Origin of the sequence: Paenibacillus sp. FSL P4-0184, assembly GCF_038004625.1 — a bacterium.
Taxonomy (GTDB): Bacteria; Bacillota; Bacilli; order Paenibacillales; family Paenibacillaceae; genus Paenibacillus_AQ.
The window spans coordinates 4637103-4751675 of sequence record NZ_JBBORN010000001.1; the positions used below are offsets into that span (position 1 = coordinate 4637103).

At 42.8% G+C, this 114573-nt stretch carries 128 protein-coding genes (2 of these 128 running past the window's edge); 108 read left to right on the top strand and 20 right to left on the bottom strand.

Translation table 11 applies throughout. The annotated features are described in order from the left end of the window. Window positions 1-178: the 3' portion of an ATP-binding protein gene (locus tag MKY52_RS20355; protein WP_341053100.1), read on the top strand. Its footprint begins 2945 nt before the window's first position; only the last 178 of its 3123 coding nucleotides appear in the window; its start codon lies beyond the left edge, outside the window; its stop codon occupies window positions 176-178. 173 nt (window positions 179-351) lie between these two features. Beyond that, a complete protein-coding gene (locus MKY52_RS20360; RefSeq protein ID WP_341053102.1) occupies window positions 352-948 on the top strand; it encodes a DUF1349 domain-containing protein in 597 nt (198 codons plus the stop codon). 4 nt (window positions 949-952) lie between these two features. Here the strand turns inward: MKY52_RS20360 and MKY52_RS20365 are convergent, their stop codons facing one another. The 4 genes from MKY52_RS20365 to MKY52_RS20380 all read right to left on the bottom strand — a co-directional run bounded on the left by MKY52_RS20365 (window position 953) and on the right by MKY52_RS20380 (window position 6823). Further along, window positions 953-1489, bottom strand: a complete 537-nt coding sequence (locus MKY52_RS20365; protein ID WP_341053103.1) for a CDP-alcohol phosphatidyltransferase family protein — start codon at window positions 1487-1489, stop codon at window positions 953-955. Between the two features lie 121 nt (window positions 1490-1610). Further along, window positions 1611-3290, bottom strand: a complete 1680-nt coding sequence (locus MKY52_RS20370; RefSeq protein ID WP_341053105.1) for an ABC transporter substrate-binding protein — start codon at window positions 3288-3290, stop codon at window positions 1611-1613. Window positions 3291-3399: 109 nt separating this feature from the next. After that, window positions 3400-5007, bottom strand: coding sequence for a response regulator transcription factor (locus MKY52_RS20375; RefSeq protein ID WP_341053107.1), 1608 nt, complete (start codon window positions 5005-5007; stop codon window positions 3400-3402). Window positions 5008-5011: 4 nt separating this feature from the next. Next, on the bottom strand, window positions 5012-6823 hold the full coding sequence (locus tag MKY52_RS20380; RefSeq protein ID WP_341053108.1) for a sensor histidine kinase: 1812 nt from the start codon (window positions 6821-6823) through the stop codon (window positions 5012-5014). A gap of 155 nt (window positions 6824-6978) precedes the next feature. On the opposite strand from MKY52_RS20380, the gene MKY52_RS20385 reads away from it, so the two are divergent. From MKY52_RS20385 to MKY52_RS20455, 15 genes are all read left to right on the top strand, one after another. Then, complete coding sequence (locus MKY52_RS20385) at window positions 6979-7929, top strand: ABC transporter permease (RefSeq protein ID WP_341053469.1); 951 nt, start codon at window positions 6979-6981, stop codon at window positions 7927-7929. Between the two features lie 15 nt (window positions 7930-7944). Then, window positions 7945-8817 carry a carbohydrate ABC transporter permease gene (locus tag MKY52_RS20390; protein WP_341053109.1) on the top strand — a complete coding sequence of 291 codons (873 nt, stop codon included), beginning with the start codon at window positions 7945-7947 and terminating at the stop codon, window positions 8815-8817. Between the two features lie 211 nt (window positions 8818-9028). Then, complete coding sequence (locus tag MKY52_RS20395) at window positions 9029-10381, top strand: sodium-dependent transporter (RefSeq protein WP_341053110.1); 1353 nt, start codon at window positions 9029-9031, stop codon at window positions 10379-10381. A 239-nt stretch (window positions 10382-10620) separates the two neighbouring features. After that, complete coding sequence (locus tag MKY52_RS20400) at window positions 10621-11292, top strand: GntR family transcriptional regulator (RefSeq protein ID WP_042189543.1); 672 nt, start codon at window positions 10621-10623, stop codon at window positions 11290-11292. Between the two features lie 20 nt (window positions 11293-11312). Continuing rightward, window positions 11313-12473: an amidohydrolase gene (locus tag MKY52_RS20405; RefSeq protein WP_341053111.1), complete on the top strand. Its 1161-nt coding sequence runs from the start codon at window positions 11313-11315 to the stop codon at window positions 12471-12473. 46 nt (window positions 12474-12519) lie between these two features. After that, window positions 12520-13563 carry a methionine ABC transporter ATP-binding protein gene (locus tag MKY52_RS20410; RefSeq protein WP_341053112.1) on the top strand — a complete coding sequence of 348 codons (1044 nt, stop codon included), beginning with the start codon at window positions 12520-12522 and terminating at the stop codon, window positions 13561-13563. Continuing rightward, entirely contained in the window at window positions 13538-14197 is a 660-nt protein-coding gene (locus tag MKY52_RS20415) for a methionine ABC transporter permease (protein WP_042189536.1), read from the top strand. The genes MKY52_RS20410 and MKY52_RS20415 overlap by 26 nt, the downstream gene beginning before the upstream one ends. A gap of 31 nt (window positions 14198-14228) precedes the next feature. Further along, entirely contained in the window at window positions 14229-15248 is a 1020-nt protein-coding gene (locus MKY52_RS20420) for a uroporphyrinogen decarboxylase family protein (RefSeq protein WP_341053113.1), read from the top strand. A gap of 11 nt (window positions 15249-15259) precedes the next feature. Continuing rightward, window positions 15260-16087 carry a MetQ/NlpA family ABC transporter substrate-binding protein gene (locus MKY52_RS20425; protein ID WP_076299273.1) on the top strand — a complete coding sequence of 276 codons (828 nt, stop codon included), beginning with the start codon at window positions 15260-15262 and terminating at the stop codon, window positions 16085-16087. An 18-nt stretch (window positions 16088-16105) separates the two neighbouring features. After that, on the top strand, window positions 16106-16912 hold the full coding sequence (proC, locus tag MKY52_RS20430) for a pyrroline-5-carboxylate reductase (RefSeq protein WP_076285376.1): 807 nt from the start codon (window positions 16106-16108) through the stop codon (window positions 16910-16912). Window positions 16913-16914: 2 nt separating this feature from the next. Further along, on the top strand, window positions 16915-17679 hold the full coding sequence (locus MKY52_RS20435) for a VOC family protein (protein ID WP_341053115.1): 765 nt from the start codon (window positions 16915-16917) through the stop codon (window positions 17677-17679). A 420-nt stretch (window positions 17680-18099) separates the two neighbouring features. Then, window positions 18100-19284 carry an NAD(P)/FAD-dependent oxidoreductase gene (locus MKY52_RS20440; RefSeq protein WP_341053116.1) on the top strand — a complete coding sequence of 395 codons (1185 nt, stop codon included), beginning with the start codon at window positions 18100-18102 and terminating at the stop codon, window positions 19282-19284. A 39-nt stretch (window positions 19285-19323) separates the two neighbouring features. Next, window positions 19324-20187: an RNA polymerase sigma factor SigJ gene (sigJ, locus tag MKY52_RS20445; RefSeq protein WP_341053118.1), complete on the top strand. Its 864-nt coding sequence runs from the start codon at window positions 19324-19326 to the stop codon at window positions 20185-20187. Window positions 20188-20408: 221 nt separating this feature from the next. Further along, on the top strand, window positions 20409-21371 hold the full coding sequence (locus MKY52_RS20450) for a helix-turn-helix transcriptional regulator (protein WP_341053119.1): 963 nt from the start codon (window positions 20409-20411) through the stop codon (window positions 21369-21371). Between the two features lie 110 nt (window positions 21372-21481). After that, the gene (locus MKY52_RS20455; protein ID WP_341053121.1) at window positions 21482-22108 is read left to right on the top strand and encodes a type 1 glutamine amidotransferase family protein; all 627 of its coding nucleotides are present in this window, start codon (window positions 21482-21484) and stop codon (window positions 22106-22108) included. A gap of 170 nt (window positions 22109-22278) precedes the next feature. On the opposite strand, the gene MKY52_RS20460 is transcribed toward MKY52_RS20455, so the two are convergent. From MKY52_RS20460 to MKY52_RS20475, 4 genes are all read right to left on the bottom strand, one after another. Further along, window positions 22279-23154 carry an AraC family transcriptional regulator gene (locus MKY52_RS20460; RefSeq protein WP_341053122.1) on the bottom strand — a complete coding sequence of 292 codons (876 nt, stop codon included), beginning with the start codon at window positions 23152-23154 and terminating at the stop codon, window positions 22279-22281. Window positions 23155-23180: 26 nt separating this feature from the next. Next, a complete protein-coding gene (locus MKY52_RS20465; RefSeq protein ID WP_341053124.1) occupies window positions 23181-24299 on the bottom strand; it encodes a C45 family peptidase in 1119 nt (372 codons plus the stop codon). A gap of 193 nt (window positions 24300-24492) precedes the next feature. Then, a complete protein-coding gene (locus MKY52_RS20470; RefSeq protein WP_341053126.1) occupies window positions 24493-24789 on the bottom strand; it encodes a hypothetical protein in 297 nt (98 codons plus the stop codon). Window positions 24790-24803: 14 nt separating this feature from the next. Further along, the gene (locus tag MKY52_RS20475; RefSeq protein WP_341053128.1) at window positions 24804-25130 is read right to left on the bottom strand and encodes an ArsR/SmtB family transcription factor; all 327 of its coding nucleotides are present in this window, start codon (window positions 25128-25130) and stop codon (window positions 24804-24806) included. Between the two features lie 268 nt (window positions 25131-25398). Here MKY52_RS20475 and MKY52_RS20480 point away from each other — a divergent pair, with 268 nt between their 5' ends. After that, window positions 25399-25497: a sporulation protein YjcZ gene (locus MKY52_RS20480; protein ID WP_082651031.1), complete on the top strand. Its 99-nt coding sequence runs from the start codon at window positions 25399-25401 to the stop codon at window positions 25495-25497. An 83-nt stretch (window positions 25498-25580) separates the two neighbouring features. Here MKY52_RS20480 and MKY52_RS20485 read toward each other — a convergent pair whose 3' ends face one another. Continuing rightward, a complete protein-coding gene (locus MKY52_RS20485; RefSeq protein ID WP_341053130.1) occupies window positions 25581-26300 on the bottom strand; it encodes a class I SAM-dependent methyltransferase in 720 nt (239 codons plus the stop codon). Window positions 26301-26693: 393 nt separating this feature from the next. Between MKY52_RS20485 and MKY52_RS20490 the strand changes: the two genes are divergently transcribed. Both MKY52_RS20490 and MKY52_RS20495 read left to right on the top strand, forming a co-directional pair. Beyond that, window positions 26694-27686: a hypothetical protein gene (locus tag MKY52_RS20490; protein WP_341053131.1), complete on the top strand. Its 993-nt coding sequence runs from the start codon at window positions 26694-26696 to the stop codon at window positions 27684-27686. A gap of 15 nt (window positions 27687-27701) precedes the next feature. After that, the gene (locus MKY52_RS20495) at window positions 27702-27962 is read left to right on the top strand and encodes a helix-turn-helix domain-containing protein (protein WP_042189518.1); all 261 of its coding nucleotides are present in this window, start codon (window positions 27702-27704) and stop codon (window positions 27960-27962) included. A gap of 41 nt (window positions 27963-28003) precedes the next feature. On the opposite strand, the gene MKY52_RS20500 is transcribed toward MKY52_RS20495, so the two are convergent. Further along, on the bottom strand, window positions 28004-28900 hold the full coding sequence (locus MKY52_RS20500; RefSeq protein WP_341053132.1) for a LysR family transcriptional regulator: 897 nt from the start codon (window positions 28898-28900) through the stop codon (window positions 28004-28006). 105 nt (window positions 28901-29005) lie between these two features. On the opposite strand from MKY52_RS20500, the gene aroA reads away from it, so the two are divergent. The 4 genes from aroA (at window position 29006) to MKY52_RS20520 (ending at window position 33069) form a co-directional block, all read left to right on the top strand. Beyond that, window positions 29006-30352, top strand: coding sequence for a 3-phosphoshikimate 1-carboxyvinyltransferase (gene aroA / locus MKY52_RS20505; protein WP_341053133.1), 1347 nt, complete (start codon window positions 29006-29008; stop codon window positions 30350-30352). Between the two features lie 18 nt (window positions 30353-30370). Continuing rightward, complete coding sequence (gene aroC / locus MKY52_RS20510; protein ID WP_341053134.1) at window positions 30371-31426, top strand: chorismate synthase; 1056 nt, start codon at window positions 30371-30373, stop codon at window positions 31424-31426. Between the two features lie 117 nt (window positions 31427-31543). Then, entirely contained in the window at window positions 31544-32461 is a 918-nt protein-coding gene (locus tag MKY52_RS20515) for a hypothetical protein (protein WP_341053136.1), read from the top strand. Window positions 32462-32541: 80 nt separating this feature from the next. Continuing rightward, a complete protein-coding gene (locus MKY52_RS20520; protein WP_076285390.1) occupies window positions 32542-33069 on the top strand; it encodes a DNA topology modulation protein in 528 nt (175 codons plus the stop codon). Window positions 33070-33398: 329 nt separating this feature from the next. On the opposite strand, the gene MKY52_RS20525 is transcribed toward MKY52_RS20520, so the two are convergent. Together MKY52_RS20525 and MKY52_RS20530 are read right to left on the bottom strand one after the other, a co-directional pair. After that, window positions 33399-34073, bottom strand: a complete 675-nt coding sequence (locus MKY52_RS20525) for an SOS response-associated peptidase (protein WP_042189511.1) — start codon at window positions 34071-34073, stop codon at window positions 33399-33401. Window positions 34074-34179: 106 nt separating this feature from the next. Further along, window positions 34180-35013, bottom strand: coding sequence for a MurR/RpiR family transcriptional regulator (locus MKY52_RS20530; protein ID WP_341053138.1), 834 nt, complete (start codon window positions 35011-35013; stop codon window positions 34180-34182). A gap of 180 nt (window positions 35014-35193) precedes the next feature. Between MKY52_RS20530 and MKY52_RS20535 the strand changes: the two genes are divergently transcribed. From MKY52_RS20535 to MKY52_RS20565, 7 genes are all read left to right on the top strand, one after another. After that, entirely contained in the window at window positions 35194-36072 is an 879-nt protein-coding gene (locus MKY52_RS20535) for a cell division protein FtsQ (RefSeq protein WP_341053140.1), read from the top strand. Beyond that, entirely contained in the window at window positions 36065-37813 is a 1749-nt protein-coding gene (locus MKY52_RS20540; protein ID WP_341053142.1) for an ABC transporter ATP-binding protein, read from the top strand. The genes MKY52_RS20535 and MKY52_RS20540 overlap by 8 nt, the downstream gene beginning before the upstream one ends. Then, the gene (locus tag MKY52_RS20545) at window positions 37800-38633 is read left to right on the top strand and encodes an energy-coupling factor transporter transmembrane component T family protein (protein WP_341053143.1); all 834 of its coding nucleotides are present in this window, start codon (window positions 37800-37802) and stop codon (window positions 38631-38633) included. The genes MKY52_RS20540 and MKY52_RS20545 overlap by 14 nt, the downstream gene beginning before the upstream one ends. Before the next feature lie 34 nt (window positions 38634-38667). Next, on the top strand, window positions 38668-39462 hold the full coding sequence (locus MKY52_RS20550) for a PHP domain-containing protein (RefSeq protein WP_341053144.1): 795 nt from the start codon (window positions 38668-38670) through the stop codon (window positions 39460-39462). Window positions 39463-39693: 231 nt separating this feature from the next. Then, on the top strand, window positions 39694-40341 hold the full coding sequence (locus MKY52_RS20555) for a FusB/FusC family EF-G-binding protein (RefSeq protein WP_341053146.1): 648 nt from the start codon (window positions 39694-39696) through the stop codon (window positions 40339-40341). 201 nt (window positions 40342-40542) lie between these two features. Further along, window positions 40543-41016: a MarR family transcriptional regulator gene (locus tag MKY52_RS20560; protein WP_042189499.1), complete on the top strand. Its 474-nt coding sequence runs from the start codon at window positions 40543-40545 to the stop codon at window positions 41014-41016. A 155-nt stretch (window positions 41017-41171) separates the two neighbouring features. After that, entirely contained in the window at window positions 41172-42407 is a 1236-nt protein-coding gene (locus MKY52_RS20565) for an MFS transporter (protein WP_341053147.1), read from the top strand. A gap of 76 nt (window positions 42408-42483) precedes the next feature. Here MKY52_RS20565 and MKY52_RS20570 read toward each other — a convergent pair whose 3' ends face one another. Then, complete coding sequence (locus MKY52_RS20570) at window positions 42484-42708, bottom strand: hypothetical protein (RefSeq protein ID WP_339796863.1); 225 nt, start codon at window positions 42706-42708, stop codon at window positions 42484-42486. A 171-nt stretch (window positions 42709-42879) separates the two neighbouring features. Here MKY52_RS20570 and MKY52_RS20575 point away from each other — a divergent pair, with 171 nt between their 5' ends. The 7 genes from MKY52_RS20575 to MKY52_RS20605 all read left to right on the top strand — a co-directional run bounded on the left by MKY52_RS20575 (window position 42880) and on the right by MKY52_RS20605 (window position 49158). Beyond that, window positions 42880-43719 carry a DegV family protein gene (locus MKY52_RS20575; protein WP_042189493.1) on the top strand — a complete coding sequence of 280 codons (840 nt, stop codon included), beginning with the start codon at window positions 42880-42882 and terminating at the stop codon, window positions 43717-43719. Between the two features lie 196 nt (window positions 43720-43915). Further along, window positions 43916-44620: a response regulator transcription factor gene (locus MKY52_RS20580; protein ID WP_341053148.1), complete on the top strand. Its 705-nt coding sequence runs from the start codon at window positions 43916-43918 to the stop codon at window positions 44618-44620. Further along, window positions 44598-46016, top strand: coding sequence for a sensor histidine kinase (locus MKY52_RS20585; protein ID WP_341053150.1), 1419 nt, complete (start codon window positions 44598-44600; stop codon window positions 46014-46016). Before MKY52_RS20580 ends, MKY52_RS20585 begins: the two co-directional genes overlap by 23 nt. Window positions 46017-46057: 41 nt before the next feature. Next, on the top strand, window positions 46058-47161 hold the full coding sequence (locus MKY52_RS20590; RefSeq protein ID WP_341053151.1) for an AI-2E family transporter: 1104 nt from the start codon (window positions 46058-46060) through the stop codon (window positions 47159-47161). Window positions 47162-47196: 35 nt separating this feature from the next. Next, entirely contained in the window at window positions 47197-47547 is a 351-nt protein-coding gene (locus tag MKY52_RS20595; protein WP_042129003.1) for an Asp23/Gls24 family envelope stress response protein, read from the top strand. Window positions 47548-47626: 79 nt separating this feature from the next. Continuing rightward, the gene (locus tag MKY52_RS20600) at window positions 47627-48013 is read left to right on the top strand and encodes a hypothetical protein (protein ID WP_341053153.1); all 387 of its coding nucleotides are present in this window, start codon (window positions 47627-47629) and stop codon (window positions 48011-48013) included. A gap of 128 nt (window positions 48014-48141) precedes the next feature. Beyond that, complete coding sequence (locus tag MKY52_RS20605) at window positions 48142-49158, top strand: S66 family peptidase (protein WP_341053154.1); 1017 nt, start codon at window positions 48142-48144, stop codon at window positions 49156-49158. Between the two features lie 45 nt (window positions 49159-49203). On the opposite strand, the gene MKY52_RS20610 is transcribed toward MKY52_RS20605, so the two are convergent. From MKY52_RS20610 to MKY52_RS20625, 4 genes are all read right to left on the bottom strand, one after another. Continuing rightward, window positions 49204-49488 (bottom strand): YxcD family protein, encoded by a 285-nt coding sequence (locus tag MKY52_RS20610; RefSeq protein WP_094869623.1) that lies wholly within the window; start codon window positions 49486-49488, stop codon window positions 49204-49206. A gap of 8 nt (window positions 49489-49496) precedes the next feature. Further along, window positions 49497-49925, bottom strand: a complete 429-nt coding sequence (locus tag MKY52_RS20615) for a membrane protein (RefSeq protein ID WP_042194151.1) — start codon at window positions 49923-49925, stop codon at window positions 49497-49499. Between the two features lie 200 nt (window positions 49926-50125). Further along, window positions 50126-50686, bottom strand: a complete 561-nt coding sequence (locus MKY52_RS20620; protein WP_341053155.1) for a beta-class carbonic anhydrase — start codon at window positions 50684-50686, stop codon at window positions 50126-50128. A gap of 24 nt (window positions 50687-50710) precedes the next feature. Then, window positions 50711-51043, bottom strand: coding sequence for an iron-sulfur cluster biosynthesis family protein (locus tag MKY52_RS20625; protein ID WP_341053157.1), 333 nt, complete (start codon window positions 51041-51043; stop codon window positions 50711-50713). A 163-nt stretch (window positions 51044-51206) separates the two neighbouring features. Here MKY52_RS20625 and MKY52_RS20630 point away from each other — a divergent pair, with 163 nt between their 5' ends. The 9 genes from MKY52_RS20630 (at window position 51207) to MKY52_RS20670 (ending at window position 57668) form a co-directional block, all read left to right on the top strand. Beyond that, entirely contained in the window at window positions 51207-52724 is a 1518-nt protein-coding gene (locus tag MKY52_RS20630) for a carboxypeptidase M32 (protein WP_341053158.1), read from the top strand. Between the two features lie 56 nt (window positions 52725-52780). Further along, on the top strand, window positions 52781-53428 hold the full coding sequence (trhA, locus tag MKY52_RS20635; RefSeq protein WP_042189474.1) for a PAQR family membrane homeostasis protein TrhA: 648 nt from the start codon (window positions 52781-52783) through the stop codon (window positions 53426-53428). A gap of 149 nt (window positions 53429-53577) precedes the next feature. Next, complete coding sequence (gene ylxM / locus MKY52_RS20640) at window positions 53578-53934, top strand: YlxM family DNA-binding protein (protein ID WP_036688609.1); 357 nt, start codon at window positions 53578-53580, stop codon at window positions 53932-53934. 20 nt (window positions 53935-53954) lie between these two features. After that, entirely contained in the window at window positions 53955-55340 is a 1386-nt protein-coding gene (ffh, locus tag MKY52_RS20645; protein WP_042189471.1) for a signal recognition particle protein, read from the top strand. Window positions 55341-55387: 47 nt separating this feature from the next. Then, window positions 55388-55660 (top strand): 30S ribosomal protein S16, encoded by a 273-nt coding sequence (rpsP, locus tag MKY52_RS20650; RefSeq protein WP_036688604.1) that lies wholly within the window; start codon window positions 55388-55390, stop codon window positions 55658-55660. Window positions 55661-55682: 22 nt separating this feature from the next. Further along, window positions 55683-55913: a KH domain-containing protein gene (locus MKY52_RS20655; protein ID WP_042128982.1), complete on the top strand. Its 231-nt coding sequence runs from the start codon at window positions 55683-55685 to the stop codon at window positions 55911-55913. A 92-nt stretch (window positions 55914-56005) separates the two neighbouring features. After that, window positions 56006-56530: a ribosome maturation factor RimM gene (gene rimM, locus MKY52_RS20660; RefSeq protein WP_341053159.1), complete on the top strand. Its 525-nt coding sequence runs from the start codon at window positions 56006-56008 to the stop codon at window positions 56528-56530. After that, on the top strand, window positions 56530-57312 hold the full coding sequence (gene trmD, locus MKY52_RS20665; protein ID WP_341053470.1) for a tRNA (guanosine(37)-N1)-methyltransferase TrmD: 783 nt from the start codon (window positions 56530-56532) through the stop codon (window positions 57310-57312). Before rimM ends, trmD begins: the two co-directional genes overlap by 1 nt. A gap of 221 nt (window positions 57313-57533) precedes the next feature. Then, complete coding sequence (locus MKY52_RS20670) at window positions 57534-57668, top strand: hypothetical protein (RefSeq protein WP_256716277.1); 135 nt, start codon at window positions 57534-57536, stop codon at window positions 57666-57668. A 321-nt stretch (window positions 57669-57989) separates the two neighbouring features. Here the strand turns inward: MKY52_RS20670 and MKY52_RS20675 are convergent, their stop codons facing one another. Next, window positions 57990-58166 carry a hypothetical protein gene (locus tag MKY52_RS20675; protein WP_156113147.1) on the bottom strand — a complete coding sequence of 59 codons (177 nt, stop codon included), beginning with the start codon at window positions 58164-58166 and terminating at the stop codon, window positions 57990-57992. Window positions 58167-58372: 206 nt separating this feature from the next. Between MKY52_RS20675 and MKY52_RS20680 the strand changes: the two genes are divergently transcribed. After that, window positions 58373-58600, top strand: a complete 228-nt coding sequence (locus MKY52_RS20680; RefSeq protein ID WP_341053160.1) for a hypothetical protein — start codon at window positions 58373-58375, stop codon at window positions 58598-58600. A 57-nt stretch (window positions 58601-58657) separates the two neighbouring features. Here the strand turns inward: MKY52_RS20680 and MKY52_RS20685 are convergent, their stop codons facing one another. Beyond that, on the bottom strand, window positions 58658-59608 hold the full coding sequence (locus tag MKY52_RS20685) for a hypothetical protein (RefSeq protein ID WP_341053162.1): 951 nt from the start codon (window positions 59606-59608) through the stop codon (window positions 58658-58660). Window positions 59609-60021: 413 nt separating this feature from the next. Here MKY52_RS20685 and MKY52_RS20690 point away from each other — a divergent pair, with 413 nt between their 5' ends. The 12 genes from MKY52_RS20690 (at window position 60022) to MKY52_RS20745 (ending at window position 69395) form a co-directional block, all read left to right on the top strand. Next, a complete protein-coding gene (locus tag MKY52_RS20690) occupies window positions 60022-60312 on the top strand; it encodes a hypothetical protein (protein WP_042189467.1) in 291 nt (96 codons plus the stop codon). Between the two features lie 146 nt (window positions 60313-60458). Further along, complete coding sequence (gene rplS, locus MKY52_RS20695; protein WP_042128973.1) at window positions 60459-60803, top strand: 50S ribosomal protein L19; 345 nt, start codon at window positions 60459-60461, stop codon at window positions 60801-60803. A 296-nt stretch (window positions 60804-61099) separates the two neighbouring features. Continuing rightward, entirely contained in the window at window positions 61100-61708 is a 609-nt protein-coding gene (lepB, locus tag MKY52_RS20700) for a signal peptidase I (protein ID WP_042189466.1), read from the top strand. 29 nt (window positions 61709-61737) lie between these two features. Next, a complete protein-coding gene (ylqF, locus tag MKY52_RS20705) occupies window positions 61738-62598 on the top strand; it encodes a ribosome biogenesis GTPase YlqF (protein WP_042189465.1) in 861 nt (286 codons plus the stop codon). A 265-nt stretch (window positions 62599-62863) separates the two neighbouring features. Next, on the top strand, window positions 62864-63475 hold the full coding sequence (locus MKY52_RS20710) for a ribonuclease HII (RefSeq protein ID WP_341053471.1): 612 nt from the start codon (window positions 62864-62866) through the stop codon (window positions 63473-63475). Window positions 63476-63547: 72 nt separating this feature from the next. Further along, window positions 63548-65032 carry a hypothetical protein gene (locus tag MKY52_RS20715; protein ID WP_341053163.1) on the top strand — a complete coding sequence of 495 codons (1485 nt, stop codon included), beginning with the start codon at window positions 63548-63550 and terminating at the stop codon, window positions 65030-65032. After that, window positions 65017-65703 carry a hypothetical protein gene (locus MKY52_RS20720; protein WP_341053164.1) on the top strand — a complete coding sequence of 229 codons (687 nt, stop codon included), beginning with the start codon at window positions 65017-65019 and terminating at the stop codon, window positions 65701-65703. The genes MKY52_RS20715 and MKY52_RS20720 overlap by 16 nt, the downstream gene beginning before the upstream one ends. Then, window positions 65700-66008 carry an EscU/YscU/HrcU family type III secretion system export apparatus switch protein gene (locus MKY52_RS20725; protein ID WP_042128964.1) on the top strand — a complete coding sequence of 103 codons (309 nt, stop codon included), beginning with the start codon at window positions 65700-65702 and terminating at the stop codon, window positions 66006-66008. The genes MKY52_RS20720 and MKY52_RS20725 overlap by 4 nt, the downstream gene beginning before the upstream one ends. Continuing rightward, window positions 66005-66391, top strand: a complete 387-nt coding sequence (locus tag MKY52_RS20730) for a YraN family protein (protein WP_042189462.1) — start codon at window positions 66005-66007, stop codon at window positions 66389-66391. The genes MKY52_RS20725 and MKY52_RS20730 overlap by 4 nt, the downstream gene beginning before the upstream one ends. Window positions 66392-66545: 154 nt before the next feature. Beyond that, entirely contained in the window at window positions 66546-66959 is a 414-nt protein-coding gene (locus MKY52_RS20735) for a hypothetical protein (protein WP_139328534.1), read from the top strand. A 38-nt stretch (window positions 66960-66997) separates the two neighbouring features. Then, on the top strand, window positions 66998-67507 hold the full coding sequence (locus MKY52_RS20740; protein WP_341053165.1) for a phosphoesterase: 510 nt from the start codon (window positions 66998-67000) through the stop codon (window positions 67505-67507). 190 nt (window positions 67508-67697) lie between these two features. Then, entirely contained in the window at window positions 67698-69395 is a 1698-nt protein-coding gene (locus MKY52_RS20745; protein WP_341053166.1) for a YifB family Mg chelatase-like AAA ATPase, read from the top strand. A gap of 313 nt (window positions 69396-69708) precedes the next feature. Here the strand turns inward: MKY52_RS20745 and MKY52_RS20750 are convergent, their stop codons facing one another. Further along, window positions 69709-70137: an organic hydroperoxide resistance protein gene (locus tag MKY52_RS20750; RefSeq protein WP_042189459.1), complete on the bottom strand. Its 429-nt coding sequence runs from the start codon at window positions 70135-70137 to the stop codon at window positions 69709-69711. Window positions 70138-70279: 142 nt separating this feature from the next. On the opposite strand from MKY52_RS20750, the gene MKY52_RS20755 reads away from it, so the two are divergent. The 48 genes from MKY52_RS20755 to pyrH form a co-directional block, all read left to right on the top strand. Next, window positions 70280-70768 carry a MarR family winged helix-turn-helix transcriptional regulator gene (locus tag MKY52_RS20755; RefSeq protein ID WP_341053168.1) on the top strand — a complete coding sequence of 163 codons (489 nt, stop codon included), beginning with the start codon at window positions 70280-70282 and terminating at the stop codon, window positions 70766-70768. 351 nt (window positions 70769-71119) lie between these two features. Continuing rightward, window positions 71120-72280, top strand: a complete 1161-nt coding sequence (gene sucC / locus MKY52_RS20760) for an ADP-forming succinate--CoA ligase subunit beta (RefSeq protein ID WP_042128955.1) — start codon at window positions 71120-71122, stop codon at window positions 72278-72280. A gap of 62 nt (window positions 72281-72342) precedes the next feature. After that, window positions 72343-73272 carry a succinate--CoA ligase subunit alpha gene (sucD, locus tag MKY52_RS20765; RefSeq protein ID WP_042128953.1) on the top strand — a complete coding sequence of 310 codons (930 nt, stop codon included), beginning with the start codon at window positions 72343-72345 and terminating at the stop codon, window positions 73270-73272. A 221-nt stretch (window positions 73273-73493) separates the two neighbouring features. Continuing rightward, the gene (gene dprA / locus MKY52_RS20770) at window positions 73494-74612 is read left to right on the top strand and encodes a DNA-processing protein DprA (protein WP_149646146.1); all 1119 of its coding nucleotides are present in this window, start codon (window positions 73494-73496) and stop codon (window positions 74610-74612) included. Window positions 74613-74648: 36 nt separating this feature from the next. Beyond that, complete coding sequence (topA, locus tag MKY52_RS20775; protein WP_341053169.1) at window positions 74649-76748, top strand: type I DNA topoisomerase; 2100 nt, start codon at window positions 74649-74651, stop codon at window positions 76746-76748. Window positions 76749-76774: 26 nt separating this feature from the next. Next, window positions 76775-78130: an FADH(2)-oxidizing methylenetetrahydrofolate--tRNA-(uracil(54)-C(5))-methyltransferase TrmFO gene (gene trmFO, locus MKY52_RS20780; protein ID WP_341053170.1), complete on the top strand. Its 1356-nt coding sequence runs from the start codon at window positions 76775-76777 to the stop codon at window positions 78128-78130. Window positions 78131-78259: 129 nt separating this feature from the next. Then, window positions 78260-78802, top strand: a complete 543-nt coding sequence (hslV, locus tag MKY52_RS20785) for an ATP-dependent protease subunit HslV (RefSeq protein ID WP_042189455.1) — start codon at window positions 78260-78262, stop codon at window positions 78800-78802. 33 nt (window positions 78803-78835) lie between these two features. Beyond that, window positions 78836-80236 (top strand): ATP-dependent protease ATPase subunit HslU, encoded by a 1401-nt coding sequence (gene hslU / locus MKY52_RS20790; RefSeq protein ID WP_076299246.1) that lies wholly within the window; start codon window positions 78836-78838, stop codon window positions 80234-80236. A 378-nt stretch (window positions 80237-80614) separates the two neighbouring features. Then, window positions 80615-81022: a flagellar basal body rod protein FlgB gene (gene flgB, locus MKY52_RS20795; RefSeq protein WP_341053171.1), complete on the top strand. Its 408-nt coding sequence runs from the start codon at window positions 80615-80617 to the stop codon at window positions 81020-81022. A gap of 6 nt (window positions 81023-81028) precedes the next feature. Continuing rightward, window positions 81029-81478, top strand: coding sequence for a flagellar basal body rod protein FlgC (flgC, locus tag MKY52_RS20800; RefSeq protein WP_042189452.1), 450 nt, complete (start codon window positions 81029-81031; stop codon window positions 81476-81478). 92 nt (window positions 81479-81570) lie between these two features. Then, window positions 81571-81882 carry a flagellar hook-basal body complex protein FliE gene (gene fliE, locus MKY52_RS20805; RefSeq protein WP_042189451.1) on the top strand — a complete coding sequence of 104 codons (312 nt, stop codon included), beginning with the start codon at window positions 81571-81573 and terminating at the stop codon, window positions 81880-81882. Between the two features lie 35 nt (window positions 81883-81917). Then, window positions 81918-83504, top strand: coding sequence for a flagellar basal-body MS-ring/collar protein FliF (fliF, locus tag MKY52_RS20810; protein ID WP_341053173.1), 1587 nt, complete (start codon window positions 81918-81920; stop codon window positions 83502-83504). A gap of 4 nt (window positions 83505-83508) precedes the next feature. Next, complete coding sequence (gene fliG, locus MKY52_RS20815) at window positions 83509-84525, top strand: flagellar motor switch protein FliG (protein WP_042128934.1); 1017 nt, start codon at window positions 83509-83511, stop codon at window positions 84523-84525. Beyond that, a complete protein-coding gene (locus tag MKY52_RS20820) occupies window positions 84518-85366 on the top strand; it encodes a FliH/SctL family protein (protein WP_042189449.1) in 849 nt (282 codons plus the stop codon). The genes fliG and MKY52_RS20820 overlap by 8 nt, the downstream gene beginning before the upstream one ends. After that, a complete protein-coding gene (gene fliI / locus MKY52_RS20825) occupies window positions 85347-86672 on the top strand; it encodes a flagellar protein export ATPase FliI (RefSeq protein ID WP_042128931.1) in 1326 nt (441 codons plus the stop codon). The genes MKY52_RS20820 and fliI overlap by 20 nt, the downstream gene beginning before the upstream one ends. Window positions 86673-86681: 9 nt before the next feature. Next, complete coding sequence (gene fliJ, locus MKY52_RS20830) at window positions 86682-87125, top strand: flagellar export protein FliJ (RefSeq protein ID WP_076285416.1); 444 nt, start codon at window positions 86682-86684, stop codon at window positions 87123-87125. An 18-nt stretch (window positions 87126-87143) separates the two neighbouring features. Next, complete coding sequence (locus tag MKY52_RS20835) at window positions 87144-88085, top strand: MotE family protein (protein ID WP_305953480.1); 942 nt, start codon at window positions 87144-87146, stop codon at window positions 88083-88085. Window positions 88086-88110: 25 nt separating this feature from the next. Continuing rightward, complete coding sequence (locus tag MKY52_RS20840; RefSeq protein ID WP_341053174.1) at window positions 88111-89586, top strand: flagellar hook-length control protein FliK; 1476 nt, start codon at window positions 88111-88113, stop codon at window positions 89584-89586. Between the two features lie 32 nt (window positions 89587-89618). Then, window positions 89619-90116: a flagellar hook capping FlgD N-terminal domain-containing protein gene (locus MKY52_RS20845; protein WP_341053175.1), complete on the top strand. Its 498-nt coding sequence runs from the start codon at window positions 89619-89621 to the stop codon at window positions 90114-90116. Then, the gene (locus MKY52_RS20850; protein ID WP_341053176.1) at window positions 90113-90499 is read left to right on the top strand and encodes a TIGR02530 family flagellar biosynthesis protein; all 387 of its coding nucleotides are present in this window, start codon (window positions 90113-90115) and stop codon (window positions 90497-90499) included. The genes MKY52_RS20845 and MKY52_RS20850 overlap by 4 nt, the downstream gene beginning before the upstream one ends. Window positions 90500-90602: 103 nt before the next feature. After that, complete coding sequence (flgG, locus tag MKY52_RS20855; RefSeq protein ID WP_341053178.1) at window positions 90603-91421, top strand: flagellar basal body rod protein FlgG; 819 nt, start codon at window positions 90603-90605, stop codon at window positions 91419-91421. Between the two features lie 88 nt (window positions 91422-91509). Continuing rightward, on the top strand, window positions 91510-91734 hold the full coding sequence (locus MKY52_RS20860) for a flagellar FlbD family protein (RefSeq protein WP_042128923.1): 225 nt from the start codon (window positions 91510-91512) through the stop codon (window positions 91732-91734). Next, complete coding sequence (locus tag MKY52_RS20865) at window positions 91731-92198, top strand: flagellar basal body-associated FliL family protein (RefSeq protein WP_042189445.1); 468 nt, start codon at window positions 91731-91733, stop codon at window positions 92196-92198. Before MKY52_RS20860 ends, MKY52_RS20865 begins: the two co-directional genes overlap by 4 nt. 39 nt (window positions 92199-92237) lie before the next feature. After that, window positions 92238-93236, top strand: coding sequence for a flagellar motor switch protein FliM (gene fliM, locus MKY52_RS20870; RefSeq protein WP_076119558.1), 999 nt, complete (start codon window positions 92238-92240; stop codon window positions 93234-93236). Further along, window positions 93226-94527, top strand: a complete 1302-nt coding sequence (gene fliY, locus MKY52_RS20875; protein ID WP_076299241.1) for a flagellar motor switch phosphatase FliY — start codon at window positions 93226-93228, stop codon at window positions 94525-94527. The genes fliM and fliY overlap by 11 nt, the downstream gene beginning before the upstream one ends. Window positions 94528-94553: 26 nt before the next feature. Next, entirely contained in the window at window positions 94554-94919 is a 366-nt protein-coding gene (locus tag MKY52_RS20880; protein ID WP_036688523.1) for a response regulator, read from the top strand. A gap of 9 nt (window positions 94920-94928) precedes the next feature. Further along, the gene (locus MKY52_RS20885) at window positions 94929-95456 is read left to right on the top strand and encodes a flagellar biosynthetic protein FliO (RefSeq protein WP_042189442.1); all 528 of its coding nucleotides are present in this window, start codon (window positions 94929-94931) and stop codon (window positions 95454-95456) included. After that, a complete protein-coding gene (gene fliP / locus MKY52_RS20890) occupies window positions 95453-96217 on the top strand; it encodes a flagellar type III secretion system pore protein FliP (RefSeq protein ID WP_042189441.1) in 765 nt (254 codons plus the stop codon). Before MKY52_RS20885 ends, fliP begins: the two co-directional genes overlap by 4 nt. Window positions 96218-96238: 21 nt before the next feature. Further along, window positions 96239-96508 (top strand): flagellar biosynthesis protein FliQ, encoded by a 270-nt coding sequence (gene fliQ, locus MKY52_RS20895; RefSeq protein ID WP_036688516.1) that lies wholly within the window; start codon window positions 96239-96241, stop codon window positions 96506-96508. A 9-nt stretch (window positions 96509-96517) separates the two neighbouring features. Beyond that, window positions 96518-97303: a flagellar biosynthetic protein FliR gene (fliR, locus tag MKY52_RS20900; RefSeq protein ID WP_042194135.1), complete on the top strand. Its 786-nt coding sequence runs from the start codon at window positions 96518-96520 to the stop codon at window positions 97301-97303. Between the two features lie 22 nt (window positions 97304-97325). Then, on the top strand, window positions 97326-98420 hold the full coding sequence (gene flhB, locus MKY52_RS20905; RefSeq protein WP_042189439.1) for a flagellar biosynthesis protein FlhB: 1095 nt from the start codon (window positions 97326-97328) through the stop codon (window positions 98418-98420). A gap of 17 nt (window positions 98421-98437) precedes the next feature. Then, entirely contained in the window at window positions 98438-100471 is a 2034-nt protein-coding gene (flhA, locus tag MKY52_RS20910; RefSeq protein WP_042189438.1) for a flagellar biosynthesis protein FlhA, read from the top strand. Beyond that, window positions 100468-101829, top strand: coding sequence for a flagellar biosynthesis protein FlhF (gene flhF / locus MKY52_RS20915; RefSeq protein ID WP_341053179.1), 1362 nt, complete (start codon window positions 100468-100470; stop codon window positions 101827-101829). Before flhA ends, flhF begins: the two co-directional genes overlap by 4 nt. Further along, the gene (locus MKY52_RS20920; RefSeq protein WP_076285422.1) at window positions 101826-102707 is read left to right on the top strand and encodes a MinD/ParA family protein; all 882 of its coding nucleotides are present in this window, start codon (window positions 101826-101828) and stop codon (window positions 102705-102707) included. Before flhF ends, MKY52_RS20920 begins: the two co-directional genes overlap by 4 nt. Before the next feature lie 33 nt (window positions 102708-102740). Beyond that, on the top strand, window positions 102741-104072 hold the full coding sequence (locus MKY52_RS20925; RefSeq protein ID WP_341053180.1) for a protein-glutamate methylesterase/protein-glutamine glutaminase: 1332 nt from the start codon (window positions 102741-102743) through the stop codon (window positions 104070-104072). A gap of 34 nt (window positions 104073-104106) precedes the next feature. Beyond that, a complete protein-coding gene (locus MKY52_RS20930) occupies window positions 104107-106179 on the top strand; it encodes a chemotaxis protein CheA (RefSeq protein ID WP_076285424.1) in 2073 nt (690 codons plus the stop codon). Window positions 106180-106206: 27 nt separating this feature from the next. Then, window positions 106207-106668 (top strand): chemotaxis protein CheW, encoded by a 462-nt coding sequence (locus tag MKY52_RS20935; RefSeq protein ID WP_076285425.1) that lies wholly within the window; start codon window positions 106207-106209, stop codon window positions 106666-106668. Between the two features lie 36 nt (window positions 106669-106704). Beyond that, window positions 106705-107298 carry a chemotaxis protein CheC gene (locus tag MKY52_RS20940; protein WP_371915738.1) on the top strand — a complete coding sequence of 198 codons (594 nt, stop codon included), beginning with the start codon at window positions 106705-106707 and terminating at the stop codon, window positions 107296-107298. Next, a complete protein-coding gene (locus MKY52_RS20945) occupies window positions 107291-107788 on the top strand; it encodes a chemotaxis protein CheD (protein WP_042189431.1) in 498 nt (165 codons plus the stop codon). The genes MKY52_RS20940 and MKY52_RS20945 overlap by 8 nt, the downstream gene beginning before the upstream one ends. A gap of 2 nt (window positions 107789-107790) precedes the next feature. Then, window positions 107791-108201: a hypothetical protein gene (locus tag MKY52_RS20950; RefSeq protein WP_341053181.1), complete on the top strand. Its 411-nt coding sequence runs from the start codon at window positions 107791-107793 to the stop codon at window positions 108199-108201. Between the two features lie 188 nt (window positions 108202-108389). Next, window positions 108390-109178, top strand: coding sequence for a FliA/WhiG family RNA polymerase sigma factor (locus MKY52_RS20955; protein WP_042189430.1), 789 nt, complete (start codon window positions 108390-108392; stop codon window positions 109176-109178). A 28-nt stretch (window positions 109179-109206) separates the two neighbouring features. Beyond that, entirely contained in the window at window positions 109207-110610 is a 1404-nt protein-coding gene (locus MKY52_RS20960; RefSeq protein WP_341053183.1) for a DUF342 domain-containing protein, read from the top strand. 149 nt (window positions 110611-110759) lie between these two features. Then, window positions 110760-111071 (top strand): hypothetical protein, encoded by a 312-nt coding sequence (locus MKY52_RS20965; RefSeq protein WP_149646181.1) that lies wholly within the window; start codon window positions 110760-110762, stop codon window positions 111069-111071. Between the two features lie 39 nt (window positions 111072-111110). After that, window positions 111111-111689 (top strand): hypothetical protein, encoded by a 579-nt coding sequence (locus tag MKY52_RS20970; protein WP_339796794.1) that lies wholly within the window; start codon window positions 111111-111113, stop codon window positions 111687-111689. Beyond that, complete coding sequence (locus MKY52_RS20975; RefSeq protein ID WP_341053185.1) at window positions 111686-112330, top strand: endolytic transglycosylase MltG; 645 nt, start codon at window positions 111686-111688, stop codon at window positions 112328-112330. The genes MKY52_RS20970 and MKY52_RS20975 overlap by 4 nt, the downstream gene beginning before the upstream one ends. Window positions 112331-112491: 161 nt before the next feature. Then, the gene (gene rpsB / locus MKY52_RS20980) at window positions 112492-113193 is read left to right on the top strand and encodes a 30S ribosomal protein S2 (RefSeq protein WP_036688493.1); all 702 of its coding nucleotides are present in this window, start codon (window positions 112492-112494) and stop codon (window positions 113191-113193) included. A gap of 132 nt (window positions 113194-113325) precedes the next feature. After that, window positions 113326-113976 carry a translation elongation factor Ts gene (gene tsf, locus MKY52_RS20985; RefSeq protein WP_042189425.1) on the top strand — a complete coding sequence of 217 codons (651 nt, stop codon included), beginning with the start codon at window positions 113326-113328 and terminating at the stop codon, window positions 113974-113976. A gap of 105 nt (window positions 113977-114081) precedes the next feature. Further along, a protein-coding gene (gene pyrH / locus MKY52_RS20990; protein WP_036688491.1) for a UMP kinase crosses the window boundary here: on the top strand, window positions 114082-114573 show its 5' portion. 237 nt of this gene lie beyond the right edge of the window; only the first 492 of its 729 coding nucleotides appear in the window; its start codon is at window positions 114082-114084; its stop codon lies beyond the right edge, outside the window.

The window sequence follows — 114573 nt, forward strand, 5'->3', positions numbered from 1 at the left end:
TGGAATGGACGAAGCACAAGTCAGCATGCTGTTAAATCCGAATGGCTATAAGAATCAAGGTATTGGGCTGCTTAATACGGATAGAAGATTGACGCAATTATATGGACGTGGCTTGCACATTCAAAGTATTCCTGGCTTGGGAACTACGGTGTCATTTATCATTCCTGATAAGGATTGATTATGATCATGGGGTAACTCCTTGGAGTTATCCCTTTTTGGTTTTTCTTTAGAAAATTATGTGAATATTTCACTATTGTTGCATCATTGATTGTAAAAATAAAAGCTACCTGCCATTATTACAGAGAAAGGAAAATTTGTGATCAAAAAACCATTCATGATAGGAGAATTAGAATGACTAATAACTTATTTGTAAAAGAGACAAGAGAACAACTGAGCTGGATGAATTGCCCCGAGCGTTGGGAGTTTTCAGACTTAGATGAGCTTACAATAATTGCACCACCTAAATCGGATTTTTTCCAAGACCCGGCAGGTAAACATTTCGCAAGTTCAGCGCCATTCTTATCCACCTCTGTGGGTACTTCCTTTGAAATGACGACCAGAATTAGTGTCAATATGCGGCATAAATATGATTCAGGCTGCCTCATGTTTATGATGGACCATTATAACTGGGCCAAAATTTGCTTTGAGTTTGACGGACAGTATCCCATAATCGTGTCTGTGGTGACAAGGGAAGGGATGTCAGATGATTGTAACTCCGTACAAGTTGCTGTAGACAATCCGTATTTGCGTATTACCAAACAAAATCATTGTGTTACCTTCTCCTATTCAGAGGACGGAACGAATTGGACACTGATCCGATATTTTGGAATGAAGGAAGGTGCTGAATGCGTAGCAGGTGTTGTCGCACAATCTCCCCAAGGTGAAGGCTGCTCAGTGAAATTCGACTATTTGAGTTTGTCGGAATCGAAGCAAGAAAGTCGCTTCTAATGGATCAATTTTTAATAAACAATCCTTTTCGGTCTAACTGTAATTGTTTTGAAGTGAATTGGATGATGAATTCCTCCACGGCGGATATGGTAGCAATGATACATACAAAGACATTCCAAATGGTGTGATCGATGTGGAGAAGCCATAGAGGAGTTATAAATAAGAGGAGTCCGGTCAGTTTATTGCCATAGGTGTGAATGCTTGCGTAAGTTTTGAATCTTCGGAGGGCAACCCCTATCGATGTTAGACGGATGACCGCGATCATGAAGATCCATATCATGATTTCGAGCGTAAGTCCCAGAAGCGGATATAGTGTAAATAAGGAGACCGCTATCAGTATCGTGTCGGCTGCGGAATCCAGTTTTGCTCCAAGGCTACTTGTTGTGTTCGTCATTCTAGCAATAGGTCCATCGATCAGATCGGTGACCCCGCAAAGGATATAAATTACAAGGAAGGCCAAACTTAGCGGATCGAGGAATAATAACAACATTGCCAAAATGATTCTGCCAAACGTAATTCCATTGGGTATTCCCTTCATCATTCAATCCCACCTTTGTATACGACCTTATCTTATTTCTATTTTACCAGAGGAGTGCAAATTCTATAAAAAACAAGCCGGAGCGAATGAATCACGCTCCGGCTTGTTCTATGTTTGTGAAAGCTTATTTCGCAGATACAGATTTGAACCATTCGTTAACTTCTTTAGTGATTTGGTCACCACCATTGGATTTCCAATTGGCAACGAATTGGTCAAAGGAGTCTACTGGCAGTTTGCCATAAATAATTTTGTTGAAAGTTTCCATTTCGGACTGACGAAGCAGGTTCCATTTGGAAACCATCGTTGGTGTAGCAGCACCAGTAAAGTAGTTTTGTTTACGGACGTCTAGTTGTGACATAACAACTTTTCCTGCCGCCCAGTTTTCTGGTTTACGGAACTCTGCCATTTGCTTTTCATAAGGTGTTACAGGTGTCTCGCCGTCAGCAAGTTTAACCAAAGTCTTCATAAACAGATCAGGAATACGGGCCGGACCTGTCAAGAATGGGAATTCATTGGAGAAGTCTTTAATCTTCGCTTTATCACTTGTAGGTTGTCCATCAATCATGTCCCAATCATAACCTTTAGCAAAGCCATGTTCATATTGACTGCCTGCAGCAGGGTTAGCTAAGTTATCAAGCAAGTAGTTATAGTACAAGAAAATAGCTTCTGGATGCTTAGCATCCTTGTTAATCATGATACTAGCATTTACACCGGAATTCTGCCATTTGGTTCCAATCAAACCATCTGGTCCTGCTGGAACCGGATAACCTTTAATCTTCGCTCCAGGTACATTCTTCATAAGATCGGGAGCAGGCCAGTCTGGAACCCAGTTGGCGCCTGGCAGAATACCAGCTGCACCTTTCGTGAAGCTCTCAGCGGATTTACCTTCATCCCAAAGGGCGGAGTCCGTGTGAATATATCCTTTATCCATCCATTCGCTAAGCTTTGCGAGTGCTTGCTTAGCACCTGGGTTAATGGAACCATATTCAAGATTGCCATCTTTATCTTTGTTCCATTGTTCCTCAATTGTACCGTATGCTCCGAATAACCAGTCTAGTTGGCCCATCCAGGTATTTGTGTTGTTTTTCAAAGAAATTGCAAGCGGGTACACATCTTTAGGCGCTAAGCCATCAGGGTTTTCGTTCTTAAATTTATCCATGATGTTCTCAAGATCGGCGATGGTCTTAGGCGCTTCCAGCTTCAGCTTTTCCATCCAATCTTCACGTAACCACAAGAGCGTATCATCATTGTCGGTATATTCAAGGATCGGCAGATTATATTTCTTACCGTCTTTAGTGAATGGGTACCAAAGTTCTGGATGTGCTGCAACGTGATCTTTCAGAATTTTGTTTGCATACTTATCAAACAACTCATCGATAGCGATGAACTGACCGGAATCAATAAGCTGATTGGTCAATACTGCGTTAGTTGGTGCAAAAACGAAATCAGGAAGCTTTTCGCCGGAAGCAATGGCAAGTTGAAGCTTTTGTCTGTATTGATCGTCATTTGCAGGATACCAAGTATCTTTATGCTTCATACCCAATGTTTCAAGCATCCAGCGATCGTGAACGTTGTTTTCTTTGGTATCACCTTGAACATACTTCTTAGGCATCAATACGGCACTGAACTCGATCGGTGGATCGTATTTGCCTTTTGCGAAAGCAGCATCTGCTTCGGATTGGGTATTATTGGTAGCGTTACCATTTTTGGCATTCTCATTAGATGTGCCGCTACTGCCACATGCTGTGAGAGTGATAAGTGCTGTGACCGTGAGAAGCGACCACATTTTCTTGAACTTGATCATTCTTCAATTCCCCCTACTGTGTATGATCTTTACAAGTGTAACTTTAACAACTTGTCGGGGATGTCATCTATATGAGATTTTTAGTTTCGATAGGACTCTATCATGCTCTTTATTTTGTGTCTCTATATTCCTGCGGTGTTACCCCAAACTGCCGTTTGAATACTTTGATAAAATAAGCAGGGTCCATATATCCAATCTCCATGCTGATTTCATAGACTTTTTTAGTGGTGGTCTTCAGCTTATGACAGGCACGATCCATCCGCAAGCGCGAGATATAATCGCTGATTCCTTCACCCGTTTCAATCTTATAGATTTTTGATAAATGTGTCGGATGGAGATTTACATGGTCAGCTAGAACACGTAATGATACATCATCATGCAAGTTCTTATCCGTATAATCTTGAATTTTCTTTACATATTCGGAACGAATGTCTTTAATTTCGTTGGATGTTCCTTCTTTTAGCTGGGCCAGAACACTTAGAGACCATTTTCTTAGTTTACTAATGCTGGAAAAAGCATCCCCGCTCTGCAACGCTTCTATATCGGTCCCCATTAAGTTTGCCAATGTATGACCGTTACGATGTGCGAGATTCGTGAAAGAGGCAGTAATTAAAAAGCCAGCCTCCATGCAATGCTCCCAGGATTCAGACCATTTCTCATCCAGCTCGGCACAGACGGCAAGCAATTTTTCTTCAGCCGCATCCCAATGTCCACTCTCCAGTAGATGAATCAAAGTGGGAGGGGTATAAAGAGCATCTAAGGGGCCATGCACTGAAGGAAGCTCCAAGTCACTAACGCGCATAATGAATTCACGCTCATCCCCGACAATTTGACGGAAAGAAGATGAAGCTTGCTGGAAACGAGTCGACAGCTGCTCAGGGAATTTGAACCACTCCGTGATTACAATGGAGAGTGAACCTTTCAGAAATTGCTTAACCTTATACTGAAGTTGTAAAGAAAGCTTCTCTAATATGGATTCTTTTTCAAGGTCGGTTCCTTGATCTTTAAGCTGAAGCAGAAACACAAGGTAACCATGTTCTTCCTTAACCCCCCAGACCTCCATGAATTCTCCCATAATTTCTTCAGCCATATTAATGATCGCATATTCGATCAAGGTTTGATCTGTGTTATCAAATTCTCCGAATTCTTCTTCCATTCGTACAAGCATTAAAGCGGCTTCTCCGGATTGGAAGGGCAGATCGTAACTCACAAGCTTCCGTTCCCATTCACCAGCTTGAAATCGATGTCCTTGTAAGGCATCCAGGAGTAATCGCCCCCGTAAAACCGGAAGATTCTCCCGAAGGGTAAACTGGGTCCGACTAAGTGAACTTATGAGCTCCCATTCTGCGTTTAATTGATTGATCGCATTTTTAACTGCTCCGAGCAATTCATCATCAGTAGGCGGTTTAAGCAAGTAATCCACGGTCTTGTTTTGAAGTGCTTTTTTGGCATAATCGAATTCTGAATGGCCGGATAAAATAATACATTTAATTTTTTTGTTATGTTTTCTTATCCGCTCTATCAATTCGATTCCCGTCATTTCCGGCATTTGAATATCTGAGATTACTATATCAATGGGATGCGTATCAATAATTTGTAGCGCTTCACGTGCGGAATAAGCTTTATGCACATGTTCAATTCCTAGCGTATGCCAGGGTTTAGTCATGGAAAGATTATCTACCCAGTGTGCTTCGTCGTCTACTATGATCATCTGCATGTTGTTAGTCTCCTTGATGTTCCTTTAATTTATAACTATCATCCTCAGTTGGGATTTCCCAGATAATTTCTGTTCGGAATCCACCGAGAGGGGATGGCTTGAAGGTAAGGCTTGAATGATTGCCGAACAGGTGAATGATCCGCTGATTTGTATTCCAAAGACCACAACCCATTTCCTCCTGCAAAGGCTCCTGCATTTTACGGTTTAATGCTTCTAGCTGATCCGGATTCAGGCCAGGACCATCGTCATCGATATAAATTCTACAGAAGCCGTTTGACTTCTCACCACTAATCTTGATCTCACCTGATGAATAGGACTTCGCTACTCCATGAATCACAGAATTCTCCACCATAGGTTGAAGCATTAGGCGAGGTACAGATTGGCTAAGCATATCCTCAGGAATATCAATATGATAATCAATTCTGCCATTGCGCAGTTTCTGGATATCTAAATAGTTGACCAAGAGCTTGATTTCTTCCTCCAAAGAAGCCGTCTCCCGTTCCATACGGGTGGTATAACGATAGTAAGCACTTAGATTATAAGCCATTGAGACGACTGCGTCCTCATCTTTCATCTGGGCCATATTGATAATATAACCAAGACAGTTATAGAGAAAATGCGGATTAATTTGCGCTTGAAGCTGCTTCAGGGTAGCTTCTCGAGCACGGATCTTTTCATTAAATACATTTTCTATCAGGTCTTGAATTTGATGGGACATGTCGTTAAAACGACGGAACAGAAACGAAAACTCATTTTGCTCATTGCTATGAAGCCGTACGGAGTAATCTCCTTGCTGTACGCGCTGTAAACCACTGACTAGTTTTTTAATCGGATATTGAACGTTTCTATATAGCAGAATGGAAGAGGATACTCCCACAACAAATAGCAGAATCATTGTGATATAGAATAAATCCCGACTAAGAGAAATTGGTTTGAGAATTTGATAAAGCGGGACAACATCTACTAAATGCCAATCCAAAGAGGCTGATTTCACAGAACTGACCAAATAGTTCTTCCCATTTAGTTTCACTACATCCTGAGTTGTATTCTCTGGAGAGTGATTATTCAGGTAATTAACTAGTTCGTCGGATAGCTGCTTGTCCGCGCTACGGTTGAGGATCGGTTTCTCCCCTTTGTGATAGAAGAACGGATCGCCTTGCCCACCTGCTTTGTACGAATCAAGCATGTTCTGAATGTTCGTATAACTGAAGCTGGCTTCAATGACTAGGCTACTTCCTGTTAACGTCCCCGGCTGAGCTAAGGAATCCGTTAAGAACCAGTAAAATGATTTTAAATCGCCTTGAGATTCCACACCATGATCACCATACGTCCATCTTCCGCTCATATTTGCTTTTAAATAATCCTCATCATACCCGATGGGTCTGTCGTAATTGGCGATGACATCCTTATTCTGCTGTGAATGAACGGCGTATCTGGTCGGCCAAATATCTGTAACCCCAGCTTGAAGCACCATCTTTTCCTGGAGAATATATCTGGTCTGCATCTGATCATATCGATCTTCCCATACATTTAGTCCATTGAATGCCCTGACGTTGGGATCTCTTGAAAGAATAAGGGTGAAGTCCATCATCTGATTAATTCGAGAATCGATCTGATTGGATAAAAAAGTGAGTTGTTTCGTATTGGACGTCTGCAACTCTTTACCTACAACCTCGAAGGTGACGTTATTTGAAAAGGTATACATGATAATGATGGGAATGAATAGGAGTATGATCAAGCTGTTTATTTTGGCAAACAGACTAAATCGAGACTGTAAGTTTCCTCTAAGTATTGTAAAGCGCTTCCATAAATTCATAAATGCCCCTCCAGATGTTGTCCTAATAAAACCCTATCAAGCCTAACAATGTTATATAGTCAAACCTGAGAAACGCCTGATACTATTTATAGCAGAGATCCCCATCACACACAAAATATTTTTTTTGGGAACAGGAGAGAGCTATGGAGGCTAATATGGAGGTTAACTCGATACCACAGGCGAGCCTAGAAAGTCAGCCGAGTAAAAAAAGAAAAAAAGGCTTTAATCAACCATGGATTCTCCATTTTATGGTGTTGCCAGCGGCAATCATGGTTTTTATTTTTTCTTATATTCCGATGTCCGGAATTCTTATGGCATTTCAAGACTATAAACCTGCACTAGGTTTTTTTGATTCCGAGTGGGTCGGACTTAAACATTTCAGGTACATGTGGGAGAATGATTATTTCCTGTCCATTACATGGAATACGTTATTTTTTGCTTGCTCCAAGATTGTTTTGAACTTGATTATTCCGTTCATCTTCGCTTTATTACTTAATGAGGTACGGAGGATGGGTCTTAAAAGAACCATTCAAACACTCGTTTATCTTCCGCACTTTCTGTCTTGGGTTACACTTTCAGGGATTCTCATTGATATCCTTGCTCAGACAGGTATTGTCAATCAATTCCTCACATCTGTATTCGGCATCAAGCCGATTTTCTTCCTAGGAGACGGCAACTGGTTCAGGTTCACTATCATTGCTAGTGATGTTTGGAAAGAGTTTGGTTTCAATACGATTATCTTTTTAGCGGCACTTTCGGGTATCAATCCATCACTTTACGAAGCTGCTGAAGTGGATGGGGCGGGGCGTTGGAAACAAACGATGTTTATCACAATTCCTGCGTTAATCCCAATCGCTATCGTAATCGCCACCTTGGCACTGGGTAATGTGCTCAATGCAAACTTTGACCAGATCTTTAACTTGTACAGTCCATTGATCTATCAGCAGGGAGATATCATTGATACCTTCGTGTATAGAGAAGGTCTACTAAGCGGACAGTTCAGTTTCGCAACCGCAGTTAATCTATTTAAATCGGGAATAAGCTTAGTCTTAATCGTAGTCTCTTACCGACTTGCTTATAGATTTGCAGGGTACAGAATTTTCTAGAAAGGATGACAACTGATGTACCATAAAACAATTCCATATCGAATATTCAGTATAATCAATAATGTGTGCTTGACTATCCTTTCCGTGCTCTGCCTGCTACCTTTGTACCACTTACTCATGGTATCTCTTAGTGCATCCGCACCTGCTAATGCTGGATTAGTCACATTCTGGCCAATTGGCTTTACCTTTGAAGCCTATGCAAAGACATTTAATAATGTCAATTTCCTTAACTCCTTGTGGGTGTCTGTGGAACGGACAGTACTCGGAACAGGACTTGCGCTGGTGGTAAATACGGTTGCAGCATATGCGCTGTCTAAGGAAACAAGAGTCTTTCGTGCAAGAAACGTCTATCTTTGGTATTTTGTTGTCACTATGCTGTTCAGCGGTGGTCTGATACCGGGTTACATTCTAATTCTGAAGCTTGGTCTTATGAATTCATTGATGGCGCTTATTCTTCCTGGATTAGTTGCTGTATTTAACATCATTTTGCTTCTGAATTTCTTCCGTACCGTACCTAAAGATCTTGAGGAAGCAGCTTTTATTGATGGGGCAGGGCACTTTCAGACCTTTTTGAAAATATATTTACCGGTCTCCTTACCTGTTATTGCAACCGTCTCTCTATTCCTTATGGTAGGACACTGGAACGCTTATTTTGATGGTATTATTTATATCAGAGATGCAGACAAGCTTCCGTTGGCAACGTTTATGCAGACGATTATCGTTCAGGCAGATATGTCTAAGCTTGATCCGGCAGCCGTTGCTAATTTATCACAACGAACCATCCGGGCCTCGCAGATTTTCATAAGTGCTTTGCCAATTCTATTGGTGTATCCTTTCCTACAACGTTTCTTTGTAACTGGGATTGTGGTAGGTGCTGTAAAAGAATAATCTCTTTTTAGAAAAAGAGTTTGAAAAAGGAGCTACGGTTCTAGTCCAAGACTAGAACATGTAGCTCTTTTTTTGTTGCGATGAATTTCATGACTGAATTGGATAATTATTGAAAATACTAAAAATATTCAGAAAATTTTCATATGACGATCATGCTAACATAGGCTATAATGAGGTCTAAAAAAGAAAAAAAAGAAAACGGGGCAAAAGAATGAATCAATTTAAAGGTGAAAAAAATCTTCTCTCAGAGAAGAAGGAGCGGTTCTCTTCCGCCGGCTTTATTTTTGCAGCTATCGGAAGCTCAGTAGGACTGGGGAACATGTGGAAATTTCCATATATTACTGGGGAAAATGGAGGGGCAGCTTTCTTCCTTCTCTTCATTGTATGTTTAGTGTTGATCGGATTACCCGTACTGTTGGCTGAGTTGGCTATCGGTCGCAGCGGACGAGGAAGCGCGGCTACCGCATTTGTACGGGCTGGAGGCGGGAAGAGCTGGATGGCAGTCGGATTTCTACAAGTCCTTGCACCATTTTTAATTCTCTCCTTTTATATCATTGTTGCAGGTTGGACACTGAACTACGCAATGATTGCCTTCAATGGACAACTGTTCAGTTCCAGTAATTATGCAGGTGAATTCAACTCCTTTATATCTGGACCTATGCCAATTGTTTGGCAGGGGATCGCAATTCTTATTACTGCTTGTGTAGTCATTCTTGGAGTCTCAGGCGGGATTGAGAAATTTAATAAAGTATTAATTCCTGGTCTGGTAGTTCTCCTTTTTGTATTGATGATTCGCGCAGTAACCTTACCAGGTGCAAACGAAGGGGTATCTTTTTTCCTTAAACCAGACTTTTCGGTGCTGACGGCGGAATCTGCGTTAGTTGCATTGGGACATGCTTTCTTTTCATTGTCACTAGGGATGGGGATCCTCCTGACTTACGGCTCTTATGTGGATAAAAAACAATCGCTAGGAACTGCCGCACTCGCAGTCGGAGCGGGAGATTTGTTATATGCGTTTATCGCAGGATTGATTATTTTTCCGACGACATTCTCATTTGGCATTGCTCCTGATCAAGGCCCTTCGCTAATTTTCATTGCTTTGCCAGCAGCTTTCTCAGCAATGCCGTTTGGTGCATTCTTTGGTGGTTTGTTCTTTATTTTGCTGGCGATTGCCGCTTTAACTTCAGCCGTATCCTTGCTTGAGGTGCCTGTATCTTTCGCGATGGAGCGCTGGAATTGGAACCGGAAACGTTCAGTTTGGATATTGTCTCTAGTATGTTTTCTACTCAGTATTCCTTCGGCGATGTCTTTGGGAATGTTCCCTGAGCTATCGTTTGGCGGAAAAGCGTTGTTCGATTGGGTGGATTTTGTAACTTCTAACATTATGTTGCCACTAGGCGGTCTGTTGGTTACCATCTTTGCTGGTTATTTCTGGAAAGGGGCAGCAGAAGCGGCTGGGCTTAAGGCAGGTTGGTTCCGCGTTTGGTTGTTTATGCTCCGGTATGTTGCGCCGATTCTGGTGTTCTTGGTGTTGCTTCATACTTCAGGGATTATTAAATTTTAATACAATTTAATTTCTAACAATAACAAATTAAGCTCTACGACCCTTTGCGGTTGTAGAGTTTTTTTATGTTGAAGATAAGTGCATTATTCCTCTAAATCCTACTTGACTAGGTGGATTAATTGGAATATAGTATAAAAAAGCTTGAACGAATCCATTCAAAACTAATAATTGTATACAATTATACAAATATATTGTTGAGGCTCTTGCCCGACAGATTATCGATGAGGAGCTACATAAATATGGCGATACGATCACGGAGGTTGTCAAAGGATAATACCTATGATGCATTAAAACAAAAAATTATTGATAGTGAATTAGAGCCGAATCAACCTGTACATGAAGAAAATTTGGCGGCGTTACTAGGGGTTAGTCGTACTCCACTAAGAGAGGCGATACAGAGATTGGAGAACGAGGATTTTCTCATTCGACAGCCAAATGGAAGACTTCGGGTGGCTTCTGTGACACTCAAAGAGGTTGAAGAAATATTCCAAATTCGCAGCATGCTTGAAGGCTACATCGCAAGAAATGCAGCTAAGCATGCTACAGAGAACGATATTGTAAATTTAACGACGATGATTACAAAAATGAAACACTCCTTCCAACTTGGCGACAATCAGAATTTTGTAACCTATGGATTTGAGTTTCATGATTATTTATCAGAAATCAGTGAACTAAAAACATTCGAGAAAGTTCTGAATCAATTAAGAGATCATTCCCTTCGCTATTGTCGATTCGTCTCCATGCATGGAGATTGGAATACACAGGCGGACGAAGAACATGATCTTATCTTGCAAATGATCGCTGACCACAATGAAGATGGCGCTGAAAAAGCAATGCGAGATCATATTTTAAGCAGTCTAGCTACTGCACTTGACCGGATTAAAGGTATTGAAGAAAAGTTGGAAGCATAAAGAAAGGGGAGCAATTTACTATGAATATACTTAATGAGGTTGATCAAGCATTAGCGAATCAATTAATTGATGTTCGTAGAAACCTACATAGAGAGCCTGAATTAGCTTATGAAGAATTTAAGACCACAGAGAAATTACGGGAATGGCTGACCCATGCCAATATTCATATTCTAGACCTTCCTTTACAAACCGGACTTATCGCAGAGATCGGACAAGGTAATGGACCTGTTGTAGCTATTCGCTGTGATATTGATGCACTTCCGATAGAGGAACAGACCGGATTACCTTTTGCTTCTGAGATTCCTGGGAAAATGCATGCTTGTGGGCACGATTTTCACACGGCTACGATTCTAGGAGCTGCCTTATTGTTAAAAGCACGTGAAAGTGAATTGCCTGGCAAGGTTAGAGTATTGTTCCAACCAGCAGAAGAAACAGGGCATGGGGCGGAGAGCGTCTTAGCATCAGGAGGACTCAAGGGTGTTGACGCTATATTCGGTTTACATAATTCACCAGACCTGCCTACAGGAGCTTTTGGAACAAGAACAGGAGCTTTAACAGCAGGTGTTGATCGGTTTGAAATTACGATAAAAGGTGTCGGCGCTCATGCTGCTTATCCTGAAAAAGGTGTGGATTCCATTGTCACTGCGGCTCAGATCATTACCTCGCTACAAACCATCGTAAGCCGCCAAAACAGTACTACAGAACCGGTGGTGTTAAGTGTCACCAGAATTAATGGGGGCTTCACATGGAATGTCCTGCCGGAAAAAGTGGAATTAGAAGGTACGGTGCGAACTTACAATGAAGAGATCCGTCACCAAATTCCAGTCCAAATGACTCGAATTATTGAAGGGATTGCTGCAGCTGCTGGAGCAGAGGCTAAGCTACATTGGTATCCAGGACCACCAGCAACGATTAATCATGGCGAATGGGCTGACTTTACCAAAGAGGTCGCTTCAGATGCCGAATATATAGTACATGATATCCCTCCGCAAATGGGAGGAGAAGATTTCTCTTTTTATTTACAACAGATACCGGGTGCTTTTGTAAATATAGGATCAGGCCCAGCCTATGCTTTACATCACCCTCAGTTCGATGTGGATGAAGCTGCGATTTTACCCGCTGCGAAGTACTTCGCTTTATTGGCAGAACAAGCGCTGGTGAAGCTACAAGTCAAAGCTTAATTAATCTCCTAGACCTAAATCCTAAAGATGATTGAGAGGAATGTATATGATTGAACTAAAACAGGTTTCCAAAACGTTCACTCGGAAAGGAATCACGATTGATGCTCTTAAAGGGATCGATTTAAAGGTTGATAAAGGCGATATCTTTGGCGTTATCGGCTATAGTGGTGCGGGGAAAAGTACATTAATTCGTTTAGTCAATTATTTGGAAAGACCAACTGAAGGACAGGTCTTCGTTGCTGGGCGTGATTTAGGAACCTATAACGATAAAGAGTTACGGGCGGCTAAGAAGAATATTGGCATGATTTTTCAACATTTTAATCTATTAGAATCTAAAAAAGTATTTGATAATGTAGCGATTCCTCTAGTTCTCTTAAAAAAGAATAAGAATGAAATCCGCCAGCGTGTACAAGAGTTGCTAGAGTTTGTTGGATTAAGTGACAAAGCAGGGAGTTACCCTAGTGAATTGTCAGGTGGACAGAAGCAGCGGGTCGGGATTGCCAGAGCGCTTGCCTCGAATCCATCCATCCTATTATGTGATGAAGCGACTTCTGCCTTAGATCCACAGACAACACATTCTATTTTACAGCTATTAAAAAAAATCAATGCAGAGTACAACATTACTGTGATGATCATTACACATGAAATGTCTGTCATTCAAGAGATTTGCAACAAGGTGGCGGTCATGGAAGAGGGCCGAATTATTGAGCAAGGAAGCGTTCTAGATGTATTCGGTAGTCCCAAGCATAAGACGACACAGAATTTTGTGAAGACGGTTATTCAAAATAGCATTACGCCAAGCGTCCAAAAATCCATCAAAACAGAACCCGGAAGTGTCCTTTATAAACTTAATTTTGTTGGAGAAAGCGCCTCTGAGCCTATCCTGTTCGAGATGATTCGATCCTACGATATGAAGGTCAATATTTTATTTGCGAACACGACCGAGATTCAGGAAACGACACTGGGTACAGTAATTATTCAATGCAGTGGAGATACACCTGAGATTAACAATGCGTTATCTTTCTTAAAACGTCATGGAGTCGGTGTAGAGGAGGTAGAATCTAATGTTTTCGACCACATTAACAGGTGATCAATTTCTGCAGGCGATTATTGAAACGATTCAGATGGTTGGCGTCTCCTTGTTTGTTGGCTCTTTGATAGGGATACCCTTTGGGATATTGCTTGTAATCACTCGTCCTGGTGGGGTTTTGGAGAACAAAGCGCTTTACGCCATACTAAATCCGATCATCAACATTATACGCTCTCTGCCTTTTATTATTTTACTTGTAGCGATTGTACCTTTCACACGTTTGATTGTTCATACTTCGATTGGGACAAGCGCAGCGATTGTACCTTTAATTATCTACATCGCACCTTATATTGGCCGTTTAGTAGAAAACTCCTTGCTTGAAGTGAACCCGGGAATTCTCGAAGCTGCTGAAGCGATGGGGGCTACGCCATTTCAAGTGATTTGGTACTTTTTGTTGCCAGAGGCGGTTGGATCATTAATTCTGTCTTTGACAACGGCAACGATCGGGTTGATCGGTGCAACTGCAATGGCTGGAACGGTAGGGGGCGGCGGTGTCGGCGACTTGGCGATTGTATATGGATACCAACGTTTTGACACGGTTGTAGTCGTAGCCACTGTTGTTATTCTAATTATTCTAGTGCAAGGCATTCAATCTTTAGGCAACACGCTAGCAAGAAAAATTCGCCGTTATTAGTCATTACATATTCCGGGAGGGAGTTTGGCAGATGAGTGAATGGAGCAAGCAAGATCGATTTAAAGCGATATTATCTGGAGAAAAGGCAGATCGCCCAATTGTAAGTGGTTGGCGGCATTTTATCGACAAAGAACAAACTGCAGATGATTTAGCGCAAACTACGATTTCTTTTACGAAACAATATGATTGGGACTGGGTCAAGATCAATCCTAGAGCAACTTATTTGGCGGAAGCTTGGGGCAATCAATATGATTTTACGGATTATCAGACTGTATTTCCAAGGCAGCAAACAACAGCAATTCCATCAGCGGTTAATCTATGGGATATCGAAGTTAAAAAGGCGGTGCATACAGCTTCCTTGGCAGAACACTTAGAGAGTGTTAGGAAAATTCGTCAAGGACTACCTAATACCCCACTAATCCAAACGGTATTCTCTCCATTAACAGTATTGCTATTTATTGTAGGGCGTTCTGCTTATGTTACAAAAACAGTGTTTGGCATTGAGCATCCGGTAACTTTGGAGTCGTTATTTAAGGAGCATCGTGCGGCAGCGCATCATGCGTTACATGCGATTTCATTAACCTTAGCCGATTATGTACAAGAGCTGCAGCAAGTGGGTTCTGACGGTTTGTTCTACGCTGTGACAGGCACCGCTCACCCAGGATTATTTGATGAAGCTATGTTTGACGAGTTCTCCAGACCTTATGACTCTATTGTCTTAGAAGCTGCAAGCTACGGCAAAAACATTCTTCATACTTGTGGGGCTTATGCCCAGCCTGAGAAATTTAATGATTATCTAATTGATGGGATCAGCTGGGATACTATAGCCGAGGGGAACCCTGGTTTAGAGGCGGATCTTAAAGCTACTAAAGTAGGTGGCGTCGATCATGGGCTGTTCGCTGTAAACGATATCGCACAAATTAAGCAGCAGGCTAAAGAAGCACTGACATTAATGAAAGACCAGCCTTTTATTCTTTCTCCAAATTGCGCTATCCCACTTAATGTGACGGATGAGGCGTTAGCACAACTAAAACAATCTATATTTGAATAGGAGATGAAGTTATGAAAAAGTTGATAGTAGTGTTGATGATAGGGGTTCTAGCGGTGTTGACGGCTTGCGGGAATAGTCAATCCGATAATTCTGGAGATAAGAAGAAGCTTACCATTGGATTTGGTGTGGGAACCTATGAGGAGCAATTCCGCCAATCGATCCTTCCAATCCTAGAGAAACAAGGCTATAGCGTTGAAATTAAGTCCTTTTCGCAAAACATGCAGGTCAATCCTGCGATGAAGGAAGGCTCCATTGACGCAAGTATCTTCCAAAGCACAGCATACATGGAGGCAATCAACAAAGAAATCAAAGCAGACATGGTAGGAATTGCTTATGCGCCTGGTGCACCACAAGGTCTTTATTCCGTAAATCATACTACACTTGACGATGTTAAAGATGGTACAACCGTAGCTGTTCCGAATGATCCTGTTAACCAAGAGCGTGCACTTCGTATCCTGGAAGAATTGGGTTGGATCAAGATTAAAGATGGCGCAGGCGTAGCTGATTTTAACATCAACAGCATGGAACCGGATAAATATAACATTGATATTAAAATATTGGACCCTGCTCAAATCCTAGTTTCACTGCAAGATGTTGATTACGGCGTTGTAAACGGGAATTATATTGCTAATTCAGACAGAAAGATTACGGATGCCTTGAAAATCGAAAATACGCCTATGGAACACAGAATTATCGTATCAGTTAATAAAAAGGATGAAAATACACAGTGGGCGAAAGACTTGAAAGCAGCTTATGAATCTAAAGAGTTCGAAGAATATATTCGTGGAATAGAGAAATATGATGGTTTCATTCTGCCTGAAGCATGGGACAACAATTAAGTAAGGAAGTGAACGCAAGTGACACAAGAAAAGATTCATTTTATTGGTGGAGGACAGATGGCGGAAGCGATCATTCGCGCATGTATATCCAACAACACCCTGTCGGTAGATCAAATTAGTATATCTGACATTAATGAAGCTCGTCTTCAGTTTTTGAGTACCAAATACGGAATAGATACGAAGAGCTCACAGGAGCAAAGCCTATCTACTGCAGATCTGATTGTGGTTGCGGTGCGTCCACAGGATGATTTAACTACACTTGGACAAATCGTACAACAATTCGCTTCACCTACCGCAGTCATCGTATCGATTGTGGCAGGTGTGACGAATGTCCAATTAGCAGGCTATTTTGGAGCTGAGAGGTCCATTATCCGTGTCATTCCAAATACATTGACGGATACAGGCTACGGATATAGCGGTGTAGCATTAAATGCTTACGCTAGCCGTGATCAAGTGGAGCATTTCTTACTCGGATTTGGTAAAGTGCAATATCTGGATGAGACATTAATGGATATTTTCACTGGATTTGGTGTGGCTGGCCCCAACTATATTTATTATTTCATAGAGTCTTTTGTAGATGCAGGTGTGCTTGCCGGATTGCCGCGTGAGCAAGCCTGGAATGTTGCACTGGAGAATATGATGGGATCGGTAGCTATGCTGCAGCAGACAGGGCTGCATCCAAGACAACTGCTTGATATTAATAATTCACCTGGCGGAGTTGGAATGCATGGCTTGTACGAATTAAATAACAGTGATTTCGCAGCAGGTCTGCAAAGAAGTGTTCTGGCAGCTGTGAAGCGTACTACTGAGCTAGGAGTGAAGTAATCATGGCAACAGTGAAATGGGATCACTTAGTACACTACGTCAATGATCTGTCCAAACCGGTTGGAATTTTTGGAGCTCATGATTTGGTTGCTTTTAAGGGAGGTTCTCATAAAGATTGGGGAACCTATAACGCATTAAGTTATTTCGGGCTAACCTATCTCGAATTTCTGGGCATTGAGAATCTTGAGCTGGCAAAGGCAACCGAACATAATCTAGTGGTGAAAGACGCTGTAAAACTTCTGCCGGAGCATGAAGTCTTAAGCAGAGTAGTCATCCGGACAGATGATATTGAAGAAGTAGCGGATTCCCTTAAGGCAGCGGGTTTATCACTATCTCCAATCATCGATGGGAAGCGTCTAGATAACGAGGGAAGATTAATCGAGTGGCGCATGATGACTATCGGTGGTGCCTTTCAAGGCCTAGTCTATCCGTTCATCATTCAATGGAGCGGAACAGATGCAGAGAGGTTAGAAAGATTAACTTCGTCTGGAGTCATCCAGCCTCATCCTGCTGGTCATGTCGAAATCGTGCGCGCTGTATTCCATGTCTCCGATCCTGCAGCTACCGCTAAACACTGGGGATCGATATTCGGACTGCCTGTAGCAGAGTCAGAGGACGGTACCTTTAAACTTGCGATAGGAGATAAGTCTTTTGCTTTCGTGCAAGGGGATGAGAACCAGTTCAAGCAGGTGATTTTTGAAACGGATTCATTAGCGCTGAAAGAGAAGACGATTCAGATCGGTGACGGGGAGTATGTTTTTGTATAAGGCATTAGTTTCTTTATAATTTAAGATAAAAAGACTTGCTAGAAGGTATTGATATCTCGAGCAAGTCTTTTTGCTATAAGTTGATGTGATTTTTTTGTTTTAGTCAATTTGTAAACCGGATAAAATTACATTTTATGGTAAAATAACCATGATAACGAAGATTGAAAACCTCGAGTATGCAGTTAAGAGATAACCTTCAACGGATTAATTCATGTACCAAAAGTATAGTATCCACTTTGATTGGGATTGCAATTTAAGAAGGATGTATCCCTTCTGATGATATTACTTTGAATAACAAAATGTTTTTTGCGATGATAACTTTTTCAAGTACAGATAATCGGCAGTCATTGAAATATCGTTGTTGTCACAAAACGACTCCTTATCTCGTTTTATATGCAGACGGAATAAGGAGTGGTTGCAATGAAAGAATTGACATGCATCGTTATTGGCGGAGGATATGCAGGTATTAATGCAGTTAAAGCGATTCGGAAAACATTTAAGGGGCAAGCAAGTAAACGAACACTCCGACTTATTTTAATCGATAAGAACCCTTATCACTTTCGCAAAGTATTGCTTTTTAAGCCCGCGGTCGGAGATGAAGAGATTACTATCCCTCTGACTAGGTTATTTCCCGAGGGGGTTGAATTCGTTCAGGCTACTGTAACGAAAATCGAATCAGGGGAAAGAAGGCTACTTTGTCAGGATGCTGTAGGAAATAAGAATTCGATAAAATATGACTTCCTCGTTCTGGCGGTGGGCAGCGTCGTGCGGCAACCCGACCCTGATCTAGGAGGTATAGCATTAGCGAGTTTAGACGCTGCGTGGAAGATCCGAGAGGCATGGCGCGCGAATATAAAGAAAGCTGTAAAGGAAAAAAGCTCGAAAGAACGTCAGAGATTAATGACCATTGCCGTTGTTGGAGCGGGCATAAGCGGCATCGAGACATCTGCTGAACTAGCTTATTTTTTTCGTGATGATGCGGTATCATTGGGACTTGACCCGAATGCTGTAAGGATAAATTTATTTAACGCGAATAAGAGACTTTTCCCAGAAGGCCCGGCAAAAGTAGGGCTTAAACTGGAACGTTCACTTGACGCTTGCGGAGTAACTACCTTACATGGAAGTAGGGTATTACAGGAGAAAGAGGGAGTGCTAACCTTATCTAACGGCGAAACGATGTCCGCTGGCCTATGTGTCTGGACGCTGGGGCTGTTACCCAACCCAATGCTGCAAAGCATCGGGTTACCGGTCACTCCGGAAGGATACGTGATCGTAGATGCAAGTTATCGGGTTCAAGGGGCCCAGGGTGTATACAGTATCGGCGACTGTGCGCGAATCGTAGACCCTGCTACCGGACGGGTGGACGGGAAGACGTGTAAGGAAGCGACCGCCCAAGCAGCAAGGCTTGGAAAGATTTTATCGGCGGATATTGCAGGGCGTCCGGCACCCATGCATAAGGAATTTATTGACTTTTTTTGTTTTGCCTTAGGTCCGGAGCAGGGAATGGTATGGACACATCAATGGGGGTTAGATATTATTTTTACAGGAAAGCTGGGTTGGCGAATAAGGAAATTCACATGGGATTCGGCAAGTCTGTTAAAATAATGTAAACAGAGGGTTAGTGGAAAAGGGTGGAATTTTAAGATGCAAGAGTTATATGAGCATTATAAAGGGCTGCTTTTTACGCTTGCCTACCAACTGACTGGATCGGTCTCCGATGCGGAGGACGCTGTGCAGGACGTATTCCTGAAGTTGTATGATGTAAAGCTGGATCGATTGGTTGAACCCAAAGCATATTTGTGCAAAATGGTAACTAATCGCTGTCGGGATTTATTCAATTCGGCGCGTAAGCGGCGGGAACAGTATTTCGGGCAATGGCTTCCTGAGCCCCTTCTTACTCCGAATGATGAATCGTTTGAATCGGTTGTTCAAGGCGAGCTGCTGTCTTATGCTATGCTCGTATTGCTTGAAAGGCTGTCCCTTACGGAACGAGCAGTGTTCGTGCTTCGTGAGGCGCTCGGCTTTGAATATGCTAAAATTGCTGAGCTCGTTGGCAAAAGCGAAGCGAATTGCCGCAAGCTGATCAGCCGTGCGAGAGGAAAAATGGGGATTACCCCCGATGAACCAGTCAATCCCGAAGCTGCAAGCGAAGAGTGGGTCCGTCGACTCCTAGCGGCTCTCGAACAGGGTAACGTGGATAGGGTTGTATCCATGCTCGCCAAAGATGTCGTGTTGGTCTCAGATGGAGGGGGTAAAGCCTTCGCCGCCGTCCATCCTATTGAATCGCGCGATCTCGTCGCCCGGTTCCTTCTCGGCTTAACTCGTAAGGCTCCTCATTACGAAGGAGGCGTGCATGTAGAAATGAGGGATATAAATGGCCAAACAGGACTCGTTGTCCGTTCAGGAGATGGCATCGTAACTGTTGTGCTAATGCATGTCGAGAGAAATTCGATTCGCAACTTATACTTTGTTAGGAACCCAGATAAGCTGAGGCATTTATTGAAATGAAAAGAGGATTTGAAAAAAATCGCCGTTAGAACAGTTATGGAGATGTGGGGGAGTGAGCACTCAGGTAACACTAACGGAGTTGATTAGTAATAACAAGGAATTCAGGAGTGTATCAACACTACTAGGATCAGAATAAAGGAATACAGTGGATTAGCAAACAAATCACTTAAAGTGCTTGTTAGAAGCTAAGTATAGTGGTAATCAAAGGTGAGGATTATGTTATGCCAAAAAATGATAATATGCTAACAATTCTATGGATGTTGAATTCGGGAGAGAAATTGACTGCAAAGCAAATATCGGAAAAGTTAGAGATAAATATAAGAACAGTTTATCGGTATATTGATGCACTATGTGTCAGTGGCGTCCCTATCATATCCGACACAGGGCACAATGGCGGGTATAGCTTGCTGCACAATTTTATCAAATCTCCTCTGCTATTTAGTATTGATGAAAAAAAGACACTGCTTCATGCTGCCCTATTTGCAAAAGAAGCCGGATATCCTTTGAGTGAGGCATTAGAGAATGCAACATCCAAGTTGAAAATGTATTCGAATCAGGAGCAGGAAAGTATACTAAGCCATCATTTAGCCGGATTTGAAGTAATAAACCGCAGGGGATACCCCGCTGTTCAGCCGGTATTGCAGGAATTGGAGCACGCTGTAGCAAATGAATGGTCTGTAGAAATTTCTTATCGTAACAGTCATGAAGAGCAGTCCCAAAATAGGGTAATAGACCCCTATGGCGTGGTTAATTGGAACAATAAGTGGTACACAATTGCATTTTGCCACCTGAGGAATGAGATCCGCAGCTTTCGGGTAGAACGAATTCTGAACATCACACGCACGTCATTCTCATTTAGGCGTCCCAATGATTTTTCAGCGCGTACTTTTTTTATGAAAAATCTGTTACCAGATGTAGTAGGTAAATCCGAATTAATATCTTTAATTATTGGTGGCAGGGCAGAGGCGTTGGATGATTTATGCATACATTGGTTTTTGGAGCATCATTTGCAGGAGCGGACATCAACGCAAGCATTTTTTTTACTTGAGGAAGAATCACTGTATACATATGTTCCGTATATAATTCTTCCCTATGGGAAATCCATTCAAGTTATAGAGCCACAGAATCTAAAGAATAAACTTGTGGCGGTTGCTTCAGAGTTAATGGAATATTATCAAGTTTAACAACTTCACTGACAGCAGATGTCAGTGAAGTTGTTTTATTATAATGATAACCACTCATTAAAGATGAATGGTTGCTGTTACCTAATAAACTTTATGAGGAGCACTTAGAAATGAATAATACAGTATATCTTTATGTGTTTGATACCATGTCCGATTGGGAAATAGGTTATTTAGCCGCCGAACTGAACTCTGGAAGACACTTCAGACAGGGGCTGGCTCCAGCAAAAATAGTCACCGTTGGGATAGAAAAGACTCCGGTAACTACAATGGGCGGATTGAAAATAATGCCTGACATTAAAGTGGATGAGTGCAGCATTAAAAGCGTAGATGCACTGATTTTACCTGGTGGAAATACATGGACAGAAGCTATTCACGTGCCCATATTAAAAATTGTCGAGATGTGTTTAAAGGAAGGGATAGTAGTTGGAGCAATTTGCGGTGCTACCTTAGGACTTGCTCAAGCAGGATTGTTAGATTCACGTTGTCACACAAGCAATGATTTGGCCTACCTTAAAATGATTTGCCATTCTTACACGGGCGAAGAATATTACAAAGTGGAATCTGCTGTCACCGATGGGAAATTGATCACCGCATCCGGAGTAGCTCCATTAGAATTTTCTGTTCATGTTTTAAAAGCGCTAGATGTATTTTCTCCAAAAACATTAGACGCTTGGTATCGTCTTAATAAAACTCAGGAACCTAAATATTTCTACGAGTTAATGAATTCAATCCAATGACAGTATAGGGATATTAGGCATGTGGAGTGCTGTGTGTTGTTGATTCACTAATAATGTCTGAAGACCACATTTACCTATAAATAGAAGCCCAGGCGTGTTCAACGCTTGGGCTTTTGCTGTTCGGTCTAAGTCGCGCTATCATCCAATAATTCTCTAGGGGGTAATGATTTTTATTTGATCGGAATGTACAGGTCAACTTTGGAATCAGGATGATCATATCCTAAATATCGTTGATCGTATAGCTCAAAATCCTCCCGCTCGTCCATTTCCTCTTTCGTGTTAAGGAACCACGTTCCCCAAATATAATGGAACGTTTGGGGAAGCGTGCGCAGTGTACCAGTGTGAGTGAATACGGCGTAACGCCCCTCTGGAAGTACCTTTTGTACAAATTTTGCAGGAAGTCCTTCAAAAGAAGCCACTTCGATGCCAGCGACCTCTGTAAATAGCACCTCATCACTCATGGAGTATAGGCTGTTTTCATGACAGGCCTCGCAGATGCCAAATCCTCGTCCATTAAGTGAACGATGGGGAATTTGAGTAGAAATATTGTTGAATTTCTGCCACAGTTCGGCTAGTTTGTTATCCTTGAGCGTTGTTTCTCCACGTATTCCGGCGACCTTCGTCTCTGGGAGTTTTACAATGGTAGGGTGTACGGTAACATTGCAAGTTAGATGCTCCAATAAATTAGCGTGCAGTTTAGTCTTGGAAGCAATGAAGGTGTCCAGTCGATTGATACGGTATTCCTGCGGGCTGACCTTATATATGAATTTAAACGCACGACTAAAAGACTCGGCGGACTCAAAGCCGTTGTCTAGCGCAACATCTATAATTCTTTTGTTTGTGTAAAGCAAAGCTTTTGCAGCATTGGCCAGTCGACGTTTCTTAATATAGCTGCCGATGCTTTCCCCTAATATAGCGGTGAATTGGCGGTTCAAATGATAGTAGGAATAGCCTGCTGCCCGTGCAACATCCTCTACTTTAATCGCTTCGCCAAGCATGTCTTCAATATAGATTATCGCTTGCTCTAACGCCAGTCGATAGTCCAATTTGAATCCCTCCATCGGTCAACTGTTCAAAGTAAAGAGTGATAATCGAACATAGCTTTGTCCGCGCTCTCCATACAAATCTGGATATTTGTTGTGGAGTCTGGTATAGCTTGTTTTAAATCATAAGTCTGCCAGCCATTTTCCGCTCTGCCGCCCCAACATAGCTCAATTATACCGTCTGCGGGGGAGAACACCATGCTTTTGGTTGTACCGAAGTAATCCTCATAATAATGACTGCACAGCCCATTCGGGTATTTGGACAACAGCATCTCCTTTAGATGTTCGTTCGTCATAGCTGTTGCTCCTTTCAGTTGTGAAGCGATCCACTCCCCTCGCCGTAAAGAATGAATGGCAGCCTGGGGCTCATAACGAACTAATGGTGGAAGGACTGGATGATTGGTAGCCCAGAGGAACTGCTCTTGCGAAGCTGGACTAATTTGCTTCGTCGCTTGCATGCCGTTCATCGTTTCAAACAAGGCGGCATTCCCTTTTTTATCTAGCAGCATCAAATTGACATTACAGGCGATAGGCATCTCTTTTAAATAATAAAGTGATTCTTCGACATTTTTACAATTTTCCAGTAACGCCCGAATGGCCGCCCAGAAATGTAATCCTTTTACTTTAGGTGCACGCAAAAAGGGCACAGCCCCGACAGGAAAGCCGCAAGCACTCATTGTAACAGCAAGTCCATGCTCATTAAAACCGTCGTCTCTCCCAAAGCTCATTGTACTTGTGCCCATGTGCGTATATTTACCTGTTACTGAGGTTCTGACTAACACAAAATCCTCGATCTGATGATTGAATTCATAGTTGCGAGCTAACAATGGCTTGTTCTGTGCTGTCATATTTGGCAGTAAGGCAATCTGACTGCATCGCGGCAGCAGATACGTCATGGCGTAGTAAGCGATTTGCTCGGTATTAACCTTTAATGCATCGGCAAAGCCAACAATTTCTTCTGAAATGCCTGGGCACCACTCATCGAATAGTTTGACAGCGTCTTTATATTCTGTTAAACCAAAGCCTTCGAGTATACGAGTGTAAGCAATCTTGTGTGCTGTATTTTCTGAAATAATATTGCCTAGCTTATACCCAATTTCATAGCTTGTTCCTTTCAAATCCAGTGTATGAACGGAAATCGTTAACATCCTGTTCCCTCCTTTTTTCTACAGTTTAAGGTGGAAAGGGAAGCAGTGCATGATATTTTGTGCTGTTTTGATGATAAAGAAGGGAACGTGCGGTGCTGTTCAAGGCTTACTGAAGTTAATGAAGGATATAACAAAGGCCCATCATATCTTATCGGATGGGCCTTTACAGGGGTGATTGTTGCAATTCCGCCGTTTATTCTACCTCACTAAGAATCTTTTCAATTTTTTCGATGCGGGTTCGAATTTGCGACAATTCCTCAGATGATTTGTCTTGTCTATCCTTGATTTCGTGCTGCATGACGGAAAAGCTTCCCGTCAGCTTGCGGAACTCATCCTCCAAATTGATCGAATATGCGTTTTGGGTTGCAAAACGTTTGGTCTTAGACTTCTGAATAGTGACTACGAGTGCAACAATTACCCCCAGAACGAGAATTCCGAATCCGAATGCCATTCCGAAATAACCATATAAACTTCCGCTGTCTTGATTCATGGATAGCCCTCCTATTATTCATCATCTGTTTGAGAAACTTTGACACTTAATGTTGGGACCAATTTCGCAATTATTTCCGGCGAGAGTAGGATATTAAAATCCGTTAGCTCATAGAACTTCATCGCCTTTCCGTCATTTGATAACTCTAAGCTGCCGGATACCAAATCGGCTCCTTCTAACTTCTGTAGATGTAAATACAGCAAAGGCCGACTTATACCGATTTCCCGAGCAAGCTCACTGACATATTTCCGTCTATCCTTCAACGACGCAATGATGCGCAGACGATAGGGATTGGACAGGGCTTCCAAAATACGTAGTAAATCGTTCCCGTTTTCTTTCATGAGTAATTTCTCCGCTTCGAACTGCATAGTTGGAACTTTTATAAAAGGAGTATAAGTTTTTATACCACCTGTAAGAAAAATATAACACGTGTTTATTTATTGAGTCAATTTGTTTTTTAGTTAGTTACAAATATTTTTTGAATGATTTTATTACATCACAATGATTAGGATATAACCGTATTTTTCCTTCGTGTTAATTAGGTTATAATCCATACATTTAGAATAGCAGTGCATATTATGTTTTAAGAAGTAAAAGGGGGGATAATCAATGAGTTGTGGAGTTGGAGGCAGATTTACTTCTACTGGAGAAATTTTGGTTCTTTATATCTTATTAGTAATTGTGTTATCTGCTTGTTTCTTTGTATAATAGCAGGCTATCAGAAAGAACAATAGCCACTGTTCCAAGGCTATTGTTCTTTTTTCGCAAATGTTGATGGACATGCCAATCCTTTATTTCGTTCCAATAACGAGAATAAATCCGATGTATTCATGATAACGGTCCATTATACTGTTGTACTTACTGATCACTTCCCAAATCGTGTGGTCAAGAAAGGAATCAGTATCCATTTGTTGATAATGGTCTGGATGCTCTGTAAGATCCTCACTTGATTTAGGAAACAAGAAGGGACCATCTATCTGTGAATGATAAAATCCCATAGTGTTTACTAATGCTGACCATTTATTAAAGTCCCATAGATTCTCAACATGATAAAATGTACTAATCACTTGATTGATTTCTGTAGACATAGGTTTATATTGAATCATTTCTCTGTCAAAAAGCTTGCCTCCAGTCCGCAGAACCCTATAATATTCCGAAAATGCCTTTTCTGTATCAGTGAAAATGGATACAGACTCAACAAGAATCACATCAAATGACTCGTTAGGAAAAGGAAGCGAACTTGCGTCTCCTACTAAGAATTGAATTGAAGAATTCTCTTTTTCAGCTCGTATTTTTGCTTTTGAGATCATATCTGGTTGAATATCTATACCTACTACATCATGACCTTGTGCAGCTAAATAACAAGATGTTCTGCCAGTGCCACAACCAACTTCAAGGATTCGGGAAGCAGGTGGTAGCGGATATTGTTCAAATTGCTTTAAAGTTGCAGTAAACCCTCCAGGATGAGCATTTCCAACACCTAATTTAGCCAGCATATTCAAATATTCCATGAGTGTAAATTCCTTTCACTGCGGGTCTTATTTTATAATATGAATAAAAATTAACTTTGTACCGCAGTGCTGAATATTACTAACTTAAGGACATACATAAAAGAAAATATTGGTTTATTTTTAAATTAAAAGCCAGGTCGTCAAGCATATAAGTAATTGCTTGACGATCTGGCTTTTTTTGCTAAAAAGGATATGATTGTCCGTTCTTTTAGTAGTCTCCGATTACAAGTTGGGGTTTTATTTAATTTATTCAAGGACACTTGAAAATAATGTAAATGTAGAGTATTGTAAGTGATAAGTAGTAAGTAGTAAGTAGTAAGTAGACCAAAACGCTCACCATACGGAATAAATATCATCCAGTAAATACGAATTTATGGATAGGGGTGGATGGTTATGATGGATTTAAAATTAGCACCAAGTTTTTCAGTGATCGCGCTTAATGCACAGAGAAGTCTTCATATGACTACTGTCAAGAAAGTGTCTTTACGCTGTATGGCAGCAGCGGTTATGTTGGAGCTTTACTTAGAGGGATGTTTTACGCAATCAGAGAACAAGTTAACTTTGCCCAAGGAAGGATTTGATCAAGCTCATTCAACACTTTATAGAGAAACGATTCTACAGCCCTTGCTTCATAAACATGCTGAAGTGAAGGGTGATCTTAATTGGTGGGTAAAAAAGGCCTCCATGCTGTCTAACAAACAATTAAAAAAGTTCGAGACCGCGATTTCAGATTATCTTAAAGCAATGGATTTGCTTGAAGATATCCCAAGTCTGTTAGGGAGCGATATGTATTTTGATACTGCCGAAGTTGAAGTTAGAGCGTATCGCAGTAATATGGAGGCGTACTCGAGCATTACAGAGAACATTCGCGCAGAGATTTTGGAAGAGGGTTCAGTAACGGATGAGGTCATTTGTATGCTGTGGCTGCTTCGTGAATGTGGATGCATGCATGATTTCTTCTCGCTAAATGAAATAGAAAAGGTAAATATCAAACTACATGATCTATACCAAAGTAATTTATGGGCAAAGGCATTGCTTCCAATACAAATTCGCCATGGAATTGAGCTGGGATTCAAACGCTTTTTAGAATTGAAGACAAAGTTTGCGAAGACTTTTATCGGTAGTAGCATCAATCTTGTATTCCCTGCCCTAGAGCCATCGCGAGCTGTCTTTATAGAAACCGAGTCTTGGTTTGATAATTCTAATCAAAGACTAGACGCAGTTATTACAAGATTATTGTCCTATGGACATGAAGTTAAGGTGATGGAGAGAGGATCGATTGCGACCCTTAAAATTGATAATTTGTTATACGATGCGATCCCGCATTTTGTAATGATGAAAGTGCCAATCCAAGGTGTGCGTCTTGTTCCGAAGCGCCCGCTGTAAAGGAGTTGGTAATCAATGTCTAGACAACGTTCCATGGAGAATATTTTGGCTTCAGAGTATGTATCTATAGGTGAATTGGTAAGAATCACAAACTCTCGTTATAGTACACTCAAACATTACACAGAAGAAGGCATGCTTCCCTTTGAACAGGCCGAGGAGAATTTAACACGCAGATATAAAAGAGAGGAAACCGTCGCACGCATTCTTTGGATCAAAGAGATGAAAACAAACGGTTTATCTATCCCGCAAATTAAAGAAGCTTTAGGAATGAATTAAACATCGGGATTCCCGGTGTTTTTGCTTTTTTAGTGAAAGAATTATAAACCCTCAGATAGCCGTGCCCCAATCATCTGAACAAATTGCTCAGCCGCAACAGACAGCTTTCGATCCCGTCGTACTGCAAAACCTATACTGCGAGGTAAAAGCGGATCTTCTAACTTCAACTCATGAAGCTTTCCACTGTGAAGATCCTCTTGCACGAAAGAACGGCTGATAAAAGCTGCCCCATACCCTAATCTGGCGAACTCTGCTAGCAATTCTATACTCCCCAATTCAATATCTGGAATTACCGATAATCCTTTAGTCGCAAACCATTGTTCAACAAATACTCTAGTGCTGCTCCCTTGAGAAAATAGGATTAAAGGCAGCTCTGACACTTCTCTCATGGTTAGTGAACGACTAGCTAATTCTTGATAGGCTTCACCTACTACAAAACAATCCTCTAACACAGCCAGCGTCTGTATATTTAGCAGTGGATCGTGAAGAGGCATATGGACAAAGGCGCAGTCGATCTCACCATCTTTTAAACGCTTAGTGATGTCTGGCGTCTTCCCATGAGAGAGACGAATTCGTATACCTGGGTATGTGCTATGAAAGGTATTCAACTGCGGTAACAAAAGGTGCTTGATCAGATAATCACTGGCTCCGATTCGTATTTCTCCCTCATTTAACTGCTTCAAGCTCTCCAGATGCTTCTGTGCAGAATCCAGCATGGAAAAGGATTGCTCCACATATTCAAATAGCGCTCGTCCTTCTTCTGTAAGCTCTACACCTTTGGACAGCCTGTGAAACAGCTTCAGTCCTAAGGCTTCTTCCATTTGTTTAATGGCATAACTCACAGAAGGCTGTGTAATATGTAGTTCCCCTGCAGCTTTTGTTAAATTTCGATGACGTGCCGTTTGCCAGAAAATACGATACCACTCCAAGTTGAACATGTGGTATAGATCACCTCTATATCATTATGGTAAAAATCCAATTTCATTTATTTCATTTCATTCATTATAATCATGCTAGAGGAATAATTCAAAGGGGTGGATGAAGTGGAATCCAATCAACCGGACTTAGAAGCACGTTCTCCATGGTCAACGAATAGCGATAAACACATAGTGAAGATTAGCCCAGCGAAAGCGGTAATCAATGGGACGATAACCATATCAGGAAGCAAAAGTCTGACGAATCGGGCCTTGGTAATCGCTGCTTTAGCTGATGGACGTTCAGAAATAAAGGGAATATTAAGAAGTGATGACTCTTACTGGTGTATTGAATCATTAAAGAAACTGGGGATTCCCGTTGTGATAGAAGAAGAGACAGCTGTTGTGGATGGATGTGGTGGCAACTGGCCGAATCCGACTGGTGAGCTATATGTAGGAGCGGCAGGCACGGTTGCGAGATTCTTACCCGCTGCACTCGCGGCAGGGACTGGCACTTGGACAATGAATGGAAGTAAACGGCTTTGTGAGCGGCCACTCGCGCCATTACTCAATGCATTAACAACCCTTGGTGCACAATTTGAGTATAAACAAGCCGAGCGTTGTTTACCTTTTACATTAGAGGCAAAAGGTCTGCAAGGAGGAAAGGCAACGCTGCCCGGCTCCACTTCAAGTCAATTTATAAGTGGATTACTGCTAGCCGCACCGTATGCCAAAAAACCAGTAACCGTGTATATTGATGGAGAAGTTGTGCAAAGAGATTATGTCGAGATGACCCTTACCATGATGGTCTCATTTGGTGTAACACCAGAAGCGTCTAAGGACGGTCAATCAATAACGGTTCCTACAGGAAAGTATCAGGGACAAGCGATCACTTTAGAGCCTGATGTATCCACATGCTGTTACTTCTGGGCGGTAGCTGCGCTTACGGCAGGACGTGTACGAATTGAAGGGATCAATGCTAGCAATACAAGTCAACCTGATATCGAGTTCTTAGACGTTCTGGAGGTAATGGGCTGTACCGTTGTTCGTGGGGAGAACTTTATTGAAGTACAAGGTGTCCCACGGCTTAAGGGTGGATACACAGTGAGTATGAAGAAGTGGTCGGATCAAACACTAACAATGGCTGCTATGGCTATTTTTGCAGATGGACCAATCACTCTAAAGGATGCCGCACATATCAGACATCATGAATGTGATCGGATAGCCGCGATATGCGAGGAAATAAGTAAGCTCGGAATACGTGTGGAAGAGTTTGAGGATGGTCTAACGGTATATCCGGGTCAGCCACTCCCAGCTTTACTAAATTCTCATGACGATCACCGGATGGCTATGGCGCTTTCTTTAATCGGCTTGAAGATTGAGAATATTCAGATTATCGACCCTGGTTGTGTCTCCAAGACCTGTCCAGATTATTTTGACCGTTTGTCAGCGTTAGGCGTACAGGTCCAATACTAAATAAGGAGTGCATATATAATGGCAGGAAATACATTCGGTGAAGTGTTCAAAATTACAACCTTCGGTGAATCACATGGTGTGTCGGTAGGGGTCATAGTGGATGGTGTAACACCAGGCGTCGAGATTAACGAAGCTTATATACAGAAACAGATGGATCGGAGAAAACCGGGCCAATCTTCAGTGACTACTCCTCGTAAAGAATATGATGTTGTCCACATACAATCTGGAGTATTTGAGGGGAAAACAACAGGTACACCGCTCTTTGTAGTTCTTCAAAACCACGATATGAGACCAGAAGCGTACAGCGAGATCCAGGACGCTTTTCGGCCGGGTCATGCCGACTTTACTTATTTAGAGAAATACGGTATTCGGGATCATCGTGGTAGCGGACGTGCTTCAGGTAGAGAAACTGCGGCAAGAGTGGCTGGAGGTGCGATAGCTCGTAAGTTATTAGAGAGAAGAGGCGTTGAGGTAATAGCGTACACACAAGAAATCGGTGGTATAAAGTGTGAATCCTTCGATGAGGGTGTGATTGAACAAAATGCTGTCCGCGCCTGTGATCCAATTGCAGCTGACAAAATGATTAAAAAAATTGAGGGGTTAGCTGAGATTGGAGATAGCTGTGGTGGCATTGTAGAATGCCGTATTCGTGGCGTGGTTCCGGGTCTTGGAGAGCCGGTCTTTGATAAATTGGATGCAGAACTGGCGAAAGCTATGCTGTCCATTGGCGCTGTTAAAGGGATAGAATTTGGAGCTGGCTTCGAAGCAGCAACGATGCTGGGGAGTGAGCATAATGATACGAGGAATAGCGATGGTTTTCTAACTAATCATTCCGGAGGTATCATCGGGGGGATTAGCACAGGACAAGAAATCGTATTTCGGATCAGTGTAAAGCCTACTTCGTCCATCTCTGTGCCACAGCAAACGACTAATATCAGAGGGGAAGAGCAAGAGATACGCACCGAAGGCAGACATGATCCATGTATTTGCCCGAGAATCGTACCTGTCGTAGAGGCTATGGCTTGTTTAGTACTGGAGGATCAATACAAACGACAAGCTGCTATGCTTGGATAATTCTAGAGCGGCATAATGGTGATGTTTGATTTTGACATGATCATTGAATTATTTTCCATTTAATGATATTTTTAAGATCGAATCATTGTCTCAGTCTTCCCTGGAAGGAGCTGTACCATGGAACGATCAATTTTTATGAAAAGCATTGCTGCCCCTCTCGGCTTAATCCTGTTCTTGACCAGTATCGGTCTTGCCATTTCCTTTGCCGTCCCACAGCGGTCAAAAGCAGCGGTTGTTAAGTCTTCTTCTGCTTTTAGTTTGTTTGAGCAAAGAGTGAAGAAACCTTCATCTCTCAGTCTGGCCCAAGCCACCTTAGTCAATCGTATTGATGAGATGACGCCAGCAGAGACTAATTTAGCCGTTTTACATTTGGAAAATGCCCTGAAAGCTTATCTACCTACAGCAATCAAACGAATGAATACGCCTGCTATTCAACAAGATATCAAAGATATTTATACTCCAGGCATGTCAATGGTGCTGGCTCGATCCAAGGTGAAGCAGTCCCAGACCCGTGTTGTTCTACAGGACTTGACTGCCATGGACTATAAGCTTGAATTGGGTGGCGGACGCTTTTATCCAATCATTCAATACAAAAGCTTCAAAGTGTTCAAACCTTACGTCTCCAAAGATTTGCAAGCCTATATCGAGCTGATGGCTACTGAGTCTGAGCAACCCTCTGCTGTGAACGGAACTTTGCTGATCAACTGGTACAAGGTCATAGAACGGGCTATGGCATATGAAGATTTTTTGTCAACCTATAAGTCTTCCAACCGTACAATAGCTATTAAGGAAGCCTATAACGTAGCCAAAGAATATGTGTTTAACGGTACCCAAAACTCTCCGCTCTTTGATAAGATAACGCAAGTGATGAGTGAAGAAGCGGCAATTGCATACGAGAATACATTGTCAGAAGCGGGGCCAGATCAGATTGAAGCCAGCCCACTACTGATCCAGCTTGAAGAATTTTTGATGCTACTGGAGAAGAACGGGGATAAGAAGACGCAGGCTGTTAAGGATTTTCTGAAATCGATTTAAGCTATAAAAATTTCAAAATAATAACTCTTGGAAGGCACTAACGTACTGTTAGTGTTTTTTTTTTTGCGAAAGGAGAACCTATGAACCGAATACTAGTCATTGGATCTGCTGGATCGGGCAAATCTACCTTGTCTCGCAAACTACATTACATACTTGATCTCCCTGTTGTACATTTGGATACCTATTACTGGAATGCCGACTGGGTTCCTAAACCAAATGAAGAGTGGAATAATATTGTCGAACAATTTATCAATGAAGAGCATTGGATCATGGATGGTAACTATTCAAGAACGATGGATATCCGAATTAACAAAGCCGATTTAATAATTTTCTTAGATATGCCTAGACTTCTATGCATCTACCGAATTATCAAACGACGAATTATATATCACAAGAAATCCAGACCGGATATGAATCAAGAATGCCCAGAAAAATTAGATTGGGATTTTGTGAAATGGGTTTGGAATTATAGAAAAAAAGGTCGAGTGAACACTATAAAGAAACTTGAGCAGATTAAAGGACGTAAAGAGGTTGTTATTCTGAGAACGAGGAAAGAGATGGATGAGTTTATAGGGAAGGTGGAGAAGGAAGGGGCTGGTCTGGGATGACTTGCAAACTGTTAGTTCAATCTGTAAATAAGTCATTAGAAATTGTTGATTTGTACTTTGTACAAGGATGGTGTAGATACTATCACAACGGGTCATCCTGCGGTTAGAAAGTTTAACAATTCTAAGTTATGGGATGATCCTGAATGGGTGGATGGTGTTTTTGAAAAGCTTGAACAATATAAATTCGAACTGAACTCTTGAGCATGTAATTGGATGAAGAGCCAATAGAAATGATAAGCAATTAAAGCAGCGATGTGCTAAGGTTTTAATTCTCAGCCCTAGCACCGCTGCTTCATTTTTAGAGCATCTAATCCAATTCTGCTATTATTTCAGGGCTTTACCCAGGACTCGTTCAGATCCATTTCCCGAATACAATCAGCTGAGTCATTCCTGTTGTTACTAATCATTGGTGTGACCGGGTACACCTGCATTTCATCTGCTGAATAAGGCCGCAGAATCGGATTCAGTGCTTCCAGATCATTTGTCTCCTCATCAAGCCATCGAGTGATATCCTGTGGGGACAAAATCGCCGGCATCCGGCTCTCAAATTCGCTAATCAGTGGATTGGCATCTGTCATGACCAGAGAGCAGGTGCGAAGAGGCTCCCCGCGCGTATCCCGCCAAATTTCGTATAGACCAGCCACTCCGAACATACTGCGGTTATTCATGACTACCCGAACGGGATAAGTCTTCTTGCCTTCTTTTTTCCAATAGTAAAATCCATTACAAGGGATAATACAGCGCTGCTTGTCCACCATCTTGCGGTAGGTTGGATTCTGATGCACATTTCGGAGATCCGCATTGATCGCATCTTTACCCCAATAAGGAACGAAGCCCCAGCGGAACTCATCCAGAATTCGCTCACCATCCTGCTGTAATACGACAGGCATATCCTGTGTGGGACTAATATTATAGCGGTCTTTATAGTAGTACATCACCCGTTTGATTTCAAAATGATCCCTAATGTCTTGTAGTTCGGCCGCCAGAGAAAAACGTTGACACATGAAACATCAGCCTCCTTTTGTTTCGTAGTGTTTGTAAAAGGAGGTAAATTATTCATGATTTCCATGGTCCTATTTTAGCAATCACTCCGTTTCTTCATAGCTTAACCTAGCTCCTCGGAAGCTTCCCTCCATATTGCGCCCTTAGCTGCTGCAATTTGTCCAGCTTGCTCAGACTACTCTCCCTGTTTACTAAGCCTACCCCAAGAATCAGATTCTCGATAATATACGTGGGACCGACCATGGAGTGAAACTCCCAAACCTCACCTCTTCCAGCATACAGTATAATATCTGCATCTTGGGATCGAGGATACACGAGTCTGTCGGTGATCAGGATGACCTGATAATTAGCTTCACGTGCATGATCCAGAATCACTTCGATTTCAGGTAACAGTTGAACGAATCCAAAGACAAGCAATACATCTTTTTGATCAGCATGCATTAAGGTCTCTAGCAGTTCGTGACCGCTGGGGGCCATTTTTTTCATCTGTATTCCAAAACGTGCCATACGATAGATCATCAGCTCTGCCAGTCCAGCACATGGACCAGGGCTATATACATAGACAATGTGAGCCCCAGATAGTGCTTCTATCGCATGCTGCAGCGCCTCGTCGCTCAAATAGCGGCGTGTTTCTTGCAGATGATGTAAGCAATTGTCCAGCAGCACTTGAGGGAGTGAACTATCATCCGATCTTTGCATGGCATCACGCATTTTTATGGAAGGTGTAGACTCGAAGCGGAAACGGAGTCGGTTCTTGAAATCCTTGGCGTGCTTGTATCCTGCCGCTTTCCAGAACCGCGAGACGGAGGCGATGCTTAATTGAAGCTCATCTGCCATTTCCTGTTCCGTCATATAGACCACACGTTGCTCATTTTTCTGAATAAAGTCAGCAATAATTCGTTGATTTGGTGAGAAAGCGCGGCGATTCCAATCCTTATACAATCTCTCATTCCTCCTAATATGAAGCAATAAATAGAATATAACGTGCGAAGATGTTGTAAATATTTTTACAACGTTAAAAATACTGAAAAAAATATTACTTCCATTTAACAATTGGTAAAAGTTGTGCTGACATGACCTTCTTATAATAAAGATAAATTCCTGTAGGGAGGCCAAATATTCATGAGTACGATAAAAACACGCTACACGCTGACCCAGTCACAAAAAATGATGATTTTTGTACTGTCGATGTCGCTTTATGGCTTGTCCAATATGTTTACGGAGCTTGTGCCTGGGATCAAACTAGGCCCCATTGAATTATCGATTGAATATTTCGCTTTCATTCCTTTGACCTTATGTATGCTGTTTCATCCATTGTATGCGGCTATTGGGGCAGCTGTAGGTGAAGTGATCTTCGGGGAACTGATGTTAGGTCAATTTGGTGGGCTGGGCGAATTGGAGAAATTCATCACTTTCTCACTGGCGATGTATACTGCTGGCCGTATGGTATCTGATCCGAAGAATCGTAGACAGGTTGGAGTGGCGGCGATTACTGGCGTAGCGATTCACCAGTTCTTTAGCTCTGTTGTGGATATAGTGAAAGTATGGGTGGGTGTAGAAGAGCTTGAAGCTGTTAAAGGTCTGGCAGAGAGTATCGTTGTAATCGAGGGAGTTGGCTTTTTGAATGATGTACTCTTCTCCGGTATCTTGTTTGCCTTAATTCCTACCATGTATCTGGTTCCACGTTTATATGGAAAAATCGAACCTTTGCTTGGTATGAAGCCGCGTGAACGGAACATGAAATATGCAACAGGGGCTTGGTTATCTCCTAAGCTCGTCATTTTTGGAACGCTTCTGGTCATGGTTGCGCTTGGATCGGAATTACTCTCGGAATCCGGATGGAACTTTGGTGACTTTGAGTTTGCATGGGCAGAGTCCAATGAAGAGAGCTTAATCTGGCTGAGTATGCTGGTAGCGGCAATTGTTGCAGCAACAGCGATTACATCCCTGATTCGGCGTTCAGCACGTAAAAGACAGGAAGCGGGTCAAGTAGATGCGTAATTCGATACTCGAACTGAACGGAGTTACCTTTACTTATCCAGGAGCCGAACAACCTGTACTGCAAGATGTATCCTTGCGGCTAGAAGAAGGAGATTTCATTGCCATTATAGGTAGTAATGGTTCGGGAAAATCCACGCTGTGTAAATGCTTTAATGGCCTGATTCCTCATTATTACACAGGGGACTTCACTGGAGAGGCGACGATCTGTGGACAACCGGCGGATGGGAAAAGTGTAGCGGAGCTTTCAAAGCATATAGGGTATGTTTATCAGGATTTTGAGAATCAATTGGTGCGTCCGACGGTTCTTGATGATGTGTCGTTTACACCACTCAATTATGGATTTGCCGATTACAAGGAGCGGGGAGAGCGAGCACTGGCACTAACCGGACTTAGTGATTTAAGAAATGAATTCATCTGGCAATTGAGTGGCGGGCAAAAACATTTGCTCGCTTTAGCCGGAGCACTAGCGATGGATCCGGAAATTCTGGTCATTGATGAACCGGTAGCTCAGCTGGATCCGCAGCATGCCCGCCATATCTATGATATTTTGCGTCGTTTGAATGAGGAGCATGGGAAGACCATTGTAGTGATCGAACATCATGCGGAATTTATTGCAGACTATTGTAAGCATGTTGTCCTGATGGATAAGGGGAGAATGTGCTGGCAGAAGCCGGTGCGTGAAGCTTTGTCATCTGTAAAAGAACTGCTGGAGCTGGGTATTTATCCCCCCGATGTGACTCGGGCAGCTTGGCTGTTGCAATCTGATGCGCCGCTAACCCAATTACTTCCCTTGAGTGCTGAAGAAGGGAACACCCACATGATATTGCGGCAGGATGCGATCCAGAGAAATGATCCATCTGACTATATGAAGGAGCAGTCCCTTACTGTAATTCGGGAAGAGAAGAGTGTCGTTCAGATGGAGAACGTACACCTCTCATATCGTACGATTCATAAGACGATGCATCCTGTCTTGAATGGTGTTCAGCTAGATCTGCGGCAGGGTGAGTCTATCGCTCTTATTGGCAACAACGGAGCGGGTAAGTCTTCTTTAATGAAGCTGATTGCTGGAATTGTCAGACCTACAGCTGGAACCGTAAATGTGAAAGGGATGACCGTGAACGGTCTGCCACCCGAGCGTCTCTCCAGTACCGTAGCATACGTATTTCAGAACCCGGAGGAAATGTTTATTGAGGATTCAGTACGCAAAGAAATTGCTTATTATTTGAAGGCACGGAAGTTATCAGACATAGAAGAGAGAGTTGAAGAAATGCTAAAAGCATTCCGGCTTAATGAATTAGCAGAACGTGACGCTCGACTTCTTAGTGGAGGGCAGCAACGCCGAGTATCGCTAGCTATTGGTGCCGCTGTTCGTCCTGCCGTCATGCTGCTCGATGAACCAACGGCGAATCTGGATATTTCGACCAAACAGGAAATGGTTCATGTGCTGGATACACTTCGCAGTCATGTTGAGACAGTGGTGATCGCGACACATGATATGCAGCTTGTGTCTGAATGGGCGACCAGGATTATCGTTATGCATCAAGGCAGGATTATTGCTGACGGAACGAAAGATGAAATCTTCGCTGACGGACTACTATTACGGCGTGCGGGTCTGGCTCAGACGCAATTGATGGAGCTGAGTCGTATGCTCGGCCTGCCCCGCATTTGCAGCAGCTTAGAGGAATTCGTAGGTCTAGTGGAAGTGAAAAAGGAGGTAGCTGCAATCCATGGAAGCTGTTAAACGGGCACTTGACCGTATATCTGTAGAACAAATTAAACTGGAACTCTTAGGGACTGCTTATAACAGCAGCAGTACTTTTCTGGGAAGGCTCGACCCGCGAACGCTGCTACTTTGGTATATATTCTTTGCCATTGTGCCTTGGTTTGTACATAACCGTACAGTTCTGTTAGGGATGTTCGTGCTTATGGTCTTAACGACTGTCCTCTCCCGAGTCAGCCCATATATTATTTTTATATTGTGTCTGGGATTAATCAGCCAAATTGGGTGGATGTTCATCCTGTCTCTCTTTTTCGGCGGAGGAATTGAATCGTTGCTGCCTATGTTGACGCTGACACTTAAGCTCTCAGTGATATCACTAGCGAGTATTACGGTGTTCTCCAGTCTCGATCCGGAAAGACTTAGCGACGGCCTGCTATCCTTAGGGATTCCTGATACATTTGCTTTCAGCTTATCTTATGGTTATCGTATTTTGCCTACGTTATTGGAGGAATTCCATCAGATTTTGTTATCCTTCAGACTGAGAGGGCAAAGACCGCTGCAACATGGTTTGTTGTATTGGAGAACAGTAACGTATTATTTGCGCATTGTGATCCTGGCTTTTTATCCACTCATGCTAAACACCGCTAAACGATCCCGGACCACGATCGAGGCGCTTGAGACTAGGGGATTTAGCTACGGTCTGAATAATAAGAAAGTGAAGAAGATCAAGTTATCTTATTTGAAAATGAAGCGGTCCGACTGGTACTTTTTATCCGGATCCACCGTTTATGTTATTTTGCTTTTCTGGATCGGCTACCTCTACCCTAAACTGGTGTATTAACATCACTCAAAAGCTCAAAGGAGACGAATTAGACATGAATATTGATCTGCATACCCACGGTAAATTATCTAAGAAATCGACCTTTTCCCCTGAATATTTTGCTGAAATGATGTTTGAGGCGAAAGCGAATGGATTACAGGCAGTAGCTTTGACCGAGCACTTTAACACTTCTAATTTCTTTGCGATGTATGAGACGCTGGACCAGACTTATCCTTATAACGGACATTATTATGATGTAAACGGACTTAAACTGTTTCCAGGTATGGAGGTGGATATTGCGGAGACAGGTCATATCCTGCTGATCGGACTTAAGGAAAATGTTCTAGCAGTTAGAGCTTTACTGGATGAGCATACGCAGGAGGGAAATTTTATTCCATTCAAGGATTTGCTGGACATGGCTGACAAACATAACCTTTGGAAAATAGGAGCTCATCCTTTCCGTACTTCTACGCCATTACATCAACTGGACCCGGAGCTGCTTCGGAGATTAGATGCTTTTGATTTCAATGCAAAGGATATTTACATGCAGGGGGCAGAGACTTATAAGAACCTGATCACACCATTTGCTGAAAAGCTTGGTGTACCTGTGATTGCCGGTAGTGATAGTCATCAATGTCTGCAATATGGGAGTGTTCTGAATCGGTTGAATATTACCTGCTCGACGGTTGAGGAATTGAAAGAAACCATTAAGCAAGGCAACTACGAAATTGAGCTTTCGCCTTGTCTTCACACTAAAGTGAAAGCTTCGGTCATGATGAAGAAACTTTTAAAGCAGCTCATTGGTGAAGCACCTTCCAGAGAGGATGCTGAGGTTGGCAACATGGTCTAGCCGATTCCAAACATTCCTGTTATACTTTTTTCGTGAATGTAATCGGAGGTGGTACTGTGCTAATGCTGGTTTGCCCATTAGCTAGAAGTTCCTCACGCAAAGCCTAAATTAGGGCGATACTTTGCGTGAGGTGCGATAGGATGGATGATCGCCCAAACTAAATATTATCGTTTCTAATAATGGGCTTTGCACCTTATGGATTGTTCAAAACAAATAAGGGGCTGAAGAGCAATGAATACACCATTTATTAGAAACCATCAATATAATTTTATTAAAAAACAAACAGACTTCCTTCTAAAAACACTGCGAACTGTAGCGGATCGAAGAGTCTTGGAGACGGTAAGATATCGTTCATCGTTGAATGTAGTAGAAGCTTTTTCAACACTAAGTGATAGTCAGCAACAGTTGCTGCAACAAATATCTGCCTTTGAGACTGCATACGATTTTCAGAAGTATCTTAGTGGATTAGAGCCTTATTTAGAACCTTTTCCACAGATTACACCGAAACAGATTCAGAAGTTATTCCCTAAGAATAAGAAGCTGAAGGTACCTGATTTATCAGCAATCGACTTTCGATATATGACATATTTGAGCTGGATAGATATTGCTACCAATAAACTATTTATTGTATATCCGTTCGAAGGGCAGTTTATCGGTATTGAGGGTAGAATGACACCAATGAACAAGAAGGGGTATTGCCTGTTCTGTAATCGGCAGCAACAGCTCGCCTTCTTTACGGTCAAGACCAGGCTTGCAAAATCTTCGCCCGATGATTACTCCTCCATTGGCCAATATATTTGCATTGAGAGCCAAGAATGTAATCATAGGATTACGGATACAGCAGCGCTAGAGAGATTCATTCTCTCCACTCGTGCATAATGTTAGGATTAGCAAAGGCTGCTTTTGTAGGTAGCTTCAGACTATAGAGCAATAGGGTTTTGAAACGAATGATTTCCGTTTTGAAACCCTATTTGCTGTTCGTTCAATTCTGAATTAATTATTTTGAATATTGTTGAAATAGAAACAAAAAAATAATGTGATATAATATTGTTATTGCAAGAGTGGGTGGGAGGACAGGTCATGAACAAAGAAGATCAGATCCTAACGGGTGTCAGGGACCTATATAATAAGATGGTTTGGCTTAACAAAGATAAGATGGAAGCAAGTCTTAAGGGTTATACATCTTCCGAAGTACATTGTATTGAATACATTGAAAAAAATGTAGATTCCAACGTAACAAAACTTGCGGAGTCCTTTTTTATGACTCGCGGTGCCATAAGTAAATTAACTAAGAAACTCATAGAAAAAGGCCTGATCGAAAGCTACCAGAAGTCGGATAACAAAAAAGAAATCTATTTTAGGCTTACTGAGCAAGGAAAAGTAATTTATAAAATCCATGAGAACCTTCACAAAGAGTTTCAAGAGCGGGATAAAGCCGTCTTTGCGCAGATAACCGAGGAACAATTTGATAGTATGCTTAGTTTCGTGGAAAAGTATAGTAGTCATTTGGATGCGGAAATAAAGAAACAGGGTAAAGATATTAAATCGGAGTAAAATTTCAATAATGAAAATGAAACCACATGCAGTCGGGCTCTATGGAGAACGGCTGCATTTTTATTGTTATTATTTTGTTGACAAAGAAACAAAATAGCGATACGATAAACATGTTTCCTGGGAATCAAAATAGTAACTTTAAGGAGTGAACATAAATGTCCATATTTAAATCACACAATGAACAGAACACGGGACAATCCGTAGATAAACACGCATTAATATTCGGTCTTATCTCTGTGTTTCTTTGCGGAATAGGCTTTAGTATCATAATGCCTGTCGTCCCATTCTTAGTGCAGCCATATACAAGCAGTCCTGGAGAACAAGCAATAGTTGTTACGATGCTGACCTCGGTATATGCAGTCTGTGTATTTTTTGCAGCCCCCGTACTTGGAGCGTTGAGCGACAAATATGGCCGGCGTCCATTACTCTTAGTATGCCTGTTGGGTTCCGCCGTCGGGTACTTGGTTTTTGGCATAGGAGGGGCTCTATGGGTACTATTTGCTGGACGTATAATCGAAGGGATAACAGGCGGGAGCATAAGTACGATCTTCGCATATTTTGCAGACATCATTCCTGCAGAACAGAGAACCAAATACTTCGGATGGGTGAGTGCAGTTGTAGGTGTAGGCACCGTCATTGGCCCAACGATAGGCGGATTACTTGCTAAGTTTGGTTATTCTGTACCCTTGTATTTTGGAGCGATCATAACTTTATTGAATGTTGTTTATGGATTCTTTTTTATGCCTGAGAGCCTTGCCAAGAAGAATAGACTGAAGGAGATTACCTTTGTAAGACTGAATCCATTTTCACAGCTTGCAAACTTACTTTCCATGAAAAACTTAAATAGGCTGCTAGTCTCAGCGTTTTTACTCTGGATTCCTAACGGATCTTTACAGGCAGTATTTTCTCAATTTACAATGGATACTTTCAGCTGGAAGCCTGCACTAATAGGACTTATGTTTTCTATTATGGGTCTCCAAGACATCATTTCACAAGGTTTGATCATGCCAAAGCTTTTGAAGAAACTTAGTGATAAACGTATAGCAATTCTCGGAATGGCTTCGGAAATTATCGGTTACAGTTTTATTGCGTTATCTGCGTTATTCTCATTCTATCCTGTTTTTATCGCTGGAATGTTTATATTTGGCTTTGGGGATTCGATCTTTGGGCCTTCATTTAACGGGATGCTTTCCAAGTCTGTCGATTCTAGTGAACAAGGTAGGATTCAAGGAGGTAGCCAATCTATTCAAGCTTTAGCAAGAATGATTGGGCCTATCATTGGAGGTCAGATTTATGTATCACTAGGCCATGCCGCACCCGCATTTATGGGGATGATCCTTATAGCAGCAGCCATACTCGTTTTGTATAAGCGTCCGGATGTAATTATGTAAACTACCTACGTTTAAGAACATATAAAAATAGAGTTTCAGAACTCAGGGACAAGTTCTGAAACCCTATTTATTATAGTTATTGTTTGTTTTTGGAATCTTTATTGATAACCCGTGCAGGACGAGTTACCCAGTTCGTACGATTCATCGGTTTAACTGTATCAATTCTGGTATTTGACGGTTCATTTGAAGCTTCAGTCGCTTCAGTTTCAGTAGATGTTGTAACTTCTTGATCCACGCTTTTTTTCCTTGATAGTCCTGTTCCATCATGCTTGCCTCGGTTCCATACTCTTCCCTTACTCATACATACACTCCATTTCTATACGCTTATTCATAAACCATATCATATTAGGACAAGTTAAGGAAGAAAGACATAAGCACAAATTGAAGGATTTTTCAAGTTATATTGGTTACTGGAGATTTCATTTGGCGATAGCTATAATAGTACTGATATTGAAAGGAGAGTACTTATATTATGGCAATCAAGATCATAACAGACAGCGGTTCTGACCTACCCCTTGACTACATGGAGAAGTATAATGTTTCCGTGGTCCATCTACCGGTTCATTTTGGGCATGAGTTAATGCCTGCGGATACGGATACGAAAACCTTTTATGCTAAAATGAGTGAATCCAAGGAGCTACCTACTACAGCAAGTCCAAGTCCAAACCAATTCCTTGAGACATTCAGGCAAGTAGAGGAAGGTACTGACATTATGGTCATTTGTATGTCCTCTAATATTAGTAGCACTTATCAGACGGCTATGATCGCTATGGAAATGTACCAAGAAGAAGGACACACCAATGCGATAGAGGTTATAGATTCCAAGACCTTTTCTGGCGGGTTGTCGCTGATCGTGGGCCTTGCGGCGAAGTGGTCACAGACTTGTTCAAGTCTGCAGGAACTGAAGGACAAGGTGCTTCAGCAAATGGATGAAGTTCGCGCATATTTTACACTGGATACACTTGAGAATGTAATGAAGGGCGGACGTCTAAGCCGGATATCAGGAGCGGTTGCTTCCGTGCTAAATATCAAACTACTGCTCAAAATCAGCGAAGAGGGTACTGTTGAGGTAGTGGAGAAGACCCGGGGTCTTCCAAAGGCATTAAACCGACTGCTAGCGCATTTGGATGAGAAGCAGCATGACTACGAGAAGGCTGTTATCGCTATAGTACACAGTAACTGTGAGAAGCTTGCGCTTGAGATTAAAGAACGCATCTTACAAAAGCACCCGTTCAAAGAAGTTTTACTCTCGAGTATGGGACCTGTAATGGGAACCTATGCGGGTGAAGGTGGAATTGGTGTTGCTTTTTAATAGGACTCCGAGGGCGTTTATATTTGCCAGCAGGTGTTCAGATTTCTGGAATTATACGATCGTACATGGGACGAGTTCCTGTGTGCGATTTTTATTTAAATATAAGAATTTGATGGATGTAATAATTTAGCTATTCTTTAGATTGCGTTTAGGTGGGTTTAATAATCGAAGATTATAGTTAGATGGGGTGATTACAGTGTATACAATTCTAATCGCAGATGATGAAGCAGAAATTGTGGAATTGTTGAGATTATATTTAGAGAAAGAATACAACATTGTGGAAGCGAACAGTGGGACTGAAGCGTTAATGCAAGTGCAGAACCAAAAAATTGATTTAGCGATTCTTGATATTATGATGCCTGGCCTAGATGGACTGCAATTATTGAAGAAAATTCGAGAGTTCCATCATTTCCCAGTGTTGTTTTTATCTGCAAAAAGCGAACATTACGACAAAATACTGGGACTTGAACTCGGTGCCGACGATTATATTTCCAAACCGTTTAATCCATTGGAAATTGTAGCTCGTGCAGGAGCTTTACTGCGGCGGGTACATCATTTTGACGCACAGATTATTGAAGAAAAGGCAGCTGAACAAATTGTGTTGGGAGAATTGAGACTGGATCAAAGCCAGTGTCTGCTCTATCGTTCAGGGGACCCCGTCGTCCTTACCTCTACTGAGTACAAAATTCTGGAATTAATGATGAAACAACCGGGTCGGGTCTTTACACGAAAAAAAATATATGAGGCGGTATGGGAAGATTTCTATGTGTACGAAGATAATAGTATCATGGTACATATCAGTAATATCCGGGAAAAGATCGAAGAAGATTCCAAAAAGCCGGTTTATTTAAAGACTATTAGAGGGCTGGGATACAAAATTGAAGCGCCTATGGAGCAATAGAGATCAACGACCTTTACAATCATCGCTGACGCTGGATTTTTTGTTATTCATCTGCATTTTGTTTTTTCTTGTGATTGTTTATTATTTGTTCATTAATCTTGATGTGACCCATATGTTCGAAAAAAATAAAATCGCTGATCCTGAATTGAAGGTTGAAGCGAGTGCCTATCGAGATAATCTAGAGCATGGGATAGAAACCAAACGGCTTCTGCGTAGCGGTGGGTGGATTGAGATCTTGGGTCAAGACAAGAAGGTCATCGACGTAGTTGGTGAGAAGAAAGACGATGTAACACAATATACCGACAACCAGCTCTTAAATAACCTGGAAAACGGAGAAGATCAGGCGTACTTCTACTCGTTGACTACACGTAATAATGAGAATGAATCAGAGTGGCTGCTTTTGAAAATCCCTAGAGAAGTTATCGACATTTCAATTAATAGTGATCCATTAGTTGAATACTTCAACCACTCGCTTTCATACTATGTTTTTTTAGGAGTTGGAATGGTTCTCTTGCTTATTATCGTGTACAGCTATTGGGTGGCACGAAGAATCAGGAAGCCGCTGCGTATTATTACGCTTGGTTTGAAGCAGATGATTGAAGGAAATTATGATACTCGTATCTCGCTATATGCAGAGAAAGAATTTTCGCAAATTGGGGAGACTTTTAATTATATGGCGGACGTAATTGAGAAGACAACGAAAGAAAAACGTCAAGCAGAAGAAAGTAAGAAACGTATGATGGTTGATCTTTCTCATGATCTGAAGACACCCATTACGAGTATACAGGGGTTTGCACAGGCATTGGTTGAAGGTCGTGGTGAGGACGAAGAACGCCAGAAACGGTATTTAACCTATATCTATAATAAATCCTCGCAAGTGACCAAGTTGATTCAAAATATGGTGGAGCTACTTAAAATAGATTCCCCAGATTTTTTACTACGAATGGAGCGTCATGAATTGGGCGAGTTTATTCGTGAAATCGTTGCAGACTCCTATGGTGAGATTGAACAAAAGAACTTCATCCTGCAGCTGAATGTTCCTGAACAGGAAGTGTTCGCAAGCTTCGATGCGGAGCTACTCTCGAGTGTAGTTCATAATTTGATCTCCAATGCTTTGACCTATAATCCGCCAGGCACTCATCTGCGAGTGGAGGTTATCCCCTCGGAGAGCGAGGTTACTATTGAAATTGCAGATACCGGAGTAGGCATTCCTGAAGAGCTTTGGTCAACGCTTTTTGATCCGTTTGTTCGAGGAGATAAAGCGCGGTCAACTACAGGTGGAACGGGTCTTGGTTTATCCATTGCTATGAAAAATACAGAGAAAATGGGTGGAACGCTTCATCTCAGTCGCGGAAAGAAGGAACCAACGGTATTCACCATACGTATTCCCAAATAACGAGATGAAAGACTCCCGGAAATAGAAGATAGGAGAGAACTATGGCTAAACTGAACACATTTATTCGAGTTTGTATAGCGATCCTTTTGGTGTTAGGTATCGTATTTTTAGGCTCACAAGTTAATTTTATTTTCAGTCCAATCTTGTCTTTGTTCAATGTTATTATCGTGCCCTTAATGTTGGCAGGATTTTTCTATTATTTACTCCGACCTCTAATCAATACTTTGGAGAGATATAAACTAAATCGCTCTGTTGCGATCATCATCGTATATGTGGTCATTGCATTGCTCTTGTTTGGTTTTAGTATTGGAGTATGGCCTTCACTTCGAACACAGCTAATTAATTTTGTCGATAATATGCCAAATCTGATCGCAGCCGTGAATCAGCAGTTATTGAGGCTCGAGGACAGTGGATTCTTGGCTTCTATTATCCCAGCAGATATGGATCTTGCTTCCCAATTGACTGAATATTTGAATAAAGGATTTAATCTGATTTCGAATTACGTAACGGGTCTATTCTCCTTTGTTTCAAATTTCGCGATTATTTTATTTACCTTTCCTATTATGTTGTTTTACATGCTTAAGGAAGGTGGGAAATTTGGTCGTAAGATTGTAAGTTTCTTTCCAAAGAAGTATCGTGGAGAAGGGACTACAATGATGAGTGAAATTGACAGTGCGTTAAGTGGATTCATTGTTGGTCGGGTATTAGTCAATCTGGCACTTGGTGTTCTGATGTATATTGGTTTCCTTATTATTGGACTACAGTATGCATTGTTGTTGACAGTGATTGCTGTTGTGATGAATTTTGTACCTTTCATTGGTGCAATTCTCTCCAGTATCCCAATTTTCATTATCGGATTCATCCAATCGCCGTCCATTGCAGTATGGTCCATCATCATCGTTCTTGTAGCTCAGCAAATTCAGGATAATCTGATTGCTCCCTACATTTTTGGGAAAAAGCTTGATATTCATCCGCTGACAACGATCATCTTAGTGTTGGTTGGTGGAGATATAGGCGGGATTATTGCGATATTGCTGATTATTCCATTGTATATGATTGTGAAAATCCTCTTGACCAAAGTGTATAATTTGTTTGTTAAGAACCACAGGGCAGAGGCAGAGGTAGAGGTAGAGGAGAGCCTTTAATATCTCATAAATTAACAAATATGGAGGTTGTTTATATGAATGAAGGAACGGAGCAAGGATTAATTCATATCTCAGATGATGTAGTCACATCGATCGTTGGACAGGTGGTTCTGGAAACACCAGGTATTGCCGGGATGTCAGGAAGTAATATTTCGGACAACTGGGCCAAACGTTTGGGTGGTAAAAATGTGAAAAAAGGATTGTCTGTAGAAGTGAAGGAAGTAGACGTTGCCATCGACCTGCGGGTTATTGTTAATTACGGATGTGTGATTCAAGAGGTCTGTTATATGCTGCAAAAAAATGTGCGTAATGCTGTGGAGAATATGATGGGCTTGTCCCTTGTTTCGGTAAATGTGAAAGTTGAGAAGGTAGCCCTTCCAGTATAAGGATATCTCTCAAATAGGCACCGTGATATAGGCTTCTGCATAGAATGGAGCAAATCCATTTACGGAGGTCAGAGCATCCATGTCGACATATAACACTGGGCAAGAGCAGAATGTGATTTATCAGGCCGATCCTGCGGTGATCCGGCACCTGCACGGTGTCCGTGATTCCTTGCATCAATCTTGCAAGCCCTACCTAAACCATAGGGTGAATGTACAGACTTTAGATGGCTTAGTGCATGAAGGCACTATTGCCGGAGTAGATAATAAACATTTGTATTTGAACGTTGCAGTTAATGGGCAAATGCCGCGCGGATATTATAACCCTTACCAACCGTATCATCCGGGTCATGGTCCGGGTCATGGTCATGGTCCGTATCCCGGCCCGGGTCCTTACCCAGGTCCTCCTAATAATAATGTGATCTTGCCGCTTGTGTTGTTCGAACTGCTAGCTATTTCTTTACTCTAAAGTTGACTTCTATTGAATAAGAGCATGTACTGGTTTTGCGATCGTACGTTGACGCGACTAGTCATGTTCTTTTTTTGTGTAATTGATGTGTACTCTTGATATAATTGCTGTAATACTGGAGGTGTCATATGATTAGATATCCGATTTTGAACAAGAATGCGACAGTAGGGGTGACAGCACCTTCATCTGGAGTAGGCGCTCAAAATGCAGAGTTAATTAAGTTGGCTTCAAGTCGTTTGGAATCTAAAGGATTTAATATGATTTGCGGGGATACGGTATGGACGCAAGAGAAGGCTAAATCGGCACCGGCCAAAGTTCGTGCTCAGGAGTTTAACGAGATGATGAGCGCTGAGCATATTGATATCCTTATTCCGCCTTGGGGCGGGGAGCTGTTAATTGAGGTTCTTGAGTTTATTGATTTTGATACCATGAAGGACAAATGGATCTTAGGTTATTCAGATATAAGCGTGCTGTTGCTTGCAGTTACGTTAAGAACAGGGATTGCCACGGCCCACGGGACTAACCTTGTTGATTTAAGAGGAGAGTATTCAGATGATACCACAGCCATGTGGGAAGCGGTTCTAGAGACGAAAGCAGGGGGTTCTATTGTCCAGCATTCATCGCTTAAATATCAGGGGGAATGGCAACATGATGCTCCTACGCCTTATGTATTTCACTTGACAGAAGATACCCGTTGGAAGACAGTATCCTCTGGTCCTGTAACTATGAAAGGGCGTCTGCTAGGGGGCTGTATAGATGTAATTAGGCATCTGATTGGCACACCATTTGGCAATCTGCAGCATTTCCAAGAACAAATGATTAACAATGAACCGATCCTATGGTATTTGGAAAACTGCGAACTGAATACGGTTGACGTACGTAGGTCATTAGTTCAGATGAAGCTCGCAGGTTGGTTTGAGAATTGTTCTGGCATTATGTTTGGCAGAAGTCCTGCTAATCGACCAGTAGAGAACTACACGGCCGAAGACATCTACGCAGAGCTTTCTGAGGAGCTCCAGGTACCTATTGTGTATGATATCGATTGTGGTCATATTCCACCGCAAATTACGCTGATTAACGGTGCGTACGCTGAAGTTGATGTGACGGACGGAGTAGGAACGGTAAAGCAATTTTTCTATGAATAGATGCATACAAAAAAGGGACAACCATTTGGGTTGTCCCTTTTACTATTAGTTTCCTGTAGTTACAATTGCAGTGATTTCCTCATCCAGGTCTAGCCTTACATCTTCGCGGTATGCACGAATGCCATATTCGCTAAGCATGTAACGTAGGATCGCCTCGATCATGTTGGACTCAACTAAATATTGACTACGTCCCTGTACCCAAACCTCAGCAGAGTATCCGGTGTCTTCTTCCCAGCTCAGTTCTACTTGAACATCTTCAGGGCGAACCGCTTTACGTTCAGCCATGTGTAGGCAGAGGGCATTGATGATCTCATCCATGCTAAGAACCATTGTTGACATTAGTAACGACCACCTTGATCTTCTAAGCGACGACGTTCTTTTCTGCGACGGAAGAAGGACATCACGAGCATTACGAGCACATAGATAGCAAGCATATTAATGACGAATCCTAGAATGTTACCGAAGGCACCCATACCGGCGAACATTCCGCCGAACAGTAACCCAGCCAAACCACCGATCATCATACCTTTCATTAAGCCGCCACCGCTGAAGAATCCCCGTTTCGTATTCGCAGTAGATCCTGCTGTGGAGCTTTTAGTGCTATCGCTTTTCCTTACGTTATCGGTTGTTGATTTTTTTGGAGTTGTTGAATAACTACGAGTGCCGGATTTAAATCCGCCACCACCTCGCTTCGCATCCACAAAGTTCGGGGTAGCTACGGCGAAAAATAAAGTGAAGGCCATTACAATCATCATTACGCGTTTCATTGGTTTCATTTAGTACGAAAACCCTCCTGTGAGTATGAATTTATGTGCATGTTCAGTATTACGCAGCTAGTCTTACTAGGTTTCAATTTTTATTTAAAATATAAGAAAGTATATGCTTGTCATAATTTATACTTTTTAATTACAAAAAAAGCGTGGATCCAGGATCCACGCAAACAGCAGTCAGAGAGTTGTAACTTAAGTTATTTATATCCATCAACGACAAGCTCAAGCGCTCCGGTAGCCGGATCGATGATCATGCCATGCACTGGTACATTTGGGGGTAGTAATGGATGCTTATTGATCAGATTCACAGTTTGGGATACCCCATCTTGGATATTGTCAAACCCGCGCAGCCATTTGGTAAGCTTGATTCCGGAATTCTCCAGCGTGTTCAGCACCTCTTCGGATACTCCACGTTCTTTAATGGAATTGATCATATGATCTGCATTGAGGGAAGCCATACCGCATTCATAGTGCCCAACAACGATAACTTCCTCCGCGTCAAGTTCATATAACGCAACCATGACACTACGCATAACACTACCAAAGGGCTGAGAAATAACCGCTCCGGCATTTTTAATGATTTTGACATCACCGTTCTTAAAGTTCATAGCTTTTGGTAATAGTTCAACCAGACGGGTATCCATACAAGTGATAATCAACATTTTTTTATCGGGATAGCGACTTGTTAAATATGCTTCATACTCTTTATTCTCTACAAAACTCTTATTGAAGTTAATAATATCGGATACATGGCTCATGGTTATTCTTCCTCCCTAAAATTACTAAAATGTACTTACATTACGCATATCTCTTACCAGGATATTTTTTCCGTAAATCTGTGAATCACTGTCTAGCTTAAAGGAAGAGAATCTTTCCTCGGCATCCAGACGCATCTTGTCCTCATAAAAGATTTCCTGCTGGCGGCTTACGATAAAAGGAAGGGAATCACTTTCCATCCTGGAATCGCCGTCCTCCACTTCTGAAACAATTAGTAATACATTAATTCCGTCACACCCGCAGCCTTCCGTATCATAAAAGAGCTTGAAAAATCCTGGCCGATCTTCAAGCCTTTCCTTCAACTTCCTTTCTGCGAGAGGTGTAACTTGAATCATCATAGCCTGTTCACGCTCCTTTGAATTTTGTGCGAAGCAAGATCTGCTTCTTATGTAACCCATTGAATATTTTAAATTAGAGATGTAATCTCTGAAGTTGATTATACTCATTCAAAAAAGTATCATCAAGAGGAGTCGGCAAAACAGAGAAAGCAGGTGTAATAAAATGGAACAGCAAGTGAAGGAACAGTGGGAGAAATTTAGCGAGTTATTATCAAAAATAAGTGGATATTCAGAGGCCATAGAATTACTTCACTGGGATTTACGCACCGGTGCGCCACGTAAGGGAGTAGAGGTTCGTTCGGGTACGATAGGGATGCTGAGTGGAGAACTGTTCAGACTCGGAATTTCGGAGGAGATGGGAGGTTTTACAGCATTTTTTACCCGTCCTGAAGTGATTTCCCAGCTATCACATGATCAGAAGAAGATCGTTACCGATTGCCGTAAAGAATATGAGCGCAGCAAGAGCATCCCTTCCAAAAGATTTGAGGAGTACGCTGTCCTGTCCGCACATTCCCAAACCATCTGGGAAGAAGCCAAGGAGAACGATGATTTTGCTACTTTTGAACCTTACTTAAGCAAGATAGTTGCCCTAAAGCAAGAATTTATCGATTATTGGGGTGTAAAAGGAACGCGGTACGATACGCTTCTTGATATGTATGAGCCTGATCTTACGGTAGAAAAAGTGGATGAAGTATTCAGCCGCCTGCGCAGCCGGTTGGTACCATTGGTAGAAGCTATCGCTGCTTCGCCCAATAAACCAGACACAGGCTTCCTACAGCAGATCTTCCCTAAAGAACAGCAGGAAAAGTTCGGCAACTTTATTTTAGAGCAAATGGGCTACGATTTTGACGCAGGTCGTTTAGATGAGAGTGTGCATCCTTTTGCAACAGGATTGAATCCAGGCGACGTTCGTATTACAACCGCTTATCTGCTTGATAATGTGACTAGTGCCATATTCAGCTCACTACATGAAGGTGGACATGCGCTTTATGAGCAAAATATCAGCAAGGATTTTGTTGGAACACCACTGGCACAAGGTGCATCGATGGGGATTCATGAATCTCAGTCGAGACTATGGGAGAACATGATCGGACGCAGCCGGGCTTTCTGGCAACGTTATTACGGGGATCTTCAACAACAATTCCCGAAGCAGCTTGCAAATGTGGAGTTGGAAGATTTCTACCGGGCGATCAACAGCGTGGAGAACTCATTTATCCGCATCGAAGCAGATGAACTTACATACAATCTGCACATTATCGTGCGTTATGAGATCGAGAAGCTTATTTTTAATGAAGGCCTTTCTGTAAAAGACTTGCCTCAAGTATGGAATGCTAAGTATCAAGAGTATCTGGGTATTACTCCGCCTTCTAATGCACTTGGTGTGCTGCAAGATGTCCATTGGTCTGGCGGGGATTTCGGATATTTTGCTTCCTACTCCTTAGGTAATATGTACGCTGCACAAATTCTGAATACACTTCGCAAAGAATTACCGGAGTTTGATGAGTTAATTGCTGCAGGGAACCTACTACCTATTAAAGAGTGGCTAACCGATAAGATCTATCGTTTCGGCAATAGCTTAACGCCTTCACAAATTATTGAACAAGTAACGGGGGAACCACTGAGTCCAGATTATTTAGCTGATTATTTAGAAGCGAAGTATACGGAGATTTACAAACTGTAATCCAGTAGGGTACGCGTGGTATAATAGAAAGAAAGCTTAGACGGAAGGATATGGATATGGCAAATACTCACACCTACAGCCGGAGAGAAGAAGTCGCGAATGCGATTACGCACGGGATTGGAACGGTATTAAGCGTGGCTGCACTTGTTCTGCTTGTTGTTTTTGCAAGCCTGAAAGGAACGACATGGCATGTGGTCAGCTTCTCCATTTATGGAACGACAATGCTGCTTCTGTATCTGAATTCAACACTAGTGCATAGTCTCAAAGAGGGTAAGGCGAAGGATTTGTTCGAATTTTTCGATCATTCCGCTATTTATCTGTTTATTGCTGGCACGTATACCCCCTTTTTGTTAGTCGCCATTCGGGGTACGCTTGGATGGAGTTTGTTCGGCGTTATTTGGGGAATCGCAGTGTTCGGCGTTTTCTTCAAGGCATTTTTTGTTAAAAAGTTTCTGTTCATGTCCACCATATTCTACATCGCAATGGGCTGGCTGATTGTAATCGCTTGGAACCCTCTTTCGGCTGTTGTAGCAGACGGAGGAATGATCCTGCTGATGGCTGGAGGTATACTCTATACATTAGGTACTGTTTTTTATGTATGGAGAGGGTTTCCATACCATCATGCGATTTGGCATGTATTTGTCCTTGCGGGTAGTGTCACACACTTCTTCGCCGTATTGATTTATGTACTGCCGATCCAATAATTTCAAGCGTATTTATTGCGTGAAAAAGGGATTTTTAATAAAGAAAGAGATGACAAGCAAAAATGCTTGACATCTCTCTTTCTTTTAGGTATCATAAGGGACGTTGTGAAGGTGTAAAGTGTTTTTCCTTGACGAAGGGAGTGCCCTTAATGAGTCAGGAGAATAGGCTCGAGAAAACGAATCGTATCAATTTGCTTTTTGCCTTTTATGAACGACTGCTTACAGATAAGCAGCAAACGTTTCTTAAATATTATTTTCACGACGATTTTTCCTTGGGAGAGATTGCTGCTGAATTTGAAATCAGCCGCCAAGCCGTTTATGAACATATTAAACGGGCGGAGCAAGTCCTAGAAAATTATGAAGAAAAACTTGGTTTATTAGTGAAGCATGAGAGTCGTACCAAATATTTAGAAGAACTGCGCAGACTGCCGGAGAATGGGATGCTGCCTGAGCAATATAAACTTCGGTTCGCGGAGATCGTGGATCGCTTGCAGAGGTTAGAGTAGCATGAAGGGAGAAACTGCATATGGCGTTTGAAGGTTTAACCGGAAGATTGCAGAATGTGTTCAGCAAGCTGCGCGGTAAAGGTAAAGTATCCGAAGATGACGTAAACGAAGCTATGCGCGAAGTAAGGTTGGCCCTTCTGGAAGCCGACGTTAACTTCAAGGTAGTTAAAGAATTCGTGGCTAAGGTGAAAGAAAAGTCTATTGGTACAGAAGTGATGGACAGCTTTACACCTGGGATGGTCATTATCGACATCGTTAATAAGGAACTAACCGAGCTGATGGGCGGAAGCCAAGCGAAGCTGGCCAAGTCGAACAAGCCACCAACTGTCATTATGATGGCGGGTTTACAAGGGGCGGGTAAGACAACCACTTCGGGTAAGCTGGCGAAGTTGTTACAGAAGGGCAATCATCGTCCATTGCTTGTTGCGGCAGATATTTATCGCCCTGCTGCGATCAAACAGCTTCAAGTACTTGGAGAACAAATTAAAGTTCCAGTATTCTCGCTAGGTGATCAGACTAGTCCGGTAGAGATTGCCAGACAAGCTGTACAACATGCGAAGGATAACGGACTTGATTATGTAATTATTGATACTGCAGGCCGCCTGCACATTGATGAAGAATTGATGGAAGAACTGAAGCAGATTCACAACATTGTAAATCCTGATGAAGTTCTGTTAGTAGTAGATGCAATGACCGGTCAAGACGCCGTGAACGTAGCTGAGAGCTTTAATAAGCAGCTTGAGCTTACAGGGGTTGTATTGACGAAGCTTGACGGCGATAGCCGTGGTGGTGCTGCACTATCCGTCAAAGCCGTAACTGGTTGCCCGATCAAATTCGCTGCGCTAGGTGAGAAGATTGACGCATTGGAGCCGTTCCATCCGGAACGTATGGCTTCGCGGATTTTGGGTATGGGTGACATGTTGTCACTGATTGAGAAAGCTCAAGCGAACATTGACACTGATAAAGCTAAGGAAATGGAACGTAAGATGCGCAATGCAGAATTTACGTTTGATGATTTCCTTGAGCAAATGGATCAGGTGAAGAAGCTTGGCCCGATCGATCAAATTCTTGACATGCTGCCTGGCATGAACAAAGCCAAGGGCATTAAGGATTTGAAGGTTGACGACAAGCAAATGGGCCGCGTTGAAGCCATAGTTCATTCTATGACTAAGACGGAAAAGCGTCAGCCCGAGATCATCAACCATAACCGCCGCAAGCGTATTGCTGCTGGTAGCGGAACTTCGGTTGCCGAGGTCAACCGCCTCATTAAGCAATTTGATGAGATGCGTAAGATGATGAAGCAATTCTCAGGCATGATGGGCGGAGGCGGCAAAGCCTCTAAGAAGAATGCGATGAAGCAGCTTAAAGGTCTAGGTGGAAAAGGTATGAAGTTCCCTTTTAAATGATCTTGCTGTTCTAATATCTCGAAACTATTATAAGGAGGTGATTTTTCGTGGCAGTACGTATTCGTCTGAAAAGAATGGGAGCGCATAAAGCGCCTTTCTATCGTGTAGTGGTTTCCGATTCCCGGTCCCCTCGTGACGGTCGTTTTATCGAGGAAATCGGTTATTATAATCCGATTGAACAACCGGCAGTAGTTAAGATCGATGAGGAAAAAGCTCTTAAATGGCTTCAAACAGGTGCGCAAGCATCTGATACAGTACGCAACTTGCTTTCCAAAGCAGGCGTAATGAAGAAGTTTCATGAGCTTAAGCAACAGAAATAATGACTGATTGCGAGGGTCCTCTATGGAAGAATTAGTTGGAGTAATTGCTAAGGCTTTAGTGGATCATCCAGAAGATGTGACGGTACGAGCGGTGGAGAAGGATCACCTAATTGTCTATGAACTGTCCGTACATCCTGATGATGTTGGAAAGGTCATTGGCAAACAAGGAAGGATCGCTAAGGCGCTCCGTACAGTAGTCACATCTGCAGCAGTCAAGAGCGATAAACGCGTAACTGTAGATATTTTATCTTAAATGATGCGTACAATGAGGGGCTAGGGATAGTATATCCCGGCTCCTTTTTGTTCAAATATAGATTAGATGAAGCTTGTAAAGGAGAGGGTTGTATGACAGAAGAGTTAACCGTAGGCAGACTTGTGAATACGCATGGTATTCGCGGGGAGATTAAAGTACTATCTCATACCGATTTCCCTGATGTTCGTTTTGCTGCAGGTAAGAAGCTGCAGGTGATCCCTGCAGATGGCAGTTCTAAATTCGAAGTAACTGTAGAGTCCGCTCGTGAGCACAAGGGTATGTTCATCGTTAAGCTCAAAGGGTATACGAACATCAATGAAGTGGAAAAATATAAAGGAAGCCTCCTGAAGGTTCCGAGTAATGATCTGGTGGATCTCCCTGAGAACGAGTACTACTTCCACCAAATCGTCGGTTGTGAGGTATACACGGATGAAGATGAAGACAAACCACTCGGTACGATTACAGAAATCTTACAGCCTGGTGCGAATGACGTATGGGTTGTTAAGCCTGCAAAAGGACAAGATATCCTAATTCCTGTAATCAACGATGTAGTCCTGAATGTGGATATAGAAGCCAAACGAATTATTGTCCATTTGATGGAAGGGTTATTGCCATGATGAGAATTGATGTGCTTACCCTCTTTCCAGAAATGTGCGAAGGCGTATTCAGCACAAGTATTCTTGGTAAAGCACGTGAAAAAGGAATCGTCTCCTTAAATGCTGTAAACTTCCGTGATTTCTCGGGAAATAAACATAATAGTGTGGATGATACACCGTATGGCGGTGGCGGGGGTATGGTGCTCAAGCCTGATCCGATTTTTAATGCAGTCGAGCATGTGCTTGGTATTACACCGAACGAGGAAGATCACAATCGATCTGATGAAGTGAGCTCTGTGAAACCGCGTATCATCCTTATGTGCCCACAAGGAAAAACTTACAATCAGAAGATTGCAGAGGAACTGGCGCAAGAGCAGCACCTAATCTTCATATGTGGGCATTATGAGGGATATGATGAGCGGATTCGTGAGCATCTGGTAACTGATGAACTTTCAATGGGTGATTACGTGCTAACAGGTGGAGAGCTGCCTGCGTTGACGGTTATAGATTCCATAGTCCGGCTTCAGCCGGGAGCACTTGGAAATGAAACGTCTGCGATATCTGACTCGTTCAGCACTGGACTGCTAGAATATCCACACTACACACGTCCTGCCGAGTTTCGCGGCTGGAAGGTACCGGATATTTTGCTGAGTGGTCATCATGCTAACATCGACATATGGCGGAGAGAGCAGGCACTGCTGCGCACGTTGGAACGCAGACCGGACCTGCTTGAGACTGCAGAACTTTCATTGAAAGACAAAAAGACACTGGAACGTCTAAGAAATGTGGACAAACCGGAGTGATAATTTAATGAAACAGGTATATTTGACGTCTTTTTAACGTATCTTACGTTGAGGAGGCGTTTTTGTTATGTGTACCTGAGAACAAATAAAATAATAGTTTTCAAAATAATATGAGCATTGGTGCGTTAAAAGCTTCTTTTTAGGGTAATGAATAGAGGTGCCGCACTAATATATGCAGCTGATAACGCAGCAAGCTTAACTATTGAAGGGAATGAACTGAAGTGACTACGAAGACGCATGAAGAATTCAAGCCTAACGTGGACACAATCCACAAGGAAGCGGAGCCGCTCCGCACCGTGAATGATATTATCGATTTTTATACAAATCGCAATGCCCATTCGCCATTTAAAGAGTGAACATATAAGATTGAATGTTAGGGATTGATTGTTAGGCTTAATAAAACCATTAGATACAGTGAATTTTGTGTTCGCTGTCGCTAATGGTTTTATTCTTTTAGAAGGTAACAAAGCTTGAATCCTATTACTCCGGTTAAACTGTAAATAACCACTTTCCGCTGAGATCTAGCATCTCAGCGAAAAGTGGTTATTTTTGAAATTATAAGAAAGTATAAGTTTCACGATATACTTTATTCTTATAATTCTCGCACAAACGCTTACTGTCCTTAAAAGGACGCCGTAGGCGTTTTAGCTTGCTATAAAAGTTCGTGGAGGCACATGTTATTCTTTGCGTAAGATTTTGTGTACTCCTGTAAGGAGTGAGTACAGCGCAACACATACGAGAACAGTAACAGCCCATGCATAGTTGCGAACGGTGTAAGTAAGTGAAGCTAAAATAACAAAAATGGTGATACGCAGTACGCCTTCTTTAATAAACTGTTTTCTTTCAACATTCATGAGATTGGCCTCCTCGAATGGATGGGATATTGCGGACTGCAAGCCGTAGATAGGTCTTACATTATCTATAGCCTTGAGGAATACGAAAGATACAAGGATCGAAAAAAGTAAATATTGACCCAAAGTCCGACCTATGTAAGTTCGCCGTTACCGACCTGTACTCCTACACATAGATTATATCATTACGAACAAGGAGGAGTACACTAGTGGAAGCTTATTATAACTGTTTGCGTTGTAAGGATAGAAGGGTGCGGATTCTGACAAGAGACGGTAGAACGCATGAAGGCGTTATTACAGATGTAGACAGATACAATGTTTACTTAAGAACTGACAATGGTTCTGTGCATACTTCTGCTTTTTGGGGGAATTCTTTTGCCGGAAATCAGATCTTAACTTTAAGTTTATTCACTCTGCTTGCCATCGCATTAATCTAATCATTAGGAACCAAAAACAGACCGCCCGATTATCCCGGACGGTCTGTTTACTGCTGATTACTGTACTGTAATTGCACCTATATTTGAGCTTAGGGATAATAAGGGACCGCCTCCATTGATATCGGTCTTTCCACCTTCTACACCTTTGATTTGTCCGAGATCACTATTGGCTTCTAAGCTGCATTTCATACCATCGGCTAGGACAGCACTGAGGCTGCCGACCTCTGTTTTGGCTTTTAGGCTGCTATCATCCTTCATCCCTGCTATATCCATTCGTATGCTGCCAGTATCGGATTCTACAGTGGATTTGCCAGTGATTTTAGCTCTTTCAATATTGATCGCTCCAACGTTGCTGACGATTTGATAATTCCCCTCTAGATTGTGAAGACGAATTTGACCTACGTTATTTGTGATTTTATATTTATTCATGCTGGCGGGGAGCTCTATATTATAGCTTATGCTAAAATCTGAATATCCATATTTGTCTTGCGCCCATGTCCATAAGTCCTTTTTAGGACTTGATTTGGAATGCGTGGACACCTTCAACGTATCACCACTGACCTCTACTAAAACTTCAGCATCATCCATAATCTTTTGACGGTCAGACGCATGGAGAGAGCTGTTGTGGGCTGAGATCGTTGCATTTACATGGATCAGATCTCCTGTAACAGCTGTAACTTCTATTTCTCCTACTGCATTGTCCATGCTGAGTACGGATGCTGAACCGATCGCTTGCGATACGGAGAGTTCTTTGCTAATGCTGTCTGCTTTAACTTCGTCAACTACCTTAGTAGCTGTTTCTTCAACGGCTTGCTGCACAGTTGCAGCTGCTTTTCCTAGCTCTTGCTTGACAACTTCACCAATGTTCTGGTGCGCATCCTCAGAAATACTCTTTTCAACCTCATTTTTGGCAGATTGTCTGCCTGGTAATTCAGTGCAACCCGCCAAAAGTACGATAGATAATACGGCTACTGCTGCTAATACACTATTATTATTCCTTTTCCTCATTGAAAAAACTCCTCCTCATATATGGGTGTATGTGATCTGACATATGTGATTTCGTTATGTACTTCTGTAAGTATAGCTTATGGAATTTATCTATAAAAACGGCTGGAGGCGGGTTATTATACTGGACCAAAGACTAGGTCTCAAAAGTGTTCACTACACTTCGATTTTTAATTGTGCTAAAATAAATGAAAGATCACTCGCTGAATAAATACGGTAAGGGTACATATTTAAAAGGGCGCGGAAATCTTCATATAGAACCTTCAGCAGCTACTGGAAATCGCTTTTTCGGATAGAAGTGCATAGGTGTGCTAAGGCTACATTGTATACAGATATAGACCGTTACCTCACTTGCAGAACAGGGCGGTCTTTTTATTTTCTTTCTTTAATAAATCCTGAAGGGTGGAGGGAGCCAAATGAAATATGTAGCCATTTTGCTTGCCTTAGTAGTTTTGACAGGCGTATATTTTTTAGTCTGGAAACGGAAAATAAATACTACAAAAAATTATCCGCGTACCACTCAGAGCAATGTAATCTCAATGGATAGTCATCGTAAAGCCAAACAGAGCCCAGGGGAGCAGCCTTGCTCTTCTTGTAAGAAGAAGAATGGAAAGCTAGTCTTCTATGCACAAGATAATGGAACTGTGGTTGGTCTATGTAAAGATTGCCAATCGAAGGCGAAAAAAAGAGATATGCTACCGCTTTAAATAGAAAAAAAAGTTGTATTAGCCCGTCCTTTATGGTATTATTATCTCTGTTGTGTGGAATACGGTGGTCCGCTGCGGATAATGAGGGAGAGCAAAGATCTCTCCGGAAGAGGCAAGAACACCTGTACGGAAGGAGGAAGTCCTTAATGAATATCCTACAAGCTATTACGCAAGAGCAACTTCGTAAAGATATCCCGAGTTTTCGCCCGGGTGACACTTTGAAGGTGCATGTAAAAGTAATCGAGGGAACTCGTGAGCGTATCCAGTTGTTCGAAGGCGTTGTAATCAAACGTCGTGGCGGTGGAATCAGTGAGACTTTTACGGTTCGTAAAATTTCTTACGGTGTTGGTGTGGAAAGAACATTCCCAATCAACTCGCCTAAAATCGAGAAAATCGAAGTGGCTCGTCGTGGTAAAGTGCGTCGTGCTAAACTTTATTATCTTCGTGAACTACGTGGTAAAGCAGCGAGAATTAAAGAAATTCGTCGCTAGAATAGTGACAAAGGAAAGGGGCTTGAATTCAAGCCCCTTTCGTTTTATTATTTTATGAAAATATAAGAAAGCATCAGTTTCACGTTATACATTATTCTTATATTTCTCGTATAAACGCTTACCCGCCTTAAAGGACGCTGAGGGCGTTTTAGATTGGCATACAATGCGTGCGACATATACGCTTGGGGATCAGCTTCTCCGAAAAGGCCTCCTGAAGGAGTATCTGTGGAGGGGTTTTTGGCAGGAGCTTTTTTGTGTTGTATAGTAAGAGTAGTATTAAGAGAGGACGGTGAACTATGCAGCAGGAACAAAGTGAAACTTTGGAATCAAGCGCGCAGAACCCACGTAAACCTAAAAATGAAGTCTTGGAATGGGTCAAGGCCATTGCGATTGCTTTAGTGTTGGTTTTTCTGATTCGCTGGCTTTTGTTCAAGCCTTTTATTGTAGATGGACCTTCCATGCAGCCTAATTTCCATACTGGTGAACGTGTTATCGTAAATGAGATTTTGTACGATATTAGATCTCCGCAGCGGGGCGAGGTTATAGTATTCCACGTGCCATCTGAGGGTAGAGATTTTATTAAACGTGTAATCGGTGTCGCTGGAGATACTGTGAAAGTAGAAGGGGATGTAGTTACAGTTAACGGGGAAGTTGTTAATGAGACCTATATCCAAGATGCAATTGATGCAAAGCATAGTATCAACGCTCTGTATAATAATAAAGATTTCCCTAATGAAGAGTTCCCAGATGGTACTGTACCTGAAGGACATGTGTTCGTTATGGGGGATAATCGCTCGGATAGTACGGATAGCCGAATGATCGGTTATGTACCTCTGGGGGATATTGTAGGCCGTGCAGATTTAATCTTCTGGCCGATAAAGGATATTTCACTGATTAACCATTAAGTTGACAGAAGTCAAAGGAGGTGACGGCAATGGCCATTCAATGGTTTCCTGGTCATATGACGAAGGCTAGGCGGCAAATCGAGGATAAGCTGAAGCTGATTGATGTTGTAATAGAATTGCTCGATTCCCGTCTGCCGCTTTCCAGCCGCAATCCGATGATTGACGATATTTTGCGGGACAAGCCAAGATTGATTATTTTGAACAAAGCGGATCTGGCAGATCCAGAAATTACACGGAAGTGGCTGGCGTACTTCAAGGCACAAGGGCATGTTGCTTATCCTGTTGATGCATCTACTGGAACAGGTGTAAAGGATATTCCAGAGCAAGTCAAGCTGCTGCTAAAAGAAAAGATTGACCGGCAGATTGCAAAAGGAATGAATCCGCGAGCGATGCGTGCATTGATCGTTGGTATTCCTAACGTTGGTAAATCAACACTCATTAACCGGATGGCTGGTAAGAGTATTGCTGCTACTGGTGACCGCCCAGGGGTAACCAAGGGTCAACAGTGGATTAAGACAGGCGGCAACTTAGAGCTTCTGGATACCCCAGGTATTTTATGGCCGAGATTTGAGGACCAAGAAGTAGGTTATCGCCTAGCGGTAACAGGTGCAATAAAGGAAGAAATCCTGAATATTGAGGACATCGCCTTTTATGCAGTGAAATATTTGGTGAAGGACTACGGCTCTAGATTTCAAGAACGCTTTGGCATTGAGAAGCTTCCTGAGGATCTGGAGAATCCAGATGAGATCGTAGCTGTTATGGAAGCCGTGGGTCGTAAACGCGGTTGTCTAATTAGCGGTGGACGTGTAGATCTGGAAAAAGCTTCGCGGGCCTTGTTGCATGAGCTACGGGCAGGTAAGCTTGGACGCTTTACGCTGGAAACGCCTTAAATGGTGTGAATTCTGCGTTTAATGGACTAGGTATGGAAGAGCCATCCGAGATTTCGGGGGCTCTTTTTTTATGTTTTGGGTCCTCGACAAAGTACCTGAGTACGCCTCAAGCTAAGCCCCACTTTGTGGGGATATTTTATGGGAATGGATTAAATTGGAACGTCTATTTTAAGATGACCATGTAAGCTTTACTATGATAAGCTGACTTATATAGATCATAGAATAATTCATAATTGGCGGTGACAAATTAGTGAGTTCGTTAGATATGTTAGCCTATGAAAAAGAAGGCTGGGAACAGTCTTATCGCCGAATAGCAGGCGTAGATGAAGTAGGAAGAGGTTGCTTGTTTGGGGACGTCGTCGCAGCAGCGGTGATTTTGCCAGAGGGGCTTATTATTGATGGAGTGAATGATTCCAAAAAACTTACAGCTAAAAAGAGAGAGGCTTTATACGAGATTATAATGGAGCAAGCGCTGGCCGTGGGTGTGGGGTATGTAGACTCTACTGTCATTGATGAGATTAATATTAAGCAAGCTTCACGCCTGGCCATGAAAAAGGCGGTAGAGAGTCTAGAGCACACTCCTGACTATATGCTGATCGATGCTGAAAAGGTAGACCTCCCATTACCACAACAGGCAATTATTAAAGGAGATGCTAATAGTCAGTCCATTGCAGCAGCTTCGATTATCGCTAAAGTGACACGAGACAGGTTGTGTGAAGGTCTGTGGGAGGAATTATACCCTGATTATGGGATTGCGATACATAAAGGTTACGCGACCAAGCTTCACCGGGAACAAATTACGGCACTAGGTCCAACACCTATGCATCGGCGCAGTTTTATTGGGCGGATTCTCGCGGAGCAGCAAACGTTATTCTAGAAGCAATGCTTAAAAAAGTAGGATGAATACCGATATAGTAAGAAGAGAGAAAATAGAGGGAGGAGAAACGGTATGAATATCGGAACATTGATCCGTGGATTGCTTGGAGAACAAAAACCGGGTGCAGCGAAGTCTTTAGAGTTAAAAGAAGGGCAAGTTGTTCGTGGTGTTGTTCTCTCTGTATCGGATTCGGGCAAAGAAGCGGTTGTGCAAATCCAAGGTACACCTGTTCGTGCAGAATTAGAAACACCACTACTGCCTGGAGAGACCTTGAATTTACAGGTTGGATCACCCGGAGAAGGTGGATTACCCGTATTGAAGCCGGTCTCCCTCGGTGAAACGGCGTTAGTCACTCCCCAAAGCATGGGTGAGGCCTTGGAGTCGCTAGGATTAGCTGATTCCAAAGCAGGTCGAGAAATTGTACTAGCGATGCAAGCAGGAGGCGTTCCACTTACAAAAGAGACAGCGGCTTTGCTGGATGCGGTAATGAGTGCAAAACCAGCTGGTGTGCCTGCTTCAGAGTGGCTTGACGCAGCTGTCATTTCTGTAAAGCGGGGACTACCCGTTACAGCTGAGAGTGTGAAAGGATTGCAGCAGGCTGTATTTGGCCCGCAGCTGCATCAGCTTTTATCAGCACTGGAAGATCAGATTACAATATGGGCAGGTCAAATTGCTAATGAAGAAACAATAACCGCAGAATCTAAAGCTGGAATGGGTACAAATACTGGAAAACTTGAACCTTCGGTAACTGCAGGTGCTGGAAGTGGGAATAATATGGGTGTTGTACAGGGTGACGCTACAGAAGCTGACCCTATACAATTGGCAGCTAAAGGAAATGGACAAGCTACAACTAAAACTGCTGAAGGCACTATCGCAAGCGGAAGTACCGTTCTTTCGGAAGGAGCAGCTGAAGGTGCTCTGAAACCGGCTGAACAAGGTACGCCAGTCAAGGTGACTCTTAATATAGCTTCTGATAATGAAACGGGGATTGGAACTGGCAAGCCAGTTGTAGTTGATGAGACAGGTGAAGGAGCTCAGATCCCCAAGGGTGGTATTGTTACAGAGCCTATGGCTGGTAAATCAACACCTGCCATGATATCCGGCGCTCTAAATAGTGCTTTAAGCGCTCAAGCTGATAGTGCGGTGAATAATCCTATCCGTTCCAGTGAAGTTGAGATTCAAGGTAATGCCTTGAATTTGAATAAGGATGGGGCATTGGATAGTTCTATACAGGCAGATAAGAGTCGGGCTGCCTCGATGGATAAGAGCGGGGCTATGCCGGGTGGCGCGAGTGTGAGCGCCGAAGGAACTGCTGCTGGTGCGGTGCCCCACGCAGCAAGTGGTACCGCCCTGCTTGCGAAGCTGCAGGGCGTGCTCACCGAGCTGCGAGGCAGCTTGCCGCAGCTCGCCATGCTCCCGCCTGCTGACGCGGCGGGAGCAAGCCCTGCCCCCGCGGTTGCTGCGCCGCGCGGGAGGCCCCGGCTGCGACGGCTTCGCCGGTGCAGCCGGACACCGCCCCACCCGCGGACGCGGAGTCGTGGGTGGGGCGGGTGCTGAAGCTGCTCGGTGCGGAGCACGAGCAGCAGGCGGTACGCGGCGTCGCAGTAGCCGCCGCTGAGACGGCCCGTGCGGCGTTAGGTACGGCCGCGCTTGGCAGTGTGGGTGTCGGAGGCGAACAAGCCACCGACACCTTAAAGGGCGTGCTGCTGCAGATCATGAGCAGCAGCGAAGTGCCGCCCGCGGTAAAAGAAGCCGCGAGCGGACTAGTGCAGCAGCTGACAGGACAACAGCTGCTGCTCAATACAGATCGAACGGCTCCTTTCGCGCAAGTAACTTTGTTCTTGCCGCTGCAAGGTCCAGATGGGCAGGAGACAGCTTCCGTTCATATTCAGTCGCGTCGGGGACGCAAGGGTGAATTAGATGCTGCCAATTGCAGGCTCTGGTTTGATTTGGATATGAAGCAGCTCGGCCAGACGCTGGTTGATGTGCAGGTTGTTGATCGAATCGTTAGTCTTAAGCTGCATAATGATCATCCTTGGGTGCTTGAGCTGTTGGAACAGCGGCGTGATGACATTAAAACGGCAGTAGAATCTATTGGTTATCAGTTGTCGGGATTAAGAACTGAACCTTTACCAGAACTAAAGCTATCTACAGAACTTGCCAATCCCCATAGTAAGCTTGTTGATTATGTTCCTGATGCTTATAAAGGAGTGGATTACCGTATATGAACGAGAATGAGCCTGTACCTCCAATTTCACAAGGGCTCAAAAAAGCGGTCGCTCTCAAATATAGCCCAGGACAAAGCGAGGCACCTGTCGTTGTTGCCAAAGGACAAGGGGCGATAGCGGATCTGATTCTGCAAAAAGCTAAAGAGAGTGGGGTTGCTGTCCAAGAGGACGCAGCTCTCGTAGAAGTTCTTTCAAAGCTCGATCTAGATCAACAGATTCCATCTGAACTATATCAGCTAGTGGCTGAAATCCTCAGTTTTGTGTATCAGAGCGACCGTTCCGCCGGTGAACGGAGACCGGAATGAAAGAGCCATACACAAGAGAACGCTACAACCGCAAACAGAAGGGAGCCGCTGCTGAAGACGGGGCTGTGCAGTACTTATCTACTTGTGGGTACAAGATCTTAGAACGAAATTGGCGTTGTCGAACCGGAGAACTTGATATTATTGCGGAGAACGAAGGCTGTATTATTATTGTTGAAGTTCGCAGTCGTAGTGGAGAGCTATATCAAGGGACTCCGGAGGAATCTGTGAATACACGAAAAATACATCAAGTGCGAAATACAGCACAGGTTTATTTGCATATGAAAGGTTATGATGATCGAAGAGTAACTTTTGACGTCATTAGCATTTTACTGAATGAAGATTTAAGCATCGCTTCTTTGGGGCATATACGTGAGGCTTTTTAAGCTGCACCCCATATTCTCACGCCATTCATTATGGGCACTAGCATTCTTATGAAAAAAGTCTTTACAATAGCCTCCGCACAGTGGGTCATTTCTCAAAAGAAATGGGTAAACATTAGAGTAACTTTTTAATGTCATCATGAGGAGGGCTGTTTAAGTGAAGAATAAACCTTTTGAAATGCAGGTTAGTTTTGCTTGCCAATATTGTCAGCAGAAGATTGAAGTGAAATTTACCGCAGAGCCAGTATCCGTTGTCTGTTGTGCAAATTGCAATAAGAACTTCACGGTTATGCGGCCCACTATAGCTGAGGAAATATTAATCGATTGGAAAAATGAGGCGCTATTTCAAAAAATCCGTGCTGATAAATCACAAAACAGCAATAGCAGTCTCTTAGCGCTTGTTATAAAAGTCATAGAGCTTCTTACATGGCGTGATAAAGGAAATGGACAGGTGGAAGCGATTAAAGAGATGCGTGGCTGGCTCATTGAGAATGAAGAGACTCCTCCTCTAGCTGAACTGATCCAGAGCGATAATAAAAAAAGATCACATAAGCGGCGTGACTGGAGATAATCATACAAACTATGATCAAAAAAGAAAGAAGGGTGAACATGGCTAACGTTTTTTTTACATCCGACCATCATTTTGGACATAAGTTGATTATTGATTTTGAATCCAGACCCTTTATAGATGTGGGGCAAATGAATGAAGCCATGATTGAGAGTTGGAATTCGGTAGTAAATCCGGATGATAAAGTGTTTCATTTGGGAGACTTTTCGTTTCTTAATAAGGAAGCGACACGTGCTATTGTGGAGAGGTTACATGGCTATAAGATTCTAATTCTCGGCAATCATGATCGGGGACGCGGTCGGGATTGGTGGCTTGAAGCAGGTTTTGACGAGGTTAGTGAATATCCGCTGATTTATAAGGATTTCTTTTTTCTCTCACATGAGCCTATGTATATGAATAAACATATGCCTTACATAAATGTGCATGGTCATATTCACGGCCAAAAATATGAAGGAAAGAATTATTTTAACATTTGTGTAGAGCATTGGAACTATAAACCGTTGACTTTTGAACAGATTAGGGACTCTGTCATAGTTAGTGAAGAAGGTTAATGTGGGTCTATAAGATTATTTATGCGTATTTATGCAATTCGATGTTTATTAATAATTCTTGATTACGCAAAGATTCCCTATATATAATGAGATATAATAGCAAATTTATTATCGGAAAATAAGGAAGCACCTTTTTTCTTGAAGATGTGACACCCAAACAGGGGTGTATTTCAGGAGATGAGGTGTTTTTATGTATGGAAAAATGCATAGTGCATGTCTGTATGGAATTGAAGGGGTAATGATAGGTGTAGAAATTGATCTTGCGAATGGATTGCCACAGACGAATATCATTGGTCTGCCTGATTCTGCGATTCGTGAGGCAGTAGAACGAGTAAGAGCCGCTATTAAGAACTGTGGTTATCGGTATCCCCAGCAGCGCATTACGATAAATCTTGCACCAGCCGACTTACGCAAAGAAGGCTCTGCTTTTGACCTTGCGATTGCCCTGGGGATACTGTTAACTAGTGGTCAACTGATAATGCCCTCAGCCAATGAGGTGCTTTTTATTGGAGAGCTTGCGCTTGACGGTAGTCTGCGTCCAGTATCAGGTGTTCTACCAATGGTGGAAGCAGCGCGCAAAAATGGATTTAAGGCTGTACTGCTTCCTGAAGGGAATGCTGCTGAGGCAGCTTTGATCAGTGGTATAAATATATATGCAATCGACCATTTGTGCGCATTACCGAACCCGGAAGAATCACTGTCCAATTCAGCAAAAGGTGAAGACGAACAGAACCGAAGGAATGGGGTAGTTTCCGAAGATATGCCTTCTTTATCATCTCTTCCTTTTCCTGTAACTGTGACCAAGGGGATAGATGCTAATGACCGACCTCCGGTTCTTGTCCTTTCTTTGGAACATCTTAAATATACCCCAGTTTACGGTACTTCTGAGGACTCCTCATATGGAATGAACGAGATGATGGATGATTACAGTGATGTGCTAGGGCAACAACATGTAAAAAGAGCCCTAACCATTGCGGCAGCGGGTATGCATAATATATTGCTCATCGGTCCACCCGGTACAGGGAAGACGATGCTGATTAAACGCCTTCCAAGCATCCTTCCGATATTGTCTGAGAGTGAGGCACTAGAGGTAACCAAAATATTTAGCGCAGCAGGAACTTTAAAAGATGCCCACAACGGCTTACTGCGTAGTCGTCCTTTTCGCTCTCCGCATCATACCATATCGGCCGCAGGCCTTATTGGGGGTGGAGGCATTCCAAAGCCGGGAGAAGTTAGTCTTGCGCATCGAGGGATTCTCTTTTTAGATGAGTTGCCGGAATTCTCTCGGAATGTACTTGAAGTGTTACGCCAGCCGCTCGAAGACGGGGTTGTTACCATAAGTCGTGCTCGAGCTTCTTTTACCTATCCTGCAAAATTCATGCTGGCCGCATCGATGAATCCCTGTAGCTGCGGTTATTTTGGGAGTAATCTTTCTCAACAACATTGTACATGCAGCCCCGCTAGGATTGCTCAATATCGCGCAAAGATATCAGGACCTTTATTGGATCGTATTGATTTACAGGTGGATGTTCCTCGCCCGAAGGAATGGGATCGTCAGGGGCATGTTCTATCTTCGGCCGAGATGTATGCAGAGGTTATGGCGGCACAGACGATACAAGCTAAACGGTTTAAGCGCTTGCCTATTTCTTGGAATAGTGAACTTTCCGGCGCTTCCCTTCGGAGATATGCAAGTCTTAGTCGTGAAGGTGCCCAATTGCTGTATGACATTCTGGAAAATTTAGGTTTAAGCATGCGAGCGCATGATCGAATTATTAAGCTATCCCGTACAATTGCTGATCTGGAAGGCGCACCGGATATTACTTCCGCGCATCTTGCGGAGGCTGTGCAGTACCGTAATTTAGACCGGCAGGCGATGACAGAAGAATAAATTAAATAGAGCAGCGATTCCCGTTATTGGCGAATCGCTGCTCTGTTTTTGGGTTATTGATTTCACTCCGCAAAATTGTTAACGTCTCTGGAATCTTATGGACACGAAAGACGTTATATGGATATTTTTAGCTTTTGGAGCGTGCTTTTGGACTCCAGAGGCACTATTTTTTTTAAAAACGGCCCAAATATAGTTTTTTTTATCAATAGCATCGATGGGGCCCATTAATATTCCAAAAGTGGACGAGTATTGAATTTAAAATCATCTGTATCCGTTAGGGCTTCGTGTGAGAAAATAATTCTCTATAGTTCCTTTACAGTACATTCAATTCTACAGCGATATTGCCGCGGGTTGCGCGGGAGTATGGACAAGCGCCATGAGCAGCCTCAACTAAAGAGGTTGCGGTTTCTCTATCAACGCCTTTAACTAGCACATCAAGCTTAACCGCTATGCCAAAACCTCCATCTTCAACTTTACCAAAGCTGACTGTAGCCGTTACTTCGCTACCTTCAATTTTCACTTTTCCGAGTCGGGCAACCATGTTCAGTGCACTATCGAAACAAGCGGAATAACCAGCTGCAAATAATTGTTCAGGATTTGTACCTTCGCCACCGGCACCTCCCATTTCGCGTGGTGTGCTGATTGTAAGATTGAGCTTAGGGCTTTCTGATTCGATAAAACCGTTTCTTCCTCCTACGGCTTTAACAGTGGTTTCATACATTTTTTGCTGGATCGTCATCATTGTGTATCTCTCCAATTCCAGATTAGTTTGTGTACAATCTAATTTATCACAATTAACTATAATGTCAAATTATTTTTTCCTATTAACATGATGTTATGAGTGAATTATGATAAAATAAGGGTATAAGGCAGGTGATTAAGATATGAAAATGAATGAAGAAGATATGCAAAAGATGACGACTACACCTGAGCTGCTGATTGAGAATCAACTCTGTTTTACGATTTATGCTTGCTCTCGTGAGATCACAAAGCTGTATCAACCTTATTTGGATAAGATCGGTTTAACATACTCGCAATATCTGGTAATGCTTGTGTTATGGGAACGGCAGCAATGTACGGTTAAAGAAATTGGTGAGGCGCTATTTTTGGATTCGGGTACGCTGACACCTCTTTTAAAACGCCTACAAGCTGCAGGGTTGATCGTGCGTGAACGTTCGACACAAGATGAGCGAAAAGTTCTGATTTCACTAACGGAACAGGGCTGGGCACTTCAAAGCAGCGCGGCTTGTATTCCCGGGAAAATGATGGAAGAAACGACTATGTCCGGCGATGAGACTGTAGAGCTGCTTGAGCAGTTCAAAAGCTTGTTAAATCGTGTTCATGAGGCGAACACTCAAGATAGTAAAAAGTAAGTATAATCAGGAGTCTATGCGATCGTTCGCATTCCGGCATGAAATCAAGCGAAAAAATGTGTACAAATCATGAATATATTTAAGGAAAGCGTTTTAAAAACATGTTACACTATTCTGGGTTCCTTTATATGGCATATAGGTAAGTATAAGCTTAGTCTTATAGATTTACTCAATGTCTCTCACAGAAATAAGGCCATTCTTTTACGAGTGGTAGAGCAGTTTCTGTTGGTTCCGGAATAGTGCTGCATGTTTAGCATCAGCCTATCCCTAACCCCGCGGCAATCAAAACGGAAGGCGAGATGACAACAGGCTGCCTGTTAAGTCACCACGCTACTTTAGGAGGCTACCGCTATGAATATCCACGAGTATCAGGGAAAAGAAGTGCTTAAGAAGTACGGTGTGGCCGTACCGAATGGAAAAGTAGCTTATACAGTGGAGGAAGCGGTAGAAGCCGCAGAGTCACTGAGTACACCGGTTGTTGTAGTTAAAGCTCAGATTCATGCAGGTGGACGAGGTAAAGCTGGAGGTGTAAAGGTTGCTAAGAATATCGATGAAGTGCGTACTTACGCAACCGAAATTCTCGGTAAGACTTTAGTTACTCACCAGACTGGTCCGGAGGGTAAGGTAGTAAAACGGCTGCTCATTGAAGAGGGCTGTCAAATTGTTAAAGAGTATTACATCGGTATCGTTGTTGATAGAGGAACTGGCCGAGTGGTTATGATGGCATCTGAAGAAGGTGGCACAGAGATTGAAGAGGTTGCAGCTACACATCCGGAGAAGATTTTCAAAGAAATCATTGATCCGGCAGTAGGTTTGCAGACTTTCCAAGCTCGTAAATTAGCTTACAGCATCTCTATTCCTAATGAACTGGTAGGCAAGACTGTTAAATTCATGCAAGCGCTATATCTAGCTTTTGTGGATAAAGATTGCTCTATTGCCGAAATTAACCCATTGGTAGTTACTGCGGATGGGAATGTGATGGCTCTAGATGCTAAATTGAATTTTGACCCCAATGCCTTGTTCCGCCACAAAGATATTCAAGAGCTTCGGGATCTAGATGAAGAAGATTTGAAAGAAATCGAAGCCTCTAAGTATGACCTGAGCTATATTGCACTTGATGGCAATATTGGTTGTATGGTGAACGGTGCAGGCCTAGCGATGGCAACGATGGATATAATTAAATATTACGGAGGCGAACCCGCCAACTTCCTTGATGTAGGGGGCGGTGCAACTACCGAGAAAGTTACAGAAGCCTTTAAAATCATTCTATCGGATGAAAAGGTAAATGGAATTTTCGTTAATATTTTTGGCGGTATTATGCGCTGTGACGTTATTGCTAACGGTGTTGTGGAAGCGGCAAGTCAATTGGGATTGACTAAACCGCTTGTTGTACGTCTTGAAGGAACAAATGTTGGATTGGGTAAGCAAATCTTGGCTGGATCGGGACTTAACATTGTAGCTGCTGATTCTATGGCGGACGGTGCCCGTAAGATTGTATCTCTTGTGCAATAATGGCTCGGAAGTTGAAGCCAGTTATCGTATTTGACAATATAAGTAGGGATGTGACTTAAGGCATGAGCATTCTTGTAGATAAAAATACGAAAGTTATCACGCAAGGTATTACGGGAGCAACTGGCTTGTTCCATACTAAGGGTGCGCTTGATTATGGAACTCAGATGGTTGGAGGAGTAACGCCGGGTAAAGGTGGAACGACAGTTAATATCACCCTTGAAAATGGCAGTGAAGTTAGTCTTCCGGTATTTGATACAGTCGCAGCTGCTAAGGCAGCTACTGGTGCAACTGCTAGTGTGATTTATGTACCGCCAGCATTCGCAGCAGACTCCATCATGGAGGCTGTAGATGCAGAGTTGGATTTGGTTATCTGTATTACCGAAGGTATTCCTGTGCTTGATATGGTAAAAGTCTCACGTTATATGGAAGGTCGTTCTACAGTGTTGATCGGTCCAAACTGTCCGGGTGTTATTACTCCTGGAGAGTGTAAGATTGGAATCATGCCTGGCTATATTCATATGCCTGGTTATGTAGGAGTGGTCTCGCGTAGCGGAACGCTAACCTATGAGGCGGTTCATCAGCTGACCACGCGTGGAATTGGGCAATCTTCGGCTGTAGGTATTGGCGGAGACCCGGTTAAAGGCTCTGAGTTTATTGATATTTTGAAGCTGTTTAATGAAGATCCGGGTACGAAGGCAGTTATTATGATCGGAGAGATCGGTGGAACTGCAGAGGAAGAAGCAGCAGAGTGGATTCGTGAACACATGACCAAGCCAGTTGTAGGCTTCATTGGAGGAGCAACTGCACCTCCAGGCAAGCGTATGGGGCATGCTGGTGCTATCATTTCTGGAGGGAAAGGTACAGCAAGCGAAAAAATTGCCGTACTGGAAGCTTGCGGAATCAAGGTAGCCCCTACACCTGCTGAAATGGGTTCGACACTCGTAAGTGTGCTTGAAGAGCGCGGTATTCTCAACGCTTTTACATCGCACTAATTAGTGTAGTTAAGACAGAGAAATCACTCCACGTAGTGAGGTTATTTCGTGTATAATTAATTAAAGAGGTAAGCAACCTTTTGTTCCTATTTAGGGATGAAAGGTTGCTTTTTTTATTTTAAATAGAAATTTATTGAATTTAAAGAAATACTTGCGTTTTCAAGAGGTGTAACACAAAATAGGGAAGGCTAGGCCTTCCATGTTAAGGGGCGAAGTATGATATGGAAGAACGGGAACTACTATTCGGCTTTAATGAAGTGGAAGGCATTGGCTGGAAAACTATCGACAAAATTCGCAGAGCCGGGCTTTTGTCAGAAAAAGCATTTTCTTGTAGCTCAGAAGACTGGGAACAGGTTGGATTGAGCGAGAAAGTGTCGATTCAACTTGCTTCAATATATACGTTGGAGTGGATAGCAAACCGCCGCTTACTAATGGAAGAAAGTGCTGTGAGCATGGTTACGATTTTTGATGCAGACTATCCCCATTTATTGAAGGAGACGGCTCAGCCACCATGGATTCTTTATTATCGTGGGCGTTTGGATCTGTTATCGACACCCAGTGTAGCGATGGTCGGTACTCGTGTGCCAACAGCTTATGGACGAAAGGTAGGGGAGATTCTCACAAAAGAGCTTAGTGAAGCAGGTCTAACTGTGGTTAGCGGATTAGCTAGGGGGATTGATAGCGTCTGTCATGAAGCTGCGCTAAGAAGCGGTGGGGGCACAATAGCGGTAGTGGCTACAGGACTTGATCGGGTCTACCCGCCTGAGAATAAGGAGCTTGAACGATTGATCTCCCGTGATGGGTTAGTGCTAACAGAGTATCCCCTTGGAACCAAAAGTCATCCAGGGTTATTTCCGCAGCGCAATCGAATTATTGCTGGCCTCACATACGGGACAGTGGTCGTAGAGGCGGATAGTAGAAGTGGATCACTCATTACTGCAGATGCTGCCTTGGAGGCAGGACGGGATGTTTTTGCTGTCCCTGGACCTATTACGTCTCCAAAAAGTAGAGGTGCTCTTGATCTGATTAAACAGGGGGCAAAGCTGGTAACCGGTGCACTAGATATTTTAGAAGAATACACTTCTTTTCTCCCGACAAACCTCTCAAAAACGGGTGAAAGCGGTCCCTCTAAACAGGTGGCTGACGATTTATTAATTGAAAAGAAATTGACAAATGAGGAGTTACACCTATACCATATACTGCATCAAGGCCCCTTTATTTTGGACGATCTGCTTGTGAGGACAGGATGGGATTTTGGACATTTGCATTCAGTTCTGTTATCTTTAATCATAAAAAAAGCGGTAGCACAATTACCAGGAGCTATTTATAAGGTAATTTAATATAGAGGTACGAGTGTTAACGAGGAGGAAGAGTCTATGGCAGATGCATTGGTTATTGTCGAATCGCCCGCGAAAGCGAAGACAATTGGCAAATATCTAGGTAGTAAGTATATTGTAAAGGCATCTATGGGACACATCAGAGATCTACCGAAGAGTCAAATTGGTGTTGAGGTGGAGAATGATTTCAATCCCAAATATATTACGATTCGTGGTAAAGGTTCTATATTGAAGGAATTGAAAGACGCTAGTAAAAAAGTGAAAAAAGTCTATCTCGCAGCTGACCCCGATCGCGAAGGAGAAGCGATTGCTTGGCACTTGGCACATGCTCTGGATTTAGATAATACACAGGAATGCCGAGTTGTATTTAATGAGATCACCAAACAAGCGGTGAAGGATGCTTTTAAGACGCCACGCAAGATTAACATGGATCTTGTGAATGCACAGCAGGCAAGACGTATACTGGATCGGCTAGTAGGTTACAAGATTAGCCCCCTATTATGGAAGAAAGTCAAAAAAGGGTTATCTGCTGGACGTGTTCAATCTGTGGCTGTAAAGATCATAATGGATCGTGAGAATGAAATCTCCGCTTTTGTACCTACTGAATATTGGAGTATTACAGCTAAACTTGGGATTCGAGATTCTGTCTTTGAAGCTAAGTTTCATAAGCTGAATGGTGTGAAGAAGGAACTTAATCAGGAAAGCGATGTTCAAGAGGTCCTTGAGGCAATCAAGAACGCAGCTTTTAAGGTGAGTAATGTGAAGGAGAAGGAAAGACAACGGCATCCTTCGGCTCCTTTTACAACAAGTTCCCTTCAACAGGAAGCAGCTCGTAAGCTTGGATTCCGTGCAGCTAAGACAATGTCTGTTGCCCAGCAATTATACGAAGGTGTAGAACTAGGCAAAGAGGGAACCGTAGGTTTGATCACCTATATGCGTACGGACTCGACACGTTTATCTGTCACTGCACAGGATGAAGCTAAAGAGCTGATTACTGCTAAGTATGGTGAAAAGTTCTTACCTGAAGCCCCTCGCCAGTATTCAAAGAAAGCGGCTGGAGCGCAAGAAGCGCATGAAGCGATCCGACCAACTTCAGCACTTCGTGAACCGGAAATGGTCAAAGAGTTCTTAAGCCGGGATCAATTCCGTCTTTACAAGCTGGTGTGGGAGCGGTTCGTATCCAGTCAAATGGCGTCTGCTCTTCTTGATACACTCTCGGTTGATATAGAAGCAGGTACAGCCACATTCAGAGCGGTGGGTTCGAAGGTTTCATTCCCAGGGTTCATGAAGGTTTACGTGGAAGGTAACGATGATGGAACTACAGATGAAGATAAGTATTTACCGCCTCTTGAAGCGGGAGATGCTTTAAATAAGCAAGAGATCGAGCCGAAGCAGCATTTTACACAGCCACCACCGCGATATACAGAAGCAAGGCTTGTAAAGACACTTGAGGAATTAGGGATAGGACGCCCAAGTACGTATGCACCAACGCTTGAAACGATTCAGAAGCGTGGTTATGTAGCGATTGAAGAGAAAAAATTTATGCCTACAGAGCTTGGAGAGCTTGTCATCGAGCAGATGGAACAATTTTTCCCGGAAATATTGAACGTAGAGTTTACGGCTAATATGGAAGGCGATCTTGACCATGTGGAAGAAGGCTCAGAAGATTGGGTGAAGGTTCTTGCTGAATTTTACGAGTCTTTCGAGAAGCGCTTAGTGTTTGCCGAAGAAGAAATGAAAGAAATCGAGATTGAAGATGAAGTCTCTGATGAGATCTGCGAGAAATGTGGTAAACCACTTGTATATAAATTAGGACGCTTTGGGAAGTTCCTAGCATGTTCTGGCTTTCCAGATTGCCGAAATACGAAGCCGATTATCAAAGATATTGGTGTAACTTGCCCTAAATGTAATGAAGGAAAAGTTGTAGAGCGTCGTAGCAAAAAAGGGCGTGTCTTCTATGGCTGCGATCAATATCCAGGGTGTGATTTCGTCTCTTGGGATAGACCATCCACTAAACCATGTCCATCTTGTGGGGCTTGGATGATTGAGAAACGCAATAAGCAAGGCACCAAACTGCAATGTACGTCTTGTGACCATACAGAGGCAGTTTTAGACAACGATGAAGAGTTAGCAGAATAATAGTCTCTACAGGAGGAAATAAGACAGTGACAGATACAGCAAAGGTAACAGTAATTGGAGCAGGTCTCGCAGGAAGTGAAGCGGCTTGGCAAATAGCTTCTCAAGGCGTACCGGTAAGATTGTATGAAATGAGACCAGTGGTGAAGACGCCAGCACACCACACGAATCAATTCGCAGAACTAGTATGCAGCAACTCCTTGCGTGCAAATGGTTTAGGCAATGCGGTGGGTGTATTAAAGGAAGAAATGCGACGTTTAAACTCTCTTGTATTAGGTGCGGCTGATCGCCACGCTGTACCTGCTGGCGGTGCACTTGCCGTGGATCGGGATGGTTTCTCGGGAGAAATTACGAGTACATTGCATAATCATCCGCTCGTGGAAGTCATAAATGAAGAACTTTCGCATATACCGGAGGAAGGGATTGTTGTTATTGCAACGGGTCCACTAACTTCCCCTGCATTATCTGCTGAAATTAAGGGTCTATTAGGTGAAGAGTATTTCTATTTTTATGATGCTGCAGCACCGATTGTTGAGAAGGACAGTATTGATATGAATAAAGTGTATCTGGCTTCCCGTTATGACAAAGGGGAAGCAGCATATCTGAACTGTCCTATGACTGAAGAAGAGTTTGACGTGTTTTATGATGCGTTGATTTCTGCTGAGACGGCAGCGCTCAAGGATTTTGAGAAAGAGATATACTTTGAGGGCTGTATGCCTATCGAAATCATGATGAAGCGCGGTAAGCAAACAGCATTGTTTGGTCCGATGAAGCCTGTAGGGCTTATCAATCCGCACACAGGTAAGCTACCTTACGCGGTAGTGCAGCTTCGTCAGGATAACGCTGCTGGAACGCTTTACAATCTGGTGGGCTTTCAAACGCACTTGAAATGGGGCGAACAGAAGCGGGTATTCTCGCTGATTCCAGGTCTTGAGAACGCTGAATACGTTCGGTATGGTGTAATGCACAGAAATACCTTTATTAATTCTCCTAAACTCTTGCATCCTACTTATCAAATGAAGGGTAAAGAAAGGCTGTACTTTGCTGGACAGATGACTGGCGTGGAAGGTTATGTGGAATCAGCAGCTTCAGGTCTGATTGCCGGCATTAACGCTGCTAGAGCCGCACTTGGTCAAGAAGGACTGATCTTCCCACAAGACACGGTGCTTGGTAGTATGCCTGCTTATATCACTTCTGCTGATCCGGAGCATTTTCAGCCTATGAATGCTAATTTTGGTCTTCTGCCGAAGGTGGAGAAGAAAATCCGTAATAAGAAAGAAAAGAATGAGATGTTAGCGCATCGTGCACTAGACAGTCTTGCCGAGTACGCCAATCGTACTGGCCTTGCTTATATAGAGCCGGAGGCTATCGACAACCAAGAATAAGCGCCTTGGGCGTCCTTATAAGGATGATAAGCGTTAGCGTTTAAGTGAGAAATATAAGGATAATGTATAACGTGAAACGTATACTTCTTATTTTTGAACAAAGCCCATCTTAAGGAGGTAACTACAATCATGGTACCCAGCTTTCATGCGACTACAATTTGTGCTGTAAGACATAACGGACAGGCAGCTATAGCAGGTGATGGTCAGGTTACATTCGGAGAGAGTGTAATTATGAAGACGACGGCCAGAAAAGTTCGTCGCTTATACAGAGGACAAGTAATAGCAGGGTTTGCAGGATCTGTGGCCGATGCTATCACTTTGTTCGAAAAATTCGAAGGCAAGTTGGAGGAGCATCATGGAAACCTGCAACGGGCAGCCGTAGAATTGGCGAAAGACTGGCGTCAAGATCGTATTCTTCGAAAACTTGAGGCATTGATGATTGTGATGGACAAGGAAGGAATGCTCTTGATCTCCGGAAATGGTGAAATTATCGAGCCAGATGATGATGTACTCGCTATTGGTTCCGGTGGTAACTTTGCACTTGCTTCCGGTCGCGCGCTCAAACGTCATGCTCCAAATCTTGCTGCTGCGGATATCGCTCGTGAAGCTCTTCAGATTGCATCAGAAATATGTGTGTATACTAACTCCAATATTATTGTTGAGCAATTATAGGCTCAGTGCCATAGAGACAAGGAGGAATTCACGATGGTGAATCAATCGCTAACACCCCGTCAAATCGTAGCTGAATTGGATAAATATATTGTAGGTCAGAAACAAGCTAAGAAATCGGTAGCTGTTGCCCTTCGTAATCGTTATCGGCGCAGTCTGCTGGCTGAGGAACTGCGTGATGAAGTTGTTCCTAAGAACATCTTGATGATCGGACCTACTGGTGTAGGGAAAACTGAGATTGCTCGGCGTCTAGCTAAGCTCGTTAATGCTCCGTTCATCAAAGTGGAGGCAACCAAATTCACTGAGGTTGGTTATGTAGGGCGAGATGTGGAGTCTATGGTGCGTGATTTAGTTGAGACCTCTATTCGTATGGTGAAGCTAGAGCGTACGGAAAAGGTGAAAGACCGTGCAGAAGAACTGGCTAATGAGCGGATTGTCTCTATTTTAGTGCCCTCGTCTTCAAAAAATAAATCTCAGAAGAATCCTTTTGAGATGATTTTTGGCGGGAACTCTTCACAAGAGGATTCTAAAGAAGATTCCGAACCAGATGGAAGCTTAAGCGAACGCCGTCGCGGGGTTAGATTTAAGCTGCTAGCTGGTCAATTGGAAGAAGATATCATTGAAATAGATGTTGAGGATACAGCGCCATCTATGCTGGATATGTTTGCAGGGCAAGGGAACGACCAGATGGGGATGAATATGCAAGAAATGTTTGGTAGCTTGCTTCCGAAGCGGACGAAGAAGCGCAAGCTTCCTATCCGTGAGGCTCGTAAAGTGCTAATTCAGGATGAAGCAACCAAACTGATTGATATGGATGATGTCATTCAGGAATCTGTGACACGCGCTGAACAATCGGGTATTATTTTTATCGATGAGATTGATAAGGTTGCAAGTCAAGGTAAGGGTTCGGGCCCTGATGTATCACGTGAAGGTGTGCAAAGAGATATCCTTCCAATTGTAGAGGGTTCTACAATCATGACAAAATACGGTCCTGTGAAGACGGACTACGTGCTCTTCATGGCTGCCGGGGCATTTCATGTTGCTAAACCTTCTGATCTGATTCCAGAGCTTCAGGGGCGTTTTCCGATTCGCGTAGAACTAAGCAGTCTGACACTGGAGGATTTTGTTTCCATCTTAACAGAGCCAGAGAACGCTTTGACGAAACAATATGTTAATTTGTTAAAAACCGAGGACATTGAAGTGGAGTTCCAGAAAGATGCTATTTATGAAATTGCCAAAATAGCTGCTTCAGTGAATCAAAATATGGAGAACATAGGTGCTCGGCGACTTCATACCATTTTGGAGAAGTTATTGGAGGATCTTTCTTTTGAAGCTCCTGAACTGACTTTGGACACTATGGTTATTACACCGGAGTATGTGCGTGAGAAATTGGCAAGCATCGCACAGGATCGTGATTTAAGCCAATATATTCTTTAATGCAACAAATCTTATTTATTTGAATTTGGGCATAACGAATTAGAAAATTACAATTCGGTGTCAATAAAAGGTAAATAAATGTAAAAACATGCAATTAAAAAGAAAATTCTGAGTTAAAAAAGGAATAAAATAGCAATAAAGTGTCAAAAGCCCTGTCTTTTCTAAAAAGATAGGGCTTATTTCTTATTGTAATAATATACAAATTAAATGAAAATCAATGTATGCAAAAATACTAATAAGTTATACTTTGCGACAAGGTTCGACGTGAAAATGGATAATTAGAGGATTTTTATACTTTTTTTGTCGAAATCAAGCAGGTTTTTTAAGAGAAGTTGTGGAATTTAATTCATTATGATAGCTTTGAAAGGAGGAATTATCTTGGGATTGCTGAATAGTGTCAGTTTTCAACGATTGCAGGGAGGCATTGATGCTGCCTACAAACGACAAAATGTTCTAGCGAATAATGTGGCTAACGAAGATACGCCAAATTTCAAACGTTCTGATGTTTCATTCGAAAGTTTCCTTCAGCAACAAGAAAGTGGAATAAAATCTACACTTAACGCGAAGGTAACGGACTCCCGACATTTTCAATTTGGTACCAATAGAATTGTACCAGCAGCTGTCGTTAGTACGGATGAAACTACCTCGATGAATAATAACGACAACAATGTGGATGTAGAACGAGAAATGGCGTTAAGTGCTGAGAACCAACTCAGGTATAGTTCTTATGTCGAGCAGATCAACAGTCAAATTTCGATGATGCGAGCTGTAATTCAAGGAGGATAAGATTGCATGAACTTTGGAAGTAGTTTTGGGATAAGTGCATCAGCATTAACAGCTCAACGATTGCGGATGGACGTGATTTCCTCCAACGTGGCCAATGCGGAAACTACAAGAGCATCGGTGGTTGATGGCAAAGCCGTTCCTTACCGTCGAAAGCTTGTTGTTATGGAAGCTACCGAAAGCAATAAGTTCTCGAATATACTAAATTCGAAATTGAACGGTAGTAGTAGTGAAGGTGTAAAGGTGCAGTCCATTATAGAAGATACTTCACCGTTAAAGCCAGTTTACAACCCAAGCCATCCTGATGCGGATGCCGAAGGTTATGTCTATATGCCAAACGTAGATATTACCAAAGAAATGGTAGATATGTTATCTGCATCACGTTCTTATGAAGCCAATGTCACGATGCTGAATGCATCTAAAGCTATGGTGAGTAAAGCACTCGAAATTGGGCGCTAAACGTAATTAACACAAGGAACGCTTCCAAAGTGAGTTTTGTACGAAGTGAATCTAGGAAGCATATGCTTACAAAACTTTTAGGAGGGAAACAGTTGATACAGAATATCACTAATGGGGTTCAAGCTGTACAGCAGCTTGCCATGAAACCAACATCTACCGAAGTTTCATCCACTCCTGCTAATGCCATGGAGAGCTTTGGTTCTTATCTTGAGAATGCACTCACTAAAGTAGCAGATCAGGAACAACAAGCGAAGGATATGAGTAATAAATTTGTATTGGGAGAAGTGAACATAGACGAGGTGATGATTTCTTCCCAACAGGCTTTACTGAGTTTGCAGTTGACTACACAAGTCCGGAACAAAGTGATAGAAGCCTATCAAGAAATTATGAGAACTCAAATTTAATTAATTCCTAGCTTAGTTCCGGATGGGGTGACACTGTGAATGAAAGATTTGCCCAATATCGGGAGAAGGTGACCCTGTATTGGAACAGATTTAGTGGTAAACAGAAGATTTTATTCTTTTCTACATTGTTTATCATTCTAATAATAATCGTAGTATTAACCATGCAGCTTTCAAAGACAGAATATGAAGTAGCGTTTCAAGATTTGGACAGCACAGATTCAGCTGGAGTAATGAACTACTTGGATACAGCAGGTGTTTCATACCGATTAAGCCAAGATGGAAAGAGCATCTCCGTGCCAAGCACAGAAGCGGCTCGAATAAAGGTGGATATCGGTTCTCAGGGGATTGTTCAGGGGGGTTCTATCGGTTATAAGGTCTTTAATGAAAATTCGTCAATGATAGGGACGACAGATAGTGAGTTTAATGTGAAGTATAATAATGCATTAAACGGTGAAGTAGAACAGTTAATGAGACGTATGCAAGGAATTAAGGATGCTAAAGTGCTGATTAATCTGCCTAAAGAAACAGTTTTTGCTTCCCAGGCTGACCAAGAGCAAGCGTCTGCATCCGTTGTGCTTTCATTTAATCCGGGATTCAGACCCACTCAAGATAATATTGATGGGTACTTTAACCTTGTAAAGACGGCTGTTCCAAATCTACCAGTCGATAACATTACGATTGCTAATAATGAAGTCGAGTTAATGCCTACGGCCAAAGGTGGACAAGCTGGAGTTTCCAGCCAAGTCGAAGAGAACTTCGCTCTTCAGAAGAAATTCGAAGAAGAAGTAAAGAAAGATGTGAAACAATTCCTTAGCACTCTTACGGGTCCAGATAAAGTTGATGTTCTTGTATTTTCGAAGCTGAACTTTGACAAGGAAAACCGGAAGGAAAATCTCGTAACCCCTGTGGATACAGAGAGCATGAAGGGGATTGAGATCAGTTCACAAATCATTAGTAATTCGTATTCGGGTCAAGGAAATACAACTGGCGGAGTGGCAGGCACTGGTTCACAAGATGTAGCGGGCTATCCTTCACAAGCCGGTACGGATACTTCTACTTCGGAAGAATCTTCTGAAACGAGGAACTATGAAGTAAACCGAATTACAAAGGATGTTATCGCAAGTCCCTTTACTGTTAAAGATTTAACCATAAATGTTGCAGTTGAACCACCTACAGGACAAAATACTTTGGACGCTGCTACATCAGCAGCAATTCAAAACATTTTGGTGAATATTGTTCGTGCTTCGCTCGCAGATTCAGGTACTACATATACAGACGCTGATTTAACCAAAAAGGTTTCGGTGTATTCTCAACAATTTGGCGGAACCGCTGCTAATACAACACCAGGTGGTCTTGCCACATGGATGTTATGGGCTATCGGAGCAGCTGCATTGCTGGTTGGAGCAGGTGGAGGATATCTAATCTATCGGAGTCGTAAGAAGACTGTGGAAGAGGAAGATGAAGACATTCCATTGCAGGTTCCTACCGAATTTCCATCTATTAATTTGGAAAGTGTGACGAATGACAGTCAAGTTCGTAAGCAATTGGAAAGTTTGGCCAAGAAAAAGCCAGACGAATTCGTAAATCTGCTGCGTACATGGCTTGCAGACGAACAGAGGTGAACTAATGGCAAAGGCTAGTCAGCAGGGGCTTAGTGGCCGTCAAAAGGCCGCGATCCTGCTTATCACACTAGGGCCCGAGGTATCGGCGCAAATATTCAAACATTTAAGAGACGAGGAGATTGAACAATTAACTCTTGAAATTGCCAATGTCCGTAAAGTGGACAGCAGTGAAAAAGAGTCGATCATGTCTGAGTTCCATCAGATATGCCTCGCCCAGGAATATATATCACAAGGCGGTATTAACTACGCCAAAGAGATTCTGGAGAAAGCACTTGGTTCCGCAAAAGCAATGGAGGTCATTAACCGTCTGACTGCGACTTTGCAGGTAAGACCTTTCGATTTTGCACGCAAAGCTGATCCAAACCAGATTTTGAACTTTATTCAGAATGAGAATGTCCAGACTATCGCACTTGTATTGTCTTATCTACAATTCGAACAAGCCGCAGCTATTCTCTCCTCATTACCTCAAGAGAAGCAGGCGGAGGTGGCTAGAAGAATTGCTGTAATGGACAGCACCTCTCCGGAGGTCATTACACAAATTGAACGAGTGCTGGAGCAGAAGCTTTCTGCTACAGTAACTCAGGATTATACAAATGCTGGCGGTATCGAATCAATCGTACAAATCTTGAATGGTGTTGACCGTGGGACAGAGCGCACAATTCTGGATTCTCTCGAAATTCAAGATCCAGAGCTCGCCGAGGAAATCAAGAAGCGGATGTTCGTATTCGAGGATATTGTCAATGTGGATAACCGTTCGATTCAGCGTATTATTCGTGATATTGATAATGCGGACCTGCAGCTTGCCCTTAAGGTTGCAAGCGAAGAAGTACGAGATGTTATTTTCCGGAATATGTCCAAACGTATGGCAGAGACATTCCGAGAAGAAATGGAGTACATGGGTCCTGTGCGGTTGCGTGATGTAGAAGAAGCGCAAACGCGTATTGTAGGTACGATCCGCAGACTCGAAGAGTCTGGAGAAATTATCATCGCTCGTGGCGGAGGAGATGACATCATTGTCTAAGCTGATTAAGCATTCTCAGTATGTTCCAGTTGATGTACTGAAAAGATTGGAGCAGGCCCGGCATTATGCGGGCCTAACTGAGGAGCCCGTTCCAGAGGAGACTGTAAGCGAGACTCACTATCATGATCCCGCTCGTGAAGAGGCTGAAGTGGCACGTAAGCAAATGCTTAAAGACGCCCAAGAATTTGCTGAAGAGCAAGTACGGAATGCCTCTCTTGAAGCGGAACAGATTGTTGAATCCTCAAAAGCGGAGGCTGAAGAGTGGTGGAAAGAGCGGCGTGAGCAGGATGAACATCTGGTCGAGGCCGTCAAAGCCGAGGCTTATCAGCTAGGGTATCAAGAAGGTGTTTCTCAAGCTGAGCAAGAGATGAAGCTCAAAATTGCAGCGATGATGGATGAAGCGCGTGCTGTTTTAACTGAAGCCTATAAGGCAAGGGATGTCATTATTCAGGAAGCTGAGCCTTTCTTGGTTGAGCTAAGCTGTGATATTGCGGAGAAAATTGTGGACAGACAGTTAACGGTTGAGCCGCAGTTTGCAATGGATTTGATTCGGAAGAATCTAGCTCGTAAACGTGAGCAGGGGCTGATTTCACTGTGTGTATCACCTGCGCAGTTCGCTTTCGTAAACGCAGCAAGGGAAGAGTTGTCATTAGCGGTTGACTCGCAGGCTGAACTACAGATCTTGCCTGACTCGACTGTGAAAGATCAAGGTTGTGTAATCCGCTCCTCCTTTGGCAGCATAGATGCCCGAATTGATACTCAGCTTGCAGAAATCAAAAAAGAGCTGGTAAGAATCGCGCTGGACACCGATGAGCAGAGAAATGGGGAAGAAGATGCTTGATAGTAACCGTTATAAGGAGCAACTTCGTAATCTCGATCCGGTGAGGATCAATGGGAAAGTGACGCAGGTTATCGGTCTTATGGTTGAATCGGAAGGACCTGATGCTAGCATTGGTGATGTGTGCTATATCTATCCTTCTAAAGGAAATAAGCCGCTGCAAGCTGAAGTCGTTGGTTTCCGTGACAACAAGGTGCTATTAATGCCACTTGGAGAACTGCAGGCCATTGGACCTGGTTGTGATGTAGTGGGAACAGGCAAGCCGCTTAGTGTTCAGGTGGGTTCAGAATTGCTGGGTAAGGTACTGGATGGTCTAGGGCAACCGCTTGATGGTTCCCTGATCCCAGCTCGAATGCCACATAGTTCGACCTTTAACATTCCGTCCAATCCACTCAATAGACCACGAGTGCAAGAACCTATTAGCATCGGTGTAAGAGCGATAGATGGTTTGCTAACAATTGGTAAAGGTCAGCGGGTGGGGATTTTCGCTGGTTCAGGGGTCGGCAAAAGTACGCTCATGGGAATGATTGCACGTAATACATCAGCAGATGTTAATGTTATCGCTCTGATTGGGGAACGTGGCAGGGAAGTACTGGATTTCATCGAACGCGATTTGGGACCTGAGGGTTTGCAGAGGTCAGTCGTTATTGTCGCTACATCTGATCAGCCTGCATTAATTCGAATTAAGGGAGCACTTATTGCTACTACGATTGCTGAGTATTTTCGGGATCGTGGACTTAATGTGATGCTGATGATGGATTCGGTCACTCGTTATGCTATGGCTCAACGTGAAGTTGGACTTGCAGTCGGAGAACCACCAGCTATGAGAGGTTACACACCATCTGTATTTGCAAGCTTACCTAAACTACTAGAACGCGCTGGAACTGGTCCTACAGGCTCTATCACAGCTTTTTACACTGTATTGGTTGATGGTGATGACATGAATGAGCCGATCGCTGATGCAGTGAGAGGAATACTCGATGGACATATCGTCCTTAACCGAAGTATTGCGAACAAAGGACATTTTCCAGCAATAGATGTGCTTTCCAGCATTAGTCGTGTAATGAAGGATATTGCGCCAGAAGAACAGATCGCTGCTGCAGAGAATGTTAAGCGACTAATGGCCGTGTACAAGGATTCAGAGGATTTAATTAATATCGGAGCGTATCAGAGAGGCTCCAATGCTCAAATTGATGAGTCGATGGAGTATATAGACAGTATATGGGAATTCACCAAACAAAGAGTGAATGAAAAAGTTACGCTGGCTGAAGTTCAACAGTCTTTAATTTCACACTTCTCGAGGAGTTGATTCAGTATCATGAGATTTCATTATACTTTTCAAAAAGTCGTTGACTTGAAGGGCAATGAGAAGACACAGGCAGAATGGATGCTCTCAAGCGCGCTTGGAGAATTGCAGGCACAAGAAAGAAGCCTGGATGAACTCACCTTTCAGCGGAGCGCTATTATGTTATCTTTACAAAATGCCGCAGAACAAAAGGCACCTATGGCGAAGATTCGTGAAATGCAAGAATATGTAGAATACCTGGATATATGCATTGCCCGTAAACATACGGACATTAGAAGTGCACATCAGGAAGTCTTGAAGAAGCAAGATCAGTTAAGCACAAAGGTATTAGATGAAAAAGTATGGTTAAAGGCAAAAGATAAGGCTGAGACACAGTTTCAGCAAAGTATGATTTTACGGGAACAAAACGAACTGGATGAGATGGCAACCGTCCGCTTCGCGATGAAATCCCTCTAACCCGGGAGGTTTCCGCTAGTGGCTAAAATTGATAATGATATGGAACTTGAAAATGAAGGGTCAGCGGGGAAATTTGAGCGGTTCTTATTTCTAATGATACCGATTATCTTCACGCTAGTACTGCTTGGAGTACTGTTGACGCTTTTTAATATGGACATTCGTAATAACGTGCTTGAAGTTGCGAATAAAATTCCGATTCTGGAAAAATGGGTTCCTGATCCGCCAACAGATCCTTCTAAACCGAAGGAAGAAAGCAAAAAGCAGGAAGTGAGCTCAAACTCAACGATTAAGGAGCTCAAAGCTCAGCTTGCCCAGCAGGCAGATGAGTTGAAGAAGGTCACAGATGAAAAAACAGCCCAGGATACCAAAGTTCAGGCGCTAGAGTCGCAAATTGAGGGAATGAAGACGGAAGCTGCTGCAGCTGCTGAAATAAACACGGAGGAAACAGAAGACCCTTATCAGAAGCAGGTTACTGATCTGGCGAAGCTGTACGCGGGCATGAAAGCTTCCAAAGCTGCACCGATTATGGAGAATTTGACTACAGAAGAGATGGTGCAGATATTCAGCGTAATGAATAAAGCGAGTAAAACTGCGATTCTGGAAAAAATGGATCCTCAAAAAGCGGCAGATGTGACGATTAAGTTGAAAGAAACTACCTCTTCGGGTGATATGGCAATTGCTGCTCTTCAATCTAGATTGAAAAAAGAAGCTGGCACTACTCAAACGACTAAAACTAGTACAAATCTGGATAAGGAAAAGTTGAACCAAACCTTTAGTTCAATGACGCCTGCCAATGCAGCTTCTCTACTAGGAGAAATGTATAAGATTAGCCCTGATAAAGTAGTAACGATTATGAATACCGTAAGTGATAGTGTTCGTTCTTCGATTTTGGGGGAAATGACTAAAAATGATAGTGCGCAAACCGCGAAGATTGTTAACCGTTTGATGGGTGCTAAATAAATATTGAAAGGAGGTGAAAAATAATATGAGTTTAGTGGTTCAATCGCTTGTGAGCGCAAATGCTACAGCCGCAAGTGGTAGCTCATCGACTTCTACTGGCACAACAGCTGCTGTACCTTTCGCGCAGACTTTAGTGCAAACTATGGGAGGAAACACAGCTAACACCACATCGGTACCTACTGATCCGCTTCTAGGAAATCTAGCCTCTTTATTGCAAGGTCTTTTAAAGGAAGTGCAGACAACTGGAGAAGATCAAGGGGAACAAGATACGCAGAATTCTGATCTTATCGAGAAGCTAACTGCTGATGTTGAAAATCTGGATGAAAGCATCAATAGCGATCCTGCTGTGCTGGTAGCTTTGCAAGCTTGGCTTCTTCAGGTATCAGCTCTTCTATCAGGAAGTCAAGCGACTGAAGGTGATGCTACATCTGATACGGAGTCGGCAGGAAGCTTGTCGCCGTTAGCTCAGCATGCGGATACACTGCGATTTGCTGTTCAAGATGATTTGCAAAGTTTAGTTACTATGATTCAGGAAGCTGCTGTCAGTGGGAACGAAGAAGCTGCTAGTAAAGGAATAAGCCTGTTAAATAATTTTACAGCAATACTAGAACAGTCCTCCGCTAACACTATTAAGGGAAAGGGAAAGAACTCCAGTTTAAATGAAAATTCTGGTGTATCTGTACAACAACCTATAGTGACTGAAAGCAAAGGTAATACGACGGACAAGACCATTCAAAACCTTAGTAACCGTGCTGGAGAAGCGACTGCAATTAAGAATGAAGCAGTCCTAACTTCCCCTGTGACCTCAGGAGCTGTTCAAGATCCTGAAGCAGAGCTTACCGCTCCATTGATTAAAAGCAGTGCAACTGGAGAAACAAAGCAGGCAGAATCAACTCAAGATTCCACATCAGGAACTACTATCATAGAAGGAGATCATGAGGTTGTAACTGCTGGTCAACTAGCTCTTCGAGGAGGAATTACTGCTCCATTGAAGGCTGAGGTTCCAGTAGCTCCTGTACCCGTTCATCAGTTTGCACAGGAAATGACCGGTTTTATTACAGGTAAATTGGAGATTGTGCAAAAAGGCGGAGTAGCTGAGGCAACGATATCACTCTTTCCAGAAAATCTCGGACAAGTAGATGTTAAGATTACTATGCAAAACGGCCATCTGGTTGCACAGTTTATGACTGAACATTCCGGAGCAAAGGATATGTTGGAACAGCAGATGAACCAGCTTCGAGCAGCATTGCAGTCTCAAGGCCTCCAAGTAGAAAAATTGGAAGTCACACAAAATAATACCCCCCTCAATTCAGGGTGGGGTCAAGAAGGACGCCAACCTGGTTCTGGAAGTGGTCAGCAGGGAAGACGCTCCAAAGAAAGTCGTGAGGAAGCTAATGATGCCATTCTTGCCGCAGAGCTAAATGGTGAATGGAAAGATTGGGTTTCAAACGCAGGGCAAGAAGATGATAATCAAGGGAACTCCTTCTCTGCCAAAGCTTAAACTTATCACAAGTGAAAGAGAGGTGAACGGTTATGACGACAACAACAACTCCTCCTGTTTCTACCAAAGACCAGTGGAATTATACAACTCCTGAATCTACTAAAACAACAGGGAATTCTGTATTGGGTAAGGATCAGTTTTTGAAGATATTGATCACCCAGCTGCAGAATCAAGATCCGATGCAGCCGATGCAAGATAAAGAATTTATTGCTCAAATGGCACAGTTTACATCTGTTGAGCAGCTGATGAATATCTCTACACAGCTTACATCAATGAATCAGTCTCTTGGATCAGTATCCGGCTTGATTGGTAAAGATATCACATGGACGGATACCGCCACAAATCTACCTAAGACAGGGAACGTTGAATCAATCGTTGTCAGCAAGGGGATTCAATATGCGGTTGTGGGGAAAGACAGAATTGCTTTAACCGATATTACACAAATTCAGAATCCCGCAACAACAGAGAATGGTTCTGGTACAGATAATAATACTCCGGAGAATAACGGAGGAAGCGAGGCGACAATATGAGTGACAGGCTGACCATAGGCCAACTGTATCCTGCGTCGTCCCTACATTCCTCAACGTTACAGCGATCTTCGATACCGAAGCAGACTGTGACTGGAGAAGCCTCCTTTGAGAGCGTACTGCAACAGAAGCTACTAAAATTCAGCAATCATGCTGCTAAGCGTCTTGAACAAAGAGGAATTGAACTTGGAAGCAGACAACTGGATCAGATATCTTCTGCTGTGGATAAAGCTGCTGCCAAAGGCAGTAAAGAATCCTTGATATTAATGAAGGACTTGGCATTTATCGTAAGTGTCCCGAATCGTACGGTTGTAACCGCTATGGATGGAAATTCGATTAAAGATAACGTATTTACGCAAATTGATAGTGCAATTGTGATTTCATAACCGGCTGGTCCTAACGGAAAGCCGAGGCGGCCGCTGACCGACTGACGCGGTCCCATTCACTTAGTAAGTTATTAGGACTCTATAATCTGGGAGGACAACACAAATGTTAAGATCTATGTATTCAGGGGTTTCGGGGATGAGAGGCTTTCAGACTAAGCTTGATGTAATCGGTAATAACATTGCCAATGTCAATACAATTGGTTTTAAATCAGGACGGGTTATGTTCAAGGACATTATGAGTCAAACCGTTTCTGGTGTAACTGCTCCTAGTGATGATGGTGCAGGTGGTATGAATGCTAAACAAATCGGACTGGGCGTAAGTATCGCTTCTATCGATACACTCCATTTGTCCGGTAGTGCTCAAACTACTAATAACCCGACAGATTTACGCATTGACGGAGATGGATTTTTCCTAGTAAAGCTATCAGGAGATCAAGAAACACCTTTCTTGACTCGTGCAGGAGATTTTCATGTAGATGCTGCACGTAATCTTGTAACTTCTGACGGACTTCATGTGCTAGATTCCGATGGTGGACCCATTCAACTGGGTGATGATGTAACAGCATTCTCCATTTCCAATGATGGAACGATTGTTCAGACCATGTCGGATGGAACGACTGAAGCAGGTGTGAAGATCGGTGTAGCTAAGGTTACTAATCCATCTGGGTTAGAGAAAATTGGTGGCAATCTATACCGTATGTCACTTAATGCGAATGCAGAAGGTGAGCTTGTTCCTACAGTAGCAAATGATACTGAAACTGGAACAGGCGCTATCATTTCTGGTCAACTCGAAATGTCCAATGTGGATCTTACGAATGAATTTACAGAAATGATCGTATCGCAACGTGGATTCCAGGCGAACTCCCGTATCATTACGACTTCTGATGAAGTGCTGCAGGAAGTAGTTAACCTGAAGCGTTAATTTTATCAATAATTAAATATCTTTTTAAAGATTAACGCGGAGTCGTGGGGGAGGTACCCCTCCCCCTATTTTTGTTAGGAGGCCTGTTATGATATCGGTAACGAGATTAAATGGAACACCGATGTGGATCAATGCCCTACTGGTAGAAATGGTAGAAGAAAGCCCGGATACATATATTACGCTAGTAACCGGAAAAAGACTGATCGTGCTTGAAAAAGCTGATGAAGTTATTACGAAGATCCGGGATTATAACAGGGACATAGGCACATATGCTGCCACCATTAAAGTCCAGTCAATGGAGGAGCTAACATGAAGAAGATGCTGCCATGGTTACTTACGATTTTACTTGCGATTACACTTATCGTGATCGCCGCATTTTTATTAATGGACAAGATCTTTCCGAAAGATTCGAATGATGTAAATGCTGCGGTTCAAAGTGTGGAAACCAAGTATTTAACTGCAGATGAAATCGTCGAATTAACGGCAGAGATCAAAGATATCAAAACAAATCTTGCTGATCCCGATTATATCGTTCAAATAGATTTCGCCTTCCAACTGAATTCTGCGAAATCAAAGGAAGCATTCGAAAAAATAAAAGAGATCAAAATCAAACCGATTATTATCAAAACGCTTGCAGATACCAAACCTGAGGAGCTTAATGGAGCAAATGGCAAAGACCAGCTTAGCAGCAAGCTTGTTAATCTGATCAATAAGACATTGACCGAAGGCAAAATCACTCAGATCGAAGTCACCAAATACCTTTTGGCTTCTATGTAGCTTCAGGCATGATAATTCTTTGATAGGGGGGTGATTGAATTGGTTGATGTACTATCACAAAACGAAATAGATGCTCTACTTGCTGCACTTTCTTCAGGTGAGATGGATGCCGATGAACTTAAAAAGGAAGAAACTCAGAAGAAGATCCGATCTTATGACTTTAAACGGGCTGTTCGATTTTCAAAAGATCATATTCGTAGTCTTACAAGGATTCATGACAATTTCGCACGTTATCTTACAACGTACTTTTCAGCCCAATTACGCACCTTTGTGCAGATTAATGTCGTTCAAGTAGAGCAGCTCCCTTATGATGAATTCATTCGTTCCATTCCGAAAATGACAATACTGAACATTTTTGAAGCCGAACCTTTAGAAGGTCGAATGGTAATGGAAGTTCATCCAAACATCGCTTTCGCTATGCTTGACAGATTGCTGGGCGGTTTTGGGACTGCGCCATCTAAGATTAATGCTTTAACTGAAATCGAAACAACGATTATGGAGCGTATCTTCAGCAGATGTTTTGAGAGCTTGCAGGAAGCTTGGAAGACTGTGCTGGATATCCATCCGCGCATGGAAGCGCTCGAAACGAACCCACAGTTCATGCAAATTGTATCGCCCAATGAGACCATTGCATTAATCTCGTTAAGCACCAAAATTGGAGATACAACAGGTATGATCAATCTGTGCATACCGCACGTCGTTCTGGAACCAATAATGTCTAGACTATCTGTTCACCAATGGTTTGTAACAGAGAAGAAGACGCGGGATGCAGATGAACTTGAAGCTATTAAAGCTAGAGTTCATAAGGCGAAACTGCCGATTGTCGCTGAACTTGGAGAATCGAGCTTATCTATATCTGAGTTTCTTGGGCTTAGCGTCGGTGACGTGATCTCACTAAATAGGAATGTAGATACTGGACTCTCGATTAAGGTAGGGGAGAAGCTTAAGTTCATCGGAAGTCCTGGAATGGTGAAAGACCGGGTAGCCGTGCAAATAGACGAGATTGTCAGTGAAGGAGTTGAAGAATTTGACGAGTAAAGATTATTTATCCCAAGAAGAAATCGACGCCCTTCTGAGACAATCTGCGGAAGGCTCATTGGCTCCTTCAGAGAAAACGGTAAATGACTATTTAACACCGTTTGAACAGGATGCTTTGGGTGAAATCGGTAATATAACATTTGGTAGTGCAGCGACAGCTCTTTCCACTTTACTGGGGAAAAAGGTTGATATTACAACCCCTCAAGTTTCCATCATTACACGCGGGGAGTTTGAAGTGGCTTTTCCTAAACCACATGTAGCTGTACACGTGGAATATGTAGATGGATTTCAGGGTATTAACTCACTTGTTATTAAGATTAGGGATGCACAGGTCATCGCAGATTTAATGCTTGGTGGGGAAGGCGAACCTAAAGATGAAGAATTGAATGAAATACACATTAGTGCTGTGCAGGAAGCTATGAACCAAATGATGGGTTCTTCTGCCACATCAATGTCTACGATCTTCAATCGATTTGTTAATATTTCGCCTCCGGGTATCGACATTTTAAACATGTCCAGTGGTGAAGGTGTAGGCAGTTTACCCAATGAAGAAACCTTAATTCGAATTTCGTTTCGACTTAAGATAGGAGATTTAATAGACTCTACTATTATGCAGCTCTTGCCTGTCCAGTTTGCTAAGGATATGGTAACGATGCTTCTGGGTGATGTTAGCCCTGCAGCGCAGGAGGCTGCAGTTACGTCGACAGAGACTCCTGCTAAGCCAGCTCAAGAGACGCCTCCTGTAGCTCCTCCAGTGCAACAGGCGCCTTCACAGCCCGTAGGAGAAACACCTCCGCCGTACCCGCCGCAGGGGATGCCTGGTTATCCAGGGATGCCAGAAGGCGGATATTATTATCCTCCAGCAGGAATGCCGGCGTATGGCATGCCAGGGATGCCACCCTACGGAATGCCGCCTCAAGGCATGCCTTATGGGCAGACACCACCGCTTAGTCCTGAAGCGAATCGCAATGTAAATGTACAGCCTGTACAATTTGCTAACCTTAACGGTGGAGCTTTTGGTCATATTGATGAAAACAATTTAAATTTATTGATGGACATACCGCTTAGAGTAACCGTAGAATTAGGAAGGACCCAGAAGCAGATTAAAGATATTTTAGAAATGTCTCAAGGCTCGATCATTGAGCTGGACAAGCTCGCCGGTGAGCCTGTAGATATTTTGGTTAACAACAAGCTTATTGCCAAAGGTGAAGTCGTAGTTATCGACGAAAACTTCGGCGTACGCGTTACGGATATCGTCAGCCAGTGGGACCGAATTCAGAAATTACAATAAGCATACTTAGGGAGGATTTTGTAAAAATGGCTAACCGAATTCTAATCGTGGACGATGCAGCATTTATGAGAATGATGATCCGTGACATTTTGTCGAAAAACGGATTTGAAGTAGTGGGCGAAGCTCAGGACGGTTCTCAAGCTATAGAGAAATTTAAAGAACTGCGTCCGGACCTCATCACGATGGATATAACTATGCCTGAGATGGACGGAATCGCCGCCCTGAAAGAAATCAAGAAGGTAGATCCGGCTGCTAAGGTCATCATGTGTTCAGCCATGGGCCAGCAGGCTATGGTTATCGATGCTATTCAAGCGGGAGCAAAAGACTTTATTGTGAAGCCTTTCCAAGCTGACCGAGTTATTGAAGCTATCAACAAAACGTTGGGTGTGTAGGAAAAAGACATGCCCCTCAATTCAGAACCGCTCGGGAGCAATAACACCCTGCTGAATTTGCTTAACGTTATTATTGTCCTTGCGGTAATCATTGTACTTATTGTGCTGCTGATCCGTTTTCTTGGACGTCGTAATCAGACCTTTATGAGCGGGCGCTCCATTCGAACGCTTGGTGCTGTAGGGCTGGGACCTAACAAGTCGATGCAGGTTATTGAACTGGGAAGCAGCCTTTACTTAATCGGGATTGGTGAGAACATATCCATCTTGGATAAAGTCACTGATCCGGATGAGGTAGCTTTGATCATTGCAGCATTTGAGGATCAGTCCTCCAACCAGAATAATTTTCTCGCACCGCTTATTGCCAAGGTTAAGGTTAAGCTGCGTGGGGAGGTTCCATCAGAAGAAATCGAGCTTAGTGAAACATCATCTTTTTACGAGACACTGCAATCCAAGCTTCGTTCTGCACCAGAGCGAAAAGAGAAAATGGAAGAGCTGTTACGGGATGATGTTACTAAGGATGAGTCGAGGAATTTATGAAAAAGAAGCTAATTCTTGCTATTCTGCTGTTCGGGTTCATTAGTATAGTTATGATGCGGCCGATACATGCTGATCCTATACCTAATGTTAATATTCAGGTCGGTAATGAAGATGGTTCAAGCGGTGGTACCAGTTCCATATCAATTCTTCTTCTCGTTACGGTTCTGAGTATTGCTCCGGCGTTTCTAGTTCTTATGACCAGTTTTACTAGAATTGTAATCGTGCTCGGTTTTGTTAGAACCTCACTTGGTACTCAGGCCATGCCTCCGAATCAGGTGCTGGTAGGGCTTGCTCTGTTTCTGACCCTGTTCATTATGTCGCCAACTTTGGCGCAAGTGAATGAAACGGCATTACAGCCGTATATGAAGGGGACGATTACCCAGACTGAGGCTTTTGATAAAGCTGCTGATCCGATGAAAGAGTTTATGTTTAAACAGACCAATTCCAAAGACCTTTTGTTATTTATGAAATATACCGGTTATACGGGATCGGCTAAACCGGCTACATACAGTGATATTCCACTGACGGTGATGGTGCCAGCTTTCGCAATTGGAGAATTGAAAAAAGCTTTTACAATGGGCTTCTTAATTTTCATTCCATTTCTGATTATTGATATTGTTGTGGCGAGTACGCTGATGGCCATGGGGATGATGATGCTTCCCCCGGTCATGATTTCATTACCTTTTAAAATTATGCTCTTTGTACTGGTAGACGGCTGGTACTTAGTCATTAAATCACTACTTCTTAGTTTTAACACCTGACCTTAAGAGGAGGCATGAGGATTGAGTACGGAGTTTATTATCGGTCTAGCAAGCCAAGCCGTATATTTAGTGCTGGAAGTCAGCGCTCCCATGCTGATTCTTGGTCTGGTGGTAGGGCTAATAATCAGTATCTTTCAAGCTACGACACAGATTCAGGAACAGACGCTAGCGTTTGTTCCAAAAATCGTCGCAGTACTGCTGGCTTTATTGCTATTTGGACCGTGGATCATCACGAAGCTAATTGACTTTACTAGCCAAATTCTAGGCAATCTCTATATGTATATTGGTTAACCAATGAACATGGATACCTTATTGCAAAGTTTACCCGTCTTTTTGCTTATTTTTTGTCGAATTACAGCCTTTTTTGTTGTCGTTCCTGTATTTTCTTCTCAAGGGGTACCGACAACTTTTAAGATTGGCATATCTTTTTTTGTAGCATTGGTAGTCTTTAGTGCTAATGGAACAGGGATTACGATTCCGCAGGATTTTAGTTATATTTTGCTGATTATGAGAGAAGTATTAATAGGTTTATTGCTAGGTTTCATTGGATATTTGATGTTTATGGCGATTCAGACAGCAGGTTCTTTCATTGATATTCAGATTGGCTTCGGTATTGCCAACGTCATTGATCCTATGACAGGAACGTCAGCACCTATTCTCGGTAATTTCAAATATATGATAGCCCTGCTAATGTTTTTGAGTATGAATGGACATCACCATTTACTAGATGCCATTGTGTACAGCTATAAATGGATTCCTATGAATAATGATTTATTTCTACGCATGGTTGATGGTAGTTTGTCAGAGTTTCTGGTCCGAACATTTGCGCAGTCGTTTGTATTAGCTTTTCAAATGTCGGCTCCATTAGTAACTGCACTGTTTCTGACCGATGTTGGTCTTGCTTTTTTAGCGAGAACGGCTCCGCAATATAATGTATTCGTTATAGGGGTTCCTCTAAAAATCATCATAGGTATTGCACTTCTTTTAGTGCTGATGCCAGGTCTGGCTGTGTTGTTTCAGAATCTCTTCGAAATCATGTTCGAATCCATGGAGAATTTACTGGGTCTCATGGGGAAGAAGCCGTAGGTGACCGTAAGGGGAGAGTATTATGCCTAAGACGAAGCGTTATAGACTAGATCTTCAACTCTTCGCCGGTGAAAAGACGGAAAAAGCAACCCCGAAGAAACGGCAGGATGCTCGTAAAAAAGGCCAAGTAGCCAAAAGTGCTGAGCTGTCTGGTGCGGTTGTATTGCTAGCTGCGGTAGTTAGCTTGATGATGTTTGGTGGTTTTATGAAAGAGCGTTTTATGAAGCTATACACGGACGTATTTCAGAATCGAATGATGCTGGACGTTACGCCTGAGAATATAACGCTGTTATTTAATCAGTATGGCTTGCAAATCTTGATTTTGCTAGCTCCATTACTTGGAATTACGTTTGTTATGGCACTTGTTTCCAACTTGGCGCAGGTGGGCTTTATGGCTACAGGAGAGGGGATTACTCCTAAATTCAGTAAGATTAATCCGATAAAAGGATTCAAAAATATTTTCTCTATGCGTTCGTTTGTAGAATTCCTGAAATCAATATTTAAGCTTCTAATTATTTCTTATCTGGTATATAGCACATTATGGGGAGAAAAGAAGAACTTTGCATCCCTGTCGCATATCAGTGCGGAGGGAATTTTTAAGTTTGCGGCCAAGCTGACGATGAGTCTTGGTTTGAAAATCGGGGTTGCCCTGCTAATTATGGCTTTTCTAGATTTTATGTATCAGAAGTACGAGCACGAAAAAAGCCTGAAAATGTCTAAGCAGGATATCAAGGATGAATACAAAAAAATGGAGGGTGACCCTCTAATTAAAGGTAAGATCAGGGAACGCCAACGCAGAATGGCCATGCAGCGTATGATGCAGGAAGTTCCTAACGCGGATGTAATTATTACAAATCCAACTCACTTTGCTGTTGCGCTAAAATATGATGGTTCCAAAATGGAGGCGCCACAGATTATTGCAAAAGGGCAGGATTATGTAGCACTTCGTATACGGGAGCTGGCTAAAGAACATGGCGTCGTGACTATGGAAAACAAACCGCTGGCACGGGCATTATTCCAAAGAGCAGAAATTGGAGATGTCGTTCCAAATGATCTGTTTCAGGCTGTAGCTGAAGTGCTGGCATATGTATATAAACTTAAAGGTAAGAGGAAATAAGGCGGGGGGTTAGGACATTGAAAGCTAAAGATTTAACAGTTTTGCTAGGCATCATCGGTATTGTGCTTATGATGATTCTGCCTATCCCGTCCTGGCTTTTGGACGTTTTGCTAGTTATTAATATTTCTATAGCATTAATTATCATATTAGTTGCTATGAACACGAAGAATGCGCTCGAATTTTCAATTTTTCCTTCATTATTGCTTGTTACGACATTGTTTCGTCTGTCACTAAACATTTCGACAACGAAATTGATCCTGACTTACGCAGATGCGGGTTCCGTGGTATCTACTTTCGGAAGCTGGATCGCCGGTGGACAAATTGCCGTTGGATTTATCGTGTTTCTGATTTTGGTAGTGGTTCAGTTTATTGTTATTACTAAAGGTTCAGAGCGTGTAGCTGAGGTAGGGGCGAGATTTACCTTGGATGCGATGCCCGGCAAGCAGATGAGTATTGATGCCGATCTTAACGCAGGCATGATTAATGAAACACAGGCACGTGAGCGTCGCCGCAATGTTGAACGGGAAGCGGATTTTTTCGGAGCCATGGATGGTGCTAGTAAATTCGTTAAAGGAGACGCGATTGCGAGTATCATTATCCTGTTGATCAATCTTATTGGTGGATTTATTATCGGTATGGTTGTGCATGGAATGGATTTCTCCACTGCGTTATCTACTTATTCTGTATTGACGATCGGGGACGGTCTAGTCAGTCAGATTCCAGCTTTGCTCATTTCGACTGCAGCAGGTCTTATCGTTACTAGAGCTTCATCGGAAGGTAATCTGGCAGAAGAATTAACAGGTCAGTTACTCTCCTATCCAAAGTTGTTATATATTGTTGCAGTTACTGTTGCTTTTCTAGGTCTCTTTACACCTATACATATGATCACTACGCTCCCGCTAGCTGGTTTGCTGGCTTTTGCAGCCTATAGTATGGGACAAAATTTAAATCGAAAACAGATTGCCGAAGAGCAGCTTGTTGAAGAGAAACAGATTGAAGAGGTACGAAGTCCGGAAAGTGTAATTAATTTACTCTCTGTAGATCCTATTGAATTCGAGTTCGGCTACGGTCTTATACCTTTGGCAGATACAGGTCAGGGTGGAGATTTACTAGATCGTATCATCATGATTCGACGGCAATGTGCACTTGAAATGGGTCTTGTAGTGCCTGTTATTCGCATTCGCGACAATATTCAACTAAAACCGAATGAATATGTCATAAAAATTAAAGGAAATACTGTCGGCGGCGGTGAATTATTACTTAATCACTACTTAGCCATGAGTCCAGGCTATGATGATGAATCTATAAACGGTATTGAGACCATTGAACCATCTTTTGGACTTCCAGCGTTGTGGATTGACGAATCGGTTAAAGAGCGGGCTGAATTGTCAGGTTATACCGTGGTAGATCCACCATCCGTTGTTGCAACTCATTTGACGGAGCTGATTAAGCGTTATGGACATGAGTTGTTAGGACGACAAGAAACTAAGATGTTGGTGGATAACCTAAGAGACAATTATCCAGTGCTTGTTGATGATCTTATTCCTTCGGTATTAGCGATTGGGGATGTGCAAAAGGTACTTGCCAAGCTGCTGCGCGAGAAAATATCGATTAGGGATTTGGTTACTATCTTTGAGACGTTGGCGGATTACGGAACGTACACCAAGGATCCTGATATTCTTACCGAATATGTTCGTCAATCCTTGTCCAGACAGATTACTCAGCAATTCTCGCAAGTTGGAGAGACTCTGAAAGTTATTACGGTAGGACCTAACCTAGAGAAGAAAATTTCTGAGAGTGTGCAGCAATCTGAACAGGGCAGTTATTTGGCATTGGATCCAGCATCGACTCAAACGATCTATCAGCGGTTAAGTGAACAGATCAATCGACTGCTGCAGTCAGGACAACAGCCCATTGTACTCACATCACCCACCATTCGTATGTATTTGCGGCAGGTGATTGAACGGACAATGCAGGATATTCCTGTACTGTCTTATAGCGAACTAGAGCCTAACATTGAAATACAAAGCGTCGGAGTGGTGAATTTATGAGAGTGAAGCGTTATGTGGTCGATACGATGCCTGACGCCATGCATTCCATTCGTAGTGAGCTTGGAAGCGAGGCTGTAATTTTAAGTACTAAAGAAATTAAGATTGGCGGATTTTTAGGATTGTTTAAAAAGAAAAAAATAGAGGTAGTAGCGGCTGTTGAAAAAGCTCAAAAGGAGAGTGCTCCTGAAAAGCCTGTGAAGCCTGCGATGAACATTCCGCGCAGCGCTGTCCCGCAAGCTTACCAAAAAGCTTCATCTTCATCATCTGCTTCTACTGTAACGTTGGAAAAGCCGGAAGAGCCTCGGTCCTTTGCGGAAATCGCCGCTGCCTTGTCGGAAGCTATTGATGTAAAAGAATCGATAACCAAACATCCAGAGCCTGATCAGAAATCGCTTGAATCCATTCCAGATGAAACTACCTCTGTATCAGCCTTATATGAATCTTTAGGGTTAGATCAAACGCCAGAGGTTGCCTCGGCGCTGGAGAATGATGTTCTTCGTGAAATTAGAGATATGAAGCTTTGGATGGAACGAATTGCGAGGCAGTCTTCAGGGGCAAGAGAATTACCGGATAGTCTCCAGCAGCTTAGAGATCTTTTGATTGAGCAGGAGATGGATACTGTACTTGTTGAGGAGTGGATCAGTAATATCTCCGAACGTTGGGCGGATGAAGGGCGTACTTGGGGACCTGAGAAATTTCAGGAGTCCTTAAAAGAACAGCTCGATGGATTCCTGTCAGGGCGAATCGCTGATGGAATTGCACCTGATACCCAAATCGTATATATTGCAGGGCCCACAGGAGTAGGAAAAACTACTACCATAGCCAAGCTTGCGGCTGAACAGCTATTCAAAAACGGACGCAAGGTTGGTTTTATCACCTCTGATACGTATCGAATTTCAGCTGTGGAGCAGTTGCGTACATACGCAGCTATCCTGAATGTTCCGCTAGAGGTTGTACAATCTCCCGGAGATTTACAAAGAGCACTCTTTCGATTGGAGAGTTGTGATCTTGTAATTATGGATACAGCTGGACGGAATTATCGTAATGATATGCTTGTAGCAGAACTGCAAAGCTTGCTAGCGAAGGAATTAAGAAGTGAGACCTATCTTGTACTCAGCTTAACTTCGAAAAGCCGTGATATGAAATTGATTGCAGAGCATTTCGGCAGGTACAAGCTGGATAAAGTTATTTTTACCAAGCTAGATGAGACGGGAAGTTATGGACCACTCTTTAACGTCCTGAATGATTTCCCTCTCACATTATCTTATATGACCAATGGTCAAAATGTACCTGACGATTTATTGATGGCTTCCAAAGAACAACTTAGTGAGATGCTTCTTGGAACAGGTGAATCATGATGGATCAGGCACAATCCTTGAGACAGCTTGTATCCAGTCAGGAGCCTAAACTAGCTGAAAAAGGGGAAACATCCGCCCGTATCATTACTGTTTGTAGTGGTAAAGGTGGCGTAGGGAAATCGAATTTCACACTTAATTTCGCTTTAACTTTAAAAGCAATGGGAAAGAGAGTATTGCTGTTCGATGCAGATATTGGCATGGCTAACATAGACGTGTTAATGGGCGTGTCGGCGAAGTATAACCTATATCATCTGTTAAAAAGAGAAGCGGATATTGAGCAGATTATTCAGTTAGGACCGAACGGGCTACCTTTTATAGCTGGTGGATCGGGCATGGATGAGTTGTTTTCTCTTTCGGAATCGGACCTTAATTATTTCACAGCCCAGATAGCCCTTATTGCGGACAGCATGGATTATATTTTGTTCGATACAGGTGCTGGATTATCTAAGGAAACGATGAAGTTTATAACCTCTGCGGACGATTGCCTAGTAGTTACAACACCAGAGCCAACTGCTATAACAGACGCTTACGCATTAATGAAGGTTGTGAATCGGACGTATCCGGAGATTTCTTTTAAACTGATTGTGAATCAAGCGGGTGATGAGAGAGAAGCATCAGTGACAAGTGATAAGATCCGTATGGCGGCCAGTCGTTTTTTGCAATTAGATGTTTCCTATCTTGGTCATATAAGCTCAGATGCCCATGTAGTGCAGGCTGTCAAAAGGCAGACGCCATTTTCATTGGCTTTTCCAAACAGTGTTGCTGCAAAAGATATACATCGGCTAGCCCTAAGTTATTTGACCATAGATGGTAAAAAAGAAACAAAAGTTCAAGGTATTAAAGGCTTTATCCATAAATGGTTAAAGCGAAGTAAATAATTGTTCTGAATCTGGAACAGAGGTGGAAATGATATGAAGCCATATAAAGTTTTGGTTGTTGATGATTCTGCATTTATGCGCAAGATCATTTCCGATTTAATTGAAAATGACGCTGACTTTCAGGTGACGGCAACAGCCACAAATGGTCGCGAGGCTATCGAGAAAATAAACAAACTTCGGCCGGATCTAGTTACTATGGATGTGGAAATGCCGGAGATGAACGGCCTGGAAGCGCTGAAAATAATAATGGCGTCAGATCCGCTGCCAGTGATTATGCTGTCAGGCATCAATGAAGAGGGCATGAAGGAAACCATTCTTGCACTGGAATGGGGCGCTTTTGATTTCATTCGTAAACCTTCAATATCAAATTCCCAGGATATAACGGGCGTAGGGGAATCCCTAAGAGAGCAAATGAAAGAAGCTATGTTGGCTCGAGAGCAACGTGAAGCGCGAGCATCTGCTTTTAGGATGCCTGACATCACGCCTTTAGAGCCATTACTGCCGACTGCACCGAGATTGTTACCGGACAAATCCAAGGCAGCACTTAAATCTTCTCTCAAAGATGAAGAAATGAGAAAACCGCGGGGGAAACAGCCAGTAGATAGTACTATCCCTAAAAAAGCAACCAAACCAATCATCTCTGCTAAAACACCGTTAATCGAAAAGTCTAAACCAAACACTAAAGTAGAGAATAAACCAATTCCGCCCAAACCGGTGATAGAGTCTTTAGTGGAGGTATCTACTGAGTCTTCGGGACTTTCTCCAGATCGAATGGTTGGTAGCAAGAATTTGCACAAATTAGTTGCTGTCGGTTGTTCTACAGGCGGACCTCGTGCACTGAAGGTACTCCTGGAGAAAATTCCAGCGGATTTTCCAGCTCCTATTGTCATTGTGCAGCATATGCCGCCTAACTTTACGAAATCACTAGCCCAGCGTCTGAATACATTCAGTCCGCTAGAAGTGTTAGAAGCAGAGCAGGGGATGATATTACGAAAAGGAGCAGCCTACATTGCGCCTGGAGGCTATCATTTACAAGTTACACCCACATCTAAAGGGCAATATGCAGTTGTACTCACGAAGGAGGAGGCGCGAAATGGCCACCGACCTTCAGTGGATGTTTTATTCGAATCATTGCTTCCACTCACATCTCTAGATCGGCACGTGTTGCTGATGACAGGGATGGGTAGTGATGGTGCTAGGATGATGAAATCTCTCTATGACTCAGGGGTTACCTCAACATTTGCTGAAAGTGAAGAGACCTGTGTCGTTTACGGGATGCCGCGATCTGCGGTGGAATTGCAGTGCGTCAAATATGTACTGCCTTTGCAAGAAATTGCTCCAAGGCTAGTGCAAGCCGTTAAATAACGGAAAAGCGAACTCGAAGGGGAGGTGCTCTACTATGGACATGAACCAATATTTATCCATGTTTATTGATGAGTCGAATGATCATCTGCAGTCATTGAACGAGAGCATGATGGGACTGGAAGCGAATCCTGAGGATCTTAGTATCGTCCAGGTAATATTCCGCTCTGCGCACACTTTAAAAGGTATGGCAGCGACTATGGGCTTTGAAGATTTGGCTTCACTTACACACCAAATGGAGAATGTGTTAGATCTTGTACGTAATAACAAGCTGCGCATGCAGGATTTCATTTTTGATACGTTATTCAAAAGTTTGGATGCCTTAGAGTCTATGGTTGAGGATATTACTAGCGGTGGCGAAGGTAAAGCAGATGTATCAGCCATTGTCTCATCCCTACAGGCTATCGTACGGGGTGAGATTCCTGTTGAAGGCGGTACAGCATCTGCTGCTAATATGCCTGCTGCACAAGCAGCTGAAACTCCGATTCATTTAGATGAGTTCCAATTTTCTGTTCTAGAACAATCGATTCAGGAAGGGCATCATGCATTGTATGTGGACGTAACGATCCGTAAGGATTGTCAACTTAAGGCTGTACGTGCATACATGGTGTTTGATCTGCTCGAACGTTCGGGGGAAGTAGTTAAATCCTTCCCATCCGTTCAAGATATAGAACAAGAGAAATTTGACCAAAGCTTCTCACTCTATTACATAACCCAAAAAAACGCTGATCAGATTCAGGCAATGATTATGAATTTGTCTGAGATTGATAAAGTAACAGCAGTAGCACTAGATCAAGAATCCTTGAAAATGCTTGGTCAAGAAACGGCAGCTGCCGTGTCAGAGGTTGCCGCAACAGCCACTGTAGAGGAAACAGCTCCAGCTGCTTCAGTAGCATCTAAACCATTGCCTACCAAAGATGAAGCTAATAAGCCGGGAGCAACTAAAACAGGAGGGGCGCCTTCACGTACGATTCGTGTAGATATCGAACGCTTAGATGTGCTCATGAATCTATTTAGTGAACTTCTGATTGACAGAGTTCGTTTAGAACAGCTGGCTTCTGAGGTTCAGAATGGTGATCTTACGGAAACTGTCGAGCATATGGGCAGAGTAAGCGGAGATCTCCAGAATATTGTGATGAAGCTTCGTATGGTTCCAGTAGATACCGTATTTAACCGGTTCCCACGTATGCTTCGTGATCTAGCTAAGTCGCTGGACAAGAAAGTAGATCTAATTGTAACGGGTGCCGAAACAGAGCTTGACCGGACGGTAATTGATGAAATTGGTGATCCACTTGTACATTTATTGCGTAATGCGGTTGATCACGGAATTGAATCCATTGCTGATCGTATTGCTGCTGGTAAACCAGAGACTGGGACAGTTCATCTACGTGCTTTCCACAGCGGAAATCATGTCTTCATTGAAATTGAGGAAGATGGAACAGGTATTTATCCAGAGAAGGTTTTGAAGTCTGCTGTGAAAAAAGGCGTGATCACGCAAGAGCAAGCGAAGAATATGACGGATGATGAAGCTTATCAATTACTATTTGCACCAGGTTTCAGCACGGCAGAAGTTATTTCTGATGTCTCAGGTCGTGGCGTAGGACTGGATGTAGTAAAATCTAAGATTTCTTCCCTGGGTGGTAATGTAACGATCTATTCTTCACCAGGCAAAGGTACGAATTTTTCAGTTCAGTTGCCACTTACTCTATCTATTATTGCAGCCATGCTTATTCGATTGGGTTCTGAGAAGTATGCCATTCCATTATCCTCTATTGTGGAAACTGGAATCGTGCAGAACACTCAAATCCGTACGATTCATGGCAACAAAATGATAGAGTTCAGGAATTCTCATATTCCACTAGTTTCTCTAAGTCGTCTATTTTCGGTACCTGATTATGATGAGAGTACTGAAGAAGAGACAGAGATCGTAGTTGTACGTAAGGGAGAACGTCTTGTAGCCTTAGCTGTACAGGATTTTATTGGTCAGAACGAGATCGTTATCAAGAATCTGGGTAAATATTTACCTGAAATTCAAGGGATATCTGGCGCAACGATACTTGGAGATGGCCAAGTCGCACTTATTATTGATCCGAACGCTTTTATTAAATAACTAGGATAGAACAGGGAGGTTCGTTCCATGGCTGAAGATATTAAAGTGATAGTGTTCAAATTAGGTTCAGAGGAATACGGTATCGAAGTTGAGAAGGTACAAACCATTGAGCGCATGATGCCAATAACTCGTGTGCCTAAAACGTATTCGTTTATCAAGGGTGTAATTAATTTACGTGGTGTTGTTATCCCTGTGATTGACCTTCGAGGCCGCTTTGGGATCGAAGAGGCGGAGCAAACAGACCAGTCACGTGTAATTATCGTATCTGTTAATGAAATGGAAGTAGGTTTCATTGTAGATTCAGCAAATGATGTAATAGATTTGAACAGGGATTCTATCGATACACCTCCAGATGTTGTTGGCGGCATCAAAGCGAAGTATTTAGATGGGGTGGCCAAGATAGGTGAAGAGCGCTTGCTGATTATGCTTAATCTGTCAGAAGTGCTTAACAAAGGCGAAATCGTTCAATTAGAAAGCCTAGAGGGCTAACCTGTGGAATTATTTAAGCACTATAAGGATTTTAAAATGGATGTGCTTAAGGAAGTCGGGAATATTGGAGCTGGGAATGCAGCCACCGCATTATCACAGCTCTTGAATAAGCCGATTGATATGGCTGTTCCCAAGGTACAGCTTCTCAACTTTGAAGAGATTACGGACAAAGTTGGTGGAGCTGAAGAACTAGTATATGCAGTTTTCTTACGTGTGGAGGGAGAAGCTCCGGGCAACCTGTTTTTCATACTTTCCCCGGAAGCCGCTTTGAACTTACTCAGTCGTATTGCAGGCATCGAGATTTTGAGTGACCAAGAGCTTGGAGAAATGGAACTTTCCGCGCTGAGTGAAATTGGAAATATATTAGCAGGATCGTACCTATCTTCTCTTGCAGACTTTACCTCACTTTCTATGTATCCAACAGTTCCTGCACTTGCTATGGATATGGCTGGAGCCATCCTAAGCTACGGTTTGCTGCAATTTGGGCAAATGGGTGACGATGCATTGTTGATCGATACTACCTTTTTTGAGGGGAAAAACGAAATTGAAGGGCAATTTTTCCTTATTCCCGATCCGGAATCATTCCCGAAAATCTTCAAATCGCTAGGAGTTCCGTTTGAAAATGATTGAAGAACAAAGCATCATTAAAGTAGGGATGGCAGATCTTAACATTGGAAGCCAGGATAGTTTGATTCGTACAACGGGTCTTGGCTCCTGCGTGGGATTGACATTGTTTGACCCTGGAAAAAAACTCGCGGGAATGGCGCATGTGATGCTCCCTACTTCTGAGATTGCTAGGGAAGGGCAATTAAACATCGCTAAGTTTGCAGATACTGCAGTGCCGGAGCTCTTATCCCGTTTGCTGGAGCTTGGTGCGGTTCGGAGTCGGATCGTAGCCAAGATGGCAGGAGGATCACAAATGTTTGCCTTTGCCGGGGGGAGCGACACCATGAGGATCGGGCCTCGTAATGTTGAATCTTGTAAACTTGCTCTTGAGAATTTGAAAATTCCGTTAATTGCGGAAGACACGGGCGGTAATTATGGCCGTACGATAGAAATTGCCTGCAACACTGGTGTATTGTTCATCCGCAGTGTGCAAAAAGGCGCTAAGGAAATATAAATATGAAGATGATAGGAAACATTTTTATAAACTTGCTGTTTGGTTTGATAGGTTTTGTATTCACTTTTTTTGTAACCTACAGTAATAATGTTCTCGGTACTAGTTTATTACGAAGCCTATTAGGATTTATCATCTGGTTTCTGCTTGCTTTCCTCCTAAGATGGGTATTGGGTTCTATCGTGTATCAATCATCACCTCCGGATGAACAGGATGTTGAGGGAGAAGAACTTGGTGCAAAGCTAGACATCAGTACCCCTAATGAGGATGAAGAGTTAATTAATCTACTCAAACCGAGGCCAGGACAAGGGAGTGGGAACAGTGAGGGGTTCAAGCCGCTCACACCCCCAAAACTAGTCTCTATGAAAGATCCTGAAGAATTGGCCAAGGCCGTTCGTCACCTGAAAGAAGAATAAGCGAGCGCTGTGGCGGAATCGGTTATCTTAAATATAAGAAAGTATAAGTTTCACTTTATACATTATCCTTATATTTCTCGCTTAAACGCTACCGTCCTCATAAGGATGCCGAAGGCGTTTATGCTTGTGACTAGGCAGGTTTCGCCGCGACAAGCTCTCTGACTAAACTTTGGGAAGGGTGAAAGCTATTGAACGAGCGTAAAGCTTCTCAATTGGAAACTGACGAGCTATGGGAACAGTGGAAAGAACACAGTGACCCTGAAGCCAAAAAGAAGCTGATAGAGAGTTATCTCCATATTGTTGATTATGTATCCAGCCGTTTGGCTGTGGGATTGCCCAAAAATGTATCTAAAGATGATTTAGCCAGCAATGGAGTAATGGGATTAATTGATGCGATTGAAAAATTCGACTACAAACGGGGATTGCAGTTTCAGACCTATGCTTCCTGGCGCGTACGTGGTGCGATTTTAGATTCCTTACGCCAAAGTGATTGGGTCCCTAGATCTGTGCGAGAAAAAGCTAAAAAAATCGAGGACGCTTATCAGCAGTTGGAACAGAAGTATTTGAGATCCGTTAGTGATGAGGAAATGAGTCTATACCTGAATATTAGTGTAACTGAATTTCAAAATATGTTGCAGGATGTGGCTGTAATGTCACTATGTTCACTGGAAGACCCGATTCGTGAAGAGGAATCAGAGACCCGAATGTCCATACTGGTGGACGATAAAGCTAAGAATCCGGATAGCAAGGTAAATGAGTTCTACTTACGCGAAGCCCTCACCAAAGGTATTGAGAAATTAACGGTGAAAGAACGGACCGTTGTGTCCCTTTTATATTATGAAGATTTATCATTGAGCGAAATCGCAGAGGTCATGTCACTATCTCCTTCACGGATTTCGCAGCTTCATTCCAAGGCTATTTTGCGGCTGCGGGGAACGCTTGAGAAGAATCGCGATCTACTTATGCAAAACGATTAACCGTTAGTGGTGACAAGGGGGAGCAAAATTGATCGGTCAAAATGCTTTGGATCAGTACTTAAGTATTACTTTTTCGGATGACAAAGGGATCGCGTATTTGCAGTTCTCCAAAAAGGATGAGAATTTTTCCTGCTCTCCTACAGAATTGGAAAGCTTCCTGCACAGTCACAATATTCGCTACGGGGTCCAGCGTGATATTGTTGGACGTATTTGTAGTCATCCGGAGGAGTTTTTTTGGAGTAAAGTCGCTATTGCTACAGGCGAACCTGCAGTAAATGGAGTCGACGGAAGTATTATGCTTACTGTTGATCTGGAAGAGGATCGCAAGCCGCTTGAAAAAGCGGATGGTAAGGTGGATTATAAGGATTTAGTTCGGCTTCGTAACGTCCTCAAAGGAAAGCTGATAGCTAGAATTATCCCTGCTCAGCCTGGTAAGCATGGTAAGACTGTAACTGGTGATGAGCTTGCTTTCAGAGCTGGAAGGGAAGCTCATTTTAAAGTGGGTAAGAACGTACTCGTTGATAACAATGGAACCTCGATGTATGCCGCAATTGACGGTCTTGTTACTTTAACCGATAGAGGTAAAATCAATGTATTTCCTGTCTATGAAGTGAATGGTGATGTGGACTACAGTACTGGGAACATTGATTTTGTAGGTACCGTTGTTATTCGAGGAAACGTACTTTCAGGATTTTCTGTAAAGTCCGCCGGTGATATTCGTGTGGTTGGTGGAGTTGAAGGAGCGGAATTAATCTCTGGGGGATCCATCGAAATTACAGGTGGAATTATCGGCTATAACAAAGGACATGTAACTGCTGGGAAAAATGTTAAGGTCTCTTTCATTCAAGATGGTAATGTAACAGCTGGTGAAGATGTCATTGTATCCCAGAGCATTATGCATTCCAATATACGTGCGGGCAGAGACGTTCTTTGTAACGGAGCTAAGGGATTGATAGTTGGCGGAACTGTACAGTCTGGGGAAAGAGTCGTAGCACGTACCATAGGCAATACCATGTCCACAGCGACTTCTATTGAGGTAGGAGTAGTACCTGAGCTCAGAAATGAGATTAACGAGCTACGTCAATCACTGCGTCAATTACTTGAAAATGAGGACAAAACGTCTAAAGCGTTGTATCTATTAAATCAATTGGCAACTAATGGTCAACTCCCTGCAGATAAAGTGGCACTTCGCGTTAAATTGAATGCTACTAAACAGTCTCATCAACGTGAGGAAAAAAGAATTAAAGAACGTGTACTAGAGATTGAAAGAATGCTAGAAGATACAGGCAGAGCTAGAGTTGAAGTGATCAAAACGATCTATGGCGGATCCAAAATTATGATCGGTAGATATACACGATTTGTAAAGGACCCCACAGAACGAGTTGTGTTTGTTTATAGTGAAGGTGATATATCCTTAACGCCATACAATTAATCGGGCGGGCAGCAATAGCGGCCGGCCATTCTTGAAATATAAGAAAGTATAAGTTTCACGTTATACATTATCCTTATATTTTTACGAGAAACGGTTATCGTCTTCATAAAGACGACAACATCGTTTCTTCTTATGAGAAGAGGGTTATGATGAGCCTAAAACCAGTGGAACTGCAAATTGCACTACCTCGGACTACGGAAGCGGGTAAGGTTCAGAATGAATCTCAGCAGCGCCCCGCTATTGATCAGCATCAACTGGCCGGACAAAATGTGAAACAAAGTCAGGAAATGACCATGCGAAGCGCTGAAGTGGATGAATCTTCTGAGTCTGCTTTACGCGATGGCGGAGATAAAGGCAATCATAATTCCGGAGGGAATCCTTCCTCGGAGAAACGTTCGAAGTCAGGTACTCGTGATGCGGAACATCCTTACAAAGGACAGCGCATTGATCTGAGTCTTTAATAAGTAATTATATTTGATATGTTAAAGGAGATAAGGCACTTGCAACCATGGGTGTATATTGTGCTAGTAGGTGTCGCCGCTATTCTTTATGCCCTTTTACTTCCGGCGCGTATGAAGGAAGGAAAAGCAGAGCAGCAAAGCCTCAAAGAAACGGAGGCAGCGCTTGAGCTATATATGGCTGACATAGAGCGCGAGAATGAAGAGCTAGCACAGTTGGTCAGCAGTATTAAACAGCAATCACAAACTAATCATGTAGCAATGCAAGGGCAGATTAGTGATTTGCAGCATCAATTGACAGAATTACAACAAAGCTCTTTATTACTAGAGGGCCGAGTAACTAACGAAGAAAAGCGGTTAAGAGAGTTAGAAGTTTCGGTTGAGAAGGGTTCGTATGCTAAGGTTGCTGCGATCGGAGACCCGTCTGCCGGAGCTGAATTGAGTTCAATACAACCAGAAGTGAAAGCGAAACCCATTAGTTCTATTAAATTGCGGTATCCAAGATTATTTGAACTACATGAGCAGGGGAAATCGATAGACTCCATTGCCAAGACGGCTGGACTTCAGCGGGGAGAAGTGCAACTGATTCTGCAACTCGCCAAACAGGAGGAATCGGTATGATGAAGAACCGTTCTTTTTTGTTCGGTCTTGGCACAGGGCTAATTGCAGGCGCACTATTACTTCAGTTAATGATATCCGGTGGAGCGGCTCCACTCACCAAGGAACAGGTAATACAAGGTGCTGAGAAATTGAACTTGAAGGTTATCGACGAATCTACTGAACCACCTTCTGATGAGTCTGCTTTGGAGGACGCTGTTCAAGGTGAGAAGACAGACGGCGTTAATGAGGGAAGTACGGAGAACGTGGAACCTTCTAAGCCTACAGTAGCGGCTTCTCCCGCTCCTGTAGTATCTCCTACAGTATCTGATAACCCCAATAAGGTTGTCCCTCCTAAAGAGCCCTCAACGCCTAAAGAAGGCACTATTGAGAAGCCAGAGGTCACTACTGCACCATCTGCTGTTGCACCTGATAAGCCTAAAGCCACTGCGAATGCAGGGGTTGTTGTTCGTATACCTTCAGGTAGCACACTGACAAAAACAGCAGATATTTTGGAGAAGGCTGAAGTTATTAAGGACAAGGCTAGTTTTCTTAAAGCCGCCAATCAACGTCAGATCAATACGAAGATTCAATCGGGTTCTTACACCTTTAATAAAGACGAGAGTCTAGATTCTATACTAGAAAAATTAATAAGTTTTCAATGATCGTTGCATACACTAATAAAATATGGTATAGTAATTGACGGTGTTAAAACACACGCCGGTTGATTTCGACAAGGGGTGCTTTCTTCTGAAGAAAGTCTTGCTGAAAGATGACGCACGGCGGAGGAGACACACAATAAACCAAACTTAGGAGGTGTGTGAAGATGGCAGTAATCTCCATGAAACAGCTTCTAGAAGCTGGGGTACACTTCGGTCACCAGACTCGTCGTTGGAACCCAAAGATGGATCGTTATATCTTCACTGAAAGAAACGGAATTTACATTATTGACTTGCAAAAAACAGTCAAGAAGGTAGAAGAAGCTTACAACTTTGTAAAAAGCGTCGCTGGTGACAACGGCACAATCCTATTCGTAGGAACAAAGAAACAAGCACAAGATTCCGTAAAAGAAGAAGCAGAACGTTCCGGTATGTTCTTCATTAACCAACGTTGGTTGGGCGGAACTCTTACTAACTTCCAAACTATCCAAAAACGTATTGATCGTTTGAAGAAATTGGAATCTTGGGAAGAGGACGGCACTTTCGAAGTTCTACCTAAGAAAGAAGTTATCCTTCTTCGCAAAGAGAAAGATCGTCTTGAAAAATTCTTGGGCGGTATCAAGAACATGAAAGGTCTACCAAGCGCGTTGTTCATCATTGACCCGCGTAAAGAGCGTATTGCAGTTGCAGAAGCTCGCAAATTGGGTATTCCAATCGTAGCTATCGTTGATACTAACTGTGATCCAGACGAAATCGACTACGTAATTCCAGGTAACGACGACGCTATCCGCGCCGTGAAATTGTTGACTGGTAAAATGGCAGACGCTGTTGTTGAAGCTCACCAAGGCGAAGACACAACTACTGCTTAAGTAGCGACTAACACATACAAGAACTTAAATGAAAAGGGTGGTTGGCAGGTGGATAACCTCTCACTGCCCTTTTTTTAGGATAAAAGCCTTGAATAATGTAAGAAAACGACAATTACCTGGAGGGAATAAACAATGGCAGTTGATGCAAAAGCAGTAAAAGAACTTCGTGAAAGAACAGGCGCTGGTATGCTTGATTGTAAAAAAGCGCTTGAAGAAGCTAATAACGATATCACTAAAGCGGCTGAATTGCTTCGTGAAAAAGGTTTGTCCGCAGCAGCAAACAAAGCAGGACGTATTGCTACTGAAGGCGTTGTAGAATCTTACATCCACGCTGGCGGCCGTATTGGTGTACTTGTAGAAATCAACTGCGAAACTGACTTTGTAGGTAAAACAGATTCCTTCAAGGATTTTGCTCGCGATATCGCTATGCAAATCGCTGCAGCAAACCCACGTTATGTTCGTCGTGAAGAAGTTCCACAAGAAGATGTAGAAAAAGAAAAAGAAATCCTGAAAGCTCAAGCTTTGAACGAAGGTAAGCCTGAGAAAATCATTGAAAAAATGGTTGAAGGACGTATTGGTAAATATTACGAAGAATATTGCTTGCTTGAGCAAACCTTCGTTAAAGACCCAGACAAAACGATCTCCCAATTGCTGAACGAAAAAATCAGCACAATCGGAGAAAACATCTCGATCCGTCGTTTTGCTCGTTTTGAACTAGGCGAAGGTTTGGAAAAGAAAGTGGATAACTTTGTTGAAGAAGTTATGGCACAAGTAAATAATTAATATCAGCTTCATCATAACTGTGAAGAATTGAATAAAGGCAAGCATCAGAAGAGCGGAACACGTACACGTAGTGTTCCGTCTTTTGCAGAAAGTGAGGGTATACATTTGGAACAGCCGGTATTTAAGAGAGTAGTCCTTAAGGTAAGTGGAGAGTCTTTGGCAGGACAAAACGGATATGGTATTGATGCCGACATGATTATTTCCATCGCTGAACAGATCAAGGAAGTTGTAGAGCTTGGCGTTCAGGTTGCGATTGTTTGTGGTGGAGGTAACATTTGGCGCGGGATCGCTGGTAGTGCAAGTGGCATAGATCGCGCTACTGCAGATTATATGGGCATGCTGGCAACAGTAATGAATTCACTTGCTCTGCAGGATGCATTAGAACAAATCGATGTGCCAACAAGAGTGCAGACTTCGATCTCAATGCAGCAAATTGCTGAACCGTACATTCGTCGTCGTGCGATTCGTCACTTGGAGAAGGGCCGTGTTGTTATTTTTGCAGCAGGCACAGGTAACCCTTTCTTCTCTACAGATACTACTGCAGCACTTAGAGCAGCAGAAATCGAAGCAGAAGTTATTCTGATGGCGAAGAACAAG

What these genes read in the sequence shown, in the direction of transcription:
- MKY52_RS20400 (WP_042189543.1), top strand. Translation starts at nt 10,621, where the DNA reads ATGGCGATACGATCACGGAGGTTGTCAAAGGATAATACCTATGATGCA.
- fliR (WP_042194135.1), top strand. Translation starts at nt 96,518, where the DNA reads ATGGATACCTTATTGCAAAGTTTACCCGTCTTTTTGCTTATTTTTTGT.
- MKY52_RS20685 (WP_341053162.1), bottom strand. Translation starts at nt 59,608, where the DNA reads ATGAGGAAAAGGAATAATAATAGTGTATTAGCAGCAGTAGCCGTATTA.
- MKY52_RS20840 (WP_341053174.1), top strand. Translation starts at nt 88,111, where the DNA reads ATGAGTTTAGTGGTTCAATCGCTTGTGAGCGCAAATGCTACAGCCGCA.
- fliG (WP_042128934.1), top strand. Translation starts at nt 83,509, where the DNA reads ATGGCAAAGGCTAGTCAGCAGGGGCTTAGTGGCCGTCAAAAGGCCGCG.
- MKY52_RS20495 (WP_042189518.1), top strand. Translation starts at nt 27,702, where the DNA reads ATGTCTAGACAACGTTCCATGGAGAATATTTTGGCTTCAGAGTATGTA.
- rpsB (WP_036688493.1), top strand. Translation starts at nt 112,492, where the DNA reads ATGGCAGTAATCTCCATGAAACAGCTTCTAGAAGCTGGGGTACACTTC.
- MKY52_RS20850 (WP_341053176.1), top strand. Translation starts at nt 90,113, where the DNA reads ATGAGTGACAGGCTGACCATAGGCCAACTGTATCCTGCGTCGTCCCTA.
- MKY52_RS20435 (WP_341053115.1), top strand. Translation starts at nt 16,915, where the DNA reads ATGGCAACAGTGAAATGGGATCACTTAGTACACTACGTCAATGATCTG.
- MKY52_RS20545 (WP_341053143.1), top strand. Translation starts at nt 37,800, where the DNA reads ATGGAAGCTGTTAAACGGGCACTTGACCGTATATCTGTAGAACAAATT.
- MKY52_RS20520 (WP_076285390.1), top strand. Translation starts at nt 32,542, where the DNA reads ATGAACCGAATACTAGTCATTGGATCTGCTGGATCGGGCAAATCTACC.
- sucC (WP_042128955.1), top strand. Translation starts at nt 71,120, where the DNA reads ATGAATATCCACGAGTATCAGGGAAAAGAAGTGCTTAAGAAGTACGGT.
- MKY52_RS20485 (WP_341053130.1), bottom strand. Translation starts at nt 26,300, where the DNA reads ATGGAATATTTGAATATGCTGGCTAAATTAGGTGTTGGAAATGCTCAT.
- MKY52_RS20570 (WP_339796863.1), bottom strand. Translation starts at nt 42,708, where the DNA reads ATGAGTAAGGGAAGAGTATGGAACCGAGGCAAGCATGATGGAACAGGA.
- topA (WP_341053169.1), top strand. Translation starts at nt 74,649, where the DNA reads ATGGCAGATGCATTGGTTATTGTCGAATCGCCCGCGAAAGCGAAGACA.
- MKY52_RS20930 (WP_076285424.1), top strand. Translation starts at nt 104,107, where the DNA reads ATGGACATGAACCAATATTTATCCATGTTTATTGATGAGTCGAATGAT.
- rimM (WP_341053159.1), top strand. Translation starts at nt 56,006, where the DNA reads ATGACAGAAGAGTTAACCGTAGGCAGACTTGTGAATACGCATGGTATT.
- trhA (WP_042189474.1), top strand. Translation starts at nt 52,781, where the DNA reads ATGGCAAATACTCACACCTACAGCCGGAGAGAAGAAGTCGCGAATGCG.
- sigJ (WP_341053118.1), top strand. Translation starts at nt 19,324, where the DNA reads ATGCAAGAGTTATATGAGCATTATAAAGGGCTGCTTTTTACGCTTGCC.
- flgG (WP_341053178.1), top strand. Translation starts at nt 90,603, where the DNA reads ATGTTAAGATCTATGTATTCAGGGGTTTCGGGGATGAGAGGCTTTCAG.
- MKY52_RS20390 (WP_341053109.1), top strand. Translation starts at nt 7,945, where the DNA reads ATGTACCATAAAACAATTCCATATCGAATATTCAGTATAATCAATAAT.
- MKY52_RS20600 (WP_341053153.1), top strand. Translation starts at nt 47,627, where the DNA reads ATGTCGACATATAACACTGGGCAAGAGCAGAATGTGATTTATCAGGCC.
- MKY52_RS20690 (WP_042189467.1), top strand. Translation starts at nt 60,022, where the DNA reads ATGAAATATGTAGCCATTTTGCTTGCCTTAGTAGTTTTGACAGGCGTA.
- hslU (WP_076299246.1), top strand. Translation starts at nt 78,836, where the DNA reads ATGGTGAATCAATCGCTAACACCCCGTCAAATCGTAGCTGAATTGGAT.
- MKY52_RS20710 (WP_341053471.1), top strand. Translation starts at nt 62,864, where the DNA reads ATGTTAGCCTATGAAAAAGAAGGCTGGGAACAGTCTTATCGCCGAATA.
- fliI (WP_042128931.1), top strand. Translation starts at nt 85,347, where the DNA reads ATGGGGAAGAAGATGCTTGATAGTAACCGTTATAAGGAGCAACTTCGT.
- MKY52_RS20675 (WP_156113147.1), bottom strand. Translation starts at nt 58,166, where the DNA reads ATGAATGTTGAAAGAAAACAGTTTATTAAAGAAGGCGTACTGCGTATC.
- MKY52_RS20440 (WP_341053116.1), top strand. Translation starts at nt 18,100, where the DNA reads ATGAAAGAATTGACATGCATCGTTATTGGCGGAGGATATGCAGGTATT.
- MKY52_RS20475 (WP_341053128.1), bottom strand. Translation starts at nt 25,130, where the DNA reads ATGAAAGAAAACGGGAACGATTTACTACGTATTTTGGAAGCCCTGTCC.
- flhF (WP_341053179.1), top strand. Translation starts at nt 100,468, where the DNA reads ATGAGAGTGAAGCGTTATGTGGTCGATACGATGCCTGACGCCATGCAT.
- MKY52_RS20845 (WP_341053175.1), top strand. Translation starts at nt 89,619, where the DNA reads ATGACGACAACAACAACTCCTCCTGTTTCTACCAAAGACCAGTGGAAT.
- MKY52_RS20950 (WP_341053181.1), top strand. Translation starts at nt 107,791, where the DNA reads ATGAAGATGATAGGAAACATTTTTATAAACTTGCTGTTTGGTTTGATA.
- hslV (WP_042189455.1), top strand. Translation starts at nt 78,260, where the DNA reads ATGGTACCCAGCTTTCATGCGACTACAATTTGTGCTGTAAGACATAAC.
- MKY52_RS20375 (WP_341053107.1), bottom strand. Translation starts at nt 5,007, where the DNA reads ATGCAGATGATCATAGTAGACGACGAAGCACACTGGGTAGATAATCTT.
- ffh (WP_042189471.1), top strand. Translation starts at nt 53,955, where the DNA reads ATGGCGTTTGAAGGTTTAACCGGAAGATTGCAGAATGTGTTCAGCAAG.
- MKY52_RS20610 (WP_094869623.1), bottom strand. Translation starts at nt 49,488, where the DNA reads ATGGTTCTTAGCATGGATGAGATCATCAATGCCCTCTGCCTACACATG.
- rplS (WP_042128973.1), top strand. Translation starts at nt 60,459, where the DNA reads ATGAATATCCTACAAGCTATTACGCAAGAGCAACTTCGTAAAGATATC.
- MKY52_RS20865 (WP_042189445.1), top strand. Translation starts at nt 91,731, where the DNA reads ATGAAGAAGATGCTGCCATGGTTACTTACGATTTTACTTGCGATTACA.
- MKY52_RS20365 (WP_341053103.1), bottom strand. Translation starts at nt 1,489, where the DNA reads ATGATGAAGGGAATACCCAATGGAATTACGTTTGGCAGAATCATTTTG.
- MKY52_RS20750 (WP_042189459.1), bottom strand. Translation starts at nt 70,137, where the DNA reads ATGATGACGATCCAGCAAAAAATGTATGAAACCACTGTTAAAGCCGTA.
- MKY52_RS20755 (WP_341053168.1), top strand. Translation starts at nt 70,280, where the DNA reads ATGAAAATGAATGAAGAAGATATGCAAAAGATGACGACTACACCTGAG.
- ylxM (WP_036688609.1), top strand. Translation starts at nt 53,578, where the DNA reads ATGAGTCAGGAGAATAGGCTCGAGAAAACGAATCGTATCAATTTGCTT.
- MKY52_RS20590 (WP_341053151.1), top strand. Translation starts at nt 46,058, where the DNA reads ATGGCTAAACTGAACACATTTATTCGAGTTTGTATAGCGATCCTTTTG.
- MKY52_RS20565 (WP_341053147.1), top strand. Translation starts at nt 41,172, where the DNA reads ATGTCCATATTTAAATCACACAATGAACAGAACACGGGACAATCCGTA.
- MKY52_RS20630 (WP_341053158.1), top strand. Translation starts at nt 51,207, where the DNA reads ATGGAACAGCAAGTGAAGGAACAGTGGGAGAAATTTAGCGAGTTATTA.
- MKY52_RS20885 (WP_042189442.1), top strand. Translation starts at nt 94,929, where the DNA reads ATGCCCCTCAATTCAGAACCGCTCGGGAGCAATAACACCCTGCTGAAT.
- fliJ (WP_076285416.1), top strand. Translation starts at nt 86,682, where the DNA reads ATGAGATTTCATTATACTTTTCAAAAAGTCGTTGACTTGAAGGGCAAT.
- MKY52_RS20490 (WP_341053131.1), top strand. Translation starts at nt 26,694, where the DNA reads ATGATGGATTTAAAATTAGCACCAAGTTTTTCAGTGATCGCGCTTAAT.
- fliP (WP_042189441.1), top strand. Translation starts at nt 95,453, where the DNA reads ATGAAAAAGAAGCTAATTCTTGCTATTCTGCTGTTCGGGTTCATTAGT.
- MKY52_RS20560 (WP_042189499.1), top strand. Translation starts at nt 40,543, where the DNA reads ATGAACAAAGAAGATCAGATCCTAACGGGTGTCAGGGACCTATATAAT.
- MKY52_RS20370 (WP_341053105.1), bottom strand. Translation starts at nt 3,290, where the DNA reads ATGATCAAGTTCAAGAAAATGTGGTCGCTTCTCACGGTCACAGCACTT.
- MKY52_RS20605 (WP_341053154.1), top strand. Translation starts at nt 48,142, where the DNA reads ATGATTAGATATCCGATTTTGAACAAGAATGCGACAGTAGGGGTGACA.
- MKY52_RS20500 (WP_341053132.1), bottom strand. Translation starts at nt 28,900, where the DNA reads ATGTTCAACTTGGAGTGGTATCGTATTTTCTGGCAAACGGCACGTCAT.
- MKY52_RS20380 (WP_341053108.1), bottom strand. Translation starts at nt 6,823, where the DNA reads ATGAATTTATGGAAGCGCTTTACAATACTTAGAGGAAACTTACAGTCT.
- MKY52_RS20555 (WP_341053146.1), top strand. Translation starts at nt 39,694, where the DNA reads ATGAATACACCATTTATTAGAAACCATCAATATAATTTTATTAAAAAA.
- ylqF (WP_042189465.1), top strand. Translation starts at nt 61,738, where the DNA reads ATGGCCATTCAATGGTTTCCTGGTCATATGACGAAGGCTAGGCGGCAA.
- trmD (WP_341053470.1), top strand. Translation starts at nt 56,530, where the DNA reads ATGAGAATTGATGTGCTTACCCTCTTTCCAGAAATGTGCGAAGGCGTA.
- MKY52_RS20395 (WP_341053110.1), top strand. Translation starts at nt 9,029, where the DNA reads ATGAATCAATTTAAAGGTGAAAAAAATCTTCTCTCAGAGAAGAAGGAG.
- MKY52_RS20615 (WP_042194151.1), bottom strand. Translation starts at nt 49,925, where the DNA reads ATGAAACGCGTAATGATGATTGTAATGGCCTTCACTTTATTTTTCGCC.
- tsf (WP_042189425.1), top strand. Translation starts at nt 113,326, where the DNA reads ATGGCAGTTGATGCAAAAGCAGTAAAAGAACTTCGTGAAAGAACAGGC.
- MKY52_RS20945 (WP_042189431.1), top strand. Translation starts at nt 107,291, where the DNA reads ATGATTGAAGAACAAAGCATCATTAAAGTAGGGATGGCAGATCTTAAC.
- MKY52_RS20425 (WP_076299273.1), top strand. Translation starts at nt 15,260, where the DNA reads ATGAAAAAGTTGATAGTAGTGTTGATGATAGGGGTTCTAGCGGTGTTG.
- MKY52_RS20965 (WP_149646181.1), top strand. Translation starts at nt 110,760, where the DNA reads ATGAGCCTAAAACCAGTGGAACTGCAAATTGCACTACCTCGGACTACG.
- flgC (WP_042189452.1), top strand. Translation starts at nt 81,029, where the DNA reads ATGAACTTTGGAAGTAGTTTTGGGATAAGTGCATCAGCATTAACAGCT.
- MKY52_RS20450 (WP_341053119.1), top strand. Translation starts at nt 20,409, where the DNA reads ATGCCAAAAAATGATAATATGCTAACAATTCTATGGATGTTGAATTCG.
- MKY52_RS20465 (WP_341053124.1), bottom strand. Translation starts at nt 24,299, where the DNA reads ATGTTAACGATTTCCGTTCATACACTGGATTTGAAAGGAACAAGCTAT.
- MKY52_RS20410 (WP_341053112.1), top strand. Translation starts at nt 12,520, where the DNA reads ATGATTGAACTAAAACAGGTTTCCAAAACGTTCACTCGGAAAGGAATC.
- MKY52_RS20405 (WP_341053111.1), top strand. Translation starts at nt 11,313, where the DNA reads ATGAATATACTTAATGAGGTTGATCAAGCATTAGCGAATCAATTAATT.
- MKY52_RS20655 (WP_042128982.1), top strand. Translation starts at nt 55,683, where the DNA reads ATGGAAGAATTAGTTGGAGTAATTGCTAAGGCTTTAGTGGATCATCCA.
- MKY52_RS20730 (WP_042189462.1), top strand. Translation starts at nt 66,005, where the DNA reads ATGAAAGAGCCATACACAAGAGAACGCTACAACCGCAAACAGAAGGGA.
- MKY52_RS20595 (WP_042129003.1), top strand. Translation starts at nt 47,197, where the DNA reads ATGAATGAAGGAACGGAGCAAGGATTAATTCATATCTCAGATGATGTA.
- MKY52_RS20415 (WP_042189536.1), top strand. Translation starts at nt 13,538, where the DNA reads ATGTTTTCGACCACATTAACAGGTGATCAATTTCTGCAGGCGATTATT.
- MKY52_RS20880 (WP_036688523.1), top strand. Translation starts at nt 94,554, where the DNA reads ATGGCTAACCGAATTCTAATCGTGGACGATGCAGCATTTATGAGAATG.
- MKY52_RS20940 (WP_371915738.1), top strand. Translation starts at nt 106,705, where the DNA reads ATGGATGTGCTTAAGGAAGTCGGGAATATTGGAGCTGGGAATGCAGCC.
- sucD (WP_042128953.1), top strand. Translation starts at nt 72,343, where the DNA reads ATGAGCATTCTTGTAGATAAAAATACGAAAGTTATCACGCAAGGTATT.
- MKY52_RS20480 (WP_082651031.1), top strand. Translation starts at nt 25,399, where the DNA reads ATGAGTTGTGGAGTTGGAGGCAGATTTACTTCTACTGGAGAAATTTTG.
- MKY52_RS20745 (WP_341053166.1), top strand. Translation starts at nt 67,698, where the DNA reads ATGTATGGAAAAATGCATAGTGCATGTCTGTATGGAATTGAAGGGGTA.
- MKY52_RS20975 (WP_341053185.1), top strand. Translation starts at nt 111,686, where the DNA reads ATGATGAAGAACCGTTCTTTTTTGTTCGGTCTTGGCACAGGGCTAATT.
- MKY52_RS20725 (WP_042128964.1), top strand. Translation starts at nt 65,700, where the DNA reads ATGAACGAGAATGAGCCTGTACCTCCAATTTCACAAGGGCTCAAAAAA.
- MKY52_RS20515 (WP_341053136.1), top strand. Translation starts at nt 31,544, where the DNA reads ATGGAACGATCAATTTTTATGAAAAGCATTGCTGCCCCTCTCGGCTTA.
- MKY52_RS20525 (WP_042189511.1), bottom strand. Translation starts at nt 34,073, where the DNA reads ATGTGTCAACGTTTTTCTCTGGCGGCCGAACTACAAGACATTAGGGAT.
- MKY52_RS20455 (WP_341053121.1), top strand. Translation starts at nt 21,482, where the DNA reads ATGAATAATACAGTATATCTTTATGTGTTTGATACCATGTCCGATTGG.
- dprA (WP_149646146.1), top strand. Translation starts at nt 73,494, where the DNA reads ATGGAAGAACGGGAACTACTATTCGGCTTTAATGAAGTGGAAGGCATT.
- aroC (WP_341053134.1), top strand. Translation starts at nt 30,371, where the DNA reads ATGGCAGGAAATACATTCGGTGAAGTGTTCAAAATTACAACCTTCGGT.
- lepB (WP_042189466.1), top strand. Translation starts at nt 61,100, where the DNA reads ATGCAGCAGGAACAAAGTGAAACTTTGGAATCAAGCGCGCAGAACCCA.
- MKY52_RS20860 (WP_042128923.1), top strand. Translation starts at nt 91,510, where the DNA reads ATGATATCGGTAACGAGATTAAATGGAACACCGATGTGGATCAATGCC.
- MKY52_RS20360 (WP_341053102.1), top strand. Translation starts at nt 352, where the DNA reads ATGACTAATAACTTATTTGTAAAAGAGACAAGAGAACAACTGAGCTGG.
- MKY52_RS20550 (WP_341053144.1), top strand. Translation starts at nt 38,668, where the DNA reads ATGAATATTGATCTGCATACCCACGGTAAATTATCTAAGAAATCGACC.
- MKY52_RS20575 (WP_042189493.1), top strand. Translation starts at nt 42,880, where the DNA reads ATGGCAATCAAGATCATAACAGACAGCGGTTCTGACCTACCCCTTGAC.
- MKY52_RS20470 (WP_341053126.1), bottom strand. Translation starts at nt 24,789, where the DNA reads ATGAATCAAGACAGCGGAAGTTTATATGGTTATTTCGGAATGGCATTC.
- MKY52_RS20620 (WP_341053155.1), bottom strand. Translation starts at nt 50,686, where the DNA reads ATGAGCCATGTATCCGATATTATTAACTTCAATAAGAGTTTTGTAGAG.
- MKY52_RS20535 (WP_341053140.1), top strand. Translation starts at nt 35,194, where the DNA reads ATGAGTACGATAAAAACACGCTACACGCTGACCCAGTCACAAAAAATG.
- MKY52_RS20920 (WP_076285422.1), top strand. Translation starts at nt 101,826, where the DNA reads ATGATGGATCAGGCACAATCCTTGAGACAGCTTGTATCCAGTCAGGAG.
- MKY52_RS20385 (WP_341053469.1), top strand. Translation starts at nt 6,979, where the DNA reads ATGGAGGTTAACTCGATACCACAGGCGAGCCTAGAAAGTCAGCCGAGT.
- MKY52_RS20715 (WP_341053163.1), top strand. Translation starts at nt 63,548, where the DNA reads ATGAATATCGGAACATTGATCCGTGGATTGCTTGGAGAACAAAAACCG.
- MKY52_RS20935 (WP_076285425.1), top strand. Translation starts at nt 106,207, where the DNA reads ATGGCTGAAGATATTAAAGTGATAGTGTTCAAATTAGGTTCAGAGGAA.
- MKY52_RS20740 (WP_341053165.1), top strand. Translation starts at nt 66,998, where the DNA reads ATGGCTAACGTTTTTTTTACATCCGACCATCATTTTGGACATAAGTTG.
- MKY52_RS20540 (WP_341053142.1), top strand. Translation starts at nt 36,065, where the DNA reads ATGCGTAATTCGATACTCGAACTGAACGGAGTTACCTTTACTTATCCA.
- flhB (WP_042189439.1), top strand. Translation starts at nt 97,326, where the DNA reads ATGCCTAAGACGAAGCGTTATAGACTAGATCTTCAACTCTTCGCCGGT.
- MKY52_RS20625 (WP_341053157.1), bottom strand. Translation starts at nt 51,043, where the DNA reads ATGATGATTCAAGTTACACCTCTCGCAGAAAGGAAGTTGAAGGAAAGG.
- MKY52_RS20925 (WP_341053180.1), top strand. Translation starts at nt 102,741, where the DNA reads ATGAAGCCATATAAAGTTTTGGTTGTTGATGATTCTGCATTTATGCGC.
- MKY52_RS20420 (WP_341053113.1), top strand. Translation starts at nt 14,229, where the DNA reads ATGAGTGAATGGAGCAAGCAAGATCGATTTAAAGCGATATTATCTGGA.